The sequence below is a fragment of the Burkholderia pseudomultivorans genome, assembly GCF_001718415.1.
Classification (GTDB): domain Bacteria; phylum Pseudomonadota; class Gammaproteobacteria; order Burkholderiales; family Burkholderiaceae; genus Burkholderia; species Burkholderia pseudomultivorans_A.
In genome coordinates this window covers 458,993-574,335 of sequence record NZ_CP013378.1, presented here as the reverse complement: position 1 = coordinate 574,335, position 115,343 = coordinate 458,993, and the positions used below count along the sequence as shown (strand labels likewise).

The following is a 115,343-nucleotide window of genomic DNA, read 5'->3' as shown; positions in this document are numbered from 1 at the left end:
TTCGCGCCGCCGAAGTTGACGACCGTAATTTCGGCCGCCGACGCCGAAGCGCCGAACACGGCCAGCGCCAGTGCAAGCGCGGTGCGACGCGCGGTAACGCTTGTTCGATTCATGATGGTAGTGCTCCTCTCGCGGTGGAAATAGGCGATGCCTGTCGACGACGTGCTGCGGAAAATCGGAAACCGGAAAGCGGCGCTCACGCGAACACGCGCAGGTGCGCGGGCGCAAACGAAAGCGATACCGGCGCGCCGGGAAAGAATGCATCGAGCGCGGCGGTGCCGAGCGGCACCTTCACGAAGCATTCGTCCTGCCCCGGCACCGCGCAGCGCATGCGCACATGATCGCCGAAATAGATCAGGCCGAGCGCCTCGGCCGCCACGCGGTTGTCGGCCGCGCCGTTCGCATGGCCGTGATCGGGGTGCCGGGAAAGACTCATCCGCTCGGGGCGGATGCATGCGATCGCCGCGGCGCCTGCGGCGGCATTCGCGATGTTGCGCCCCTTGAGCGTCGTGCCGTCGCCGAGGCGGAGCTCGCAGAACTCGCCGTCGACGCGCGCGATCGTGCCGCGCAGCCGGTTGCTGTCGCCGATGAAGTTCGCGACGAATTCGTTGCACGGCGATTCGTACAGGCGGTCGACCGTGTCGAGCTGCTGCACGACGCCCTTGTCGAACACCGCGACGCGATCCGACATCGTCAGCGCCTCGCCCTGGTCGTGCGTCACGTACACGAAGGTCACGCCAAGCTTCTCGTGCAGCGCCTTCAGCTCGTACTGCATGTGCTCGCGCAGCTGCTTGTCGAGCGCGCCCAGCGGCTCGTCCATCAGCACCAGCTTCGGCTCGAACACCAGTGCGCGCGCCAGCGCGATGCGCTGCTGCTGGCCGCCCGACAGCTGCGCCGGATAGCGCTTCGCGAAGCGCTCCATCTGCACCATCTTCAGCGCATGCGCGACGCGCTCCGCGCGCTCGGCCGCGCCCAGCTTGCGCACCGTCAGCGGATACGCGACGTTCTGCTCGACCGTCAGGTGCGGAAACAGCGCGTAGTTCTGGAACACCATGCCGATGTTGCGCTTGTGCGGCGGCACCTGGTTCAGCAGCTCGCCGTCGAGGCGAATCTCGCCGCCGGTCGGAAACTCGAAGCCGGCCAGCATCATCAGGCAGGTGGTCTTGCCCGAGCCTGACGGCCCGAGCAGCGTCAGGAATTCCCCGCGGCGGATGTCCAGATCCAGCGACTTCACGACCAGCGTCTCGCCGTCGTAGGTCTTGCGCACCCCGCGAAAACTGACGATCACTTCATCGGACTTCATTGTGGTGGTCTCCTGCGATGCCGCACCCGATGCAAGACCCGCGCGCCGGACGCAATGCAGGCCGCCCTCTTTTCGTTCTCGGCGACCGCCGGTCCTGTCGCGCTTCGTATACCGTGCAGACCGCCCGCCGGCGGCTGCCGCGAATTGACTATAGCAATCAATGGCTATAGCCTGTATAGCCATATCGTATTCGAAGATAATGCCACTTCATGCGCGCCGTCCTGTTGACCGACCTGCTGGCCCATGGATTGTCCCGAACGGGCGGCGCGACGCTGCAGCACCAGATCTACGACGTGGTCCGGCGCGGCGTGCTCGACCATACGCTGGTGGCCGGCCAGAAGCTGCCGTCGTCGCGCGCGCTCGCCGACGAACTCGGCGTGTCGAGAATCACCGTGTCGCTCGCGTACGACCGCCTGATCGCCGAAAACTACCTGATCGCACGCACCGGCAGCGGAACCTTCGTCGCGGCGACGAGCAGCCGCCCGCTGAGCGAGCCCGGCGAAACCGCCCACGCGCGGCATTCGATGACGCTGTCGCGGCGCGGCGCGCAGCTCGAGCATCTGCCCGGCGGCGTCACGCAAAGCTACGGCGCGTTCGTGCCCGGCGTCGCCGACACGCCGATGTTCCCGTTCCACATATGGCGCCGCCTGATTGCGCGGCATATCGGCAAGGGCGACCTCTCGCTGTCCGGCTATGCGCTCGACGGCGGCTACGCGCGACTGCGCGCGGCGGTCGCCAGCTATCTGAAGATCTCGCGCTCGGTCGTGTGCGAACCGGAGCAGGTCATCATCACGTCGGGCACGCACCAGTCGATCGATCTGTGCGCGCGGCTGCTCACCGATCCGGGCGACGCGGCAATCGTCGAGAATCCCTGCCACTGGGCGTTCCCGACGGTCCTTTCGGCGGCCGGCGTGCGGCTCGTCGCCCGCACGGTCGATGCGGCCGGCCTGTCGCTGAACGAAGCGGACACGCCGGCGCACGCGCGGCTGGTCGTCACGAGCCCGTCGCATCAGTATCCGACCGGCGCAGTGATGCCGCTCGCGCGCCGGCTCGAACTGCTGCAGAGCGCGCGCGCCCGCAACCTGTGGGTGATGGAGGACGACTACGACAGCGAGTTCCGCTACGACGGCACGCCGCTTCCGTCGCTGCAAGGGCTCGACAGCGATGCGCGCGTGATCTATGGCGGCACGTTCAGCAAGGCGATGTATCCCGGCGTGCGCGTCGCGTATCTCGTCGTTCCCGCGCATCTGGCCGACACGTTCGCGAAGGCCTGCGCGAAACTCTACCGCCCCGGGCAGCTGCATATCCACGCGGCGCTCGCCGACTTCATCGACGACGGCCACTTCGCGCAGCACCTGCGCCGCATGCGCATCGAATACGCGGAGCGGCAGGCGCTGCTGCGCGATGCGCTGCAGGCGGAATTCGGCGACACGATCCGGCTGTCCGATGCGCGCGCCGGGCTGCACCTGTTCGCGCACTTCGATGCGGCTATTTCCACGCGCACGCTGATCGACGTCGCACGCGCCGACGGGCTGATCCTTGGCTCCCCGCATTTCGTCGCGCCGCACGCGACGCTGCAGGACCGCTCGATCGTGCTCGGCTTCGGCGGCGTCGCGCAGGCGGCGATCGGCGACGGCGTGAAGCGCCTGGGGCGCGCGTATGCGCGTTCGCTGAAGCAGCGGTAGCCGCGGCCTTTCAGTCCCGCCATCTCACAGCGCGCCGAGCGCCGCGTCCGCCGCACCGAGCAGCAGGTCCGCGTGCGCCTGCGTGAAAGGCAGCAGCGGCCGGATCTTCAGGACGTTGCCGCGAATGCCGGTCGAGCTGATCAGCACGCCGTGGTCGCGCATCAGGTCGACGACGCGCTGCGCTTCGTCGGCGGCGGCCGTTCTGGCCGCGCGGTCCCGCACCAGCTCGACGCCGAGAAACAGCCCGTCGCCGCGCACGTCGCCGATCAGCGCGTGCTTGTGCGCGAGCGTGCGGAACCCCTGCCGCAGATACGCGCCGATCCGCGCCGCATTCGCCTGCAGGCCGTCCTTCTCGATCACGTCGAGCGTCGCGGACGCGGCCGCGCACGACACCGGATTGCCGCCGAACGTATTGAAGTAGCGCGTTTCCCTGCCGAAGCGCGCGAGCACGTCGGGACGCGCGGCGAGGCCCGCGATCGGATGGCCGTTGCCCATCGGCTTGCCCATCGTCACGAGGTCCGGCGTCACGCCGTGCCGCTCGAAACCCCACATCTTCGAGCCGGTGCGTGCGAAGCCGGCCTGCACTTCGTCCGCGATGAAGATGCCGCCCGCCTGCCGGATCGCCGCGACCGCGTCCTGCAGGAAGCCGCACGGGTCTGCGAATACGCCGTCGCTCGAGAAGATCGTGTCGACGATCAGCGCGGCGGGCCGGATGCCGTGTCGCGTCATGTCGTCGATCGCGCGCTGCACGTCGCGCGCGAACCGCGCGCCGACGCCGTCCTCGCCGTCGAGATAGGTGTCGGGCGGCGCGACGGTCCGCACGTGCAGGCCGAGCGGCACCTGCCGGCCGAGCGACGGCGAGATCTCCGACACCGCAGCCGTCACGCCGTGATACGCCAACTGCGTGACGATCACGCCCGTGCCGCCCGTGTACTGCTTCGCGATGCGCAGCGCCAGATCGTTGGCCTCGCTGCCGGTGCAGGTGAACATCGCCTGCGACAGCGCATCGGGCAGCGTGCCCAGCAGGCGTTCCGCGTAATCGAGAATGCCGTCGTGCAGGTAGCGCGTATGGCTGTTGAGCGTGCTCGCCTGCCGCGCGATCGCTTCGACGACCTCGGGCCGGCAATGGCCGACCGATGCGACGTTGTTGTACGCATCGAGATACGCGCGGCCGGCGCTGTCGTACAGCCACACGCCTTCGCCGCGCACGATGTGCAGCGGCGTCTCGTAGAACAGCCGGTACGCGGGCCCGAGCACGCGCGTGCGCCGCTCGACGAGCGCGCGCGCATGCTCGTCGAGGCGCTCGGCCTGTGCGGGATCGAACGCGTTCAGCATCGCCGGGTCACTGCGCATGGAACTGCTCCTGTTCGTTGCGGATCGCGTCGCGGATGGTGCGCGCCGCAGCGCCGTCCGGCAGCGCCGCGAAACGATGGAGGCCGTTCCACGACAGCGCGTTGTTGCGCAGGATGTACGTGCTGTTTTCCGGATGCTCGCGTGCGCGCCAGCCGGTGATCAGCACCGTCATCAGCAGCCGCGCGACGATCAGTTCCGGCAGCACCGCAAGCTCGTCGCCGCTCAGCGGATTCACGCGGTGATACGCGCAGATGCAGTCGACCGCCGTCTCGAGCGGATTGGCCGCATCGGCAAGCTGATACGACGAGGCGACCGCCAGCTCGTTGACGAGCGGCGCATTGACCATGTCGCCGAAATCGAGGATCGCGGTGATGCGGTCGGCGTCCGTTTCGTCGACCAGCACGTTGTACGGATTGAGATCGTTGTGGATCACCTGGCGTCGCAGCGTCGTCAGCCGGCGCAGCGTGACGGCCTCGTGGCGATCGAGCATCTGCCGCGCAAGACCGCGCCGCTCGTCGCCGTCGACGAAGTCGAGCAGCGGCCGCAGCTGCGCCAGATGCTGCATGTCCCACAGCAGCCGATGCCCGGCATGCGCATGGGTGAAGCCGCGCAGCGCGCGGTCGAAGCGGCCGAGCGCGGCGCCGAGCGCGCGACGCTGCCGCGCCGTGCGTTCGGCGCGATGCAGCGGAATGCCGGGCGCGAACGTGATCAGCCGCACGGCCTGGCGCGTCTGTCCGCCTGCCACGCCACGCCAGTGGATGTAGCGGCCGGCGCGGTCGCGCAGCAGGCGCGGGACCGGCAACGTGCCGTCCGACTCGATCACGCGCAGCTGCGCGAAGGTCTGGAACTCGGTCACGCCCGGGTGTTCGGCGGGATGCGTGAGCTTCAGCACGTACGCCGATCCGTCCGGCGCGTCGACCCGGAAGTTCTGGTCGCGTTCGCTCGCCAGCGCGCTGACGGCGCCGGCGACGCCGAACGCGTCGGCCGCCAGCGCCTCGGCTTCCGCGGCGTCGATCCGCGGGGAGGGCACGGAGAACAGCGCGTCGTGCCGGAACGCGCTCGCGGCGTCATGCATCGTCGCCCCCGCTCGACCGGCGCGCGCGACCGCGGCTCGATGGTTCGACCTTCACAGGCGTCATGTTCGACCTCGTTCATCGTCAGGATGTCGAGGGCACTCTAGAGCACACTGGCTTTACCGCGAATAGCCACTTTTGAGGATCTTGTAAGGCCACTTTGGCGCGGCACGCGGCGCGCTCACTCCAGCGCCTGGCGCACGACCTTGCCGTCGAAGCCTGCCACGACGTCGTCGACCGCGGACGGCGCCGCCTCCTTCGCTTCGAGGATCAGCGCGACGCTGCCGGGCGCAAGCCGCATCGCCACCGACTCGACGAACTTGCCGTCGAGCAGCGCATTGCCGGCCGCATCGACGAGCACACCGGCGCCCGCACCGACGGCCGCGCCCGTGACCACGCCGATCGGGCCGGCCAGCAGGCCGAGCAGGCCGCCTGCAATCGCGCCGATCACGCCGCCCTTGAACGGCCGCGAATCGACGTCGAGTACCGCGAGCTTGCCGGTCGCGTCCTTTTCGACGAGGACGCCGTTGTCGATGCGAAATCCGTCGCACCGGTCCGACAGCGCGTCGAGATCTCGCGCGGCCTGTCGGGCCGTGTCGACGCTGCCGAACACTGCGACGATCAATTGTCTGGACATCCCGACTCTCCTTTATCGACGCGCGACGGCGTCGCGCCGGGCCGGTCGTGCAGCGGCCCGGGGGCCGATGCAACGCACCGCATCAGGATCGGGATGGTACAAGACGGCCGGCAAATCCGCCGGCAGCGAGATCGCGGTCGCGCCGCTCAATGCAGATGCGAGAACGCTGCCTGCAGGCTCGCGATCATCATCTGCATCGCGATCGCCGCGAGGATCATCCCCATCAGGCGCTGCGTAACGGCCGTCACGCGCGGCGACAGGTAATGGCCGATCAGCGGCGCCGACAGCAGCGCGGCGGTCAGCAGCAGCAAAAACGCCAGCAGGCCGAGCGCGAACGACAGTTCCTGCCCGTTCGAGAACGCGCCGTGCCCGAGCACGATCATCGTCGCGATCGTGCCCGGCCCGACCAGCAGCGGAATCGTCAGCGGATAGATCGCCACGCTGTCGGCGGCCGACGCGTCGGCGCCTTCGCCGTCGTGCGGCATGTGCTGGCGGCTCGGCGCGCCATGCAGCATCGACAGCGCGATCAGCAGCACGAGCAGCCCGCCCGCGAGACGAAAATCGTCGATCGTCAGGCCGAACATGCGCAGGATCGCGCCGCCCGCGACCGCCGACACGATGCAGCCGATCGTCACGCCGATCGCGGCGGTCAGCGCCACCTTGCGACGCGCGCCGTCGGTCGCGCCTTCCGTCAGCGACAGGAACACCGGGATGTTCGCGATCGGATTCATGATCGCGAACAGCGCCGCGAATACCTTGACGGAAAACGTCAGGTCGATCGTCATGGATACGCTCCGTTCCGGTGAATGGTGCGGTGGCCGCCGGTGTCGTCGGCCGGTCGCGCGGCTCGCGCCTGCAATCGATCGCAGGACGAATCGGAGGCGCAGTCGCGGGCGGTTTCGCTGCAATGCACGCGCCGGGCTGCTACGATCGATGCATCGTGTCCGGCACCGTGCGCCGCCGCGCGAATGCGATCGCGCGACGCGCTGCATGCGGACCTTCGACCACCACCCGCGGAGGGCGTTGAACGATGCAAGCCACCGAAAGCTTCATGGATCACGAGATACGCGTCGAAGCGACGCGCAATGCAAACGGCGCGTGGGTCGCGCAGGTCCGGATCTTCCGCGACGGCGTGCCGGTCGAGCTGCCGGCCCCCGAACTCGTCACGCCCGAATGGCTCACCTGCGACGAAGCGCTGCGCGGCGGCATCGACCAGGGGCGCATCATGCTCAAGACGCACGACCGGTAGCGACGGCTCGTGCATCGTCCGGCGGCGGCTGTCGAATGCGACAGGCCCACCGCCGCGACCGCGCGACACGCTCACGCGGCGAAGTCGAGATCGCCGATCACGATCTCGCGGTCGCGTTGCGTACGCGAGCCGAAATCGACCGGCAACGCCAGCTGCCATTGCTCGATCGTCGCCGGCAGCGCCGCGAGATAGCGGTCGAAACGGCTCGAATCACGCTCGGCCAGCAGCGCTTCGATCGCGTCGTCGCGCCATGCGAGCCGCACGTTCAGCGGATTCGGCAGCCCGACCGTCGAGGTGAGGGCTGTCACCTCGACGCAGGCCGCGCCGCCCTGCCCGTCCGCCGACACGACCTCGGCGCGCACGTCGCCGTGCCCGTACAAGCTCAGAATCCTCTGCGCGATGCGCGGCGCAAATTCGCTGTCGAAACGTGCACGTATTTCGGGACTCATCTCGCCTCCTTCGTCGAACCGATGTCGGGTTGCAGCGGCCGTCACGCCGGTGCGATCTGCCGCTCGAGCGCGGCTTCCGCCCGCAGGCAGTCGAGATCGCGGCCGACCGTCGCGACCGCGAGCCTGACGTCGCCGCGCCAGTACGCGACCGACGCATCGTGCGCACGCAGGTCGCCGTCGATCTCGACGCGATCCCAGTGCTCCGCGTGCCCGACGTAGCGAATCGTCAGGTCGTAATGCTGGGTCCAGAAGAACGGCACCGCGTCGAACGGCCGCTGCTGCCCGAGCATGTTGCGCGCGGCGATGCTGCCCTGGCGCTGCGCCACCACCCAGTGCTCGACGCGAATCGACTCGCCGGTCAGCGGATCGGGCCAGCGCGCGATGTCGCCGGCCGCGTAGATGCCCGGTGCACTCGTCTGCAGATAGCGGTCGACGCTCACGCCGTGATCGACGGCGAGGCCCGCGTCCTGCGCAAGCGCGACGTTCGGATGCACGCCGATGCCGACCACCACCAGATCGGCCGGCAGCCGTTCTCCATTGGACAGCGTCACGCCATCGGACTCGATCCGCGCCGGCGTCGCGCCGAGATGGAACACCACGCCGTTCGATTCGTGCAGCGCGCGGATCGTGTCGCCGAGTGCATCGCCGAGCACGCGCGCCATCGGACGCGCGTCGGGCGCGACGACATGCACGTCGAGCTGGCGCGTGCGCAAGGCGGCCGCCACTTCGAGCCCGATGAAGCTCGCGCCGACCACGACGCAGCGGCGCGCGGCCGCCAGCTTGCCGATCAGCGCATCGCAGTCGGCGCGCGAGCGCAGTACGCATACGTGCGGCAGCGTCGCGCCGGGCACGCTCAGCCAGTTCGGCTCCGCGCCGGTGGCGAGCAGCAGCGCGCCATATGCGAGGCGGCTGCCGTCCGACAGTTCGACCTCGCGCTGCGCGGGATCGATGCGCGCCACGCGTGCACCGCAGCGCACGTCGATGCGATGCTCGGTATAGAAAGACGGGGGACGCAGCGGCAGCCAGTCGGCTTCCGCGGTGCCCGCGAGATAGTCCTTCGACAGGTTCGGACGGTCGTAGGGCGGCTCGGCATCGGCGCTCAGCAGCGTGATCGCATGCGGATAGCCCTGCTCCCGCAGCGTCACGGCGGCCGAGATCGCCGCCGCGCCGCCGCCGACGATCACGATCGAAGCGGGCAGACCCGCCGCGTCCGGCACGGGCGGCGATGCGGCCGGCCGCGCATCGAGCACGACCGCGCGGCCGTCGCGACGCTCGACGCGCCAGCTCGGCAGGCCGTCGAGCGCGGGCGCGCGCAGCCGCTCGCCGGTGCGCACGCAGAATGCCGCGTGATGCCACGGGCAGCGCAGCGTGTCGCCGACCAGCAGCCCTTTGGCGAGCGGCGCGCCGTAGTGCGGACAGTGCGCGCCCACCGCGAACAACTCGTCGGCGCGGCGCACCAGCAGCACGGCTTCGCCTGCAACGTGACCTTCGATCATGGCCCCGTCCGCGATCTCGTCGAGCGCGATGCCCTGCGCGAGATCGGGACGATCGGCCGAGGATGCACTCGAGGACATGGCATCGCTCCCGGACGGTTCGTCAAGGATCCCATTATCGGCGTCCTTCACGAAAAGAACAGGTACAGCCATCGCCGCATCGCACGCAAACGCGTACAGTGCCGTGCAGGCGGCGCACGACCGGCGTCGTGCATCGGCGGCGTTGCGGCGCAGCACACGCGCGGGCCGCGCGCGCGTCGCGGCGGCAGGCGCGAACCTTGCTCCTTTCACGTCGCGCGAGACGCGCGACCAGTTCGACGCGCGCTCAGCCGAGCGCCTTGCGCACGACCCTGCCGCCGAAGCCCGTCACGATGTTGTCGACCGAGAACGGCGTCGCCTCCTTCGCTTCGAGTATGACCGCGACGCTGCCGGGCACGAGCCGGGCTGACACCGATTCGACGAAGGTGCCGTCGAGCAGCGCATTGCCGCTCGCGTCCGCGAGCACGCCGGCGCCCGCGCCGGCAGCCATGCCCGTCACCACGCCGAGCGGACCGGCGAGCAAGCCGAGCAGCCCGCCCGCGATCGCGCCGATCAGGCCGCCCTTGAACGACCGCCATTCGGTGTCGAGCACCGCGAGCTTGCCGGCCGCATCCTTTTCGACGATGACGCCGTTCTCGATGCCGAACCCCTCGTCCTTCTCCGCCAGCGCGTCGAAATCGTTCGCGGCCTGGCGCGCCAGGGTCGCGTTGTCGAACACGGCGACAATCAATTGCTTGGCCATCCGATATCTCCTTTCTGTATGACGTGTGTCCGGTCGGGCGCATGTCGCTTGCGGCGCGTCTTCATCTGCATTCCGAATTTCGGTGCGTCGAATGACCCCTTTCGGCCGCCGCACCGGCATGCCCGTCATCGATTCGTGCGCGCATCGTCCTCGACATCGTCGACCTCCGCCGGAAACCGGTGCTGCCCGAAACTGAGGATCAGCACGCCCACCGCGAGCAAAACGATCCCGAACGTCGTCATCAGCATGCGCTCGGGGCTGTCGGTCGCGCCGCGCAGGATCAGGTCGCGCGCGAGCGACGTCATCGCGATGAACAGCGGAAATCGCACCGGCAGCCGGCCGAGCCGCAAATAGCGCACGTCCATCGCGAGCACTTCCAGATACAGGAACATCAGCAGCAGATCGGTCAGCGACACCTCGCCCGCGAGCACGACCTTCCACGCCTCCTGCGTCATCGCGAATGCGGTCGCGAGACCGATCACGATCAGCCCCGCGAGCTCGGCCGCGTGGAGAAAGCGGCCGAAGCGGCGGCGGATGCGCTCGGCGGCCGAATAGGGCGCGGTGGACGTATTCAAGGCGATGTGTGATGAAGTGATCCCGACGGCAGGGTCGCCGCCCCGTTGGCCCGCTGCGCGGCGCCGCGCAGCGCAAATCCCGCCGCCGGCGCGCCGCGCTCGCCGACGGCCCGCTCGACCGCGGACAAGGTTCGCCGGCAGCACGCGTGGAACGCGATACCGGCCTCGGTGCACACGAGTTCGTCGTGCACGCCGTGCAGCAGCAGGCGGCAGCCGAGATAGCGTTCGAGGCCGTCGATCCGGTCGCTTGCGTCGGCCTCGTCGATCTGCAGCGCGCATGCCGCGCCGCGCAGGCCGTCGTGCTCGATCACCGCGACATACACGCGCATGGCTTCCAGCAGGTTCATCGTGATGCTCCTCGTCGGAGGGCCGAGCGAACCTAATCTACTGCACGCGTCACGCCGGCTCAAGAGCACAGCGCCGCGCACGCGAGGAGTACAGCCGGGCCGATCGCACAAAAACAGGGCCGAGGTTGACGCATTCGAATGACAGATGGCCCGGACGTGTTCCAAAGACCGGCCGAAGCTGCTAGATTGCAGGCTCGACGACGTTACGCGGTGCGGGCCGGCCACGCGCCGGGGCGAACGGGCGGCCGCCCGCCGCCGCGTGCGGCGCGCCGTTGCGCGCTGCCGCGCAGCGTCCGTCTTTCATCCGCATGTCACAAAGAGAACAGTCGCATGACACAGTCCAACCGTTCGTCTTCGCGCGCCGCGGCATCGGCGCTTCGTCCGTTCCGACATGACTGACCGGCAAGCCGCGATGCAAACGACTCCCCCGCTCTCCCAGGCCGTTCACAGCCCGATCACGCGCAGCGCGATCTTCCTCGTCGCGACCGTCAACCCCGGCGCGGACCACGCCGACACGATCCGCTCATGGTGCGGCGACATCGCCGCGCTCGTGCGCTCGGTCGGCAAGCGCGTGCCGGGCGGCAACCTCAGCTGCGTCTGCGGCTTCGGCGCCGACGCCTGGGATGCCCTGTTCGGCGAGCCGCGCCCCGCGGCGCTGCACCCGTTCCGCGAATTCGGCGCCGGGCAGCGCGTCGCGATCGCGACGCCGGGCGACATCCTGCTGCACATCCGCGCCGACGCGATGGATCTGTGCTTCGAACTGGCGACGCAACTGCTCGGCGCGCTCGGCGACGCGGTCACGGTCGTCGACGAAGTGCACGGCTTCCGCAACTTCGACCAGCGCGCGATGATCGGCTTCGTCGACGGCACCGAGAACCCGGAGGGCCGCGAGGCGGTCGACTTCACCGTGATCGGCGACGAAGACGCGCCGTTCGCGGGCGGCAGCTATGTGCTCGTGCAGAAATACCTGCACGACATGGCCGGCTGGAACGCGCTGCCGGTCGAGACGCAGGAACGCATCATCGGCCGCACCAAGCTGTCCGACATCGAGCTTGCGCCGGACGTGAAGCCGTCGTGTTCGCACAGCTCGCTGACCACGCTCGACGAGAACGGCCAGGAAGTGAAGATCCTGCGCGACAACATGCCGTTCGGCCGCCCCGGCGCCGGCGAATTCGGCACCTATTTCATCGGCTACGCGCGCTCGCCCGCGCCGATCGAGCAGATGCTCGAGAACATGTTCGTCGGCCGCCCGCCCGGCAACTACGACCGCCTGCTCGACTACAGCCGCGCGGTCACCGGCTCGCTGTTCTTCGTGCCGTCGGCCGACCTGCTCGAAGCGCTCGCCGATCGCGCGGCGCCGGCCGCCGACGCCGCGCAGCCGGCCGCCCCATCGACCGAGCCGCATCGCGACGGCTCGCTGAAAATCGGATCGCTCAAAGGAGTCATCAGCCAATGAACAACCTGCATCGCGAACTTGCGCCCATCTCCGCCGCTGCGTGGGAACAAATCGAAGAGGAAGTCGCGCGCACCTTCAAGCGGTCGGTGGCCGGCCGCCGCGTCGTCGACGTCGAGGGCCCGGCGGGCCCCGAGCTGTCGGCCGTCGGCACCGGGCACCTGCGCGAGGTGGCCGCGCCGCGCGAGCAGGTCACCGCGCAACTGCGCGAAGTTCGCACGATCGTCGAGCTGACGGTGCCGTTCGAACTCGACCGCGCGGCCATCGACAGCGTCGAGCGCGGCGCGCGCGACGCCGACTGGCAGCCGGCGAAGGAAGCCGCGCAGCGGCTCGCGTTCGCCGAAGACGGCGCGATCTTCGACGGCTACCAGGCCGCCGGCATCGTCGGCATCCGCGAAGGCACGTCGAACCGCAAGCTCGCGCTGCCGAGCGACGTCGGCGCGTATCCGGACGCGATCAGCAACGCGCTCGAAGCGCTGCGCCTCGCGGGCGTGGACGGCCCGTATTCGGTGCTGCTCGGCTCGGACGCTTACACCGCGCTCAGCGAAGCGCGCGACCAGGGTTATCCGGTCATCGACCATATCAAGCGGATCGTCAGCGGCGAGATCATCTGGGCGCCGGCGATCAGCGGCGGCTGCGTGCTGTCCACGCGCGGCGGCGACTATGAGCTGCACCTCGGCGAAGACGTGTCGATCGGCTATACGAGCCATACCGACAAGGTCGTGCGCCTGTACCTGCGCGAAACGTTCACGTTCCTGATGCTGACGAGCGAAGCATCGGTCGCGGTCGCGCCGGCCGGTACGACGGCCTGACCCGCGCCGCGCGCGATGCCGGCCCGGCGTCGCGCGCGAGCGGCAGCCGGCCGCAGGTTCGTCGCCGATCGAACCCATCCTGCATGGAGACTGTCATGAGCGAATCGAATCATGCACTGCAAACGCTGCAAGCCTCGGTCGATCAACTGAAGCAGACCGTCGACGCGAACGCGGGCAACCAGGCCGGCGACGCTGCCGTGCTGTTTACCGTGGTGTCGCTGATGCTGGCCGAATTGCCGCCCGACACGCGCAACCTGATCGAGGATTCGTTCTCCGTATGGGCCAATGGCCTGCCGGACGCCGCACTCTCGACGAAAGTGAAGCAAATCGCGCGGCAGCGGCTCGCGATGAACCTGGACGACTGACGCCGCCCGTCTCCGGTTTCGCCATGGCCGCTGCGCGCCATGCAAACCGCCCCTGCCTTCGCCGGCTCGATGCCGCGCCGCCCCGGCGCCGCGCGCGTCGTCCGGCCTGACCTGCCCGCGCACGCCGTCGGCGCGCGCGCCTGCACCGGTGCGCTCTCGCTCCGTGCGATCCCCGGCTCGATCGAGCCTTCCCCCACCGCCGCCACGCTGCGCGCCGATGCCGCACCCCGTGGTGCGCGTCCCGGACACCGCCGCACGCCCTGTCGCCTTTTCTGTCGCCGCCCGCCGCGCGCGCCTGCGCAGCCGCGTCTGCGCCCGTCTGTACTCCTTGCGACACGCGCCCGCGCGCATGTGAGGGTGCAATTCCGGAGCGGGGCGACACCGAACTGTGTCTTGGATGCGCGTGGGCGATTCGCTATTTTGAACGCAGTCGAAGTGATGCAGCGGGCTCCCCGCAGCACGCGCGTGCATGGCGTCGGCCGCGGCCGTCCGCCGTGCCGGCGCGCGCTGCGCGACTGCGTGAGCGCGGCGCGCGCGCCGCCGCGCCGCGCCGTATCGGGATGTCACCCTTCGATCCACCTTCACCGACAGGAGCCAGACCACCATGCCCGCACTTTGCGATATCTGTCACGCCCGGCCGGCCGTCGCGCGCGCAACCGTGATGCAGGACGGCGAGCGCAAGACGATCTCGATCTGCGACTACCACTTCCGTCAGCTGATGCGGCATCAGAGCATGCTGAACCCGTTCGATTCGCTGCTCGGCGGTGGCGGCCCGTCCTCGCTGTTCGGCGCGCTCGGCGACGACGCGCCGATCGCCGCCGAAATTCCGCGCGAATCGGTGGACCCCACCGACGCGTTCAGCGAACAGACGCTCGAACTGCTGCAGCGCGCAGCCGAGAAGGCGCACGAGCTGCGCCGCAGCGAACTCGACACCGAGCACCTGCTGTACGCGCTCGCGGACACCGACGTGTGCGCCGCGCTGCTGAAGGAACTGAAGCTGTCGCCGCAGGACATCAAGTCGTATATCGACGAACACGCGCACACCGGCACCGCCGCGGCCGACCAGTCGCTCGACAAGCTGTCGATCTCGCCGCGCGTGAAGAAGGCCGTGCAGTTCGCGTTCCAGGCGTCGCGCGATCTCGGCCATTCGTACATCGGCCCCGAGCACCTGCTGATCGGCCTCGCCTCCGTGCCGGACAGCATCGCCGGCACGCTGCTGAAGAAATACGGCGTGACGCCCGAGGCGCTGCGCCAGAAGGTCGTGAAGGTCGTCGGCAAGGGCGCCGAGGACGGCCGCGTCGACGCGCCGACCGGCACGCCGAATCTCGACAAGTTCGGCCGCGACCTGACCGCGCTCGCGCGCCAGGGCAAGCTCGACCCCGTGCTCGGCCGCGCGCAGGAAATCGAGAGCACGATCGAGGTGCTCGCGCGCCGCAAGAAGAACAACCCGGTGCTGATCGGCGAGCCGGGCGTCGGCAAGACCGCGATCGTCGAAGGGCTCGCGCAGCGGATCGTCAACGGCGACGTGCCCGAGGTGCTGCGCGACAAGCGGCTCGTCGAGGTCAACATCAACTCGATGGTGGCCGGCGCGAAGTATCGCGGTGAATTCGAGGAGCGCGCCAAGCAGCTGATCGACGAAGTCACCGCGAAGCAGAGCGAGCTGATCCTGTTCATCGACGAGCTGCATACGATCGTCGGCGCGGGCCAGGGCGGCGGCGAAGGCGGCCTCGACATCGCGAACGTGCTGAAGCCGGCGCTCGCGCGCGGCGAGCTGAGCCTGATCGGCGCGACGACGCTCAACGAATACCAGAAGTACATCGAGAAGGATGCGGCGCTGGAGCGGCGCTTCCAGCCCGTGTTCGTGCCGGAGCCGAGCGTCGAGCAGACGATCGTGATCCTGCGCGGGCTGCGCGACAGCCTCGAGGCGCACCATCAGGTCACGTTCGCCGACGACGCGTTCGTCGCGGCCGCCGAGTTCGCGGATCGCTACATCACGTCGCGCTTCCTGCCCGACAAGGCGATCGACCTGATCGACCAGGCCGCCGCGCGTGTGCGGATCGGCGCGACCTCGCGGCCGGTCGACATCCAGGAAGGCGAAGCCGAGATCGCGCAACTGAAGCGCGAACAGGACTACGCAACGTCGCGCAAGCGCTTCGACGAAGCGAAGCAGTTCGAAGAACAGATCAGCGCGAAGCAGAAGGCGCTCGACGAGAAGATGGAAGCGTGGCAGCGCAAGACCGGTTCCGAGACGCTCGAAGTCACGGTCGAATCGGTCGCCGAAGTCGTGTCGCGCCTGACCGGCATTCCGGTGTCCGAGCTCACGCAGGAAGAGCGCCAGAAGCTGCTGAAGATGGAAGAGCAGCTGCGCGAGCGCGTGGTCGGCCAGAACGACGCGGTGGTCGCCGTCAGCGATGCGGTCCGGCTGTCGCGCGCGGGGCTCGGCCAGACGCACCGGCCGATCGCGACGTTCCTGTTCCTCGGGCCGACCGGCGTCGGCAAGACCGAGCTCGCGAAGGCGCTGGCCGAGACCGTGTTCGGCGACGAGCAGGCGATCATCCGCATCGACATGTCCGAGTACATGGAGCGGCACGCGGTCGCGCGGCTGATCGGCGCGCCGCCGGGCTACGTCGGCTACGACGAAGGCGGCCAGCTGACCGAGCGCGTGCGGCGGCGCCCGTACAGCGTGATCCTGCTCGACGAGATCGAGAAGGCGCACCCGGACGTCTACAACGTGCTGCTGCAGGTGTTCGACGACGGCCGGCTGACCGACGGCAAGGGTCGCGTCGTCGACTTCAGCAACACGATCATCATCGCGACGAGCAACCTCGGCGCCGCGATCATCATGGACAACCTCACGCAGCCGGAGGCCGCGCGCAAGACCGACAAGGCGATCCGCGAAGAGCTGATGCAGGTGCTGAAGGGCCACTTCCGCCCCGAGTTCCTGAACCGGATCGACGAGGTGATCGTGTTCCATGCGCTGTCGAAGGAGAACATCCGCTCGATCGTGCAGATCCAGCTCGACCGCGTGGTGCGCACCGCCGCCGCGCAGGACATCACGCTCGTGATGGGCGACGCGCTGATCGCGCACCTGACCGAAGCCGGCTACCAGCCGGAGTTCGGCGCGCGCGAACTGAAGCGACAGGTGCGTCAGATCATCGAGACGCGGCTCGCGAAGGAGATCCTTGCCGACAAGCTGAAATCGGGCGATCGCGTCGAGGTCGACTACGACAAGGACAGCGACACGGTGAAGTTCACGCGGCTCGACGCGCTCGACGCGAAGGACGGGAAGGAAGCGAAGGACGCGAAGCCAGCAGCCGCAGGCAAGGAGAAAGGCAAGTCCAACGGCAAGGCGGTCGCATCCGACGACGCGAAGGCCGCCCCGGCGGCGGCCGATACGCCGCCGCCGGCCGCGAAGCCATCCGGCAAGAAATCGTCCGGTACCAAGAAGGACGCGCACTGACGTCCGAGCAACCGCGCGTGCGGCGAGATTCGCACGCGTGACCGGGTCCGTCCGATGGACGGAGCCGCCCCTCGCCGCGATGCGGCGCAACCCGGGCCGCGCTCCCATGCGTGGACACGGCCCACGGAGCATTCACATGACAAATCGACGCGAAGTGCCAGGCATCAGGAAGTACGACGGGCCCGCCGGCGGTTGGGGCGCGCTTCGCGCGACAGCCGAGGCCGTGCGCACGCAGATGGAGACCATCGAGGCGCCCATCGTGCTGATGCGGACCAACCAGCCGACCGGCTTCGACTGCCCCGGCTGCGCATGGCCCGACAAGGAACACAAGTCGACGTTCCAGTTCTGCGAGAACGGCGCGAAGGCCGTCACGTGGGAAGCGACGACCAAGCGCGTGACGCCCGAGTTCTTCGCGGCGAACACGGTGTCGTCGCTGCTGCGGATGTCGGACTACGAACTGGAGAACATGGGCCGGCTCACGCACCCGCTCGTCTACGACCGTGCGACCGACACGTTCCGCGCGGTCGAATGGGACGATGCATTCGCGCGCATCGGCGAAGTGCTGCGCGCGCTGCCGCCCGAGCAGGTCGAGTTCTACACGTCGGGCCGCGCATCGAACGAAGCCGCGTACCTGTACCAGCTGTTCGCGCGCGAGCTCGGCACCAACAACTTCCCCGACTGCTCGAACATGTGCCACGAACCGACCAGCGTCGGTCTGCCGCAGTCGATCGGCATCGGCAAGGGCACGGTGTCGCTGGAAGATTTCGACAAGTGCGACCTGATCATCTCGATCGGTCACAACCCCGGCACGAACCATCCGCGCATGATGGGCACGCTGCACGAGTGCGCGCGCCGCAACGTGCCGATCATCGTGTTCAATCCGCTGCGCGAACGCGCGCTCGAACGCTTCGCGGATCCGCAGGACATGATCGAGATGGCGTCGTTCGGCTCGACGCGAATCGCATCGACGTACTACCAGGTCGACGCGGGCGGCGACGCGGCCGCGCTGAAAGGCATCATGAAGGCGCTGCTGCAGCTCGACGCCGAGCGCGGCGACGTGCTCGACCGCGCATTCATCGCGCAGCATACCGAAGGTTTCGACGCATGCGCGGCCGACCTGCACGCGACCTCGTGGGACGACATCGAGCGCGCGAGCGGGCTCAGCCAGGCGCAGCTCGAAGAGGTCGCGCTCGCGTATGCGAAGTCGAACGCGGCGATCGTCACGTACGGGATGGGCATCACGCAGCACAACAAGGGCACCGCCAACGTGCGCCTGATCGCCGACCTGCTGCTGATGCGCGGCAACATCGGCAAGCCGGGCGCCGGCATCTGCCCACTGCGCGGCCACTCGAACGTGCAGGGCAACCGCACGGTCGGCATCACCGAGAAGCCGTCCGCCGATTTCCTGAAGAAGATCGAGGACGTGTGCGGCTTCACGCCGCCGTCGCATCATGGCCACGACGCGGTGCAGGCGATGCAGGCGATGATCGACGGCCGCGCGAAGGCGCTGCTGTGCCTCGGCGGCAATTTCGCGGTCGCGCTGCCCGATCCCGAGCTGTCGTTCCCGGCGATGTCGAAGCTCGACCTGAGCGTCCATCTCGGCACCAAGCTGAACCGCTCGCATCTGCTGGTCGCAAAGGAAACCTACATCCTGCCCGTGCTCGGCCGCACCGAGCTCGACGTGCAGGCGACCGGCCCGCAGTCGATCACGGTCGAGGATTCGATGTCGATGGTGCACGCGTCGGCCGGCAAGCTCAAGCCTGCGTCGGACCAGCTGCGCTCGGAGCCCGCGATCGTCGCCGGCATCGCGCATGCGACGCTGCCGAACAGCAAGGTCGCATGGCTCGACCTGATCGCCGACTACGACCGGATCCGCGACCTGATCGATCGCACCATTCCCGGCTTCGAGGCGTTCAACGAGCGCATCCGCACACCGGGCGGTTTCCGCCTGCCGCTGCCGCCGACCGAGCGCGTATGGCCGACGCCGACCGGCAAGGCGATGTTCTCCGTGTACCAGGGCGTCGCGGAAGACGCCGAGGTGCTCGGCGGCGAACAGGTGCTGCGCCTGATCACGCTGCGCAGCCACGACCAGTACAACACGACGGTCTACGGCCTCGACGACCGCTACCGCGGCGTGTTCGGCCGTCGCGACGTGCTGTTCATGAACCCGGCGGATCTCGCGAAGTACGGGCTCGAACACGGCGACCTCGTCGACATCGAGACGATCACCGCGTCGGGGCGGCAGCTGCGGCTCGAGAAGATCACCGCGATCGAGTACGACATCGCGCCGGGATCGGTCGGCGCGTATTACCCGGAAGCGAACGTGCTGGTGCCGCTCGACTACATCGACAAGGAAAGCGGCACGCCGTCGTACAAGTCGGTGCCGGTGCGCGTCGCGCGCTCGGCGAACGTGTAACGCCACGCGGGCTCGCGATGCGGTGCGATTCGGATCGCGTCGCGAGCCGCCCGCCTCTGCCGCTCAGCGTGCCGCCGTCGGCGGCAGGTGCGCGCCCGCCTGCCGGCGCCGGTACGCGCTGTCGCGCGTCGCGAGCCAGTAGTACAGCGGCGAGGTCAGCAGCAGCCCGACCAGCCAGGACAGGTCCGCGCCGCCGAGATGCGCGGGAATCGGACCCGCATACATCGGCGTGTTCATGAACGGGATCTGCACCAGGATGCCGATCGCATACGCGATCAGCGCCTGCGGATTGAAGCGGCCGTAGATGCCGCCGTCCACCATGAAGATCGACTTGATGTCGTACTTGCCCTTGTGGATCACGTAGAAGTCGATCAGGTTGATCGCGGTCCAGGGCACCAGCACGACGAGCAGCGCGAGCACCAGATCGACGAGGTGGCCGATGAAGTTCGTCGACGCGCCGATCGCCGCGTAGCAGCACGCGACGAAGATCACGACCGACAGCACCGCGCGCGCCTTCGCGGTCGGAATCCACCGGTACGCGAAGGTCTGCACCGACGTGATCACCGCGAGCACCGCGCCGTACAGGTTCAGCGCGTTGTGGCTGATCACGCTCAGCAGGAACAGCACCAGCATCAGCGGGCCGAGCGGGCCCGTCGCCTGCTTGACCGCATCCATCGTGTCGGCGCCGGCCGGCACCGCGAGCACCGCGACCGCGCCGAACACGAAGGCGAGCGTCGAGCCGATCGTGCAGCCGAGATAGGTCGCCCAGAACGTCGACGCGACGCCGACGTTCTCCGGCAGATAGCGCGAATAGTCCGACACGTACGGCGCGAACGCGATCTGCCACAGCGCCGACAGCGACACCGTCGCGAGCCAGCCCGCGAAATTGAAGCCGCCGCGCGTGAGGAAATCGTCGGTCGCGACGTGCGTGAGGATCATCCAGAAGCCGACGGCGATGCCGATGCCGAGCACCCACGTGCCGATGCGGTTCAGGATGTGGATGAAGCGGTAGCCGACGATGCCGATCAGCCCCGAGCCGACCGCGCCGATCACGATGCCGACCGGCACCGGCACCGACGGCGCGATGCCGTGCACCGACTTGCCGGCCAGCACGATGTTCGACGCGAAGAAGCCGACGTACATCACGGCCGCGATCACGGTGACGAGCAGCGCGCCCCACGAGCCGAACTGCGCGCGGCTCTGGATCATCTGCGGGATGCCCATCTGCGGGCCCTGCGCCGAATGCAGCGCCATCAGCACGCCGCCGACCGCCTGGCCGACGACGATCGCGACGATCCCCCACATCAGGTTCAGGTGAAACAGCTGTACGCCGAGCGCGCCGGTCACGATCGGCAGCGGCGCGATGTTGCCGCCGAACCAGAGCGTGAACAGATCGCGCACCTTGCCGTGCCGGTCCGAGGGCGGCACGTAGCCGATCGTGTGTTTCTCTATCATGGGGGACGCGTTGCGGTCCGCGGTGGTCATGGCGATGTCTCCTGGGGCTGCGCGGCAGATGCCGCCGCGATCGATGTTGGAGACGATGGTGCGCCACGTGCGCCGCGACCGGAAAATACTAAAAATATTTTCGAGTCGTACAAAAAAGCTCTGTAGCAAGGATCGCGGCCGCGATTTTCTTCGGTTATGGTGCTACCCGACAATGGAACGGATACGCGCCCGGGTCGCGCCCCGGGGCGGGCAACAGAGGTGCCTGTGGCTCACTACACTTTGCGGCAACTGAAATATTTCGTGACGACGGTCGAATCGGGCAGCGTCGCCGAGGCGTCGCGTCAGCTGTTCATCGCGCAGCCGTCGATCTCCAGTGCAATCAAGGGTCTGGAGGAAAGCTTCGGCGTGAAGCTGTTCATCCGCCATCACGCACAGGGCGTCTCGCTCACGCCGAGCGGCACGCGCTTCTACAGGAAGGCGCAGGAGCTGCTGCGCATCGCGCACGAGTTCGAGCAGAACGCGCTCGCCGACAACGACGTCGTGACGGGCCAGATCGACATCGGCTGCTTCGAGACGGTCGCGCCGCTCTACCTGCCGCAGCTGATCGCGGGTTTCCGGGAACGCTATCCGGGCGTCAACATCCGCCTGCGCGACGGCGACCAGCAGGAGCTCGTGCAGGGTCTGACGGCGGGCAGCTTCGATCTCGCCTTTCTCTACGATCACGATCTCGACGGCACGATCGAGACCGAGCCGCTGATGCCGCCGCAGCAGCCTTACGTGCTGCTGCCGGAGCAGCACCGGTTCGCCGGTCAGGCGCAGGTGTCGCTGCGCGACCTGAGCGTCGAGCCGATGATCCTGCTCGACGTGCAGCCGAGCCGCACGTACTTCGTCAGCCTGTTCCACGAGCTCGGGCTCACGCCCAATATCGTGTTCGCGTCGCCGTCGATCGAAATGGTGCGCGGGATGGTCGGCCAGGGCTTCGGCTTCTCGCTGCTCGTCACGCGTCCGCATTCCGAATACACGTACGACGGCCGCCGCGTCGTGACGATCGGCATCAGCGAAACCGTCAGCCCGTCGGGGCTCGTCAGCGCGCGGCTCAAGCGCGGCCAGCTGACCAAGCAGGCGCAGTCGTTCGTCGAGTTCTGCCGCGAACGGCTCGCGCAGATCAACGCGGAACTGCCGCGCTGACGCACGCCTCGGCCGCGCAGCGATCGGCGAACCGGTCGCACCTCCCGTGTCGGACAAACGGCAACGCGCACATGCCTGCGACAGGCGTGTGCGTTTCGACGTAGCGCGATCCGCTCAGGCTCCGTCGGCGAGATGCCCGGCAAGGCGCGCGAGCATCGCGTCGCAGCCGTGCAACTGCTCGAGCGTGACGAACTCGTCGGGCTTGTGCCCCTGGTCCATGCTGCCCGGTCCGCACACCACGGTCGGGATGCCGGCCTGCCCGAACAGTCCGCCCTCGGTGCCGAACGCGACGGTGCCGAACGCAGCCGAGCCGGTCAGCATCGCGAGCAGCTGCGCGGCGTCGCTGTCGGCTGCGGTCGCCAGCCCCGGATATGCGCCCAGCGGCTGAAAGCGAATGTCGGTATCCGGCTGCACCGCACGCATGCGCGGCAGCAGTTCGGATTCCGCATAATCCTGCAGCGTCCTCGGCACGTCCCGCGCATCGAAATCCGGCAGCGCACGCACCTCGAAGTCGAACTCGCATTCGGCCGGCACGATGTTCAGCGCGCGGCCGCCCTTGATCAATCCGGTCTGGACGGTCGAGAACGGCGGATCGAAACGGCTGTCGTGCCGGTCCGGCCGCGCGAGCGCCGCACCGATCTCGCCGAGCCGGCCGATCAGCTTCGCCGCATAGTCGATCGCGTTGACGCCGGACGGCGCGTACGCGGAATGGCACGCGGCGCCCTTCACGTGGCAGCGCATCGCGAGCTTGCCCTTGTGGCCGAGCACCGGCTTCAGCGCGGTCGGCTCGCCGATCACGCACAGGCGCGGCCGGTGTTCGCGCGCGGCCAGTTCCGCGAGCATCGGGCGCACGCCGACGCAGCCGACTTCCTCGTCGTACGAAAACACGAGATGCACGGGCTCGCGCAGCGGCCGCGCGACGAATGCCGGCACGGCCGCCAGCGCCGCTGCGATGAAGCCCTTCATGTCGGCCGTGCCGCGCCCGTACAGGCGGCCGTCGCGCTCGGTCAGCCGGAACGGCTCGACCGTCCACGCCTGCCCGTCCACCGGCACCACGTCGGTATGTCCCGACAGTGCGATGCCGCCGCGCTCGCGCGGCCCGATCGTCGCGTACAGGCTCGCCTTCGTACGCTCCGCGTTATAGAACAGTTCGCTCGCGATGCCGAAGCCGTCGAGATAGTCGCGGATGAAGTCGATCATCTCGAGGTTCGAATCGCGGCTGACCGTCGCGAAACCGATCAGCCGCTCGAGCAGCGCGCGGCTCGACAGCTCATTCATCGCCCGGCACTCCGTAGCTCGGTGCGGCCGTCGGGTTCAGCGCGCGCGTCTGGTAGTCCTGCATCTGCGGGCGATAGGCCTGCAACAGCGCATCCAGCTGCCCGATCGGGTCTGCGTCGGCCCAGTCGATCCGCAGGTCGACGATCGGCCAGGTCACGTCGCCGGCCACCTTCAGCGCCGCCGAATGGACCGGCCCCGCCTCGCCGCCCGCCGCGACCGCCGCATGCATCGCGGCCAGCAGGCGATCGGCGAGCAGCCCGGGCGCCTGCTCGAACGCGCGCACCATCGCGTCGATGACGGCCGGCGCGGCCAGCAGGTTGCCGGCCGCCACGCATTGCTCGCCGCGCACCGCATGGTGCGTGCCGAGCGCTTCCTTGCCGGTGAAGCAGGCCGTCTGCCCCTGCCCGTCGATCGCCGTCACCTGCCGGTACTGGCTCCAGCCGTTCGCACTCAACGCGCGGTCGAGCGCCGCCGCGGGCGCGAGCTGCTCGTGTTCGATCAGGTCGAGGATCTGCGGGCCGAGCGCGGGCAGCGTGACGTTCTGCGTCGCGACCGCGCCGACGCCGGCGCGCACCCAGGGGCAGCGCGCGCCCACCGCGATGCTCGACGAACTGATCGCGATGCCGAGCTGGCCGGTTTCCGGGCAGCGCCCGACGATGGAGAAAGTCATGTCGCCTCCTATGCGCGGTTCGGCTGCCAGTTGTCCGGAATCACCGCGATCACGTCGATCTCCATCAGCCACTGCGGCTGGCCGAGCGCCGACACGACGAGCCCCGTCGAGATCGGATAGACGCCCTTCAGCCACTTGCCGACTTCCTGGTACACGGGCTCGCGATAGCGCGGGTCGATCAGGTAGGTCGTCGTCTTGACGATATGCGTGAGGTCGCTGCCGGCTTCCTCGAGCAGCTGCTTGACGTTCTTCATCGCCTGCTCGGCCTGTGCGCGCGGATCGCCGAGCCCGATCAGGTTCCCGTCGAAATCGGTGCCGACCTGGCCGCGCACGTAGACCGTGTTGCCGGCGCGCACGGCCTGGCACAGGTCGTTGTCGAGCGACTGGTTCGGGTAGGTATCCTTCGTGTTGAACATGCGGATACGGGTATGGGTAGGTTCGCTCATCGATATCCTTCGATCGTGTCAGGGTTCACGCCCGCCGCGCCGGACGCGGACGCCGCGCGGCAGGCACATGCCATTCCGGTGCCGGCTGGCGGCAGCGGCGGTTCGGTCAGTTCATTGCGTCGGCGAGCGGATGCGGATCGACGTGGGCGACATCGCCGTGCTGCGCCGAACACGCGCGCACGCGACGCGGCGCCGCGCGGTGATAGTCGAGGTATTTGCGCTGCGTCGCGATGTGATCGGCGATGTGCTTCGCGTCGTGCCAGACGCCCCAGATAAAGCTGGAGCCGCGCCGCGACAGCCACGGCAGCCCGAGGAAGTAGATGCCCGGCTCCTTCGACACGCCGCGCTGATGCTGCGGCTTGCCGTTCTCGGCGAACGCGTCGACCTTCAGCCAGCCGTAGTCGACCGCATAGCCGGTCGCCCAGACGATCGTCGTCACGCCGGCCGCCGCCAGGTCGAGCGCGAGAATCGGATGCGTGACGCATTCGGGGTTCGGCAGGATGCGCCGCGCGTCGGGTTCGTCGGGCAGGTCGAGGCCGTTGCGCAATGCATATGCGTCGGCCGCGTCGAGCAGCGACAGGTAGTTCTCGTCGCCGCGCGCGAGATTGACCGCGAGATCGCGTTCGAACGTCGCCACGCCGCCGTCGAACGATTTCGTCAGCCCGACGAGCGTCACGCCCTGGTTCGCGAGCTGACGGAAATCGACCGTATGGCCGCCGCGCGCGCCGCTCACCGCGATCGTCACGTGCTCGCGGCCGGGCGTCGCGACTTCCTTGTCCCATTCGCCGAGCACGCCGAGCCACCAGCAGAAGTCGCGGCCGCGATACGCGCGCGGCGGGCGGTCATGCGGGCCGACCGACAGATAGACCCGGCGGCCCGCGCGCTGCAGCTCGTCGGCGATCTGCACGCCCGACGAGCCCGCGCCGACCACCAGCACGGCGCCGTCGGGCAACTGGCCCGGGTTGCGATAGTCGGCGGAATGGATCTGCAGCAGGCTGGCGTCGTCCGGTGCGATCGGCGGAATCACGGGGCGCTGGAACGGGCCGGTGGCGACCACCACGCGGGTCGCCTCGATCGTGCCTGCCGAGGTTTCGACGACGAAGCCCGGCTTGCCGGTGTTGCGCACGACGCTCGTCACTTCGACGCCGGTTCGGATCGGCGCGTCGATCTTGCGCGCATAGGCTTCGAAGTAGTCCGCGACCTGATCCTTCGATGCGAATGCGTCGGGGTCGAGGCCGTCGAATTCGAGCCCCGGAAAGCGATCGTGCCAGGCCGGGCCGTTCGCGACGAGCGAATCCCAGCGGCCGGTGCGCCAGCGCTCGGCGATGCGGTCGCGCTCCAGCACGAGATGCGGCACGCCGAGCTTGCCCAGGTGCTCGCTCATGGCCACGCCGGCCTGGCCTGCGCCTACGACGAGCGTATCGATTGAGGTGGTTTCGACTGCCACGGCTGTCTCCTTCTGAAGTGTGGCTCGCCTCGGCGTGCATGCCGTCGCGCGAGCTGGAATGGAGACATTCTGCTGACAGGTCGCCTGGGGCGAAATGATGATTTTTGTGGTTGTTGACGAGAAAAAAGCTGGGGGTGGGGGAGGTGTCGCGGGACCGCCTGTGGTCTCGATGGCGGGAAATGCATGCGGAACGATGCACGCGTCGGCGTATTCCCGGCAGCTTGCCTATAAGATGGGACGTCTTGCGCCAAGCCGCCGACAATCTTTCAAGAGCGCCATGAAAAAAATCGCCTTCTTAGTGTTTCTCATGTTGCCCGCGACTTCATTTGCCGGAACGTGCGCCGACACCGCAAATGGCCATGACGATTTTTCCTGCGTCAGCCGCGAGCTGGAAAATTCGAAAAAAGACCTGAATGCGATTTATCAGAAAATATACTCGTCCACCCAATACAAGCGCGAATTTGAACAGTCGCAGAAAGCGTGGCTCAGCTATAGAGAGAAGCAGTGCAATGGTTACATTGCGGCGGAGGCATCGCAGTCCCAGGGTACAGGCCCCGGCTTGATCACGAAAGACTGCCTCCTCACGATCACCAGACAGCGAGTGGATTATCTGAAAACGCTTCTCGAGAAACGGTGAGTCGCCGTGAAATACCCCGTCCACGGCGGACGGCAGCATGCGGGCCCGCTCGCATGCCGTACTCATCGCCCGAACCCGACAATTCTTGACGGTTCGCAAAGCGCCGAACTGGTAGGATGCGCGTCGCGTCGCATTCCGGACGAATGCGGCACGTCCCTCGGCCGGGCTTCACCCGTCGCGCGCGACGTCTGATCATCCCCTTTTTCCTGCGCCGCGACGCACTGGCCGCCTCGCCGGCCCCGGAACCCGATGCGCGTGCGCGCATCCCAAACCCGCAACACCCTCGGCGTCGGCCCGCCCGACCCGTTGCAGCAACCGTTGGAGCGGCGCATCCCGCGCCGGAAAGCATGAAAAAACTGATGCAGCACTTCCGCATCCTGCGCGACGACCACCGGGCGCCGCTGATGCGCGCGTGCGCGCTGCTGATGATGGCGGCGCTGCTGTACCTGCTATGGCCGTCGGCCGAGATCGCGTGCCTCGCGATGGAATCTGCGCTGCGCTGACGCGCGTCCCGCCGCTGCGCTATACTTGCGCGATGAAAACGAAACCCGCCTCGCCGAATCTGCTTTGCTGGTGGCGCGCCTGACCCAGGCGGCCCGTTTTCCGTTGCATATCCCGAACGTGATGCCGCCAACCATGGCGGCATCGTCGTTTCTGCGCACACGTCATGGCTGGCGGCTCCGATAACCCGAAGCAAACCGACACCATGACCCATCCGACCCGCCCGACCATCCTCACCGGCGACCGCACGACCGGCCCGCTGCACCTCGGCCACTACATCGGCTCGCTGCGCGCCCGCGTGCAGATGCAGCACGAAGCGAAGCAGTTCCTGCTGCTCGCCGATACGCAGGCGCTGACCGACAACATGGGCCGACGCCAGCGCGTCACCGAGAACGTGATCGAGGTCGCGCTCGACTATCTGGCGGTCGGCATCGATCCCGCAATCTCGACGATCGTCGTCCAGTCGCAGGTGCCCGAACTGGCCGAACTGTCGCAATACCTGCTCAATCTCGTCACGGTCGCGCGTCTCGAACGCAATCCGACCATCAAGGAAGAGATCCGCCTGCGCGGCTTCGAACGCGACATCCCGGCCGGCTTCCTGACCTACCCCGTGAGCCAGGCCGCCGACATCACCGCGTTCAAGGCGACCCACGTGCCGGTCGGCGACGATCAATTGCCGATGATCGAGCAGACCAACGAACTCGTGCGCCGCTTCAACGCGACCGTCGAGCGCGACGTGCTGGTCGAATGCGAAGCGGTACTGTCGGCGGTCACGCGGCTGCCCGGCATCGACGGCAAGGCGAAGATGAGCAAGTCGCTCGGCAATGCGATCACGCTCGGCTCGACACCGGACGAGATCACGAAGGCCGTCAAGGACATGTACACCGATCCGAACCACCTGCGCGTGGACGATCCCGGCCAGGTCGAAGGCAATGTCGTGTTCACGTTCCTCGACGCGTTCGAACCGGACGTGCAGAAGGTCGACGAGCTCAAGGCGCACTATCGCCGCGGCGGGCTCGGCGACAGCGTCGTCAAGCGCGTGCTGAACGAGCGGCTGCAGGCGCTGATCGAGCCGATTCGCACGCGCCGCCGCGAGTTCGAGGCGGACAAGGCCGAGGTGATGACGATCCTGCGACGCGGCACGCTGCATGCGCGGGAGGTCGCGGGCGCGACGCTGGCCGACGTGAAGCGCGCGCTCGGGCTCACGTATTTCGATTGATCCTGCGGTACGGACGACGCTGCCGGCCGCGATCAAGCGCTTCTAGTCCGATCCGCCGATGCCGCATCGGCACGCGCCGGCTATCGTGCCCCTACCCGCCACGCACGCCCACGCCATCATGACCGCGCAGGAAATGCTCGACCGCCTCGCCATCCAGGATTTGCTGACGCGCTACTGTCATGCCGTCGACCGCCGGGACTGGCACGAATTCGAGCGGATCTTCGCCGGCGACGCGATGCTCGACTACGCGGCGTTCGGCGGCCCGGTCGGCCGTCGCGCGGACATCGCGGCCTACCTGAAACAGATGACGGCGGCGACGCGGGGCACGCAGCATACGATCTCGACCTCACTGGTGGTCGTCGACGGCGACGCCGCGACCGCGCGCACCGCCGGACAGGTGATGATGGTGTCGGCCGACGCAATGGGCGCCGAGCGCGTCTGCTTCGTCGGCCTGTGGTATCGCGACCTGCTGGTCCGCAGCGAAAGCGGCTGGCGCATCCAGAGCCGCATGCAGGAGCGCAGCTGGATGCAGCACGCGCCGCCGGTCGCGATGACGTAGGTCGTCCGGATTGCTGACGACCTTGTCACGCGCCGCATCAAGTGATCTGGTACGTCGACGCCGGCACGAATTCGTCCGGCAGCTCGCGCTCGCACAGCTCGAGCACCGATCGCTCGACCGTGCGCGTGATCGCGTCGAGCGCCAGCGCGTTCGGCGCGAGCCCGAACGGTTCCGCGACTTCGTTCGCGATCGCCTCGAGCGCGATCAGCGTGTACGAGATGAACACGCAGATCAGCGGCGTGAAGAACTCGGTCGAATCGACGAGGCCGAACGGCAGCAGCACGCAGTAGGCATACACCGTGCGGTGCAGCAACACGCTGTACGAGAACGGAATCGGCGTCGACAGGATCCGCTCGCACCCGCCGACCGTCTTGCCCAGCTCGTCGAGCTGCGCATCGAACATCCAGCAGGTCGCCTCGCTGCCCGGCGCGCGGTCGAGCGCGCGGACGATTTCCCCGCGCAGCTCGTCGAGGATCGCAACCGGCTTGTAGACCTTGCGCGCAAGCGCATCGGCGCGCGCCGCGCCGAGGATCCGCTGCAGGTCCGGCGCGGGATCGGTATGGCGGAGTTCGTGCTTGAGTGCATAGGTGAACGCGATCAGCCAGTCGGCGAGCCGATTGCGTTGCGCGTCGTCGACGCTGTCGGGCAGGTAGCGGCGGATCTGCGACGTCAGCGTGCGCGCCGCGATCAGCAGGTTGCCCCACAGATGCCGCGCCTCCTTGAAGCGTTCGAAGCTCGCGTTGTTGCGAAACGCGAGGAAGATCGCGAGCGCCAGCCCGAACAGCGTGAACGGCGCCGTGTTCAGCGGAATCTTCTCGCCGAAGATGCGACCGTTCGTAAAGACCGCCAGCGTGCTGACGACCGCCATGAACACGAGCTGCGGAATGATCGATTGCAGCACGGAACCGTTCCATACGAACAGCATCCTGAGCCAGTTTTGTCGTGGTCTGACGATCATGGTGTTTTCTCGACTGCCAAAGGAATACGCAAGACGGATCGCGCGCCCGATGCGCAACGGCCCGCACGTGGCGGGCCGCTTTCGGGCAGGTGCCGGGCCGGGCGGGCGCTGCGCGTGATGATACGCTCGCGCCAGGCGCGCCTCGCCCCGGCGCGCCGGTCAGTGATAGCCGATGTCGCCCTCGCGCACCTTGCCGCGGAACACGCGGTACTGCATCGCGTTGTACACGAGGATGATCGGCAGCACGATCACCGTGCCGACCAGCGCGAACAGCTGGCTCGAATGGCTCGACGAGGCGGCCCAGATCGTCAGCGACGGCGGCACGATGTTCGGCCAGATGCTGATCACGAGCCCCGTGTAGCCGAGGAACACGATCGCGAGCGTCAGCAGGAACGGCGTCGCTTCGTGGCGGCGCTTCACCGTGTGGAAGATGCCCCATACGCACGCGACCACGAGCACCGGCACCGGCAGGAACCAGCCGAGGTTGCCGCTGCCGAACCAGCGGTGCGCGACCGCCGGCAGGCCGATCACGGTCCACAGGCTGACGACGGCCATCACGCCGAGCAGCACGCCGGTCAACGGCTTCATCAGCAAGCGCATCTTGCGCTGCAGTTCGCCGTCGACCTTCAGGATCAGCCAGCCGCAGCCCAGCGTCGCATACGTGACGAGCACGCCGATCCCGCAGAACAGGCTGAACGGCGACAGCCAGTCGAACGGGCCGCCCGCGAACTGGTCGTTCTCGATCCGGATGCCCTGCAGCAGCGAACCGAGCACGATCCCCTGGCAGAACGCCGCGAGCGCCGAGCCGCCGATGAACGCGAGATCCCACATGTGCTGCGTGCGGTTCGCCTTCGCGCGCAGTTCGAACGCCGCGCCGCGGAAGATCAGCCCGACCACCATCAGGATCAGCGGCAGGTAGTTCGCGGGCAGCAGCGTCGAATACACGACCGGGAACGCGCCGTACAGGCCCGCGCCGCCGAGCACGAGGAAGGTCTCGTTGCCGTCCCATACCGGCGCGACGGTGTCGAGCATCACCTGTCGCTCGGCTTTCGCGTCGAAAAACGGAAACAGCAGCCCGATGCCGAGATCGAAGCCGTCCAGCATCACGTAGAGGAACACGCCGAGACCGATGATCGCGGCCCACACGACAGGAAGATCGATGTGCATGGCTTACTCCGCTTCGGTGACGTTCAGCGGCGTGGACAGCGCGCTCTTGCGCAGCCCCGGATGCCGGTGCAGTTCGATATACCCGGCCTGCGCGGCCGGCCCGTGCCTCATCAGCTTCAACATGTAGTAGACGCCTGTTCCGAAAACGAGGAAATACACGACCACGAACACCAGCAGCGACACGCCGACCTGCTGCGCACTGAGCGGCGCGACCGAATCGATGGTGCGCAGCACGCCGTACACGGTCCACGGCTGCCGCCCGACCTCGGTCGTGATCCAGCCGGCCAGCAGCGCGACGATCCCCGACGGGCCCATGCACAGCACGAACCACTGGAACCAGCGCGTTTCATAGAGCCGCCCGCCCTTTCTGAGCAGCAGCCCGAGCAGCGCGGTCAGCAGCATCAGCATCCCGAGGCCCGCCATGATGCGGAAGGTCCAGAAGATCACCGGCGAATACGGGCGGTCCTGTGGCGGGAATTCCTTCAGCCCGCGGATCTCGCCGTCCCAGCTGTGCGTGAGGATCAGGCTGCCGAGATGCGGCACCTGGATCGCATAGCGCGTCGTTTCCGCCTGCATGTCGGGCAGGCCGACCAGGTTCAGCGCGGTGCCACCCTTCTCGGTTTCCCACAGCCCCTCGATCGCAGCGATCTTCGCGGGCTGGTATTCGCGCGTGTTCAGGCCGTGCGCGTCGCCGACGACGATCTGGACCGGCGCAAGCAGCAGCAGGATCCACAGCGCCATCGAGAAGCTGCGCTTCACCGGCTCGTCGCGGCGCCCCTTCAGCAGGTGCCACGCACCGCATGCGGCGACGATGAAGCCCGCGACGATGAACGCCGCGATCGTCATGTGCGCGAGACGAAACGGGAACGACGGGTTGAACACGACCTTGAACCAGTCCACCGGCACGACGAGGCCGTTCTCGATCCGGTAGCCCTGCGGCGTCTGCATGAAGCTGTTCGACGCGAGGATCCAGAACGTCGAGATCAGCGTGCCGACCGCGACCATCAGCGTCGCGAAGAAATGCGCGCGCGGGCTCACGCGCTGCCAGCCGAACAGCATCACGCCGAGAAAGCCCGCTTCGAGGAAGAACGCGGTCAGCACCTCGTAGGTGAGCAGCGGCCCCGTGATGTTGCCCGCGATGCGCGAGAAGCCCGACCAGTTCGTGCCGAACTCGTAGGCCATCACGACGCCGGACACCACCCCCATGCCGAAGCCGATCGCGAAGATCTTCGACCAGAACTGGAACATGGATTTGTAGGCGGCGTCGCCGGTGACGAGGTAGCGCCATTCCAGCACCGCCAGGAAGCTCGCCATGCCGATGCTGATCGCGGGGAACACGATGTGGAACGACACCGTGAACGCGAATTGCAGGCGTGCGAGATGGAACGCATCGAAGATTTCCATGACCGTAATGTGCTCGAGGTTGTGAGGACGTCCGCCCGAAACAGGAAATCGCGCGACGGCTTGACGACGAGGCGGGCGAGCACAAGCGGATCGCGACGCACGGCATCGAAGCGTGAACGACGATAGCGCGTTTTGAACAATACTCGCAATCACGCATCCGTGTGCTGAAACTGTGCTCGCCGCGGCGCCGGACAGGTGTACACGGAAACGCCGTTGCGCCCGCACACGGCCGTCAGCTGTACTGCTTTTCGCATCGCGGCGCTGTGTACGCGACACGCGGTCAAACGACCGTAACATTCGTGCCGAACCCTGCGCGGCGCCGCTTCGCAGGAACCGTACCCGCCTGGAGGAATCCGCATGGAACCCTGCGTCCGCGCCGACGCGCCGACCGGCAGCGTCGCCTGTCATGTGACGCGTCATCGCGCCGGCGACGCGCGGGACGACGTCGATCGCGTCGTCGACGAATGCCCGGTCGCGCTCGTCTTCAACGGCATCGCGCACACGGTGATGATGGCGACGCCGCTCGATCTCGACGCGTTCGGCATCGGCTTCGCGCTCAGCGAAGGCATCGTCGAGCGCGCCTCGGAAGTTTTCGACATTGAAAGCCAATACAGGGGCGACAGCGCCGAAGTCCGGCTGACCGTGTCGCAGCGCGCGTTCATGGCGCTGAAGGCGCATCGCCGCGCGCTGGCCGGCCGCACCGGCTGCGGCGTATGCGGGATCGAGCAGATCGCGCAGCTCGACCTGCATCCCGCGCGCATCGCGGCCGCCGGCTCGGCCGCCGCGATCGACGTCGACGCCGTCGCGCGCGCCGCGCGCACGCTGCCGTCCCGGCAGACGCTGATGCGCGACACGGGCGGCATCCACGCGGCCGCATGGTGCGATCGCGACGGCAACGTGCTCGACGTGTTCGAGGACGTCGGCCGTCATAACGCGCTCGACAAGCTGATCGGCGAGCGAGCGCGCCGCCGCGCCGACCTGCACGCGGGCTTCGCGTTCCTGTCGAGCCGCGCCAGCTATGAACTCGTGCGCAAGGCCGCGCGCGTCGGCATCCCGATGCTCGCGGCGATCTCCGCGCCGACCTCGCTCGCGATCGACGTCGCGCGCGAAGCCGGCGTCCGGCTGCTCGGCTTCTGCCGCAACGACGGCTGCGTCGAATACGTGTCGCCGTCCGCCGCGCGGCCCGATCGATCCGCGCCCGCCCACGCGCAATCCGCCCTCTCGTCATGAAACCGCTGCTCGACTTCGATACCGCCCAGCAGCATTTCGCCGGTGCATTTGCGCCGCTCGAAACCGCCACGTCCGTGCCGCTCGCGCAGGCGGCGGACCGCGTGCTGGCCGCGCCGCTGTTCGCCGTGCTCGACCAGCCGCCGGCCGACCAGAGCGCGATGGACGGCTATGCGGTGCGTCACGCGGAACTCGCCGGCGGCGCGCCGCTGCGCGTCGCGCAACGCTGCTATGCGGGCGATGCGCCGGCGCCGCTGGCGCCCCGCAGCGCCGCGCGGATCTTCACGGGCAGCCTGATCCCGCCCGGCGCGGACACCGTCGTGATGCAGGAGCAGGCACGCGAACGGGACGGCTTCGTGAGCTTCGACGCGCCGCAGCGCAGCGGTTCGCACCTGCGCCGTCGCGGCGAGGAGGTGCGGGCCGGCGACCCGCTGGTGGCGGCCGGCACACGCCTCGGCGCGATGCACGTCGGCGTCGCGGCCGCGCAGGGTTTCGCGCATCTCGACGTCCGCGCGGCACTGCGCGTCGGCATCCTGACGACCGGCGACGAACTCGTCGCCTGCGGCGCGCCGCGCGCGGCACAGCAGATCTACAACAGCAACGCGCCGATGCTGGCCGCGCTGGTATCGGGCATCGGCGCCAGCGTCGCGTGCAGCATGCACGCCGCCGACACCGCGCCCGCCGTCGATCGCGCGCTGCGCGAGCTGCACGCATGCTGCGACCTGATCGTCTGCGTCGGCGGCGCGTCGGTCGGCGACCGGGACCTGCTGCGCCCCGCGCTCAGCGCGCTCGGCGCGTCGTTCGTCGTGTCGGGCGTGCGCATGAAGCCGGGCAAGCCCGTTGCGCTCGCGCGCCTCGACTCGCGCCCTGTCGTACTGCTGCCGGGCAATCCGGGCGCCGCGATGACCGCGTTCGCGCTGTTCGTCGCGCCGCTGATCCGTTGCCTGCAGGGGCGCGCCGAGCGCCTGCCGCTCGCATTGTCGCTGCCGCTCGATCTCGACGTCGAAGCGGATGCGCAGCGCGACCGCTTCCTCCGCGTGCACGCCCCGCGCGGCCCGGATGGCATGCCCGTGCTCGATGCGCTGCGCCAGCAGGGCGCCGGCACGCTCGGCTCGCTGGTACAGGCGAGCGGCCTCGCGCGGCTCCCGGCCGGGCAGCACATCACGCGCGGCGATGCGGTGTCGTACTACGACTTCGCACACTGGCTCGCATGATCGGAACGTACGCCACGCGCCCGCTTCGGCACCATGCGTCGCGCCATCCGCACCCGCCGCGCCGTGCGTGCCGAAACGGCAACTGTATTCCTGCATTTCGGGTGCGATTGTGCCCCTGCCGGGAAAAGCCGGCGGACTATGCTCCCGATGAGACTCGCCGCGATCCGTGCGCCGGCACGTCCGTTCGCACGCGATCGCACCGCGAGGCCCTTCCATCCACCTCATGCAGGCCGACGAACCGATCGTGAACGTCATCGCTCCCGCCGCGCCGGCCGATACCGCATCGCCCGGCCTTCCGTCTCCACGCGCGGCCCGCCGCACGCTCGACACGCTCGATCGCCCGTTGCGCGACCTGCGGCTGTCGGTGATCGATCAATGCAATTTCCGCTGCGGCTACTGCATGCCGCGCGCGAGCTTCGGTGCGGACTATGCGTTCATGCCGTCGTCCGCGCGGCTGTCGTTCGCGCAACTCGAAAAGATCGCACGCGCCTTCACGTCGCTCGGCGTCGAAAAGATCCGCATCACCGGTGGCGAGCCGCTGCTGCGCCGCCATCTGGAAAGACTGATCGAACGCCTCGCAACGCTGACGACCGTCGATGGCCGGCCCGTCGAGATCGCGTTGACGACCAACGGCTCGCTGCTCGCCGACAAGGCGCGCACGCTGCGCGATGCCGGGCTGTCGCGCGTGACGGTGAGCCTCGACGCGCTCGACGATGCCGTGTTCCGCCGCATGAGCGATGCCGACGTATCCGTGTCGCGCGTGCTGGCCGGCATCGAAGCCGCGCAGGCGGCCGGGCTCGCGCCGGTGAAGGTCAACGCGGTCATCGAGCGCGGCGCGAACGACGACCAGATCCTGCCGCTGGTGCGCCATTTCCGCGATACCGGCGTGGCCGTGCGCTTCATCGAGTACATGGACGTCGGCGGCGCGCACCTGTGGTCGCGCGACAAGGTCGTGCCGGCCGCGCGGATGCGCGAACTGATCGAAGCGTCGTATCCGCTCGTCACCGTCGGCGAGCCGGGACACGACGCGACCGCGATCCGCTGCCGCCATCTCGACGGCGCGGGCGAGGTCGGCTTCATCGCCAGCGTGTCGCACCCGTTCTGCGGCACCTGCTCGCGCGCCCGCGTGTCGGCCGACGGCACGCTGTATACCTGCCTGTTCGCGACGCAGGGCACCGACCTGCGCCCGTGGCTCGACGACGCGGCGCCGCTCGACGCGCTCGCCGCCGCAGTGCGCGAGCGCTGGACGCGGCGCGACGACCGTTCGTCGGAACGGCGCGCCGCCCGCCCGGCCCGCGGGTCGGGCCGCGTCTATCCGACCGTGCGCATGTCGCTCGTCGGCGGCTGACGCGCCGCCGCGCGACGCCGCACGAACCGCCACTGGAGAACCACCATGACGACATTCACCGAAACCCGCACCGAACCGCCGGACGATCCGCTGCACGCCGGCCATCCTCCCGAAGCGGTCGATCCGCATTCCGAACCGCCGCCGTCGATCTCGGCCGGCTTCGAAGTCCGCGTGCAGCACGCGCCGATCGACGCCGGCGCGGAGCTTGCGCCGATCGTTCGCAATCCGAAGGTCGGCGCGGTCGTGAATTTCCTCGGGGTCGTGCGCAACGAAGGCGACATCGACGACGTCGTCGCGCTCGAAGTCGAACACTATCCGACGATGACCGAGCAGGCGCTGTGGAGCATCGTCGAGGAAGCCAGCGCGCGCTGGCAGCTCGAAGCGGCGCGGATCGTGCATCGCGTGGGCCGCATTCCGCTCGGCCAGCCGGTCGTGCTGGTCGTGGTCGCCGCCGCGCATCGCGCGGCCGCGTTCGACGCCTGCGAATTCCTGATGGATTTTCTGAAGACCCACGCGCCGTTCTGGAAGAAGGAGATCCGGCATGACGGCGAATCCGGCTGGGTCGAAGCGAAGGCGCACGACGACCTCGCGATGCGGCGCTGGGGTTGAAGGTCGCGCCATTCCCTTTCCGGCTCCGCCGATTCCGCTGACGACACCGCAATGAAACTGACGATCAAATACTTTGCAAGCATTCGCGAACACCTGCATGTCGACGAGGAAGTCGTCGAGATCGACGCGCGCGAACTCACCGTCGACGCGCTGCGCGGCACGCTCGCCGCGCGCGACGCCCGCAGCGCCGAAGCGCTGCGCGTGGACCGCCCGGTGCGGGCGGCCGTCAACCTCGAAATGGTGACGGGCGACTTCGTCGTGCACGACGGCAGCGAGGTCGCGTTCTTTCCGCCGGTGACCGGCGGGTAAGGCAGATACGGCGGGCAGAGCGGACAGAGCGGGCGGCGGCCGCCCCGCCAGTCGACAGCCCGTGCCGGATCGTCGACAATCGCTGCCTGCCCGCTACGTCCCGCCCTGCCACGCCATGATTCACTTCAATCCCGCCGACGGTGTCCTGGTCTCCAGCCTGCAAGGGCTCGCGCCGCTCGAACTGACCGGCATCGTCGTCGCGCTGCTGCTGGGCGGCATGGTCAAGGGCATCACCGGCATCGGCGTGCCGCTGGTCGCGATGCCGATCCTCAGCCAGTTCCTGCCGATCCAGTACGCGGTGCTGCTGCTGTCGATGCCGATCATCCTCGGCAACATCCCGCAGGCGCTCGAAGGCGGCGAGATGCTGGCGACGCTCCGGCAGATCGCCGCGCCGATCGCGGGCACGGTCGTCGGCAACGTCGTCGGTGTGGCGATCCTGCTGTCGCTGAATCCGCATCACGCGCAGGCCGCCTCCGGCGCGCTGCTGATCCTCGCCGCGACGCTGATGCTGGCCGCACCGAAGCTGAACCTGCCGCCCGCGTGGCGCAAGCCGGTCGGCTTCGCGCTCGGATTCGGCGCGGCGCTGATGGAGAGCATCGCATCGGTGCCCGGCCCGCTGCTCGCCACCTACCTGATCTCGTCCGGCGCGACCGGGCGCGTCTTCACCAAGCAGATCGCGATCATCCTGGTCGTGTCGATCGTCACGCTGATCACGACGTTCAGCAGCGCCGCGCACGCGAGCGGCGCCGACCTCGCGATCTCGGCGGCGGCCAGCCTGCCCGCGATCGTCGGCATGTGGCTGATCCGCCCGCTGCGCGACCGGATGTCGCCGATGCTGTTCCGGCGCGTGGTGCTGCTGTTCGTGCTGATCGCGGCCGCGCAGATGATCTGGAAATCGGGCGTGTTCCGGCATGCCGGCGCGCCCGGTGCGCAGCCGGGCAGCGGCCACGTCGTGCGCCCGTGAGCGGCGGCGCGCATGCGTTCTGAAAGCTGCAGCACGTAGTATGCGTGGGCCGAACGCCACGCTTCGATCGTCGAGGCGCGGCCAACCTTCGGCAGGGACTCGACATGGAAACCTACGTATTGCTGGGCTGCGGCTTTGGCCTCGGCTTGTTGATCGCCATCTGGGGGATCTGGTCGCTCAGGTAGGCCGGCGCACGCAGGCGAACCGCGCGACCGCCGTCTCCCCGAACGACGCTCCCGCGTCGCCCGGACTCGTTCAGCGCATGCACGCCGTCGCCAGCTTGCCCACCGTGATCACGGCCTGTTCGATCTCGGGCGACCACGGGCTGCTGTAGTTCAGCCGGATGAAGTTGCGGTAGTTGTCCGTGATCGAGAACATGTAGCCGGGCCCGATCGTGATCCCCTGCTCCAGCGCGAGCTGATACAGGCGCATCGCGTCGACCTGCGCCGGCAGCTCGATCCACAGCACGTAGCCGCCCGCCGGACTCGAGATCCGCGTGCCCTCCGGAAAGAAACGCGACACCATCGCCCGCATCAGGTTCGCCTGCTGCGCATAGGCCTTGCGCAGGCGGCGTAGGTGATGCTCGTAGCCGTCCCGTTCGAGAAACTCCGCGATCGCCAGCTGCGGCAGCGAAGGCGTCGCCAGCGTATTCAGAAACTTCAGTTTCTCGACCTGGTCGCGATAGCGGCCCGGCAGCGCCCAGCCGATCCGGTACGCGGCCGTCAGGCTCTTCGAGAACGACGAGCAATGCAGCACGATCCCGCTGCGGTCGTAGGATTTCAGCGTGCTCGGGTGCGCATCGCCGAAATACAGTTCGTTGTACACGCCGTTCTCGATCAGCGGCAGATCGGCCTGCGTCGCGAACGCCACCAGCTCGCGCTTGCGCGCGTCGGGCATTTGAAAGCCGAGCGGGTTCTGGAAGTTCGGCATCACCATGCACGCGGCGATCGGCTGCGACTTCGCGATCGCCGCCAGCGCGGCGATATCGATGCCGTACTCGGGATGCGTCGCGACCTCGATCGCCTTCATCCCCATCCGCTCGATCGCGTGCAGCATCGCGTAGAACGTCGGCGATTCGACTGCGATCGTGTCGCCGGGCTTCGCGACCGCCTGCAGGCACAGATTGATCGCCTCGGTCGCGCCGACCGTCACGATGATCTCGTTCGGATCGACCGACATGCCGTTTTCCAGATAGCGGCGCGCGATCTGCCGGATCAGCCGCGGATGGCCGGGCGGCAGGCCGTCGGTCACGCCCCACAGCGACTTGTCGCGGCCCGCCGCATACGCATACCGATTCAGCTTCTCGAACGGGAACAGGTTCGGGTCCGGATACGGCGAACCGAGCGGCACCGCGTCGTCCGTGCCGATCGAGCGCAGCGTCGACAGCACGAGCCGGCTCACGTCCACCGACGACGAGATCGCGATCGGTTTCGACGGTCGCAGCTCGCGCACCGGCGCATGGCCGTCGTCGCGCCGCAGGTTCACGAAATAGCCCGATTGCGGACGGCTTTCGAGCAGGCCGCGGCTTTCGAGCAGCAGATACGCATGCAGCACGGTCGTGATGCTGATCCGGTGCTGCTGGCTCGCCTGCCGCACCGACGGAATCCGGTCGCCGTGCCGGTACACGCCCTGGCGAATCAGCCGCTCGATGTCGTCCGCGAGCTTTTCGTAGAGCTTCATCGCGCGCTCCGCGCCGGCGTGCGCGCCGCGATGCGGTGCGCGTCCGACACGCGCGTGTTCGGCCCGCTCGACGGGCCGTCGTGGTGCGGGGTCCTGCTGTCCGGTTTTGCCTTTTCCATCGCGCTGACTCTCTATATAGGATGCGCCGGCCGGTCCGGAACGACAGGGATCGGCGGCACTGTGTACTAGATGATGGAATCTTAAGAGCAGAACAGTTGGAGCCGGGTACACACATCGCCCGCGCGGACAAGAGTACAGTTTCGCGTGATCTGCGCGATGCATGGGAACTGTACGTCTTATGAATCAGGAAACCGCCACAAAAACTATTCGATCGAACAGTTTTTTGTGCCATTGACCGTAGCGTCGATAAAAACTCGTCGATCGCACAGTTTCCTCTTGAATTTCGCAATCGGCATGCAATACTGTGCGATCGTATAGTTTTCGTCGAATTGCGACGGCGGCGGCAGCGTGTCCGGTCCACACTTGGACCGACCGACCGCATGCTTGCCGCAACCGGAGTCCCATCATGCGTTACACGATCGAACAGGCTGCCGACATCGGCGGCGTGATCCGCGCCGCGCGCAAGGCCCAGCAGTTGCGCCAGGACGACGCGGCCGGCAGCGTCGGCGTCAGCGAATCCTTCATGGTCAAGGCCGAGCGCGGCGCGGACACCGTGCAGTGGGGCAAGGTGTTCCAGATCCTGCAAGGGCTCGGCGTGCAGGTCGTCGTCGATATTCCCGACGTCAGCGGCGAGCTGCTCGAACGCCAGGCGGCCCGGGCCAGCCTGCGCGCCGACATCCGCGCGCGGCGGGCGGCCGAACGGCTGCTGCTGCGCGCCGACGCCGCGCAATCGGCGGCGGCCGCCACCGCCGCATCCGCCCCGCCCGCCTCCGCGCGCCTGCTCGCGGCCGCGCGGCTCGTGCTGGCGCAGCGGGAAGCGGCCGGCGACGCCGGGCGCGATCCCGCCCGCGCGGCCGCCGTCGAAATTGCGCGCCGCGTGCTGGCCGATGCCGGCGAACCCGGGGCGCCGCCGGCCGCCGCCGCGCGCGCCAACGACGGCGAGGTGTCGGATGACTGAACGCACGCTCGTCGCCGCGATCGACGGCCAGCCGATCGGCACGCTGCATGAAAACCGCAACCTGTGGGCGTTCGAATACGCACCGTCGTGGCTCGCGCACGCGTCGCGCTTCGCGCTGAGCCCGCACCTGCCGCTGCAGGCCGAGCTGCTGCGCGACGGCGCGACGACGCGCCCCGTGCAGTGGTATTTCGACAACCTGCTGCCCGAGGAATCGGTGCGCGCGCTGCTCGCGCGCGACGCGGGCCTGCCCGATATCGGCGACGCGTTTGCGCTGCTCGAACATTACGGCCGCGAATCGGCCGGCTCGGTCACGCTGCGCATGCCGGCCGACACGGCCGACGACGACACGCGCCTGCGCCCGCTCGAAGACGCCGACCTCGACGCCCGCGTCCGCGCGCTGCCGACGGTGCCGCTCACGCACGATGCGCCTAAAAAGATGTCGCTCGCCGGCGCGCAGCACAAGCTGCCGGTCGTGCTGCGCGACGGCCGGCTGTTCGAGCCGAGCGGCCAGGCGGTGTCGACGCATATCCTGAAGCCCAACCATCCGCACGCGCACGACTATCCGCATTCGGTCGTCAACGAATGGTTCGTGATGACGCTCGCGCGCCGCGTCGGCCTCGACGTGCCCGACGTCGAGCGCCGCTACGTGCCCGCGCCCGTGTACGTGATCCGCCGCTTCGACCGGGCGCAGACGGACGCGGGCGTCGAACGGCGTCACGCGATCGACGGCTGCCAGGTGCTCAACCTGCCGGCCACGATGAAATACACGGGCTGGTCGCTCGACGCGCTGGCGGCGCTCGCGAATGCGTGCCGTGCGCCCGCGCCGGCGCGGCTGCGGATCTTCCGCTGGCTGGTGTTCTGCATCGTCGTCGGCAACGGCGACTCGCATCTGAAGAACCTGAGCTTCGTGGTCGGCGACAGCGGCCTCGCGCTGGCGCCGCACTACGACCTGCTGTGCGACGGCGTCTACGAAACCGCGACCTACAGCGCGCGCAGCCGCTGGCCCGACCTGACGGAATTCACGCGCCCCGTCGCGGGCGTGCAGCGCTATGCGGATTTCACGCGCGACGTGCTGGCCGAGGCCGGCGCCGCGCTCGGGCTGACGCGTGCGACCGCGCAGCGCCACGTCGACGAACTGCTCGCGCGCATCCCCGCGCAGGCCGACGCCCTGCTGCTCGAAGTCGCGCGCGACAATGACGCGATGAAAGCCGCGCGCCCCGAGCTCACCGCGACGCTCGGCGGCGAAATGCATCTGCTGCGCGCAATTCGCCACATCGTGATTCACGAGATGGTCGAGCGGCTGCGGCCACGCTGACGCCCGGCCCGCCTATCCGAACAACATCGAGAGAGAACGGCCACCGAGGGCCGCCGACACCATGACCGACTCCGCCTCCCCGTCCCTCGTCGCGCAACTCGTCGCGCGTCTCGACGACGACACCGCCGCCGACAGCGTGCCGCCCGACCTGTCGGCGCTCGACGCGCACGCGCTCGGCGCGGTCTGGCCCGCGCTGCGCCGCGCCGAGGCGCGGATCGAGCAGCGCGGATTCGTGCACGGCGACCCGCTCGCCACCTTCGCCTATCGGCTGCGGCGCGAAATCGACGCGCTCGAACTCGCGCCGCGCCTCGATGCCGATGCCGCACTCGAACTGTTCCGCGACATCCCGACCGGCGAATGGCGGCGTGCATTGCAGGACCTGCCCTGCCTCGACGCGCTGCCCGCGCCCGCGCTGCAGGCCGAAATCGCGCGCATCGTCGGCGAGCCGCTGCAGGAAGGCACGCGCAACGCGTCGAGGTACGAGCGCTACGCGCTCGACTGGTTTGCCGGCTGTCGCGACTTCACGACGCGGCGCGACGCGTATGCGCAGCTGCATGCGGATTCGCCGTCCTGCGTGCTCGAACTCGACGTGCTTCCGCAACTGGGGCCGGCGGCGCTGCTCGTGCTGGCCGCGACCAGCAACCAGTATTTCTCGCCGAAACGGTTGCTGTGGTCCGATCACGACGATCCGGCCGTCACGCTCGCGGAACAGCCCGCGTATGTCGAATTCGCGCGCGCGGCACTGACCGAGGCCGCACAGCGGGTCGCGGCGATTCATGCCGGCAGCGTGCCGTACGAGGCCGATCGCGCGTTCACGACCGACGAAGCGCAGGTCCTGTCGCGCGCCGTGCGCGTGGCCGCGTATCGCGACGAGCCGTGGCTGCGGGCGCTGATCGGGCCGCTGCTGAGCGGCGTATGCGTCGCGCCGACCGCCGCGAAGACCGTGCCGTCGCAGTCGCTCGCGATCGCGCTCGGCCACGCGGTCGAGACGATCCCGACGCCCGAAGGCGTGCGTGCGCTGCGCGACGCGCTGGCCATCGTGCGACACGCGGGCGTGCAGAAGAAGCTCGCGCGCAACCAGAAGCCCGCCGAACGCGCGCTCGGCGAGCGGCCGCAGGTCGCGCTGCGGATGACGCTCGACGCGAAGCCCGACAGGAAGCAACTCGCGATGCTCGCCACCTGCATGGAATCGAGCTTCTGGCGACCGGCGACGCTCGCTCATGCCGAGTGGCGCGAGCGCCTCGTCGAGGCGCCGGCAGGTGCGGCGTTCTCGACGCGCACGATCTGGCAGTCGCGCGATGGCGACGGCCGCACGTGCTCGTTCATGCCGGAGATCGTCAAGGGCAAGATCGTGCTGCGCGATGCCGAAGGCGCTCCGTGCGACGTCGGCGCCGACGCGGCAATCCGCCTGTGGCATCCGCTGCTGGCCGACGCGGCCGAGCGGCTCGCGTGGCAGCGCGCGATCGTCGGCCGCGCGATCCGTCAGCCGGTCCGGCAGGCGTTTCGGGAGTTCTATGTGCCCGATGAAGCCGACGCGAAGGCGGCGGATTCCGCGATGTTCGAAGGCCATGTGCTGGCGAGCCGGCCGCTGATCGGCGTCGCGCGCCGCGAGGGCTGGTCGCTGCGCGCATACGACGACGGGCTCATCCGCGAATTCGGCGACGTGCGCGCGACGTTCTGCGTCGATGCGCGGCTCTTTCCCGGTACGGACGGCCACGGCACGTCGCGGCGACTGTGCTTCGAACGCCGCCACGACGATCGCTGGGCGCCCGTCCCGATCGAAGCGATCGATCCCGTCGTGTTCTCGGAAGCGGCACGCGCGGTCGACCTGCTCGTCAGCGTCGCCGCGTTCGCCCTCGACGACGACGCGACGCGCGCCGCGCTCGCATCGCTCGGCGCGGACGCCGCCAGCCGGCAGGCAATCGAGAACGAACGCTGGCATCGCCTGCACCGCCTGTCCGACCTGCCGCTCGGCGTGATGGCGCGGCATCGCAAACAGGTGCTGTCGCTCGTGTTCGCCGAACCGATCGCGCAAGGCCGGATGTCGATCGACGAGCGGCACGTGCGGGTGGGCGCGTGGTCCGTTCATTGCGCGACCGGGCGCGTGACGCGCGACGGCGAGCCGGTCGAGGCCGCCGTCGTCGAGCCGCCGCGGCCGCTGCGCGCGGTGCCGTGGCTGCCTTACGACGAGGCGCTGCTGCAGCGGATCGTCGAGGTCGTCGCGGGCTTGCTGGATTGAACGACGCGCGCAGAAAGCACGCCTATCGCGCCGTCTGCTGCCGCTGGACTTCCTGCGCCTTCATCTGCAGATAGTCCTTCCTGTCGACCTCGTGCAATTGGCGCGGATATTGCTCGGTCGCGTCGAACCAGCGCGCCAGGCGCTGGTCGAGCGGCTTGTCGAGCGTCGCGAGATACGCGTCGATCGCGAGGTAGTAGCGCATCGTGTTGCGTTCGAGCAGCCCGCGCACGCCGCCGATGTATTGCGGCTGCGCGGCCGACGCGCCGCCGACGGTCGTGAAGCCGACCTTGTCGCTGCCGATCGTCGCGAGATAGGTCTTCATCGCGAGGCGACCGACCGTGCCGAAGCCGTATGAATAGGTGAGATGCAGGAACGTGCGCGAATCGCCGACCGGCACGGCCTCCAGCGCGATCCGGTAGTCCTTCGTGCTCATCGGGCCGCTGTCGGCGCTCAGGTCGACCTGGAAATAGTCGGGCGTCGCGGCCGCGGCGCGATAGCGAAACTGCACGCGATAGGTGTCCGACAGTTTCTGCTCGATCTTGCGGCCGATATTGACGTCGAGCACCGCGCCGTTGCTGCCGGACGACGCGTGGCAATACTTCGTGTTCAGATGCAGGATCAGCACCGCGCACCAGTTCGCGGGGCCCTGCGCGGGATCGTTGAGCTTGCCGTTGACGACCTGGAACGGATAGTCGACCACCGCGTAGATGTCGCCCTTCAACGTCGACGCCGCTTCGGACGATTCGAGGTACAGCGGGCGGTGGAACGGGTTGTTCTTCAGCTGCTCGCCGAGGCTGCGATAGCGGTCGAGCAGCGCGGCGGCGCCGTCGGCGCCGAACGACAGCGCGCTCCAGCCGACGCAAAGCGCGGCGACGAACAGGTGCCATACGGGACGGACGAAGCGCGTTCGGCGCGGGGTGTGGGGTGACTCCATTCCTGTGCTCCGGCAAGGGGCGCGATAGGCAGGCGCATGGGACACAGGATACCCCTGGACGGGATCGTGTCGCCGTAGTCGCCGGATGTCCAGCTTACCCGCAGCACCTTCTTGCGGCCGATCTTCATCGGGCCGCCGCGACCCGACGACCTGCCCCGTCGCGACCGCCCGCGCCGCGTGAAAGCCGCCCCCACCGCCCGCTCCCGCGCTATCATGCGCACCGGCGAACCCGCTTCCGTGGCCGCGGTGCGGGCTGCGCCCATCCCCGACACAAGAACAATGCGGAGAACCACCTTGCTGTCCCGACACCTGATCGCCTCGCTGACGGCGAGCCTGCTTTGCATCCCCGCCGCCCATGCGAGCGGGGACGACGGTTGCTATCCACCCGCGTCGCTGCGCCAGGGCGACTATTCGTGCGGCAGCATGCCGATCCTGAGCCCCGCGAACGACACACGCGTCAACGCGATGCTGCTGATGGTCGACAGCGCCCGGGTCGCGCAGCTGTTCCCCGACCCGAAGACCATCCCGCCGCACGACCGCGCAAGCCGGATCGTCGTGCCGTTCTCGTACGACTTCTCCGGATGGATCGACATCGGCCAGAAGCAGCCCGACGCGGCAAGCGACGCATCGGGCACCGCCGCCCCGTGGAATCAGTACGCCGACGGCGAAGGCAGCATTTGCCGCGGCATGAGCGCCGGCGCCGATGCATTCGGCGCGGCACTGGGCGCCGCGACGGCGCTCCCGGCGGACGAAGCCGCGCGCCTGCGCGCCGCGCGCGCCGAGATCGCGCAGAACACCTGCAGTCCGGGCGGCGCGAAGGCCGCGTGGACGAAACCCGCGGTCAAGTCGCCGATCGGCCAGCAGTTCGCGACCTATCTCGACGGCGCCAATGCGTTCTACCGCTACGACTTCCTGGGCGCGACCCGCGCGTTCGCGAGCGCATCGCACAGCCCGAATCCGTGGCTGAAGGAAACCGCCCTCTATATGGCCGGCCGCGCGCAATTGAACGCGGCGCAAGCGACGGTGTTCGACAGCGACACCTTCACGCTGTCGCGCGAGCGCGTGACGAAGGTATCGCTCGACGCCGCGAATACGGTCTTTCGCACCTACCTGAAGATCTACCCGCAAGGCCGCTATACGGTGTCCGCGTCCGGCTTGCTGCGCCGGGTCGCCTGGCTCGACGGCAACGTCGCGCAGCAGGCCGCGCTCTACGACACCGCGCTGTCGCACTGGTCGCCCGCGGCCTCGAACGTGCCGCTGATGCAGCTGGCGAACGAACTCGACAGCAAGCTGCTGCTCGCACCGGGGCTCGACATGAATGCCATCCAGTCGCCGACGGTACTGGCGACGCTCGACCTGATGCGCATGCGCGCGCCCGTGAGCAACGACGCGAGCCGCGACAAACCGCTTTCGCTGGCCGACCTGCAGGCGCAGAAGCCGCGCTTCGCGACCATGCCTGCGCTGCACGACTATCTTCTCGCCACCTGGTACGTGTACGTCGGGCACAAGCCGGACGCGGCGCTGGCGCTGCTGCCGCAAACCCCGGCCGCGCCGCTCGACTATTTCGGGCTGAGCCAGCAGGCGCTGCGCGCCTTCGCGCTCGAAGACAGCGGCCAGGCCGACGCCGCGCGCCAGCTGTGGCGCGACCTGATCCCGCTCGCGAAATTCCGCTTCCAGCGCGAGACGCTGGAACTCGCGCTGGCGATCAACCTGGAGCGGGCCGGGCTCGTCGACCAGGCCTTCGCCGACGATTCACCCATCCGCAATGCCGCGATCCGCGCGGTCCTGCTGCAGCGCTCGGCCAGTGCGGACCTGCTGCGCGCGCAGGCGCAGAACCGCTCCACCCCCGGCGACCTGCGCGACATCGCGCTGTACACGCTGCTGTACAAGGAACTCGTGCGTGCGCAATACGCGGACTTCGTCACCGACGTCGCGCTGATCCCCGACACCCCTTCCGACATGCTGAAGCCGTTCGCGCGGCTCGGCGCGAAGAACGAGGACGGCTACGCCTGCCCGTCCGCGCGCGACGTCGCGGCGGCCTTGCAGCAGAATCCCGCCGATGCGAAGAACCTGAACTGTCTCGCCGATTTCGTGCGCCGCAACCCGCCGGCTGCGGGCATCGACGACAGTCCGGCGCCACCTTCGCCGGCCGCGAGCGCCGCGCGCGCGGCGCCGGCCCTCGGCGACGGGCCGAGCCAGTTCGCCGGCAAGCCGTTCCACCGGATGTCGATTTACACCGCCGTGATGGGCGACGCACAAGCCGGCCCGAACGAGCGCGCCTATGCGCTCTACCGCGCGATCAAATGCTATGCACCGGCCGGTTACAGCGAATGCGGCGGAAAGGACGTGCCGAAGAGCGTCCGCAAGCGCTGGTTCGATACGCTGAAGTCCACGTATCCGGGCAGCCGCTGGGCGCAAACGCTGAAGTACTACTGGTGAGCGCCGCATGAAGCGCCTCCTGGGCGCGGCGCTGCTGCTGTATGCGCAGCTCGCGCCGGCCGGCACCGTCGATCCCGCGCAGTACGACGCGTTCTGGCTCTGGGCCGGCGTCAGGCCGCAGGCGGTCGTGCACGGCGCGCGCACCGTCTACGTGCTGCAAGGCCAGATCGAAGCGTCGCCGCAGGACGACGCGCAGGTGCGCATCCTCGCGCAGGGAACCGCGTTGCCGCCGTCGCCGAACGCGCGCGTCTGGCTCGTCTATCGCGCGCATACGCTGCGCTGGACGCCGCGCATCACGCAGATCATGCTGGCCCAGCTCGCGCGCTGGCGCGCGTCGGGCCGCATGATCACCGGCATCCAGATCGACTTCGACGCGCGCACGCGCCATCTTCAGGACTACCTGACGTTTCTGCAGCAGCTGCGCACGACCCTGCCCGACGATTGCCGGCTGAGCATCACGGGGCTGCTCGACTGGAGCAGCCGCATCGATACCGACCAGGTCAACCAGCTGAGGGGCATCGTCGACGAAGTGGTCGTGCAGACCTACCAGGGACGCAGCACGATCCCGGACTACGCCGCCTATCTGCCGCGCGTCGCGCGGCTGGAACTGCCGTTTCGGATCGGACTCGTCGCGGGCGGCGAGTGGGACGCGCCGCGCTACCTGGCGGCGAATCCATGGTTTCGCGGTTACGTCGTGTTTCTGCTCAATCGCTGACGGGCGGCGCGGCGCGCGGTCAGCTGCGCGCCGCGCCCGCCGTCACGCGTCAGTAGCCGAGCGCGCATCCGTCCTTGCGATGGTCGGACGCACCGGTCAGCACGCCCTCGTCCCAGTCGATCCAGATCGCCTGCGCACCACCGATCGCACCCGCCGCCGGCACGAGCGTGAAGCCGCGATCGCTCAGCGCCGCGCGCGCCGCGGCCGGCAGCGTCGACTCGACCTCGACCGTCGCGCTGCCCGGACGCGGAAACACGCGCGGCAGATCCATCGCGGACTGCAGATCCATCCCGTAGTGCAGCACCTTCGACAGGAAGTGCGCGTGCCCCATCGCCTGATAGTGGCCGCCCATCACGCCGAAGCTCATGCAGACGCGGCCATCGCGCGCAACCATCCCCGGGATGATCGTATGCAGCGGACGCTTGCGCGGCGCGATCGCGTTCGGATGCCCGGGCTCGACCACGAAGCACTGGCCGCGATTGTGCAGCATCACGCCCGACGACGGCCCCATCAACCCCGTGCCGAACGAATAGAACAGCGAATTGATGAAGCTCACGCAGTTGCGGTCGCGATCGACGACGGTGATATATACGGTATCCCGATGCTCGACCCGCGTGAGCGCATCGGTGGGCGTCAGCACGCGGTCGAGATCGATCCGGCCGCGCAGCGCGTCGACGAAGCCGTCGGCCAGCAGACCCTCGACGTCGACGCGCGCGTGCCGCGGATCGCCGAGCACCGCGTCGCGCACGCCGTACGCCAGCTTGGCGGCCTCGATCTCGCGATGGAGCCGGTCCGGGTCGAGCGGGTCGCCGTGCGCATCGAACTTGTCCAGCAGACGCAGCAGCAGCAAGGCCACGACGCCCTGCCCGGCCGGCGGGCATTCGATCACGTCGTAGCCGCGATAGCGTGCGCGGATCGGCGTCACGTACTCGCCGCGATATTCGGCAAAGTCGTCGAGCGTGTGCAGGCCGCCGTGCGCCTGCAGATGGCCGACGAGATCGGCGGCCACCGCGCCGCGGTAGAACCCGTCGCGCCCGGTTTCCGCGATCGCGCGCAACGTGTTCGCGAGGCGCGGCTGACGATGCGCGGTGCCGGCGCGCGGCGCCGCGCCGTCGACCAGCATCGCGGCGCGCGCGCCGGGGTCGCGCGTCAGCGTTTCGACTTCCTTCGCCCAGTCGGCCGCGGTGCGCGGCGCCACCGCATAGCCGTGCTCCGCGTGGCGAATCGCCGGCGCGAGCACGTCGCGCAACGGCAGGCGGCCGTGATCGCGGTGCAGCGCCGTCCATGCGTCCACCGCGCCCGGGACGGTGACTGCGTGTGCCGAATGCCGGCCGATCGCGTCGACGCCGAGTGCGCGCAGCCGCTCGACCGAGGCGGCGGCCGGCGCCCAGCCGGAACCGTCGTAGGCGATCACGTCGTCCGACCCGCCGCGCGAGTACAGCGCGAAGCAGTCGCCGCCGACGCCGGTCGAGCCCGGTTCGACCACGCATTGCACCGCGCAGGCGGCGATCGCCGCATCCATCGCGTTGCCGCCCGCGGCAAGCACATCGATCGCGGCGAGGGTCGCGCTCGGGTGCGAGGTCGCGGCCATACCGTTGCGGGCGACGACGAGCGAGCGCCCGGGCATCTCGAAGTTACGCATCAGCGCATTCTCCTGTGAGTGAACGACGACGGCGCGCGGTTCAGTCGCGCCGCCCGAAGGCACGCCGCCGCGTCGCGCGCGGCGGCGTGTGGAGCGCGGCGCTCACGCGGCCGGCGATCCCGGGCGCAGCGTGCGGCGCAGGAAGGTCTGCGTGCGCGGATGGGTCGGCGCGGTGAAGATGCGCTCGGGCGGCCCCTCCTCGATCAGTTCGCCGCAGTCGAGCACGACGACGCGATCGGCCACCTCGCGCGCGAATCCCATCTCGTGCGTGACGATCACCATCGTCATGCCGTCGTCCGCGAGTTCCTTCATCACCGCCAGCACCTCGCCGACGGTTTCGGGATCGAGCGCGCTGGTCGGCTCGTCGAACAGCAGCACCTTCGGCTGCATCGCGAGCGCGCGGGCGATCGCGATGCGCTGCTGCTGGCCGCCCGACAGCTGCGACGGATAATGATCGGCCCGATCCGCGAGCCCGACGCGCGCGAGCAACCGCTGCGCCTGGCGCACGGCCTCCACGCGCGGCACCTTCAGCACGTGCACGGGCGCCTCGATGATGTTCTCGAGCGCGGTCATGTGCGGAAACAGGTTGAAGCGCTGGAACACCATGCCGATGTCGCGGCGCTGCCGCGCGAGCGCCCGCGCCGATTCGCGCGCGACGCCGCCGTCGGCCCGCTCGTCGTAGCCGAGCAGGCGGCCGTTGACGCGCACCCGTCCGCTGTCGAACGTCTCCAGCAGGTTCAGGCAGCGAATGAAGGTCGTCTTGCCCGAGCCCGATGCGCCGATCAGCACGACCACCTCGCCTTTCGCCACTTGCAGCGAGACGCCGCTCAACACCTTCGTGTCGCCGAACGACTTGTGGATGTCGGATGCCTCGATCACGATTTCGCGTGCTTCGCCCATGTCAACGCCCCCGCAGCAGTTTCATCGTCTGCGCGCCGAACAGACGGGTATTCGCAGCGGGACGCGCGTCGCCGCGACCGAAGTGCGCTTCGATGCGTCGCTGCACGAACCCCCACAGCGTCGTCAGCAGCAGGAAGTAGATCGCCAGCACCAGGTACAGCTCGAACACGCGGAAATTCACCGACGTGATCATCTGCGTGCTGAGCAGCAGTTCCTGCACGCCGATCACGCTGACGAGCGTCGTGTTCTTCAGCATCACGTTCACCTCGTTGCCCATCGGCGGCACGATCACGCGCAGCGCCTGCGGCAGCACGATACGGCGCATCAGCAGCATGGTCGGCATCCCGAGCGAGCGCGATGCCTCGTACTGGCCGCGATCGACCGAGCCCAGCCCGGCCCGGATGATCTCGGCCATGTATGCGGCCGAATTCATGCCGAGCGCGAGCACGGCCGCCTGGATGTTGCCGGGCAGCGTGATCCAGCCGAAGTCGAGATCGTGGAAACGGAAAATGTTCGCGGCCGCGAACGCGGTATACAGGAACACGATCTGGACCAGCAGCGGCGTGCCGCGCATGACCCACACATAGCCGCGCGCCAGAACCTGCAGCGCGCGGTTCGACGACGAGCGCATCAGCGCGACGACGAGGCCGAGCACTGCGCCGAGCGCGATCGCGCACAGGCTGATCACGACCGTCAGCGCAAGCCCGTGCAGATAGGTCGGGCTCGGCGCCCACAGAAAGCGGCTGAAGATGTCCCAGCTGAAGTTCATGGCGGCGCTCCTCGCGTCAGTAGCGATCGTTCTCGAGCTTCCACTTGCCGATCAGCCGCGTATAGCGGTCGCTCTTCACGAGGTCGGCCACGACCTTCGCGACCGCCTTCGACAGCGGTTCGTCCTTGCGCGCGCCGATCCCGGTCGCGATCCGGTTGAACGACGGCACCGCCTCCTCGAACATGTTGCCCGTCACCTGCCGGAAGTGCGCGGCGCTTTCGGCGGTCGTTCCGTACGCGTCGACCTGTTGCAGCCTGAACGCCTGGAACGCATCGGTGTCCTGACCGTAGACGACGATATTCATCGGCGGCTTGCCGGCCGCGCTCAGCCGCGCATTCTCCTTCTCCAGCAGCGCGCGTATGGTCGATCCGTTGATCACCGCGACCTTCAGCCCGGACAGATCGTCGAGCGACTTCACGTGACGCGGATTGCCGCGGGGCACCATGATCGACTGGCTCGAATACATGTAGTCGATGATGTCGATGACCTGCCGGCGCTCGGGCTTATCGAACAGCTGGCCGATCACGAGGTCGCACTGGCGCGCCTGCAGCGCCGGGATCAGGCCGCTGAACGACATCACGCGCCACTCGACTTTCAGGTTGCCCAGCGACTTCGCCACCTCCTGCGCGATGTCGACCGAGAAGCCCTGCGGCTGCTGGCTCTCGTCGTAGAACGACAGCGGCGGCGCGTCCATGCTCGAACAATAGGTCAGCGTGCCGCCTTTCATCACGCCGAGGTCGGCCGCCTGCGCGGCATGCGCGACGCACGCATGCAGCAGGACGGCAATGCCGAGACGGGAGAAGGCTCTGAAGCGCGTGGACGGTTTTCCTGACATCGTGATGCTCCTGGCTTGAGGGTGAATCACAAACGCGGAGAGGCCCGCCGGCGCGTCAGTCCTTCGGCGGCGGCGACTCGAGAAAGGCGATGACCTGCGGCACCGTCGATTCGATATGCTCGCGAATCGCCCGTTCGGCCGCGGCGGGATCGCGCGTGCGCAACGCGTCGATCAGCTCGCGGTGCGCATCGCGCGCCCGCTTGCGCCTGAAGGTCGCCTGCTCGATCCACAGGCGCATCGGCCCCTCGATCAGCGTGTACAGTGAACGAATCTGCTGATACAGCCGCATGCGGCCGCCGATCTCGCACAGATAGTGGTGAAACGCCGAATGCCGCTCGACCCACAGCTCGGTATCGCCGACGCAGGCGTCCATGTCCTCGAGCAGGCGCTCGAGCGTGCGCAGGTGTTCGTCGGTGCAGTGCGGCGCGGCGACCCGCATCGCGAGGCCTTCGAGCGCAATGCGCATGTCGAAGATGTCCTGCACCTCGGCGACCGACAGGCCGCGCACGATCGCGCCGCGGTTCGGCCGCAGGATCACGAGCCCTTCGTCGTGCAGCCGCCGCAGCGCGGCGCGCACCGGCATCCGGCTCATCGACAGCGCGTCGGCGACCGCATCGGCCACGATCCGCTGCCCGGCCGCGTAACGACCCTCGATGATCTCGGCGAGCAGGAAGCGATACGCCTCCTCCTCGGCCGATATCGCCGGCGCGGCCGAACTGCGGGCAGTGGATGGATTCATGGGCGGCCCTGCGTCGTTGCAAGAATGGGCCGATAGTACCTCGGATTGGATTTTTGGATCCAATTTTTCAAAAACATGCCGGTTCCGCATGAGCGCCGGGTGCAGCCGACGGCATTCGTCAATGCGCGTCGCCATTGCGAACGGCGTCGCGAGAGCCGGGCTGAGGCGTCGATCGAAAACGTCGCGAACCGTGCGCCGGAGGCCGCCGCACTATCCACAGTTCCACTGGACAACCATGTGGAAAACCGGCGCTCTCCCTTGCCCCGCCTGGGTTTGCGCGGCGCGCTCATAAAATGGGCAAGTGCCCGTTCCGGATCGCCGGGACGGCTTTTCAGCGCGACGCGAGGCACGCGAGCCGAGCCGCGGCCGGCCGTCGACAAGGCCGGGACGCCGCCTCCACGGAGAAATCGTCAACCGCGCCCGTCGCTCACTTGTCCGCGGCAAACGCGTTCGACAGCTGCCGCGCGCGCTTCACGTCGTCGCCGTGCAGATAGATCGACGTCGTCGAGATCGACGCGTGGCGCAGGTTGTCGCGCACGGTCGTCAGCTCCGCGCCGCGCGCCAGCGCATGCGTCGCATGCGTGTGGCGCATCCAGTGCGGGCTCGCCTGGCGCAGCTTCTGCGCCAGCGCGGGATGCTCCGCATCGACGAGTTCGGCCGTCTGCGCGAAGAAACGCTGCATCACCTTCCACAGCCGCACGCTGGTGATCGCGGCCGCGCCGTCTTCCGCGAGACTCGGGATCAGCGGCGTGTCGGGCCGCCACCGCGCGGGCGTGACGGGCAGCCGGCGTGCGACCAGATAGCGGTCGAGCGCGGTGCGTGCGAGCGGCGGCAGCGCGACGCGTGCGGCCTTGCTGCCCTTGCCGATCACCTTCAGCCATGCGTCGCCGTGCGCGTCCGTCTCGATGCCGCCGAGCGTCGCGCCGACCAGCTCGCTCGCGCGCAGGCCGGTCGCATAACCGAAATCGAGGATGAAACGCAGCCGCTGCGCGGCGGCCGGCGTCCAGCCGGAAGCCGGCGCGGCCGGCGACACGGGCTTGCGGAATTCGAGCCCGTCGGCGATCGCGCGCACCAGCAGCCACTCGCCTTCGGTGAACGCATGCGACGTGTCGAGTGCGGTCGCGCCGCGCGTGTCGCGCACCTTGACGCCCGCGAACGGATTCGCGAGCAGGTAGCGCTGTTCGATCAGCCAGCGGAACAGCGCGCCGAGCACCGACAGCGCATACGCGGCCGACCGCGCGGACAGCGCGCCGGAAAACGGCCGCCAGTCGGGCGCGCCGCGCGGACGCACCGGACCGACCCAGCGTTCGTGCGGCGTCGGACGCCGCAAAAACGCGCGATACGCGACCGCATCCTCGGTCGTCAGCGACGACAGCGCGCGGCCACGTTCGACGATCGCCCACAGGATCAGCCGCTCGGCTTCCTTTCGATAGGCACGGCGCGTCGCCGCCGATTCGTGCAGCGACAGCCACGCGTGCACGGCCGCGTAGTCGTTGTCCGCGTCGAGCGTGCTGGTCGCGCGCGGCGCGCGAAACGTGCCGGCCGAACCGTCGACCTCGTGCGGCAGCTTCAGCTGCTCCCAAGGCACGATCGCGCTGCGCGGCGTCGCGGCGATCAGCGCGCGGGCGCGCTCGGTCAGTTCGGGATGCGCGGCGAAGAACGTCTCGACGCGCCGCGCGCCGGCTGCGCCGAGCCCCGCAATCGCCTTCCACCATTGCCGGCGACGCGGAATCCGCACGGTGAGATCGGCCAGCGTGTCGATGCCGTGCGCGCGCAATGCGGCGACGGCGCGTGCAGGCAGCCAGAGACCGATGTCGTCGCTGATCTGCGGCACCGGCGCACGCGCGTGACGCAGTTGCGCGATCGCTTCGGCCGCCGCCTTCGCTTCCCGTAAACGCTCACCGTCGGAATGACCGAGCCGCTCCGCGAGATCGGTCCGGCCGACTTGTCGCGCGATGCGCACGAGACGCCGGCGGATGCCGCCGATCACGCCGCGCGCCGAGCGTCCGTTGCCGAGCCGCGCGGGCAGATAGCGCTCGACCGCCTGCCGCACCGGCATGCCCGCATACCACGCACGCAGCGCGGCCAGTTCGTCGGCGTCGGGAAAGCCTGCGGATGCAGCGGAAGAATCGGTGGAAGACGGAGGGGCAAGGCGCGGTTTCATAGGCGCCAGTTTGACAGAACTGCAGGCGGCCGGATACGGCGCCGACCGGTTCATCGCGACGGCGCGACGCCGGGCTTCGCCGGCGCCGCGCCATCGGGTCCGGTCGCGCGCCTCAGCCCGTCACCGGCGTGCGCCGCACTTCCGACAGGTAGATCAGGATCAGCGACACCCACACGATCCCGTACAGGAACATGAAGCAGGTCGTGCGCACGCGCAGCAGGTCGAGCAGCATGCCGAACAGGATCGGCAGCAGGAAGCCGCCGAGCCCGCCCGCGAGCCCGACGATGCCGGTCACGACGCCCATGTTGTCCGGGAAATCGTCGGCGACGTACTTGAACGTCGACGCCATCCCGAACGCGAACACCGCGCCGAGCACGAAGGTCAGCACGACGAAGCCGGCGACCGGCATCGACACGCTCACCGACGCGGTGCCGTCGATCGTATGGATCACGAAGTCGGTGGCCGGATACGACAGCAGGAACAGACAGATCCACGCGACCCACAACCCCCACCACGTGACCGCATGCGCGCCGAAGCGGTCGGACAGCGCGCCGCCGAGCGCGCGCAGCACCGAGCCCGGCAGCGAGAAGCCGGCCGCGAACGCGGACGCCATCACCAGCGACATCCCGTATTCGCTCTTCAGGTACTGCGGGATCCACAGCGACAGCGCGGTGAAGCCGCCGAACGTGATCGAGTAGTACTGGCAGAGTCGCCACACGCGCGGGTCGCGCAGCACCTTGAACGAATCGAGCAGCGAGCCGCCCTGCTTGCCCGCGCCCGGATCGCGCGCCGACGCGAACCAGAAGATCACGGCCGTGACCAGCAGCGCGACCGCATAGACGCGCGGCACGAAGCGCCAGCCGTAGGCGTCGAGCAGCAGCGGCGTGACGAACAGGTTGACCGCCGCGCCGCAGGTGCCCGCGCCGAACACGCCCATCGCGAGCCCCCGCCGCTGCGGCGGAAAGAAGCGCGCGACGTACGGCGTGCCGACCGCGAACGATGCGCCGACGCAGCCGAGGAACAGCCCGATCACGAGGAACTGCCACAGCGCGGTGGCGTAGCTGACGACGTAGACCGGCACCGCGCACACGACGAGCAGCACCGTCATCACGATCCGGCCGCCGAAGCGATCGGTCCACGTGCCGAGCGGCAGGCGCATCAGCGCGCCGGTCAGCACCGGCGTCGACGTCAGCAGCCCGAACTCGGTGCTGTTCAGGCCGAGATCGGCGCGCAACTGCACGCCGAGCACGCCGAACATCATCCACACGACGAAGCACACCATGAACGCGAGCGTGCTCGCGGCCAGCACCGACCACGCCCGCAGCGGAATGGCCTGCGCCTGCTCGGCGGGCGCAACCCTCGCTTGTTGAATTACCATACCTTGACCTCGTTTCACTGGACCAGCGGCCCGTTTGCACCGTCGAACGCAACGCCTTCGAGATGCGCCTTACCCGCGAGTATCGCCACGTACTGCCGCATCGCGCGCTCGCGCACGCGCGCCGACAGGTGCGCGGCGATCTGCGCGGCAGCCTCGTCGAACGGCACCGTGTCGCCCGGCACGCGGCGCTCGATGCGCACGATATGGAAGCCGAAGCGCGTGTTGACGAGCTTCGGCAGCACGCCGATGCCGTCGCTGTCGAACAGCGCGGCCTCGAACTCCGGCACCGTGTCGCCGCGCAGCAGTTGCCCGAGACTGCCGCCGAGCTGCGCCGACGGACAGTTCGACGACGCGCGCGCGACGGCCTCGAACGTATCGGGCGCGGCGACCACGTCGGCCAGCGCGGCCTCCGCCCGCTGTCGCAGCGGTGCGAGCGGCACGCGGTCCGTCACCGCGAACAGCACATGGCTCGCATAGACGATGTCGTTGCGCCGGAACCGTGCCGGATGCTGCGCGTAGTAGCGTTCGCAATCCGCGCGATCCGGTTCGGGCAGGTGCGTGAGTTCGCGTTCGAGCAGCGCATCGACGGCCGCGTCGTCGAGCGCCGCATCGCCGTCGAGCAGCGCGAGCGACACCGCGCGCTGGCGCAGCAGCTCGCGCACCGCGAGCGCGCGCCGCGCCGCGTCGAGCGGATCGCGCGCGTCGCCGTGATGCGCGGCCTCGGCGGCGATCGCATCGTCGTCGATCGCCACGCCGTTGATGCGCAGCGTCGCCGGCGCCTGATGCAGCAAGTCGTTCATGTCGCCCCCTCAGCGCTTGCGCACGAGCTGGTACGGCCGGATCAGGTAGGCGACCGACGCGATCCCGCTCCAGATATGCACCATCCGCGTGAACGGCGACACGAGGAAGATCGTGAAGCCGAGCAGGATGTGCAGCCGGTAGGTCAGCGGCACGCCGACGAGCAGGCTCGCGATGTCCGGGCGGAACGTGACGACGCCCTTCACGTAGTCGGTCAGCTGCTCGAACATCGCGCCGTCCATGTGGCGCGTCGACAGCACGACGGTGCCGAGCCCGAGCGCCAGTTGCACCCACAGCATCAGCACGACCAGGATGTCGGACTTGCGGCTGTTGCGGCGAATGCGCGCGTCGCCGAGCCGACGCCAGATCAGGATCGTCAGCCCGACGATCGCGGCCACGCCGGCCGCGCCGCCCGCGACCATCGCGACGAGCTGGTGCCCCGATGCGGACAGGAACGGCGACACGAGCCAGTGCGGCGCGAGAAAGCCGGCGAAGTGCCCGAGCACGACGACCAGCACGCCCCAGTGGAACAGGTTGCTGCCGAGCCGCAGCATGCCGTGGCGCAACAGCTGCGACGAGTCGCTTTTCCACGTGTACTGCTCGCGATCGAAGCGGATCAGGCTGCCGACCAGCAGCACGGCCAGGCAGATGTACGGGTAGATCCCGAACAGGAATTGGTGCAGGTAGTCGTTCATGAAGTTTCCCCTGTTGGGCCCGGCGCGTGCGCGCCGCGGGCCGGCCGCGTGTCGTGGAACCGGATCGTCTGCTCCGCCGGCGTCGCCGCGCCGACGAAGCGCACCGCTTCGTCCGCATACGCGGCGTCGAGCGCGCGATAGTCGTCGGCGCCCGGCCGCTCGTCGGCGACGTCGTCGTGCGCCGACGCCGGCGCGTCGACCGGCGCGAGGCCCACCAGCGGCAGCAGCGCGCCGACCACGAAGCTGTAGTGACTGCCGCGCTGCGCGAGCTGGCCGGCGAGTGCGCGCAGGATCTCGCCCGTCTCGCCGAGCAGGCTGCGCGCGTCGGGCGCGGGCAGCCGCGACAGGTATTCGAGGAACACGGGCAGGTAGTCGGGCAGCTCGCCCGGGTTCAGCACCAGCCCGTGCCGCTCGTACATCTGCAGCAGGTCGACCATCGCCTGCCCGCGGTCGCGCGACTCGCCGTGCACGTGCTCGAACAGATGCAGCGACGTCGCGCGGCCGCGATCGAACAGCGCAACATAGTTTTCCTGCAGCGTCAGCAGGTCGCGTTCGCGCAGGTACGCAAAGAACCGCGCGAGCCCGGCGCGCGCCGCCTTCGGCAGCCGCGCGCGCTCGCGCAGGTGCGTCTCGATCGAATCGAGCACGTCGACCAGCGTGTCGTCCGGATAATCGAGCAGCGCCGCGAATGCCGCATAGGTCGGATCGGGTGTCGTGCTCATCGCGAGGCCTCGTGAATCGGAATGGTCTTCGCGCCCTTCTTCGTGCTGAACAGGCTCGCGGACGAACGGCCGTCCGAGCAGCCGTTGCCGAACGAGAAGCCGCACGACGCGCGCAGGTCGTACGCGTTCTCCGCATACTCGCGATGCGTGGTCGGGATCACGAAGCGATCCTCGTAGTTCGCGATCGCGAGATAGCGGTACATCTCCTCGACCTGCGCGAGCGACAGTCCGACCTGGTCGAGCACGCCGCGCGCATCGACGCCGTCCACGTGGCGCGCGCGCATGAACGCGCGCATCGCGAGCAGCCGTTCGAGCGCGAGCTTCACCGGCGCCTCGTCGCCGGCCGTCAGCAGGTTCGCGAGGTAGCGCAGCGGAATGCGCAGCGATTCGACGTCGGGCAGATAACCGTTCATGCCGAGCACGCCGCTGTTCGCGGCCGCGTTGATCGGCGACAGCGGCGGCACGTACCAGACCATCGGCAGCGTCCGGTATTCCGGATGCAGCGGGAATGCGATCTTCCAGTCGATCGCCATCTTGTAGGCCGGCGAACGCCGCGCGGCATCGAGCCATGCGGACGGCACGCCGTCGCGCTCGGCCTGCGCGATCACGGCCGGATCTTCCGGATCGAGGAACAGCGACAACTGCGCCTCGTACAGATCCTGCTCGCGCTCCACGCTCGCCGCTTCGCCGATCCGGTCGGCGTCGTACAGCAGCACGCCGAGATAGCGGATGCGCCCGACGCAGGTTTCCGAGCAGACGGTCGGCTGGCCGGCCTCGATGCGCGGATAGCAGAAGATGCACTTCTCGGCCTTGCCGCTCTGCCAGTTGTAGTAGATCTTCTTGTACGGGCATCCCGACACGCACATGCGCCAGCCGCGGCACTTGTCCTGGTCGATCAGCACGATGCCGTCCTCCTCGCGCTTGTAGATCGAGCCCGACGGGCACGACGCGACGCACGCCGGGTTCAGGCAGTGCTCGCACAGCCGCGGCAGGTACATCATGAAGGTGTTCTCGAACTGCCCGTAGATCTCCTTCTGCACGTTCTCGAAGTTGTAGTCCTTCGCGCGCTTCTCGAACTCGCCGCCGAGAATCTCTTCCCAGTTCGGCCCCCATTCGATCTTCTCGAGCCGCTGGCCGCTCACCAGCGAACGCGGCCGCGCAACCGGCATCGCGCGCGCGTTGCCCGCTTCCTGCAGATGCGCGTAGTCGAACGTGAACGGCTCGTAGTAGTCGTCGATCTCGGGCAGATGCGGGTTCGCGAAGATCTGCGCGAGCAGCCGCCACTTGCCGCCGAGGCGCGGCTCGATCCTGCCGTCCGCGCGGCGCTGCCAGCCGCCGCGCCAGCGGTCCTGGTTTTCCCAGTCCTTCGGATAGCCGATGCCCGGCTTCGTCTCGACGTTGTTGAACCACGCGTATTCCATCCCGTCGCGGCTCGTCCATACGTTCTTGCAGGTCACCGAGCAGGTATGGCATCCGATGCACTTGTCGAGGTTCAGCACCATCGCGATCTGTGCGCGTACCTTCATGAGGCTTCTCCTTCGCGTACGGCCTGCGTTGTCGGGTTGCCCGCGTGTTCTTCTCCGTCGAGCCAGTCGATCCTGTTCATCCGGCGCACGATCAGGAACTCGTCTCTGTTCGAGCCGACCGTCCCGTAGTAGTTGAAGCCGTACGACAGCTGCGCATAGCCGCCGATCATGTGCGTCGGCTTCAGCGCGATGCGCGTGACCGAGTTGTGGATGCCGCCGCGCGTGCCGGTGATCTCGGAGCCCGGCGTGTTCACGATCTTCTCCTGCGCGTGGTACATCATCACCATCCCGGCGGGAATCCGCTGGCTGACTACCGCCCGCGCGCACAGCGCGCCGTTCGAGTTGTAGCACTCGATCCAGTCGTTATCGACCGCGCCGATCGCCTTCGCGTCGTCCTCCGACATCCATACGATCGGGCCGCCGCGCGACAGCGTCAGCATCAGCAGGTTGTCCGTGTACGTGCTGTGGATGCCCCACTTCTGGTGCGGCGTCAGGAAATTCAGCACGCGCTCGGGATTGCCGTTCGAGCGCTTGCCGAGCATGTGCGCATAGCTGCCGGTATCGATCGGCGGCTTGTACACGCACAGCGATTCGCCGAACGCGCGCATCCACGGATGATCCTGGTACAGCTGCTGGCGGCCCGTCATCGTGCGCCACGGCACGAGCTCGTGCACGTTCACGTAGCCCGCGTTGTACGACACGTGCTCGGATTCGATCCCGCTCCAGGTCGGCGACGAGATGATCTTGCGCGGCTGCGCCTGGATGTCGCGGAAGCGGATCTTCTCGTCCGCGCGCGCGGCGGCCAGATGCGTGTGGTCGATGCCGGTGACGCCGGACAGCGCGCACCACGCCTTTACCGCCACTTCGCCGTTGGTTTCGGGCGCGAGCGCGAGTATCACCTCGGCCGCGTCGAGCGCGGTATCGATGCGCGGGCGGCCTTGCGCGGCGCCTTCGGCCACCCGGTAGTTGAGCTCGCCGAGCAGTTGCACTTCGTCCTTCGTGTCCCAGCCGATGCCCTTGCCCGCGTTGCCGAGCTTGTCCATCAGCGGGCCGAGCGACGTGAAGCGTGCATAGGTGCTCGGATAATCGCGCTCGACGGCAATCACCGCCGGCATCGTGCGGCCCGGCTGCGGCTCGCATTCGCCGCGCTTCCAGTCGCGCACCTCGAACGGCTGCGCAAGCTCGGCCGGCGTGTCGTGCGCGATCGGCGCGAGCACGACGTCGCGCTCGACGCCGAGATGCCCGTCGCACAGCTCGGAAAAGCGCTTCGCGATGCCCTTGAAGATCTCCCAGTCGCTCTTCGATTCCCATGCGGGATCGACCGCCGCCGACAGCGGATGGATGAACGGGTGCATGTCGGACGTATTCATGTCGTCCTTCTCGTACCACGTCGCGGTCGGCAGCACGACGTCCGAATACATGCAGGTGGTCGACATCCGGAAGTCGAGCGTGACGAGCAGGTCCAGCTTGCCGCGCGGCGCCTCGTCGCGCCACGTCACCTCCTCGGGGCGCGCGCCGCCGGTTGCAGCGAGATCCTCGCCCTGCACGCCGTGCGTCGTGCCGAGCAGATGCTTCAGGAAGTACTCGTGTCCCTTGCCCGACGAGCCGAGCAGGTTCGAGCGCCACACGAACAGGTTGCGCGGGAAGTTTTCCGGCGCATCGGGGTCTTCGCAGGCCATCTTCAGCGCCCCCGACTTCAGCCGCTGCGCGACCTCCGCGCCCGCCTGCGCCGGATCGGCCAGTGATGCGCCGACCTTCAGCGGATTCTCGCCGAGCTGCGGCGCCGAAGGCAGCCAGCCCATTCGTTCCGCGCGCACGTTGTAGTCGATCGGCGCGCCGTGAAACTGCGCTTTGTCCGCGAGCGGCGACAGCAGTGCGGCCGGGTCCATCGGGTCGTAGCGCCACTGGTCGGTGTGCGCGTAGAAGAACGACGTCGAGTTCATGTGCCGCGGCGGGCGGTTCCAGTCGAGCGCGAACGCGAGCGCGGTCCAACCCGTCTGCGGCCGCAGCTTCTCCTGGCCGACATAGTGCGACCAGCCGCCGCCCGGCTTGCCGATGCAGCCGCACATGATCAGCATGTTGATGATCGCGCGGTACGACATGTCCATGTGGAACCAGTGGTTGATCCCCGCGCCGATGATCACCATCGACTTGCCCTGCGTCTTGTGCGCGTTCTCCGCGAACTGCCGCGCGACCGCAATCGCGTCGGCGCGCTTCACGCCGGTGATCGCCTCCTGCCAGGCCGGCGTATATGGCAGGTCGTCGTCATAGCTCGTCGCCACGTCGCGCCCGCCCAGGCCCTGGTCGAGCCCGTAGTTCGCGACGAACAGGTCGTACACGGTCGCGACCAGCATCTCGCCGTCGCGCGTTGCGACGCGCCGCACGCCGATCCGCCGCGACAGTTCCGATGCGTGCTGCGTCGAGTTGAAGTGCGCGTGCGGCTGGTTGCCGAAGTACGGGAACAGCACGTCGACCACGTCGTCGTGCGCGGCCACATTCGACAGCCGCGGCGACAGCGCCGCCCCCTTCGAGGTCTCGCCGCGCAGGTTCCACTTGCCCTTGTCGCGCGATCCTTCCGTGGTGTGCTGGCTCCAGCGGAACCCGACCGAGCCGACCGGCACGACGAATTCGCCGGTTGCGTCGTCGATCATCACGGTCTTCCACTCCGGATGCGCGGCTTCGTCGAGTGCGTCGTCGAAGTCGGATGCGCGCACCAGCCGCTCGGGCACGTAGCCGTCGCCGTGCGGCACGAGGCGCACCAGGCACGGCATGTCGGTGTAGCGCTTGCAGTAGTCGACGAAGTAGTCGCTGCGCGCCGGGCCCGCGAGATGAAACTCCTTCAGGATCACATGCCCCATCGCGAGCGCGAGCGCCGCATCGGTGCCCTGCTTCGGATGCAGCCACAGGTCGCCGAACTTCGCGCCTTCCGAGTAATCGGGGAACACCGACACGACCTTGGTGCCGCGATAGCGCGCCTCGACGAGGAAGTGCGCGTCCGGCGTGCGCGTCTGCGGGACGTTGGAGCCCCACATCACGATGAAGGTCGAGTTGTACCAGTCGGCCGATTCGGGCACGTCGGTCTGCTCGCCCCAGGTTTGCGGCGACGCGGGCGGCAGGTCGCAGTACCAGTCGTAGAAGCTCAGGCATACGCCGCCGATCAGCGACAGGTAGCGCGAGCCGGCCGCATACGACACCATCGACATCGCCGGAATCGGCGAGAAGCCGACCACGCGATCGGGGCCGTGCCGTTCCACAGTGTGGACATTCGCCGCCGCGACGATCTCGTTGACCTCGTCCCAACTCGCGCGCACGAAGCCGCCGAGCCCGCGCCGGCTCTGGTACGCACGCCTGGCCTCGGGGTCGTCGACGATCGAGCGCCATGCGTCGACCGGCGCCATCGTGCGGCGCCGATCGCGCCACAGCTTCACGAGCGCGCTGCGCACCAGCGGGTGCTTGAGGCGGTTCGCGCTGTACAGGTACCAGGAGTACGACGCGCCGCGCGAGCAGCCGCGCGGCTCGTGATTCGGCATTTCGGGGCGCGTGCGCGGGTAGTCCGTCTGCTGGGTTTCCCACGTGACGATCCCGCCTTTCACGTAGACCTTCCACGAGCAGGAGCCGGTACAGTTCACGCCATGTGTCGAGCGGACGATCTTGTCGTGCTGCCAGCGCAGCCGGTAGCCGTCCTCCCACGTTCGGTCCTCGTCCGTGACGGCGCCGTGTCCGTCGGAAAACCGTGGCCTCGTTGTCGAGAAATAACGCAATCTGTCCAGGAAATGGCTCATGGGGATCTCGTTTTTCCGGTCTTTTGTCAGACCAGATTATTTAAGGATGTCGAATCGCGGTTGTAAAGGACGATCGATATCCGGTCGTCGCTTTGTCGGTCAGACGTATTGTCTGGCGTCTGGACATATCACGGCTTGATATAAATCACGGTGGCGCCGGCCGCACTGCAGCAATCGTCACCGCACAGCGCGCGGCGCAGCCGTCCCGTTGACCCAGGTCAATCGCAGCGCGCGCCGGCACGCGATGATGCTCGTCGTGACACGCGTGTGACGGCGCCCCGCTTCGCGATCGCGACGGGTGGCTCAATGAACTTCGACGAGGAACGCCCTATGACCAGCCATACCGTGCGGCTCGCGCTCGCGACGCTCTGCGTGTTCGTCGCGCTGGGCGCCGCGATCGGCGTGCTGCATGCGATGCTGTTCGACGGCAGCCGTGTGTTCGGCTTCGCGGTGATCGCGCTGACGTCCGGCGTGGCCGGCTTCGTGCTGTCGGGCACGCCGTCGTCGCCGGACGCGCGATAGACGGGCCGGCCGGACGGCCGCGACCCGCATCGATCCGCCGCTCGCGCGCCCGGCGCGCAGCCACCCTATTCGGGCCCGGATCAAACGGCGCGCCGCCACGGCGGCCACCCGGCCATTCCGGCGACGGCGCAGGCGGTCGCCCGCCCGAGGGAACGCTGCCCTCGCCGTTTGCTGATTTCCGTCAAAGCCCGCGCCCGCGCGCCCGTTCTAACGGTGGCATCGACAATCGCGACTCCGACGAGGTGCCCGATGAAACTGACTTTCCTGGGCGCGACCGAAACCGTCACCGGCTCGAAATACCTGCTCGAGCACGACGGCCTGCGCGTGCTCGTCGACTGCGGGCTGTTCCAGGGCACCAAGAACCTGCGCCTGCGCAACTGGCGCACGCTGCCGGTTCCCGCCGACACGCTGGACGCCGTCGTCGTCACGCACGCGCACCTCGACCACAGCGGCTACCTGCCGGTGCTCGCGCGCGACGGCTATCGCGGGCCCATGTACTGCACGCCGGCCACCGCGGCGCTGTGCGAGATCCTGCTGCACGACAGCGCGCGGCTGCAGGAAGAGGAGGCCGACTTCGCGAACCGGCACGGCTACTCGAAGCACCATCCGGCCCTGCCGCTCTACACGAGCGACGATGCGCAGCGCGCGCTGCAGCTGCTGAAGCCGCGCCCGTTCGACGAATGCGTGTCGCTCGGCGACGGCCTGTCGTTCCGGCTGTTGCCGGCCGGCCACATCCTCGGCGCCGCGAGTATCGTGGTCCACTGGCGGCCACACCGGGTGCTCGCGTTCTCGGGCGATCTCGGCCGCAGCGACGACCCGATCATGCACGCGCCGAGGGCGCCCGTACATGCCGATTTCGTCGTCGTCGAATCGACCTACGGCGACCGCCTGCATCCCGATTCCGACCCCGAGGCCGAACTCGCGGCGTTGTTCGACGCGACCTTCGCGCGCGGCGGCGTGGTCGTGATCCCGAGCTTCACGGTCGGACGTGCGCAGGAGATCCTGTACTACATCGCGCGGCTCAAGGCGAGCGGCCGGATGGCGCACGTGCCCGTCTTTCTCGACAGCCCGATGGCGACCGACGTGACCGGCGTCTATCGCCACCATCTGCTCGATCACCGGCTGACGATGTCGGAGGCCGATGCGCTCGGCCACGCGGCGACGATGGTCCGCACCGTCGAACAGTCGAAGGCGATCGCCGCACGGCAGGGACCGATGGTAATCGTCGCGGGCAGCGGGATGGCGACCGGCGGACGCGTGCTGCATCACCTGAGCCGCTACGCGCCCGATGCACGCAACACGATCGCGCTGGTCGGCTACCAGGCCGCCGGCACGCGCGGCGCCGCGCTCGCCGCGCACGAGCCGACGCTGAAGATCCACGGCGAATACGTGCGCGTGCGGGCGCGGGTCGAGACCGTGTCGGCGCTGTCCGCGCATGCCGATTACGAGGACATCCTCGCGTGGCTCGGCGCGCTTCGCGACGCACCGACGCGCACCTTCGTCACGCATGGCGAACCGGCGGCCGCGGATGCGCTGCGCAGGCGCATCGAGGAGCGGCTGCACTGGCGCTGCGAGGTGCCGACATACGGCGAGCGCGTCGATCTCGACGATGCCGGTCCCGGTACGCCGGCACCGTGAAGCCGGACGGTTGCGCGCGCGGTATGCGCCGCGCCGCGCGACGGCGTGCGCGCCTTCGCCGCAACCTAGGCGACTTCGATGACGACCTTCAGCGCGTGCGTTTCCGCGGCCCGGCCGAACGTGTCGTATGCACGCGCGATATCGTCGAGCGCGAAGCGGTGCGTGATCAGGTTTTTCGGATCGAGCCGCCCGGCGCCGACCGTTTTCAGCAGCATCGGCGTGCTGACCGTATCGACGAGCCGCGTCGTGATCGCGATATTGCGGTCCCACAGCTTCTCGAGATGCAGGTCGGCCTGGGTGCCGTGCACGCCGACATTCGCGACGACGCCGCCGGGCGCGACGATCGCCGTGCACAGCTCGAACGTCGCCGGAATGCCGACCGCCTCGATCGCGCAGTCCACGCCGACGCCGTCGGTCAGCTTCATCACCACGGCCGCCGGCTCGCCGTCGCGACCGTCGATACAGTCCGTCGCGCCGAAGCGTCGCGCGACGTCGAGACGCCGGCGATCGGGATCGATCATCACGATCCGCGCCGGCGAATAGAACTGCGCGGTGAGCAGCGCCGCGAGCCCGATCGGTCCCGCGCCGACGATCGCGACCGTGCTGCCGGGCTCGACCTTGCCGTTCAGCACGCCGCATTCGAAGCCGGTCGGCAGGATGTCGGACAGCATCACCATCGCCTCCTCGTCCGCGCCGGGCGGGATGCGGTACAGGCTCGTCGCCGCGTGCGGGATCCGCACGTATTCGGCCTGCGTGCCGTCGATCCGGTTGCCGAGGATCCAGCCGCCCGTCTCGCAGTGCGAGTACATGCCGCGCCGGCAATACGCACAGCGGCCGCACGACGAGATGCACGAGATCAGCACGTGATCGCCGGGTTTCAGCGTATCGACGGCCGCGCCGACCTGCTCGACGACGCCGACGCCCTCGTGGCCGAGCACGCGGCCGGGCTCGCAGGTCGGCACGTCGCCCTTCAGGATGTGCAGGTCGGTGCCGCAGATCGTCGTGCGCGTCACGCGCACGATTGCGTCGGTGGCCGACTGCAGCGTCGGCTCGGGCCGCGATTCAAGCGCGAGCTTGCCGGGACCGTGATAAACGAGTGCTTTCATTTCGACACCTCCGTGGCTCCGATGAAGCGCTGCCGGGCCGTGCAACCGGCACGCGCGGCGTCATTCCTCCCCCTTCGCGGTCGGATTGAGCATCACGACGAAACCGGCCGCGCCGACGATCAGCGCGATCGCGCCGCCGCGCAACGCGACCGCGTCGTCGAACAGCAGGCCGGTCACGACGGCCATCATGCCCGCCAGCGTCACGAACACCGCGATCGCCGCGACGACGATCCTGTACTGGCGACGTATCATCGCGCGCCCGCGTCAGGCCGCGGCAGCGGACGACTCCGCCGCAGCACCGCCGCGAATCAGCAGCACCGGGCAGTTCGAGCCGCGCAGGAAGCGCTCGGCGACGCTGCCGAGCAGCACCCGCCGAAAGCCGCGCCGCCCGTGCGTGCCGACCACCGCGAGATCGATGCGGTGCTCCTTCACGTAGCGCTGCAGGCGTTCGGCGACGTCCTCGCCGATGCTCTCGGTCTCGACGAGTTCGGCCTCGCCGTTCGCGCCGGCCTGTGCGACGAGCTGCTCCGCTTCGCGCAGCACCTTCGTGCCGTCGCTGCGGATCTCCTCGACCAGTGCGTGCGGATCGAAGCGGCCCGCGTAGGTGAACAGCACCGACTTGTCGACCACGTAAACGATGCTGAGCTGTGCGCCGCCCGCTTTCGCGAGCTTCAATGCTTCGGCAAGCGCCTGTTTCGACGACGCGCTGCCGTCGACGGCCACCATGATCTTCTCGTACATGCGAACCTCGCTGGGGTGGACTGCCGCGCGCGATCGCGCGCAGCCATGTCACCATCATCGGCGGCCGGCGGGTTCGAATATTGACGGGAATCAAGCGACGGCCGAACACGCGCGTGCGGCAAAGCGACGCGCGGAGCCGGTCGCGCGAGCGGGCCCGCGCGCCCCGTCGAACCGGGGGCGCGACCCGTTGCGAGACAGCGGGTGCGCCGAAACCGTTATCATCGGTCTGATCCGCTTTGCCCGGCCGCTTTCGCCGGGTCCTCTTCACTACGCTCAACCGACATGACCACGACACTCGAACGCGTGGACGGCGCCGCCCAGCACCTCGTCGCCGCCCGCCATGCCGGCGTCCCCGGCCCGCTGCTGCCCGACACCCTCCGCCCCGAGGATATCGACACCGCGCTCGCGATCCAGCATCGCGTCGCCGACCTGCTCGGCGAAGCCATCGGCGGATGGAAGTGTGCGCTGCCGCCGCCGGGCCGCGTGATCGTCGCGCCGATCTTCGCGTCGACGATCCGCGACGCCGACGCGCCGTACCGCGTCGTCGGCGGCACGCCGACCGTGCGGATCGAACCGGAAATCGCCTTCGTGCTCGACCGCGACCTGCCGGCGCGCGAGCGGCCGTACGACGAAGCCGACGTGCGCGGCGCGATCCGCGAAGTGCGGCTGGTGCTCGAAGTGCTCGGCTGCCGCTACGCGGAGCCCGCGCGCGCGACGAAATTCGAGCTGCTCGCCGATGCGCAGTTCAACCAGGGCCTCTGCGTCGGCCCGGTCGTGCCCGACGGGCTGCGCGTGCCGCTGGACGCATTCGCGATCACGTTCGAAGGCGGGCTGACCCGCACGATCGACGGTCGCCATCCGGACGGCGATCCGCTCAAGCCGCTGGTCTGGCTCGTCAACTTCCTCGCGTCGCGCGGCGACGCGGTGCGCGCCGGCCAGATCGTGACGACCGGCTCGTACGCGGGCGCGATCGACGTGCCGCTCGGCGATGCGCTGACGGTCCGCTTCGGCGAGCTGGGCAGCCTGTCGGTGACCTTGACGGCATGACGCGCGGCGGCACGCCCTCGCGCGTGCCGCCGCGCCCGGTCGACATGCGGCCAGCCGCGGCCGGCCGCACTTCGACCGCATGAGCGCCCCACACTTTTCCGAACCGGTATCCGTCATGTCGCCGCTTCCGTTGCCTGCCCTGCTCGATCGAATACTGCGCACCGTCCGTCGACGGTATCGCCTCGCGTCGCTCGTTCAGACGGCGTCGCCGAGCGACGCGGCCAGTCCGGCCGCCGACATTGCGACCACGATCGAGGCGGCCCGCGCGGCGCTGGCCGCCGGCGAACCGGTCGCACCGGCACTGCGACGCGGCTTCATCGACGCGCTCGCGCGGATGATCCGCGAGGCCATCGATCCCCGCTCCGGCGACCCCGCATTTCAGGCCGCCGTGCTGCGCCACGATGCGCCTGGCGTACGCGAATACGCGTCGCTCACCGCGCATGCCGAGCAGGACCGGCGCACGCTGCGCTCGGCCGTCAACGCGCTTGCGCATCCGGCCAAGCGCGAGCGGCTCGCGCACGCATGGCAGCGCGATGCGCTCGCCGAGCTGCATGCGGCCGCGTTTGCCGGTTCGTGGAGCGCGTTCCGCGACGCGCTGCAGCGCCTGCGCACACGCTCGGAAATGGCCGCCGACGCCGCGTTCGCGCGCGACCTCGACAAGCTGCAGGACAGCGCGGCGCTCGAGCGTCTGCTGCGTATCGACGCACTGGCGCCGGATCCGCAGGTGCGCGAATACCGCGCGTTGATCGCGCATCACGGGCCGGAGTCCGGCAGCACGCTCGCCGTCGCGCAGGGCGCCACGTCGCATCGGCGCGGCGCCGCCGTCGAAGCATCGGCGGCGCAGGCGCTCGGCGCGCTCGCGCGGCGGCTCGATGCCGACGACGCGCAGCGCACCTATCGCGTGGTGACGTCGATGCGCGTGCCGTCGTCGATACCCGGCCGGCACGATCGCGCGAAAACCGAATGGGATGCGGTCCTGCTCGACCGCGCGCGCGACGAAGGCCCGGACGCCGCGTGGCACGTGCGCTTTCTCGTCGAAGCCAAGGCGTCCGCGGATGCCGCGACGACCGACTTGCCGCGACTGCTGCGCGGCCTGAACCTGCTCGCACAGGCCGACCGTGCGACGCTCTATGCGTTCGGGACGCGCGAAGGCGCGGTCCGCGTGCACGGCGCGTCGCTTGCTGCGTTGACGACCGACGAAGCGGCATTGCAGCGCGAAGTGATCTACTGCTGCGACACCGGCGCTGAAGTGACGCCGCGCATGTTGAGCGCCGCGAGCCGGATGCAGTTGCTGTCGGCGCAGGCGAGCCTCGATTATGCGAGTGCGCTCGCACGCGGCGCCGATGTCGACGCGCACGCGCTCGGCGTGATCTGGGATGCGCTGGTCACGATGCCGCAATGGCGCGCCGTGCTGCATCAATACGCGACGCTGCGGCAGGTTCGCGAGTTGATGGTGCGCGTGGACGATCTGCTGACGGCGATCGACGAGGCGGCCGGGCACGATCGCGCGCGCTCCGGTTGACGCGCTGCCGGCGCGTTCTCGATCTTCGACGCAGGCCGGCATCTCCCGGCGCGGGGCAAACGATGCGCGCCCGGTATGCGGGCCATTCGGCACGGGCGTTTTCGTGCGGCGCGAAAGTCGGACTCCCGTTCGGGCGCAAACGCACCTATACTCGAACGGCTTCACCGCAACGCTGCCGTCCCCGAACCACCCGAGCGCGTCACGCGGCGCGCATGGATTCCGATCCGCGGAACAGACATGGAAACCGACAAAGGCGTCCTCGATGCGAAGCACGAACGGTCAATGCCGCGCCCGGATGGCGAGCGCTATCGCGCCGCTCTCGAAACGATCGAACGCGGCGTAACGGACCTGCGGATTCCCGCTTCGACGGACTGGTCGGTCGCGGCGACCTACCTCGCGGACGACCCCGAGCCATGGAAATTCTCGGCTGTCCTGGTGGCGATCGTGCCGCGTCGCGAGCCGACGATACTGCTGACCCGGCGTTCGTCCGGGCTGCGTGAATACTCGTCGCATGTCAGCTTCCCCGGCGGCCGGCCAGCCGAGTCGGACCGCACGATCGGCGCGACGGCGCTGCGCGAGGCGTTCGAGGAAATCCATCTCGAACCGGACGCGGTCCGGCTGGTCGGGTGCCTGCCGATACACAAGACGAGAAAGCGGAATCACGCGATTTTCCCGGTGATCGGCGTCGTGCCCGAGACGGCCCGCTGGCAGGCGGCGCCTGCCGAAGTCGACGAGATCTTCGAATTCCCGTTCGCCACGCTGCTGAATCCGGATCTGCCGCGACAGTATGTCGAAGGAGAGCGCACCGGTTCGTGGTACTGGGCGGATCAGCCATACGACATCTGGGGCGTCACCGCGGTCATCCTGAAATCGCTGGCGGGACTGCCACGCTCGGTGGTGTAGGGCGAACGTCCGGGCTGAGCGCCGACACTGCATGAGGTAGGTGGAAAGCATCGAACGGAATGACGTCGCCCCTCCCCACCCGTTCGCCGCGTCAACCGCCCCGCGCGCGCCGCGACGCCTTTGCCGCACCGCCACCCTTTCCCGCCTGCGCCCGCTCGGCCTGCAGCGCATCGTCGATACAGCGCACGAAATACTCGGCCGACGACGTCAATACCGCGCTTTCGCGAAACAGCAGATACAGGTTCCGCGCAACCGGCTGCTCGACGAGGTCGAGCGTCTTCAGCGTATCGGACGCGTCGCCGCGCAGCGCGAGCTGCGTCCACGCGGTCACCACGTCGCTATTGACCGCCAGCGCATAGAACAGCGTCTGTGACGCGCAGCGCGTGACGCGGCGCGGCGGCGGCAGCCCCGCGCGTTCGAACAGCTCGGCGAGGAACGCCCGGAATTCCGTCGACGGCCCCGTATGCAGCCATTCGGCTTCCTGAAGATCGGCAAGCGATGTCGCGCCGGCCAGCTTCCCTTTGCGGCTCACCGCGAACCACATCGGAAACGTCTCGAGATGCACGCAGCGCACCGACGTGAAATCCTGCGCATCGGTGCCGGCGCCCAGCGCAAAATCCAGCGCGCCGTTCTTCAGCTGCTCGACGAGCTGCGACGGACTGCCTTCGACGAATTCGAGCTGCACGTCGGGCATCGCGCGGCGAAAGCGGTTGTACGCGGCCGGCAAAACCGTGATGCCCGCGAGCGGCGTCATGCCGATCGCGAGCCGGCCCTGCCGGTTGTCGCGCAACTGCGCCATCTCCTGCTCGGTGCGCGCGACCTCGTTGACCACCAGTTCGGCGCGCTGCAGCATTGCGCGCCCCGCATCGGTCAGCGTGACGCCCGACGAGCTGCGCACGACCAGCATCAGGCCGAGTTCGTCCTCGAGATCGCGCAGCGAGCGCGTAACGGCGGGCTGCGTCAGGTGCAGCGTGCGGGCGGCCTCGTGGATGCTGCCCGAGCGCGCGACGGCCACGAGCGCGCGGAGCTGGTGAAGTTTCATGCGACGAATGACGGGAGCGGGCGGGAGGACATCGAGGGGATAAACGGATGTTATCAGGATAAAAATTTGCGCGTATCGCGATGTTTTGCCCGGTCTTAACATCCAGCCAGCTCGCAGGAAACCTGACGACGCTCACGATACCGATACCCATTCCCGACGGAGACATTCCCGATGCAAGACGCCGCCACGCCGCTCGTCGACGCGCCGCCCGCCCCGCGCCGCCGCTCGGCGCAGACCCGGACGATCATCGCCACCTCGGCCGGCAACGCGCTCGAGATGTTCGACTTCACCGTGTTCAGCTACTTCGCCGCGCTGATCGGCAAAACCTTCTTTCCCGTCGATTCGGACGTCGGACCGCTGCTGCTCGCGATGGCGACGTTCGGCGTCGGCTTCGTGATGCGTCCGCTCGGCGGCATCCTGATCGGCAACTACGCCGATCGCGCGGGCCGGCGCGCGGCGCTCACGCTGACGATCCAGCTGATGATCGCGGGTACTGCGCTGATCGCGCTGACGCCGTCCTATGCGCGCATCGGCGTCGTCGCGCCGGTGCTGGTCGTGATCGGCCGGCTGCTGCAAGGGCTGTCGGCCGGCGGCGAGATCGGCGCGTCGACCACGCTGCTGATGGAATCGGGCCCGCTGTCGGGCCGCGGCTTCATGGTGAGCTGGCAGGTGATCAGCCAGGGCATCGCGGCGCTGCTCGGCGCGCTCAGCGGCGCGCTGCTGTCGGCCGTGCTGCCGGCCGACGCGCTCGCGAGCTGGGGCTGGCGCGTGCCGTTCCTGCTCGGCCTGCTGCTCGGCCCGGTCGGCTTCTACATCCGCCGTCATCTCGACGAAACCCACACGGCGGCGCGCGATGCGCGCGGCAGCGCGGTCCGCGAGCTCGTCACGCACTACCTCGGCCGCGTCGCGCTGGGCACGCTGCTGATCGTCGGCAGCACGTCGACGCTGTACATCTTCGTGTTCTACATGCCCGCCTACGCGGTGCGCACGCTGCACCTGCCGATGGCGACGTCGCTGCTCGCCGGCTGCGCGTCGGGGCTGACGATGATCGTCGCCGCGCTCGTGTCGGGGCTGTGGATCATCGATCGACTGCCGCGCCGCAAGCCGATGATCGCCGTCACGTGGCTGGCGTCGCTTGCGTGCGTGTATCCCGCCTTTCGGCTGCTGATCGCCGCGCCGTCGGTCGGGCTGATGGTCGCGATCGTCATCGTCGTGATGGCCTTCGCGACTGCCGGCAGCTCCGCGTTCCTGCTGCTGATCATGGAAGCGTTCCCGCCGCGCGTGCGCGCCACCGCGCTCGCGACGATCTACAGCGTCGGCGTGACGGTATTCGGCGGCTTCGCGCAATTCAACGTGACGTGGCTGCTGCATCGCACCGGCGATCCGATGTCGCCCGCGTGGTACGTGCTCGGTTGCGGCGCCATCAGCCTGCTCGCGCTGTGGCGCTTCCAGGAGCGTCCGGCCGACCGCGACGACCGCTAGACGTCGCCCGCCGACGCGCGGCACACCGCCCCGCGCCCTCTGAATCCGAACCGGCCTGCCACGGCAGGTCGACCGACTCCGCGACGCCGACGCGTGCGCGGGCGGGCCGCTGCACGCCTGCGCTTCGCACGCCGATGAACCCGAACACCACGACATGAACTTGCGCAATTCAACCCTGACGGCCGCATGCTGCGCGGCAACCTGCCTGTGGGCCGCGCCGACCCGCGCGAATCTGCAGATCTACGGCGCGCTCGACAGCTTCCTGCAATACGCGCGCATCGGCAGCCAGACGAGCGCCGCCCTGATGAGCGGCGGCGCATCGACGTCGCGCTTCGGCTTCATCGGCAGCGAGGATCTCGGCGGTGGCCTGCGCGCGAGCTTTCGTCTCGAGAGCGGCTTCGACCTGATGTCCGGCCGGCCGCAGAGCGCGACCTCGCTCTACAACCGCGAAGCCAATGTCGCGCTCGGCTCCGAGCGCTGGGGGACGATCAAGCTCGGCAAGCAGTATCCGGCGATCGTGCCCGAAGCGGCCGACCCGTTCTACCTCGTCGGGCAGTTGTCGCCGTTCGCGAGCACCGCGATCGTCGGCGGCGACCTCGGGCGCGGCGCCGCATCGCTGCCCGGACGCATCGAGAACGCGATCAGCTACAAGACGCCGACCTACGGCGGGCTCGACGTCACCGTGCTCTACGCGTTTCGCAACGCGGCCGGCGCGAGCCCGATCGCGAGCAATGCGGGCGCGGTCGCGAACTTCGCGCGCGGCCCGCTGATGCTGAGCGGCGCGTACAACGCGATCTGGGCCGCGACGTCGTCGACGCCGGGCGGCGCGCCCGACGGCCCGCGCACCGACTCGGTGATGGCCAGCGCGTCGTATGCGTTCGGCCCGACGCTCGCGTCGTTCGCATACACGCTGATGCGGCCCACCGCGCCCGGCACGCTCGTCGCGCAGGTCTATTCGGCCGGCGCGATCTGGCAGCGCGGCCCCCACGCGCTGCGGGCCGACGTCGCGTATCGCACGATCGCCGGCCAGGCCAGCCACGCGCTCGGCGCGCTGCTCGGCTACGACTACCAGTTCTCGAAACTCACCGGCGTGTACGTGCGGGTCGGCGGCTTCCGGAATACCGGGCAGTCGGCCCTGTCGTTCGGCTCCGCCCCGCTCACCGCACCCGGCATGAGCAGTACCGTCTTCGCCCTTGGCCTGCGGCAGAAATTCTGACCGCATCCGCTTCCTTCAGGAGAACTTCATGACTTCACTCGCCCTCGATTTCATCGACAGCCAGCGCGCGCAGTTCACCGCGCTGTCCGACCAGATCTGGAATCTCGCCGAACTGCGCTACGAGGAATTCGCGTCGACCGACCTGCATGTCCGGATGCTGGAAGCCGCGGGCTTTCGCGTCACGCGCGGCGTCGCGGACATCCCGACCGCGTTCGTCGCCGAAGCCGGCAACGGCGGCCCCGTGATCGGCATCCTCGGCGAATACGACGCGCTGTCGGGCCTCAGCCAGGAAGCCGGCGCGTTTACCTGCCGCCCGTCGAGCGAAATCGCGAACGGCAACGGCCACGGCTGCGGCCATCACCTGCTCGGCACGGCCGCGCACCTCGCGGCGGCCGCCGTAAAGACGCATCTCGAACGCACGGGCCAGCCCGGCACCGTGCGCTTCTACGGCTGCCCGGCCGAGGAAGGCGGATCGGGCAAGACCTTCATGGCGCGCGCCGGCGTGTTCGACGATCTCGACGCGGCGCTGTCGTGGCACCCGCACGTGTACACCGGCATCTTCCCGGCCGGCTCGCTTGCGAACATCCAGGCCTATTTCCGTTTCACCGGCACCGCGTCGCATGCGGCCGCGTCGCCGCATCTCGGCCGCAGCGCGCTCGATGCGGTCGAGCTGATGAACGTCGGCGTCAACTACCTGCGCGAACACATGCTGCCCGAAGCGCGCGTGCATTACGCGGTGACGCATACCGGCGGCCTGTCGCCGAACGTCGTGCAGGCGAATGCGGAGGTGCTGTATCTGGTGCGCGCGCCGCGCAACGACCAGGCGGCGGACCTGTTCGAGCGCGTGAAGAACGTCGCGCGCGGCGCCGCGCTGATGACCGACTGCCAGGTCGAGATCGTGTTCGACAAGGCGTGCTCGAACCTGCTGGAAAACGCCGTGCTGAACCAGGTGATGTACGGCCATCTGCGGGCGCTCGGCTCGGCCGGCTTCGATGCGGAAGACGCCGCGCTCGCCGATGCCTATCAGCGCCAGACGCTCAGCGCGCAGGACATCGAAACGTCGTCGCGCTCGCTGAACCAGGCATGGCGCGATCCGAAGGCGCTGTTCGACGGCATCGATCCGTACGAGCCGGGCAAGGGTCGCCCGATCTGCGGTTCGACCGACGTCGGCGACGTGAGCTGGGTCACGCCGACCGCGCAGTGCCATACGAGCTGCTACGCGTTCGGCACGCCGCCGCATTCGTGGCAGTGGGTCGCGCAGGGCAAGACCGCGCTCGCGCACAAGGGGATGATGCTCGCGGCAAAGACGATGGCGGCGACCGCGATCGACCTGCTCGGGTCGCCGGATACGCTGGCGCGCGCGAAGGCCGAACTGCTCGAACGGCGCGGCGGCCGGCCGTATGTGTGTCCGATTCCCGACGACGTCGAGCTGCCGTTCCGTCGTTGAGCGAATGCCGCGCGGCGCGGTCCGCGCTTTGCACGCGGCGAGCGGCGCGCGGCGAATATCGGTGATGTCGGGCGGGATTCGGTCGCGCAAACCGCATGCGCCGGCCGCGTTCGCCGCGAAGGCGGCAATCGGCAATCCGCAAACGGAAAGCGGCGACGGGCGACGGTTTGCTATCCTGCTCCCCTCGCCCGTCCGCGACATGCCGCCCCATGCACGATTCCGCTTCGGACCTCGCCCGCGCCTTGCGCACTTCCTGCGACGCGTGCTTCGGCACGCCCGCCGTCTGGCCGCTCGTCGAGCGCGCGTACGGCGAACCGCAGCGCTTCTACCATACGCTCGCACACCTGGCCGAGCTGTTCGCGCATCTCGCGCCCTATCGCACGGAGCCGCTGTGGCCGGCGATCGAACTCGCGGTGTGGGCGCACGACATCGTCTATGCGACGACACTGCCCGACTATGCGGACAATGAGGCACGCAGCGCGCAATGGCTCGCCTCCGTCACCGCCGAACTGTGTTCCGAAGCGTGGCTGCACGCGCACGAATCGCATCTGTCGATCGCGCATGCGCTGGTGCTGGCAACGAAATCCCATCGCCTGCCCGACACGTTCGCGGCCGATCCCGAGCGACTGCGCGCGGGCCGGCTGTTTCTCGACGCCGATCTCGCGATCCTCGCGGCCGCGCCCGACCGGCTTCGCGAATACGACCGCGCGATCGCACGGGAATGGGCGCAGGACCCCGACGCACCGTCGCCGGCGTTTCGCGCCGGCCGAAAGCAGGCGCTCGAACGGCTGCGCGCGCAGTCGCCGCTGTTCCGGTCGACCGAATTCGCGCCGCTCACGCCGATCGCACAGCGCAATCTCGACGCGTTGATTCTCGCTTACGCATGAACGTCGGCGCGATGCCGCTGCCTGTCAGACCGCCCCGCGCATCTGGGCGACCGCGCGCGAACGCACCGCGACCGTGAGGATCACCGCACCGGCGAGCGCCGACGCGCCTGCCAGCACGAACGCGCTCGCATAGCCGCCGCCGTACTGGACGAGCCACCCGGTCAGGCTCGGCGACAGGATGCCCGCGAGATTCGCGAGCAGGTGCACGAAGCCGCCCGCCGCGCCGACGCGTTCGCGCGGCACGATCTCCTGCAGCAGCGACCAGCAGGCCTGCGGCGCCATGAATGCGAACAGGCTCGCGATTGCGATCAGCGCGACCGCCACACCGAGCGAACTCACCTGCGACGCGAGCAGTACGCACGCGGCCGCGACGCCGAGCCCGACGACGATCACGATCTTGCGCGCGAACAGCACGTCGCCGGTGCGTCGGTAGATCCGGTCCGACACGGTGCCGCCAGCGACGAAGCCGACCGTCGCGCCCAGCCACGGCAGGATGCCGACGACGCTCATCTGCTTGATATTCAGATGCTGGTAGTCGGTCAGATAGCTCGGCAGCCACGACAGGAAGAAGTACAGCACGTAGTTGAAGCTGAAGAACGCGAGCGCGACGCCGAGCACCGGCCGCGACAGCAGATAGTGCAGCAGCGGGCGTGCTTCGCGGCCGTCCGCCTGCAGGTCGGGCGCGACCTCGGCCGCGCGATCGGCGGCGATCTCGCGCGCCTCGTCGGGCGACACGCGCGGATGGGTGGCCGGGTCGTCGCGGAACAGCGCCCACCACGCGGCGAGCCACACGAAACCGAGCGCGGCGATCACGACGAACGACACGCGCCAACCAAACTGCAGCGCGACGAGCCCGACGATCGGCGCCGCGATCGCCGCGCCGAGCGGTTGCCCCGCGTTGGTCCAGCCGACCGCGCGGCCGGCTTCCCGGCGCGGAAACCAGTTCGAGATCGCCTTGTTCGTCGTCGTGCCCATCGGCCCTTCGCCGATCCCGAACGCGACGCGCACGACGAGCAGATGCGCGAACGAACCGGCCAGCGCGGTCGCGCCGCAAAACAGCGACCACACGCCGGCCGCACATGCGAACACGCGGCGCGGCCCGAACCGGTCCGCGGCCCAGCCGCCGACGAAACAGAATACGCAGTAGCCGATGAAGAAACTGCTGAACAGGATGCCCATCTGCGCGTCGTCGATCCCGAGGTCGCGCTTGATGATCGGCGCGACGACGGACAGCGCCGCGCGATCGAGATAGTTGAGCATGCCGGCGCCGAACAGCAGCGCGCCGATCCACCAGCGGTAACGCGTTTTCATCTTGTCTCCTTCCTGTCGACCGGCACGCGCGCCGCAGCGCCGTCCCGCCTGATGCGTCGCGGCCGCCGCGCATGCCCGGCAGCCGCGACCGAACCTCCACGCCGCCCCCGCGCCGTTCCGGTACGCGCGGCACGCTGCCGCGTCGAACCGGCGCGCGCGCGGGCAGCACGCTAGTCGATCGTCGCTCGCGCGATCGTGTTGCGCGCCAGCACCGCTTCGTCGGGCGCGAACCCGAGCCCCGGCGCATCCGGCAGCCGCAGCCGGGCGCCCGGCCGCTGCGCCGGATGCAGCGGTTCGGGCCAGTCGAGATACGGAATCTCGAGCGCGACATCGGCCGGCAGCGTCGCAACGACATGCGCGGTCGCCAGCAGGCCCGCGCCGTAATAGAAGCAGTGCGGCACGACGCGCACGCCGTGACGCGCGGCGAGTGCGATCACGTCGCGCATGCCGGTCGGTCCGCCGATCTTCGCGATACTCGGCTGCGCGACGTCGATCGCGTCGTGCTCGAACAGGTCGCGAAAACCCGCGACGCCCGACGCGTTCTCGCCCGCCGCGACCGGCACGCCGGCGCCGCGCACGCGCGCGATGCCGCCGGCGTCGTCGCACGGCCAGACCGGTTCCTCGATCCAGCCGAGCTGCAGATCGGCGAGGTGGCCGACGCGGCGCGCGGCCTCGCTCGCGGTCCACGGGCAGTTCACGTCGACCATCAATTCGCCGTCGGCGGGCAACGCTGCGCGCGCCGCAGCGATCGCATCGCGCGCCGTCTCGTGCAGCTTGATCCGCCGGAACCCTTCGTCCCACGCGCGCCGCACGTGGCGCGCGACTTCGTCGGGTGCGTTGTCGTAGCTGACGAGGCTCGCGTACACGTCGATCTCGTCGCGCGCGCCGCCGAGCCAGCGGTACAGCGGCATGCCCGCGTGCTGCGCGGCGAGGTCGTGCAGCGCCGTATCGATCGCCGACAGCGCATACAGCACCGGGCCGGTTCGCCCGAACGCATGCAGCGCGCGGTCGGCCGCATCGCGCAACGCGGCAATGCCGTCGCGCGTCGGCTCGAATTCGACGCCGCGGAACCAGCGTCCGACCGGCCCTTCGAGCGCGGCGAACGTGACCGGATTGACGAGATGGCCGAACGCCTCGCCCCAGCCGACGCGCCCGGCGTCGTCGGTCAGCCTGACGAGCAGCGACTCCATGCGGCGCAGCGTGCGGTCGGCGGCGTTGTAGGTATCGACGGCAGCCGGCTCGGCGTTGCCGGCGGGGCGGCGGCCCGCATCGAATGCGAGCGACAGGCGAATGACTTCGATGGCGGCGATTTTCACGAACGGATTCTCGATGCGGCGGAGCGGACGGTTCGATACGGCAGATGAACAGGGAAGGCCGCGCAATCGGCGCGGCGATTGGGCGGCGCATATGATCTGTCATCATATGACTGCGGCGACGTAAAGGCAAGCTTTCAGCCGTTTTTCCTCATAACACTCCAGTTCTAATCTCCCTAATACATACGACATCGGACAACTATTCCTCTCCTATCTCTACGAACCGACCAACCACGCCCCGCGACTCCCCCGCACCCACACCAGTAACCCCTCTAACATCATAAGATTGCATTATCACATTTATTGTGATTTTATTATCACTCGGCGCGCGCCCACCGATCACGAACGCGTCGCGCCTCATTCCAACGAAGAGAGACGCAGATGGAGACAATCGCCGTCATCGGCAGCAACATGGTCGACCTCGTGACCTATGTCACGCGCATGCCCGCGCGCGGAGAAACGCTGGAAGCACCGAATTTCGAGCTCGGCTGCGGCGGCAAGGGGGCGAACCAGGCCGTCGCGGCCGCGCGCCTCGGCGCGCGCGTCGTGATGGTCACCAAAGTCGGCGACGACGTGTTCGCCGACAACACGATCCGCAACTTCGAGCGCGAAGGCATCGACACTGCGCACGTACGCAAGGTCGCGGGCGTGCCGAGCGGCGTCGCGCCGATCTTCGTCGAGCCGGATTCGAGCAACAGCATCCTGATCGTCAAGGGCGCGAACCGCCACCTGACGCCGGCCGACATCGACGCCGCCGCGCCGAAGCTCGTCGAGTGCGCGCTGATCGTCCTGCAACTCGAGATCGAACTCGACACCGTCTACCACGCGATCGAATTCGGCGCGCGTCATCGCATTCCGGTCCTGCTGAACCCGGCGCCCGCGGTCGCCGATCTCGATTTCGAACGGATCCGCTCCGTCGAATTCTTCGTGCCGAACGAAACCGAGCTCGCGATCGTGTCGGGCATGCCCGTCGATTCGCCGGACACCGCGGCGCGCGCGGCCGAATCGCTCGTCGCGCGCGGGCTGAAGCACGTGATCGTCACGCTCGGCGACCAGGGCTCGCTGCTCGTGTCGCGCGAAGGCGTGCGTCGCGTGCCCGGCGTGCGGGTCGACGCGCGCGACACGACCGGCGCCGGCGACGCCTACATCGGCTGCTTCGCGCGCTGCTATGCAGCTTCGCACGACGCGGTGGACGCGATGCGCTACGCATCCGCGTACGCCGCACATTCCGTCACGGGCCTCGGCACGCAGAAGTCGTATGCCGACGCCGCGACGTTCGAACACTTCCTGCGCGACGCCGGCCTGTGAGCGGCGCCGTCCATCGACGAGACCCCTTCGGAAGGAGACACTGATGAGCCGAGCCAGGATCGAACACACGCCCGACGGCTATTACCTGAACCGCACGCCGCTGTTCGCGTTCACGCTGCTGTGCTGCCTGTTCGCACTGTGGGGCACCGCCGCGAATTTGAACGACGTGCTGATCGCGCAGTTCAAGAAGTCGTTTTTCCTGTCCGATTTCGAATCGGCGTTCGTGCAGTCCGCGTTCTATCTCGGCTACTTCTTCCTCGCGATTCCGGCCGCGACCGTCGTCCGGAAATTCAGCTACAAGACGACGATCCTCGTCGGCCTGCTGTTCTACACGATCGGCTGCCTGCTGTTCTTCCCGGCCGCGTCGATGGCCAGGTACGGGATGTTCCTCGTCGCGCTGTTCGTGATCGCCGCGGGCCTGTCGTTCCTGGAGACGGCCGCGAACTCGTATTCGACGCTGATGGGCCCGCGCGACACCAGCACGCGCCGCCTGAACATCTCGCAGACGTTCTACCCGTTCGGCGCGATGGCCGGCGTCTACATGGGCAGCTTCCTGATCTTCAAGGAAGGCGATGCGTCGCATGCGCAGCTCGCGGCAATGTCGGCGGCCGACGCGCACGTGCACCAGCTCGCGATGATCCAGGCGACGCTCGAGCCGTACAAATGGCTGATCGTCGTGCTCGCGGCCGTGTTCGTCGTGTTCGCGCTGACGCCCTACCCGGCCTGCAAGGGCAACGGCACGGGCGCCGCCACGCACCGCATCGACGCGCGCGGCACGCTCGCGCGCCTGCTCGGCAACCGGCGCTTCGTCGCGGGCGTGCTCGCGCAGTTCCTGTACGTCGGCGCGCAGGTCGGCGTGTGGAGCTTCACGATCCGACTGGCGATGCAGATCGGCGGCCTCACCGAGCGCGGCGCGTCGCACTACCTGCTCGCGACCTTCTTCGCGTTCTTCGTCGGCAAGCTGATCGCGACGCTCGTGATGAAGCGCGTCGGTCCCGCCAAGGTGCTGATCGTCTACGGCGTCCTGTGCATCGCGCTGCTCGCCTACACGATCGGCGTGCACAACATCACGGCCGTCCATGCGGCCGTATGCGTGAGCGTGTTCCTCGGCCCGTGCTGGCCGACCATCTACGGCCTGACGATCGACGGCCTCGGCAAGGACACCGAATACGGCGGCTCGATCCTCGTGATGAGCATCGTCGGCGGCGCGGTCGTGCCGCTGATCCAGGGGCTGATCTCCGATCACACCGGCGGCAACATGCAGCTCGCGTTCATCGTGCCGCTCGCCTGCTTCGTCGTGATCGTCTATTACGGCTTCTACTGCCTGCGCCACCTGCCGGCCGCGACACCCGAAGCCGGCGAGCAGGCGCGCTACGTCGACGCGCGCAACACGTCGGGAGCCTGACGATGCGAGGCGAGATCGAACTGCGGCGCGACGATTTCCGCGAGACGCCGCGCCTGCTGTACCGCACCGACGGCCTTGCCGTCACCGCGTTCGCGTACGCGTCCGGCGTCGAGGCGCTCAAGCTCGAGAACCGGCGCGGCCACCTCGTCGTGCTGCCGTATCTCGGCCAGATGATCTGGGCGGCCGCGTTCGACGGCCGCGACCTGACGATGAAGCACATGTTCCGGCAGCCGAAGCGCACCGCATCGATCATCGATACGTACGGCTGCTTCATGTTCCACAGCGGGCTGCTGCGCAACGGCTGCCCGGGGCCGGACGACACGCATGCGCTGCACGGCGAGATGCCGTGCGCGCCGATGGACCGCGCGAGCCTGGTCGTCGGCGCGGACGCGCACGGCGCGACGGTCGAGGTGACGGGCGAATACGAATACGTGCAGGGTTTCGGCAGCCACTATGTCGCGCGTCCGTCGGTGCGGCTCGCGGCGCACGACGCGCAAATGACGATCGCGATGGACGTGACCAACCTCGGCGGCGCGCCGATGGACCTGATGTACATGGCGCACCTGAACTACGCGTACGTGCCAGGCGGCTGCTTCGTGCAACCGCTGCCGCCCGGCGGGCTGCGCCTGCGCGACAGCGTGCCCGCGCACGTGAAGCCGACCGCCGCATGGCGCGACTACACGGCGACGCTCGCGCGCGAGCCCGAACGGCTCGACACGCTCGACGCACCTGCGCTGTACGACCCCGAGATCGTGTTCTTCATGAACGGCGCGCAAGCGGATGCGGATGGATTTGCGCACTTCCTGCTCGCGCATCCGGACGGCGGTGCATTCCATACCGCATACCGGCCGGAGCAGTTTCCGCATGCGACACGCTGGATCCTGCACAACGCGGACCAGCAGGTCGCCGCATTCGCACTGCCGTCGACCTGCGAACCGGAAGGCTATCTGGCGGAACGCCGCAAGGGTCACGTGGCCGCGCTCGCGCCCGGCGCGACGCGCCGCTTCGAGGTTGTCACCGGCTATCTGGACGCGGACGAAGCGCGCGCGCTGCAGGTGCCGCGCGATGCGTGACGCACCGCGCCGCCCGCCGTCAGGTCACGAGCGCGATCCCGTGGTCGCGGATCGCGGTTTCATAGCGGCGGCTCAGCTGCCCGTCGGAAATCACGTAGTTGAAGTCGGTCAGATCGGCGAAATAGGCCGCGCGCACTTCGTCGAACTTCGTGTGGTCGACCAGCAGGAAGCGGTTCTGCGCGCGCTGCATCACCTTCTTCTTCGCGTCGACCTCGTGGAAGTTGAAGCAGGTCACGCCGCAGCGGTCGCTGACGCCAGCCGCCGAGATGAACGCCTTCGACACGCGCACCGTGTCGAGGATGCCCGTCTCGGCGACCGACTCGAACACCATGTTCTTGCGGTGATACACGCCGCCGCACAGGATCACGCTGCAATGCGGCTTCTGCTGCAGCTTCGCGAACACGTTCAGCGAATTGCAGACGGCCGTGAATTCGAGATCGTCCGGAATGAAGTCGACGATGAACGGCGTGGTCGAGCCGCAATCGACGAAGATCGTGTCGCCCGTCTTCACGAACTGCGCGGCGAGCTTGCCGATCCGGCGCTTCTCTTCCGTCTGCCGGTTGTTCTCGGCGCTGATCAGGTATTCGCCGATGTCGCTGCGCTGCGCGGCGAAATGGCGCGTCACATAGCCGCCGATCAGGCTCAGGCCGTGCGGGTTGTCGGCGAGATCGCGGCGGATCGTCATTTCGGACACGCCGAACAGCTCGGCGACTTCCCTCAGATGAATCGCGTTCTGCCCTTGCAGCACGTTCATCAGCGTCTTGATCCGTTCGCCCTTCTTCGTTTCCATGCCTGTATCCTGCTTGCCCGTCGCTCGTCGTGCCGGGCGCGCGGGCCTGGCCGGAATGTCGTATTTGTAACAAACCGATGTGAAAACATCAACTTTCCGTGTGCCGGTTCGGCACGCGCCCCGTGGAGTCCTGAAACATGTCGCTTTCCAACGCCCAACTCGCCCAAACCATCGATCACACGCTGCTCGCGCCCGACGCGAGCGACGCGCAGATCCGCGAACTCTGCCGCCAGGCGGCCGAGCATCGCTTCTATTCGGTCTGCGTGAATTCGGCGAACGTGCCGCTCGCCGCGCGCGAGCTGGCCGATACCGGCGTGCGCGTCTGCGCGGTCGTCGGCTTTCCGCTCGGCGCGGGGCTGTCCGCCGCGAAGGCGTTCGAGGCCACGGCCGCGATCGCCGCCGGCGCGCGCGAGATCGACATGGTGATCAATCTCGGCGCGCTGAAGAGCGGCCGCGCCGACGACGTGAAGGCCGATATCGAAGCCGTGCATCGGGCCTGCGGCGCGGTGCCGCTCAAGGTAATACTCGAGACCGGCCTGCTGACCGACGACGAGAAGGTGCGCGTCTGCGAGATGTGCCGCGCGCTCGGCGTCGCGTTCGTGAAGACGTCGACCGGCTTCGGCCACGGCGGCGCGACGCTCGCCGACGTCGCACTGATGCGCCGCGCGGTCGGGCCGGAGATGGGCGTGAAGGCGTCCGGCGGCGTACGCGACCGCGCGACCGCGCTCGCGATGCTGGAGGCCGGCGCGACGCGGCTCGGCACGAGTTCGGGGGTGGCGATCGTGACCGATCGGCGCACGGACGACGGCGCTTACTGACGACGCGCAGCATCGGCGTATCGCCGGGCGCGCTCACGGTGATACGCTTGGCGCTACCGCGCGCCGGTCGCGCCCTTCGTGTGCCCCATGAAAACGCTCTTCACCGTCCTGCGCATGGTCTTCCTCGGTGTGCTCGGCCTGATATTCGCCGTGGCCGGCGCCGGCGCGGTGGTCGATTCGGCGATCCTGCTGCGCGCGAACGCGTGGCCGCACGTACCGGCCACGATCGAGCGGTGCGGACTGACGTTGCGCTCCGGCAAGCAGCACTACTACTGGGAAGTCGACGCGCGGTTCCGCTATGGCGCCGGTCGCACCTACGACACGCAGTGGCAACCCGACAATGCACCGACCTACGCGCACGATACGCCGATGTCGGTTATCGACGGGCAACGCGCGGCGCTGACCGTGGTCTACTGCGACAACGCGGAAATCGACGGGCTGCGCGTCTCGGAGACGTTTCCCGGCATCGCGCGCCGCAACGAGGAAGTGATGGACGGCGAGTGGAAGCGATCGCTCGTATTCGGCTTGCTGATGGTGATCATGGGGACCGTGATGATCGCGATGGGCATCGGGCCGCTACGCAGCAGCGGCAAGGGCGACGGCGGCAGCGGCGCGCACCGGCCGCCGCGCAGGCAGCAACCGCAGCCCGCGCCTGACGAGGCGGACGCCCGCCCGTATTTCGTATGGAAGCTGCATCGGAACGGCGACAAATGGATCGCGACGCTGCGTCAGGCGAATCCCGACGAAATCGCCGACGCGCGCCACGACACGACCGCACCCACCGGCACGTCGACGTAGTAGCGCGCGCGGCCGCACCGATGCCGCAGCCGCCGCGCCGCGCTCATCCGGTGCGCCGTGCCGGCGCGGGCGCGCCGGCTTCGTCCGCGAGCCACCCCGCGTAATCGCGCGCGAACTGCGCGGCGATCCGCCCGGACCGCGCACCGCGTTCGAGCGCCCACTGCAGCGCGGGCTCGCGCGCCGCGCGAATCTGCGCGGCGTCGAAACCGGCCGCGTCGAGCCGGCTCGCGACGACGGCCAGATACTCGTCCTGCGTGAAGCCGTAGAACGTCACCCAGATCCCGAAGCGCTCGGACAGCGAGATCCGCTCCTCGACCGCATCGCCCGGATGCAGCTCGCCGTTCGCCGCGCGCGACACGTCCGCGTTGTCGCTCGCATGCTCGGGCAGCAGATGCCGGCGATTGGACGTCGCGTACACCAGCACGTTCGACAGGTCGCTCGCGACCGAGCCGTCGAGCACCGTCTTCAGCCCCTTGTAGCCGGTTTCGCCCGCCTCGAACGACAGGTCGTCGCAGAACACGATGTAGCGCTCGGGCCGCGCGCGCACCAGCTCGACGATCGCCGGCAGATCGTTCAGCCCTTCCTTGCTGACTTCGATCAGCCGCAGCCCGTCGGCCGCGAACGCATGCAGACAGGCCTTCACGATCGACGACTTGCCGGTGCCGCGCGCGCCCGTCAGCAGCACATGATTGGCCGCGCAGCCGCGCACGAACTGCCGCGTGTTGCGTTCGACGATCGCCGCCTGCCGGCCGACGTTGCGCAATGCGTCGAACGCGATCAGCGACGGCGACACGACCGGTTCGAGCGGCGCCGCGCGATGCGTACGGTCGAAACCGCGCCAGCGGAACGCGACGGCCGCATCGAAATCGACCGCCGCCGGCTGTGCGGCGCCCGTCATCGCTTCGAGCGCGGCCGCGATCCGCTCGAGCTGATGCACGAGGCCCGGCACGCGCGTGCCGGACGGCGGAAGCGGCTCGCAGCAGTCGCGATCGGCGCTCATCGGCCGGCTCCTTGCGGCGCACTGGCCCGCACCGGAAACCGCTGCGCGATGACCACGCCGACGAGCGCGACGCCGCCGCCGATCACGTGATACGGCTTCAGCGATTCGCCGAGCAGTACGATCGCGATGCCGGCCGTCATCACCGGCAACAGGTTCATGTACATCGCGCAACGGCTCGGGCCGAGCAGCTTCACGCCCTGCATCCACAGATACGGCAGCACCACCGACGCCAGCACGCCCGCGTAGAGAATCAGCGGCACGCTGGCGCGCGTCGGCCACACCGCCGGCGCGGGCAGCCGCAGCAGCATCGGCACCATGCATGCGAGCGCAACGATCGCCTGCACATAGGTCGACTGCCACGCCGGCAGCGCACCCATGTGCCAGCGCTTCAGCAATACGCCGTACAGCGCGTAGGCACCCGACGCGGCCAGCATCAGCAGGTCGCCGGGCTGCACGCCGCGCGCGGCGATCGTCAGCGGATGCCCGCCGCTGATCAGGTAGACGACGCCCGCGAGCGACAGCATCCCGCCGGCCACCATCCCCACGCCCGGCGGATCGCCGAGCAGCAGCGAGCTGAGCGCCATCGTCAGCAGCGGGACGAGCGCGGTGATGATCGCCATATTGGTCGCGGTGGTGGTTTTGGCAGCTTCGTACGACAGGCTCTGGAACAGCGCCATCGCGAGAAAACCGAGCACCGCCAGCTTCGGCAGATGCGCGGCGAGTTGGGCGCGATTGCGCCATGCGCCGCGCAGCGTGAAGACGCTCATCAGCGCAACGGCGAGCAGCAGCCGATAGAACGTGATGGCCGACGGATCGATCGTCGTGGCCGACAGCTTCGACACGACGACGTTGCCGGCCCACAGCGCGATCGCGCAGAAGGGAAACAGAAAAGAGGACTTGTTCATGGCGTTCGACCGATTAATATCGTGACAGGCCCCTGGCGTGAATCGGAACGCCATCGTGCCCGTCCGCCCAACTGCCTGTCTCACGCCAAAATGCCACGACCTGTCGCGAATCGGACAATCGAGTCCACGCCGCCCGGCGCGCACCTGCGCTACGAATCGACGCCGATGCCGGTCTCGGCGATGGCGGCGACGTATGCGCACGGCACGTCGATCGCGCCGCATCGTCATCGCCGCGCGCAGCTGCTGTATGCGATCGAGGGCGTGATGCACGTGCAGTCCGAAGGCGCGTCCTGGGTCGTGCCGCCGACGCGCGGCGTCTGGCTCGAAGCGGGCCTCGACCACACCGTGCAGATGAGCGGCGACGTGCAGATGCGCACCGTGTTCGTCGAGCCGGGCGCGATCGAGCACCTGCCGGCGCGAAGCTGCGTCGTCGAAGTGCATCCGCTGCTGCGCGAGCTGATCCTTGCCGCGGTCGACGTGCCGCTCGACTACGCGCCCGGCTCGCGCCACGATCACCTGATGCACCTGCTGCTCGCCGAGGTGACGGTTGCGCCGCTGCTGCCGCTCTATCTGCCTTGGCCGCACGATGCGCGGCTGCGGACGATCTGCGACACGCTCGTCGCCGCACCCGACGACATGCGCACGATCGCCGAATGGGCCGACCTGCTCGGCCTGTCGGTCCGCACGCTGCATCGCGCGTTCCAGCGCGAGACGGGACTCAGCTTCCGCCGCTGGCGCGAGCAGGCGCGGCTGCTGCTCGCGCTCAAGCGCCTCGCGCATGGCGAGAAGGTGCTGACCGTCGCGATGGATCACGGCTATAGCAGCCAGAGCGCGTTCTCCGCGATGTTCAAGCGGCATTTCGGCATGTCGCCGTCGGCGTTTTATGCGTAGGGGTGGCGGGCCGCGACGAAAAACGGAATGGCGCGCATGAGCGCGGTCGAAAAGGTCGCCTGCCCAAACAGGCGTGCGAATCGCAGATCGTCAGCGCACCGCAATCGCGACGATGAAAAGCACGCACGCCGCCGCCGAAGCCACCGTGCGGACGTGATTCCATCTCGTCCAGTCGTGCAGATAGCGCGACCATAGCGCCGCTCCCTGCGTCGTCGCCGGATCGACTGACGCGAGCGCGTCGTTGAGCGGCACGTTGACGGCCATCGTCACCGCGAACATGCCGCCCACGTACAGCGCCGCGCCGGCGACGATCGCGACTGCCCCCGGCTGCGCCCGGCCGACCAGCGCGATCACGGCCAACGCAAGCGCCGACAGCGTCGTGCCCAGGAAAAGCGGCATGAACGGCGAGCGCACGATCTCGACGTTGATCGCGTTCATCGCGGCCACGCCGGCCGCCGGCGCGATTCGCCCGAGCGACGTCATCACGAACGTCGAGAACGCGAAATAGACGCCGGCCATCAAGCCGCAGCCGATGGCCGAGCCCCATAGCAGCACGGAAGTCGCGAGCGCGATCATCGTCATGCGCGCCACACGCCGGTCGCGACCGTCGCGCGCGCATAGTCGGCGAAGTCGCGAGCCGGCCGCCCGAGCGTGGCGCGGACCCCGTCCGCGACGGCGCTGTTGCGACCGTCGAGGACCACGTCGAACAGTTCGCCGAGCAGCGCGACGACCGGGCCCGGCACACCGGCTTCGCGCAAGCCGGCAACGAACGCCGCGGACGAAATCTCGCGGTAGCGGACCGGCCGGCCCGCCGCGCGCGCGATCTCGTCGACGGCCTCGGCGAACGTCAGCGCGCGCGGCCCCGTGACTTCGATCATGCGGTTCGCGAACCGTGCGTCGGTAAGGGCCGCCACGGCGACGTCGGCGATGTCGTCTGCATCGACGAACGGCTCGCGCACCGCGCCGGCCGGCAACGCGACCTCGCCGGCCAGCACGCTGTCGAGCAGATAGCCTTCCGAGAAATTCTGGTTGAACCAGCTCGCCCGCACGACGCCCCACCCCACGCCCGACGCCTGCAGCGCGGCCTGGGCGGCCTGCGCACCCGGTTCGCCGCGGCCCGACAGCAATACCACGCGCTCGATGCCGCTTTCCCGCGCGAGCCGCGCGAACGCGGCGATCGCTTCCGGCGCGCCGCGCACCGCGAGGTCGGGCTGGAAGGTCACGTACGCGCAGGACGCGCGTTCGAGCGCGGCCGGCCAGGTCTCGGGCGCCGTCCAGTCGAACCGGACGGACGACGTGCGCGAAACGGGTCGGGTGGCGATGCCGCGTGCGCGCAGGCGCGCGTCGACTCGTGCGCCCGTTTTGCCCGACCCGCCGACGATGACAACCGGAAGTGCCGACATATGCGTCCCCTTGCCGTAAAAATGCGAGAACGTCTCGCATTTGAAAACACGATAGACTCTCGCATTTGGAACGTCAAGTTTTTCCGGAGGCCGCATGGCGCGACAGAAATCAGGGCAGGACGCCGACGATCCGGCCGCGGAAGCGACCGCGCCGGCCCGCGCACGTCTCGTCCCGACCCAGCAACGCAGTCGCGAACGCTACGAGCGCATCCTCGCGTGCGCGTCGGAGGTGATGATCGAGAAAGGCTGCGATGCGTTCCGGATGAGCGACATCGTCGAGCGGACCGGCATCTCGTTCGGCTCGCTGTACCAGTACTTCCCGGACAAGGCGGCGGTGATCGGCACGCTCGCGGAGCGCTACAACGAGATCGGGCACGCATGCGTGAGGCGCGACCTCGACCGGATGCATGCGATCGACGACCTGCACGACACGCTGTGCCGCATCACCGACAGCTACTACCGGATGTTCGTCGACGAGCCGCTGATGCGCGACATCTGGCGCGCCACGCAGGCCGATCGCGCGCTGCAGGCGCTCGATCGCGACGACGGTGCGTTTCTGACGGCGTTGTTCGCGGATGCGCTCGGACGGGTCGCCCCCGACGTGCCGCGCACGCAGCGAACCGCGTTTGCCGAGCTGATGATGGTGCAGATCGCGGCAGCGGTGCGCCACGCGATTACGTTGCCGCCGAAGGCGGCGCGGCAGATGCTTGCGATGTTCAAGCGGGTGTTGCCGCGAGAGGTGCCGGGGTTCGACACGTAGGCGCAGCGCGCGCGGCCCTCATGCCCGAAAGCACGAACGGGCCGGCGCCCGGTTACCGGCGCCGGCCCGCTCGAACCAAACTTCCCGCGTCAAACGTCAAGCGTCAAGCGTAGTCATACACCCCGCGCCCCGTCTTCCGGCCGAGCCGTCCCGCCGACACCATCTCGCGCAGCAACGGGCACGCACGATACTTCGGATCCCCGAAGTCCTTCAGGAACACGTCCATCACCGCGAGACACACGTCGAGCCCGACCAGATCCGCGAGCGCGAGCGGCCCGATCGGATGGTTCGCGCCGAGCTTCATCCCCGCGTCGATCTCCTCGGCTGACGCGATCCCCTCGGCCAGCACGAAGAACGCTTCGTTGATCATCGGCACGAGAATCCGGTTCACGACGAAGCCCGGCGAATTGCGCACGCCGATCGGCGACTTGTCGAAGCGCTCGGTCAGCGCGCGCACCGACGAGGCCGTCGCATCGCTCGTCTGCAGCCCGCGGATGATCTCGACGAGCGGCATCAGCGGCACCGGATTGAAGAAGTGCATGCCGACGAAGCGCGACGGGTCGGCGAGCAGCGCCGCGAGCGCGGTGATCGAGATCGACGACGTGTTGGTCGCGATGATCGCGTCGGGCCGCGCGACGGCCTCGATCTGCTTCAGGATGCGACCTTTCAGCTCGACGTTCTCGGTCGCGGCTTCGATCACGATGTCGACCGCGCCCAGCTTTGCGTAGTCGGTCGAGGTCGTGATGCGCGCGAGCGCGGCGTCGCGCGTCGCGGCGTCGAGCTTGTCCTTCGACACGAGCCGCTCGAGGCTGCCCTTCAGCGTCGCGAGCCCCTTGTCGAGCGCTGCGTCGCTGACGTCGATCATCACGACGTTGAGTCCTGCAACGGCGGCGGTCTGCGCAATGCCGTTGCCCATGGTTCCGGCGCCCACGACGCCGACGGTTTCGATGGCCATGACGATTCCTGTATGAGTTCGAAGACTGAGCGTTCGATTATTGAAGGTTTTCGAAGATCGCCGCAATCCCCTGGCCGCCGCCGATACACATCGTCACGAGCGCGTAACGTCCGCCGATGCGCTTCAGTTCGTAGAGCGCCTTGACCGTGATCAATGCGCCGGTCGCGCCGATCGGGTGGCCGAGCGAAATGCCCGAGCCGTTCGGGTTGACCTTCGCCGGATCGAGGCCGAGTTCCTGCGTCACCGCGCAGGCCTGCGCGGCAAACGCTTCGTTCGCCTCGATCACGTCGAGATCGGCAACCTTCAGCCCCGCGCGTTCGAGCGCCTTCTGCGTCGCCGGCACCGGACCGATGCCCATATAGGCCGGATCGACGCCCGCATGCGCATACGACACGAGGCGCGCGAGCGGCTTCACGCCCTGCGCACGCGCGGCATCCGCGCTCATCATCAGCACGGCCGCGGCCGCGTCGTTGATGCCCGAGGCGTTGCCGGCCGTGACCGTGCCGTTCTCCTTCACGAACACGGGTTTCAGCTTCGTGAAATCGTCCGCGCTGGCTTCCAGGCGCACGTGCTCGTCGGTATCGAACGCGACCTCGCCCTTCTTCGTGCGGATCGCGATCGGCAGGATCTGATCCTTGAAGCGTCCTTCGGCGATCGCACGCGCCGCGCGGCGGTGCGATTCGAGCGCGAGCGCATCCTGCGCGTCGCGCGAGATTCCGTACTTCGCGGCGACGTTCTCGGCCGTCACGCCCATGTGAATCGTCTGGAACGGATCGTGCAGCGCGCCGAGCATCATGTCGACGAGCTTCGCATCGCCCATGCGCTGGCCGAAGCGCGCGGCCGGCACGCTGTACGGCGCGCGGGTCATGCTTTCCGCGCCGCCGCCGATCGCGACGTCGGCGTCGCCGAGCAGGATCGTCTGCGCGGCCGATACGATCGCCTGCAGGCCCGAGCCGCACAGGCGGTTCACGGTCAGCGCCGGCGTGTGCTGCGCGACGCCACCGTTGATCGCCGCGACGCGCGCGAGATACATGTCCTTCGGCTCGGTGTTCACGACATGGCCGAACACGACGTGCCCGACCGCATCGCCCGACACGTTCGCACGCGACAGCACTTCGCGCACGACCTTCGCACCGAGATCGGTCGGCGAGAAATCCTTCAGGCTTCCGCCGAAATCGCCGATCGCGGTACGCACACCGCTCACCACCACGACTTCCTTCGCTGCATTGTTCATCGTCTCACTCCGGTTCGTTCGCGCCCGCATGGGCGGGCGCGTTGATGCGTTACATGTTCGGGTAATTCGGCCCGCCGCCGCCTTCCGGCGTGACCCACACGATGTTCTGCGTCGGGTCCTTGATGTCGCAGGTCTTGCAGTGCACGCAGTTCTGCGCGTTGATCACCAGACGGTCGCTGCCGTCGTCGTTCTTCACGAACTCGTACACGGCCGCCGGGCAGAACCGCGCCTCCGGCCCCGCGTAGGTGCGCAGGTTCACGTTCACCGGCACGCTCGCATCCTTCAGCGTCAGGTGCGCCGGCTGGTTCTCCTCGTGGTTCGTGTTCGAGATGAACACCGACGAGAGGCGATCGAACGTCAGCTTGCCGTCCGGCTTCGGATACACGATCGGCTCGCACTGCGACGCCGGCTTCAGCATCTCGTGGTCCGCATGCTTGTGGTGCAGCGTCCACGGCACGTTGCCGCCCATCACCTTCTGCTCGATGCCGACCATCAGCGTGCCGAGGTACAGGCCCTTGGCCATCCACTGCTTGAAGTTGCGCGCGCGGTACAGCTCCGTGTACAGCCACGACTGCTTGAACGCGTCCGGGTAGGCGTTCAGTTCGTCCGACTGCCGGCCGGCCTGCACCGCGTCGAACGCGGCGTCCGCGGCCAGCATGCCGGTCTTGATCGCCGCATGGCTGCCCTTGATCCGCGACGCGTTCAGGAAGCCCGCGTCGTCGCCGATCAGCGCGCCGCCCGGGAACACCGTCTTCGGCAGCGACAGCAGGCCGCCCGCGGTGATCGCGCGCGCACCGTACGACACGCGCTTGCCGCCTTCGAGGAACGCGCGGATCGACGGATGCGTCTTGTAGCGCTGGAACTCCTCGAACGGCGACAGGTACGGGTTCGTATAGCCGAGGCCGACCACGAAGCCGACCACGACCTGGTTGTTGTCCATGTGATACAGGAACGAGCCGCCGTAGGTATCGGACTTCAGCGGCCAGCCGGCCGTGTGGATCACGAGGCCCGGCTTGTGCTTGGCCGGATCGATTTCCCACAGTTCCTTGATGCCGATCCCGTAAGCCTGCGGATCGGCGTTCGCGTCGAGCTTGAACTTCGAGATCAGCTGGCGGCCGAGATGGCCGCGGCAGCCTTCGGCGAACAGCGTGTACTTCGCGTGCAGTTCCATGCCGAGCTGGAAGTTCTCGGTCGGCTCGCCGTCCTTGCCCACGCCCATGTTGCCGGTGGCGACGCCCTTCACCGAGCCGTCGTCGTTATAGAGAATTTCCGCGGCCGGAAAGCCGGGGAAGATCTCGACGCCCAGCGCCTCGGCCTGCTGGCCCAGCCAGCGCGTGACGTTGCCGAGCGAAATCACGTAGTTGCCGTGATTCTTGAAGTTGTCCGGCAGCGCCCAGTTCGGCGTGGTGACCGCGCTTTTCTCGGACAGGAACAGGAAGCGGTCTTCCGTCACCTCGACGTCCAGAGGCGCGCCGCGTTCCTTCCAGTCGGGGAACAGCTCGGTGATCGCGCGCGGGTCCATCACCGCGCCCGACAGGATGTGCGCGCCGATCTCGGAGCCCTTCTCGAGCACGCATACGCCGATCTCGGCGCCTTTCTCGGCGGCCAGCTGCTTGAGCCGGATCGCGGCCGACAGCCCGGCCGGGCCGCCGCCGACGATCACAACGTCGTATTCCATCGATTCGCGCGGGCCAAACTGCGCAATCAAGTCCTGTGTGGTCAAAATCCTGTCTCCTCCTGCATCCGACCGTATCGGTCAGAACTGGTCTTCCGTCAACGCGAGCACGCCCTCGCCGCCCTTCGCGCCGAGCACCGACGCGGCCAGCGCGCCCGCCTGCACGAGCACGTGCTCCGCGTAGCAGTGCGCGATCGCGATCTTCGCATCGAAGAACGCCGGATCGTTCGCCCGCTGCGCGGCCGCCGCCACCAGCGCACGCCCCATCTGCCAGCCGCACAGCACCACGCCCGCGAGCTTCAGGTACGGCACGCTGCCCGCGAACACCGCGTTCGGATCCTGCTTCGCGTTCGCCACCACGTACGCCACCACCGACGACAGCGCCTGCGCCCCCTGCTCCAGCCGCGCCTTCATCGCCGCGGCCGCGGCACCGTCCACCTTGGCGAGCGCCGCCACCGTGTCGCCGATCTCCGCGATCAGCGCGTTCGCCACGGCCCCGCCGTCGCGCAGCGTCTTGCGACCCACCAGGTCGTTCGCCTGGATCGCCGTCGTCCCTTCGTAGATCGCCAGGATCCGCGCATCGCGATAGTACTGCGCCGCGCCCGTTTCCTCGATGAAGCCCATCCCGCCGTGCACCTGCACGCCGAGACTTGCCACATCGTTCACCATCTCCGTGCTCCAGCCCTTCACGACCGGCACCAGATACTCGTAGATTGCCTGATGACGCGCCCGCGTCGCCTCGTCCGAATGGCGGTGGGCGATGTCGCTGTGCGCGGCAGCGACGTACGCCAGCGCGCGCGCGCCTTCGGTCAGCGCACGCATCGTGCCCAGCATGCGTCGCACGTCCGGGTGATGGATGATCGTCACCGACTGCTTCGCGGAACCATCCACCGGACGGCTCTGCACGCGCTCCTTCGCGAATTCGGCCGCCTTCCGGTATGCGCGGTCGGCCACGCCGATCCCCTGCATCCCGACGCCGAAGCGCGCCGCGTTCATCATGATGAACATGTATTCGAGCCCGCGATTCTCCTCGCCGACCAGATAGCCGACCGCGCCGCCGTGATCGCCATACTGCAGCACCGCCGTCGGGCTCGCCTTGATCCCGAGCTTGTGCTCGATCGACACGCAGTGCACGTCGTTGCGCGCGCCGAGTGAACCGTCTTCGTTGACCAGGAACTTCGGCACGATGAACAGCGAGATCCCCTTCACGCCTTCCGGCGCGTTCGGCGTGCGCGCCAGCACCAGGTGGACGATGTTGTCCGCCATGTCGTGCTCACCCCACGTGATGAAGATCTTCGTGCCGAACACCTTGTAGGTGCCGTCGCCCTGCGGCTCCGCGCGCGAGCGCACCAGCGCCAGGTCCGAGCCGGCCTGCGGCTCGGTCAGGTTCATCGTGCCCGTCCATTCGCCCGAGATCAGCTTCGGCACGTAGCGCTGCTTCTGCTCGTCGGTGCCGGCCGTCAGCAGCGCCTCGATCGCGCCGTCGGTCAGCAGCGGACACAGCGCGAACGACAGGTTCGACGCGTTCAGCATCTCGATGCACGGCGTCGCGATCAGCTTCGGCAGCCCCTGGCCGTCGTAGTCGGTCGGATGCTGCAGCCCCTGCCAGCCGCCTTCGACGAACTGGCGGAACGCCTCCCGGAAGCCGGGCGTCGCGGTCACCACGCCGTCCTTCCAGCTGCTCGGATTGCGGTCGCCCTCGACGTTCAGCGGCGCCAGCACCTCGCCGCAGAATTTCGCGGACTCTTCGAGCACCGCCTGCGCGGTGTCGTACCCGGCATCCTCGAAACCCGGCAGCTGCGCGACGGCGTCGATGCCGGCCAGTTCCTTCAGCACGAACAGCATGTCCTTGACGGGGGCGGTATAGCTCATGGTCGTATTCCAATCAGGCGGTGAATGAGATGCGCCACGGGGCTCGATACGGCAAAACCGGCCAGATCCGGGCGACGTTGCGAGCCATCCTAACGCCGAAGCCCCGAATCCTTATTGTCATATCCGGCCCACCTAGTGACAAAACCGGCCACGCGACGCGCGGCGCAGGGGTGGAAAAGTGGTCTGGAGGCGCCCCGGCAAGCGTCACGATTTCCGGGATCGATCCCCGCCCGGTCGCTTGTCGCGCCTGCGCGTCGCGGCCAGCGCGATCGCCGCCAGACCGAGCAGCGGCAGGATGCGCGCCCATAGCGTGTGCCAGAACTCGCGCTCCCCCGCCTGCGCGAACTTCGCCGGCGCAGCGATTTCCTCGGGTGTCGGCGGACCGGTCACATACTCGTCCAGTGAAATCTTCGAGATTTCGTCGCGCGACGTCGTGTCGGCATACGTTTCGCCGGCATCGAACGACACGCCCTTGATCAGTGCGTCGAAGTCGTCTCGCACGGCGCGTTCGATACTTTGCGCGCCCGCGCCGCCGAGCACGACCTGCATGCCGACCGTCGCGCGACGCCCCAGCGTGACGGAGGTCAGGTAGTACGTGTTGCTGGCCGAACCGCCCAGCGCGAAGTCGTTGTAAATCCAGTCCAGCCGATGTGCGGCCGGATCCCATCTCGGCGTGCGTATCCATTCGACGTGGTGCAGGGTCGGCCGCGATTCGTGAAGCTGACTCAGGATTTTCGTGCTGCGCGCCTCCATCGTTTTCCGCAGCACTTCGGGGTCCAGTCGCGCCTGATCGACCGGCACGTGTCCCTGGCGCGCAAGCACCACGCTCATCGCCCAGACCGCGTTGTCCGGCACCAGCAGCGCACAAGGCATGGCATCGAGATCGACGTTCGCCGGCAGCCAGCCCGCCTTGATCAGCGGGCCGCGCAGGCTGCGCACGGCGTCCGGGGACAGATACCGGAAACCGGCCGGCACCGACAAGGACGCCAGATCGCCGACGCGCACGCGGTTCGGGCCGTGCTGCCAGCGCGCGTCGCGCCACAGGTCCGCTGACGGGCCGCCCAGCATCGCGGCCAGCGGACCGTCGTCGGTCCGGCCCGCCTCGCGCTGCATCACGTCCTGCCGCGAGTCGCCCGCGTCTCGCGCCTGCGCTCGCCTGACGGCGGCGATCCGGTCGGGCGATACCGGCGCCGCGGCCGCACCCGACGTGCCGTGGTCCTGCCGATAAACCGCGCAGGCGGCCTCGACGTCGCGCGGCCAGATCGTGTCGCCCTTGCCGTCGCGCACCGCCTGGATGCCGCAATCCAGCGTCTCGACACGGGCGAGCAGACGGCCTTGCGTATCGATCCACACGCTATTGCGCAGATCATGCACGGATTCGTTGTCGGTGATGCGCCAGATATCGCCAATCCGCGGCGTCTGCGCGCTCGATTCCCATGCCGGCTGCACGATGCCTTCGTAGCGCGGCGGCATCACGGCGCGGCCCTGCCGGTCGATCAATTGCCACGCTTTCCCCGGATACTTGACGAGCGCCGCACCGTTCACGAACGGCCACACCTGTTCATAGAGAGCCGCAGGCAACACGGTCCGGCCGTCTCGGTCCACCAGCACGAGCCGGCGCCGGTCCGTGCAACCCGCGGTGCAAATCCACGCGAGCCCGTCGGAGAAGGTCGACGCACCGTAGACACTGCGCCAATCCGGCCGTGGCTGCACGATCGGCTTGCCGGACGCGATGTCGAGCAGCCCCATGCCCGAGCCGTCCTGCGAATAGAACACGCGGCCCTCCGACGGCTCGCCGCTGCTCCTCTCGGCCGTGAACAGCACCTTGCCGGCAGCGTCGCGCAGGATCAGCCCATTCGGTGCGGGTCCCGATTCGACAATGCGATCGCGCATCACCGGTCTGAAATCGTAGCGGTGCCCCCACGGGACGATCAGCCGGCCGGTTCTATCGATCAGCGCCGTCTCATAGCTGTCGTTGAGCCCGCGATCGACCTGTGCAACCCCGAAATGAAACGCGCCGGCTCGTGCGTACGTGCCCGACACGGCCTGCCGCCCGTGCGGATCGATGTACGTCGCTTGCGAATTCTCGCCGGCCGGCACGCTCGTCGCCGCCACACCTTCGCTGAATGCGCCCGCGGTTTCGAAACGCGGCGGGATGACCCAGTTGCCTTTCGGATCGATATAGCCGTAACGACCATCCGCAAACTGCGACGCGGGAGCGAGGCCGTCGCGGAAGCGGCCGATGTCCCGAAAGGACGGCTCGATCAGCCAGCGGCCGTCCGTGTCGAGCAGGCCCGCGCGGCCGGCCGGTGTCGTGACGACCCAATAGCCGTCGCTCGCGAAGAACTGACCGTACCGGGGTTCGATCGCCCATTTGCCGCTGCGATCGAGCAGTCCGCAGCGCGTGTCGAATACGGTCAGGCAGACCGGGAACAGCCGCGGTGACGTCGTATCGGCCGTGCCATCCTCCGCGCATGCGCAGACGGCGTGAAGCGACAACAACAGGACGCAGCAAAGTCTCGGCAGAAAGTTGGGCATGGCGGGTCCGGGGTGGCGTTCGCATCGCCGAAGATCGAGATAATGCACCGCTGCGCGTCCGCATGCAGCCGCGGCCTTGTTCGAAAACGGCGGGGTTCGTCACGCAGCAGCATGCATCCCCGCACCGCGCGCGACATCCGCGATCGCCCTTGCACCTCCATCATCGCGCCTTTCCGCCCCCATCCCCAAAGGAAGCCGCCTATGGGATCCGTCGATGGATGCCGTCCATGGGAAGCGAAGCCCGAACGGAGCCGGTTATGGGACCCGCCCCGCGCAAACCACCACCGCGTCCCCACACGCTAAGCGCGCCGCCGATACGTCCCCGGCGTACTCCCCGTCCAGTGCCGGAACGCGCGATGAAACGCGCTCGGGTCGTCAAAGCCGATATCCGCGCCGATCGCCGCGATCGTATCGGGCGTGTCGGTCAGCCGCTGGATCGCGATATCGCGCCGCAGTTCGTCCTTCAGCACCTGGTAGGTCGTGCCTTCCGCGGCCAGATGACGGCTCAGCGTGCGCACCGAGCAATGCAGGTGCTCGGCCGCCTGCTCGATCGCGGGCAGGTCAGGCAGCGCACCGGACAGGTATTGCCGCACGCGATGGCACACGCGCTGCTCGCTGAACGATTCGAAGATCCAGTCGCCGGGCGCGCGCGCGAGGAACTTGCTGAGGTTGCGCTTGCTCTGCCGGATCGGCGCGTCGAGATAGTCGGCGCTGAAGCGCATCAGCGTACGCTCGCAGTCGAACTGCACGGGGCCCGGGAAAAAATACAGGTGGTCGATCGCATGGCGCGGCCGCGGGCATGCGAACTCGATCTGCAGCAGCGGAATCCGCTGCCCGATCAGCCAGGAACACACGCCGTGCACGAGCTTCAGCATCAGCTCCTGGCCGAGCGCGCCGATCGGCCCGACGGCCGGGTTCGGCCGCAGCAGCACCTGCGCGACGAGGCCGTCGCGCTTCGATTCGACGAAGAAATCGTCGAGCAGGATATGGAAGAACTGGCCGAAGCGATGCTGCGCCGTTTCGAGGTTGCGCGCATCGAGCAGGCTCAGGCACAGGTACTTCAGCGTGCCGCCGCGCAGCGGGCGCGAGAAGATGCCGGGCATCTCGTCGTCGAGGTCGATCGCGAGCGTGCGGTACAGCGTCGAGAACTGCTCCTCGGTCACGCGCGCATGCGGCTCCGCGCGCAATTCGCTCGGAATCCCGGCCTCGCGCAGGTAGCGCTCGACGACGTCGTGCTGCACGCCCGCGCTCGCCAGGAACCCGTTGACGAGCGAAATCGGCACCGTCGCGCTTGGCGACGGCAGCGCACGCCCGGGCCGGGCGGAAGGTGAATCTGAGCCGGTCATCGCGTCCCCGTCGATCGAACCGCTCGCATTGTACTTGAGCGGCTTTCTCCGGGCCTTCGTGGCGCCGGCACGCGCCGGCGCAGGCGCGCGACGCGGCGGCGCCATCAGTCCGCGCGGCTCAGTTCGCGGCGCAGGATCTTGCCGACCGTCGACTTCGGCAACTGCTCGACGATGCGCACGAGTTTCGGCGCCTTGTAGGCCGCCAGGTTCGCGCGACAATGCGCGACGATCTCGGCCTCGGTCACGGCCGCGTCCGGCGCGAGCACGACGAACAGCTTGACGGCCTCTCCGGTGCGCTCGTCCGGCACGCCGATGCACGCGCATTCGACCACACCCGGCAGCGCGGTCGCGACCGCTTCCACCTCGTTCGGATACACGTTGAAGCCCGACACGAGGATCATGTCCTTCTTGCGGTCGACGATCCGCAGGAAACCCGCCGCGTCGAACACGCCGATATCGCCGGTGCGGAAATAGCCGTCGTCGGTGAAGGCGGCCGCGTTCGCGTCCGGCTGCCGCCAGTAGCCGGCCATCACTTGCGGTCCCTTCACGCAGATCTCGCCCGGCTCGCCGATCGCCGCCTCGCCATCGCGCTCGTCGAGCAGCTTCACGTCGGTGGACGGCAGCGGCAGGCCCGTGCTGCCCGTGAACGCATCGATGAACTGCGGATTGAACGACACCACGGGCGAGGTTTCCGACAGCCCGTATCCCTCGCGGATGAAGTTGCCCGTGACCGCCTTCCAGCGCGCCGAGATCACGTCGATCACCGCCGCGCCGCCGCCGGCCGACAGCGTCAGCCGCGACCAGTCGACTTCGCCCAGCCGCGGATGGCCGGCGAGCGCCGCATACAGCGTGTTGACGCCGACGAACACCGTCGGCCGCGCAGCCTTCAGCACGTCGATGAACGCGTCCATGTCGCGCGGGTTCGCGACCAGCCAGTTTTCCGCGCCGATCGCGAAATAGGACAGGAAGTTCACCGTCAGCGCGAAGATGTGGTACAGCGGGATCGCCGTGACGACGACCTCCTCGCCCGGCCGCCGCGAGGCCGGCACGATCGCGTCGAACTGCGCGATGTTCGCGACGAGGTTGCGGTGCGACAGCGCGGCACCCTTCGACAGCCCGGTCGTGCCGCCCGTGTACTGCAACAGCAGCAGGTCGCCGCCGCCCAGCTCGACCGGTTCGTACGTCAGCGACGCGCCGGCGGCGATCGCGTCCGCGAGCGCGATCGAGCCGGGCGGCAGCGCGTCGCATGCGCCGGCCGGCGCATCGACGACGCCGAGATCGCCACGGCCGACGCTCAGCACGGTCCGCACGCGCGAGCGGCCGACCACGTCGGCGAACGTGCGCATCGAGCCGCCGCAGACCACGGCCACCTCGACGCCGGCATCGTCGAGCTGATGTTCGAGTTCGCGCGCGGTGTAGAGCGGGTTGATGTTGACCTGGACCGCGCCGATTTTCGTGACGGCGACGAACACGACCGGAAACGCCAGCACATTTGGCAGCATCACGGCCACGCGATCGCCCTTGCGCACGCCCGCGACCTGCTGCAGGTAGGCGGCCAGCGCGGTCGACTGGCGGTCGACGTCCGCATAGGTCAGCGTGCGGCCGAATGCGTGGAATGCCGGACGGTCGGCGAAACGGCGCATCGCGTCGTCCAGCAGCGCGCTCAGGGAAGGATGGCGATCGGGGTCGATCTCGGCGGGGATCGCGCCATACGAGCCGATCCAGTGTCTCTTCGTCATGTCGAATTCCTCGGGGACGGCGTGCAGGCAGGCCGGGAACCACTCCGGGCCCGCGCCGCGCCGTTCTCACGACGGCCCGCACGCCGGATGGGTGCAGGTCGCCGCCTGAGCGGCGACTATCGCCCGCGCAGCCCGCTTTGAAAATGATTCGTGTGGCCGAAAAGATGATCGAAACGGACACGGCCCACGCGCGAAGGCCGCGCCGCGTCACCCGACGCGCACGCCGCCGCAGTCGCCCGCGCCCCGCCGGGCCTTGCGCCGCGCGTTCGTATCAGGGTGAACCCTGTGGCGGACGGAACCGTTCCCGATCAGAATTGCGTGCCGGAAACGATATCGAATCGGACGCAGAATTCACCCATGTCGCGCAGTGCGCTCCCGAACCCGACCGCCGCCCACACGGACGGCCCGCCCGTCCACGCGTTGCGCGACCGGCGCTATTCGCCGGCGAAGCTGGCCGTGCTGGTCGAAGTCGCCGCGCAGGCCGGCCTCGAGCCGGCGGCCGTGCTCGACGGGACGGGCCTCGATCCGGCCGCGGTCGCCGATCCGTTTACGCTCACGTCGTCGCTGCAGTTCCTGACGGCCGCGCGCAACGTGACGCGCCGCTATGCCGGCACCGATCTCGGCGTGCGCGTCGGCCGCCTGCTGCATGCATCGAGCTACGGGATGTACGGCTACGCGATGCTGTGCTCGGAATCCCTCGCCCATGCGTTCGACTCGGCCGTCAAGTATCACCAGCTCGCAAACGGCATGCTGGCGATCCGCTGGGTCGAACAGGGCGACACCGCGTCGTGGCTGTTTCCCGACCAGCACGAAGTAGCGCTGCCCGACCTCGATACGCCGCTGTACCGCTTCCTGATCGACATGCAGTTCGCGCTGCACGTGACGATCATCAAGGACGTGATGGGCGCGTGGTGCGTGCCGGCGCGCGCGCAGTTCGCGCAGCCGCGGCCGCCGCACGCCGCGCTGCTGTCCGATGCGCTCGAATGCCCGGTCGCGTTCGACCAGCCGCATCACATGCTCAGCTACCCGGCCGCGTGGCTGACGCGCGCGCCGCAGCTCGCGAATCCGATCACGGCCGCGCAGGTGTCGTCGCACTGCGCGCGCCTGCTCGAGGAATTCCGCAGCCAGTCGGGCGTCACGCGGCGCGTATACCAGGAACTCACGCGCACGCCCGGCCAGTTTCCCGACATCGACGCGATCGCCGACCTTCTCTGCATGACGTCGCGTACGCTGCGCCGCAAGCTCGAAGCCGAAGGTACGTCGTACAGCGAACTATTGACGAGCGTGCGCAAGGCGCTCGCGATCGACTACCTGAGCACGACCACGCTGAGCACCGAGGACATCGCGCTGACGCTCGGCTTCAGCGACGCAGTCGGGTTCCGCCACGCATTCAAGCGCTGGACCGGCACGACGCCGAGCGACGTGCGGCGCAAGCGCGGCGGCTAGCCGCGACGCGCCGCCATCGCTATCCTCGCCGTGCCGTGCGAACACACGCGCGGGTGAATGCATGACGTCTGCACCCGGCAGGCCTCAGCGCGGCTCGTCGCCCGGCGACGACGGATTGTCGGCCACCGCCGGCGCGGCCGCCGCCAGCGCGAACTCGAACACCGCGCCGCGGCCGTCGCGATCGACGAGCCGGATCGCGCTGCCGTTGAGCGCCAGCATCCGGTGCACGATCAGCAGGCCGAGCCCGCCGCTGCGCGCCGCGCCGCCGCTCATCGGCCGCTGCGGTCGCTGGAACAGCCCTTCGCGCCGCTCCGCGGGAATCCCCGCACCGGTATCGGACACGGTCACGATCACGCGGTCGCCGCGCGGCTCGAGCGCGACCTCGACCTCGCCGTGCACGGGCGTGTGCCGCAACGCGTTGTCGATCAGGTTGGTCAGCACGCGCTCGATCATCCCGAGATCGGCCCACACCGTCGGCACGCGCGGCGGCATCCGCGCATGCAGCGCGATGTCGCGCGCCTGCGCGGCCAGCTCGAACTTCTGGAACACGTCCTGCACCAGATCGACGATCGAGAACAGCTCGCGCTCGGGCTGCACGCCGCCCGATTCGAGCCGCGCGAGCTCGAACAGCGCCTGCGCGAGCCGGCCGACCTTCGCGCTTTGCGCCAGCGCGATCGACAGGTAGCGGCGCCGGTCGGGCTCGCCGAGCGTGTCGGCCTTCAGCGACAGCGTCTCCAGATAGCCGTGCAGCGACGTCAGCGGCGTGCGCAGGTCGTGCGAGATGTTGGCGATCAGTTCGCGCCGCTGCTGGTCCTGGCGCGTCAGCGCGCGCCACTGTTCGCCGATCCGGTCCGCCATCTGCGCGAACGCCGATTCGAGCACCGCGATGTCGTCACCGCGCGTGCCGGGCGGCGAGCGCGGCACCGGCGGTTGCGTGTCGGGCGCGGCATTCGCGTCGAACCGGCGCATCGCATCGGTCAGCCGGCGCAGCGGACGCGTGATGAAGCTGAACGCGGTCAAGCCCGCAAGCAGGCCGAGCAGCGCCACGAGCGCCATCGACCACAGCGTGGTGCGCAGCACGTTGCCCGCGTCGACGCGCGCGGCGAGCCGGTCGTGCGCCTCGCCGAGCAGCACCACGTAGATGTAGCCCGACGGCGGCTGCCCCGCGCGCTGCAGCGGGGCCGCGCTGAACACCTTGCGCGCGTCGGGGCTGCGCGGATCGTCGCCGAGGATCGGCAGCGGGTCGCCGGCGATGAAGCGCTGCACCGGCGCGAGATCGACGCGGTCGCGCTTCACGTGGCCGGGCGGCGCGTCGTCGCCCTTGATGCGCCCCGCGTTGTCGAGCAGGTACACCTCGACGCTCGGGTTCACGCCCATCAACTGGCCGAACAGCGTTCGCACCGCATCCGGACGCAGCCCGTTCGCGTCCATCAGCGGCGTGCTGTTGACGATATTGGCGGCGAGGTCGCGCGACAGCGCCTGCACGACTTCCTTCTCGCGCATGTCGTTCGCGCGGATCTGCAGCCACGCCGACGCGCCCGAGCACGCGAGCAGCAGCACCGAGAACACGAGCGACAGCCGCCGGGTGAGCGAGAGCTTCATGATGCGTCCCGCTGGTCCGGCGCCGCGAGCTTGTAGCCGCGTCCCCATACGGTGAGGATCCGCACGGGCTCGGCCGGGTCGGCCTCGATCTTCGCGCGCAGGCGGTTGATATGGGTGTTGACCGTGTGCTCGTAGCCTTCGTGCCGATAGCCCCACACGGCATTGAGCAGGTCCATCCGCGAGAACACCTTGCCCGGATGCCGCGCGAAGAAATACAGCAGGTCGAACTCGCGCGGCGTGAGGTCGATGCGCGCGCCGTCGACGCTCGCCTCGCGCGCGATCGGGTCGATCGACAGCCCGGCGATGTCGAGCGTGCCCGCGTCGATCCGCGAATCGCGCGCGAGCGCGTCGACGCGCCGCAGCAGCGCCTTGACGCGTGCGACGAGTTCCAGCACCGAAAAAGGCTTGGCCAGATAGTCGTCCGCGCCGAGTTCGAGGCCGAGGATCCGGTGCACCTCGCTCGAGCGCGCGCTGGTGATGATGATCGGCGTATAGCGCGTCATCGCGCGGGCGCGCCGGCAGATTTCGAGGCCGTCGACGCCCGGCAGCATCAGGTCGAGAATCAATGCGTCCCAGCCGCCCTGTTCGAGCAGGCGCAGCCCTTCCGCGCCGTCCGCGCTGTGCACGACTTCATAGCGCTCGTCGCGCAGGTGCAGGCTCAGCACGTCGGCGATGTCGGCATCGTCCTCGACGATCAGGATGCGTTTCGGATGGTCCATGGCGGTCGGTGGCGGCACGTCGGTGTCGGGATCGGACGGTCGGGTTTCCAGGGGCGATGGCGGTTCAACGCCCGCTGCCGCCATTGTGCAAAATTTTGTCGCGGGCAGGGTTCACATTTCGTTTAGATTTGGCCGGGGGTACAGACGGCCTGGCAGAACCGGCGAGCATCGTCCACCCGTCACGGACGTCTGCCGATCCGCTGAGGTTTACGCCTGACCGGCAAGCTGCAGAAAGTTGCGGACGACGGCAGACGGGTCATCGGACCGCGACGTGATCGCGAGCCTGGCACGCAGCCCGTTGCCGGCTATCGGCCGATAGGCCACGCCCGCGACCTGCACCTGCGTAATCGCCTTCGGCACGATGGAAACGCCGAGCCCGGCCGCGACCAGCGTCACCGCGGACGCGATTTGCGGCGCGGGCTGCGCCATGCGCGGCTCGAATCCGGCCGCCTTGCACGCGGCGACGATATCGTCGAACAGCGCGCTGCCGGCTTCCCGCGGCACCTGCACGAACGACTCGTCGGCCAGTTCGGCCAGATCGATATGGCGACGCCGCGCCAGTCGATGCGCAACCGGCAGCGCGACGAACATCGGCTCCTCGTCCCAGTCCGACACGCGCAGCGTCGCGGCGACCCGACGTTCCGGCCGCACGATCGCGACGTCGAGGCGCCCGGCCTCCAGCGCCTCCAACAGCACGCCCGAGGTCGCTTCCTGCAGCGTCAGCTCCGCATCCGGAAACGCCTCCCGAAAGCGGCGAATCAGATCCGACACTTTCGAATTGAACGCCGCCGTCCCGGTGAAGCCGACCCGCAGATGCCCGATTTCCCCGCGCGCGGCTCGCCTCGCCGCCCGTGACGCCCGCTCGGCATCGTCGAGCACGCGCCGCGCTTCTTCGGCGAACACCTCGCCCGCCGGCGTCAGCTCGGCGCCGCGCGCGGTCCGCCTGAACAGTTCCACGCCGAGTTCGCTCTCGAGCGCCTTGATCTGCTGGCTCAACGGCGGCTGGCCGATGCCGAGCGCTTCCGCCGCCTTCGTGAAATTCGATGCGGCCGCCACGGCCAGAAAATATCGGAGATGCCGAAGTTCCATGCGCTGCAAGACCTCGCGGTGAGTCGGGCCGGCACGCCAGCCAGTGTCAAAACATATTGCTGTGGTTCTTTTCATATATTGGACATATATATGACCGTGCGCAAGAATTCGGGTATTCCCTCGTTCACCGAGCGCATCCATGTCCTCCCCTTCGATTTGCCCGTCCCTGCCGGATACGCGGAAAACCGCGTCCGAGGCACTGCCCGCCGGCGTGTCGCCGCGCTCGGCCGCGTACAAGCGCATCGCGTTCGCGCTGTTCCTCGCCGGCTTCGCCACCTTCTCGCTGCTGTACTGCGTGCAGCCGCTGCTGCCCGCGTTCGCACGCGAGTTCGCGCTCGGCGCGGCGTCGAGTTCGCTGTCGCTATCGCTGTCGACCGGCATGCTGGCGGTTTCGATCCTCTGCGCGGGCGCGCTGTCCGAACGCGTCGGCCGGCGCGGGCTGATGTTCGCGTCGATGACGCTGGCCGCGCTGTTCAACGTGCTCGCGGCGCTTGCGCCGAACTGGAACCTGCTGCTGGTCTGGCGGGCGCTCGAAGGGTTCGCGCTGGGCGGCGTGCCGGCGGTCGCGATGGCCTATCTCGCGGAAGAAATCGCCGCAGACGGACTGGGTTTCTCGATGGGACTCTACGTCGGCGGAACCGCGTTCGGCGGCATGGTCGGGCGGATCGGCATGAGCGCGCTCGAAGAACATTTCTCGTGGCGCACGGCGATGCTGACGATCGGCGTCGTCGATCTCGTCGCGGCGGTCGCGTTCGTGATGCTGTTGCCGCCTTCGCGGCGCTTCGTGAAGCGCACCGATCTGACGCTGCGCCACCACGTTCGGCTGTGGCGCGAGCAACTGCGTCATCCGCGGCTGCCGTTCGTCTTTGCGATCGGCTTCCTGGTGATGGGCGCGTTCGTGACGATCTACAACTATGCAGGATTCCGTCTGACGGCGGCGCCGTTCAACCTGAGCTCGACCGAGTGCGGGCTGATCTTCGGCGCGTACCTGTTCGGGATGGTGTCGTCGTCGAGTGCGGGCGCGCTCGCCGACCGGCTCGGGCGGGCGCCGGTGCTCGTCAGCGGCCTGCTGGTGTTCGCGGCGGGCCTCGCGCTGACGCTGTCGCATTCGCTCGTCGCGATTATCGTCGGCATCGTGCTCGTCACGATCGGCTTCTTCATCGCGCATGCGGTCGCGAGCGGCTGGGTCGGCCAGCTCGCGGGCGCCGCGAAAGGGCACGCCGCTTCGCTGTATCTGCTCGCCTACTATGTCGGGTCGAGCGTGCTCGGGTCGATCGGCGGCGCATTCTGGCAACACCGCGCATGGGCGGGTGTCGCGGCGTATGTCGCGGTGCTGCTCGTTATCGGCCTGCTGGCCGCGCGTCGCCTGCGCCCTGCGTAACGCGCGCGGCGCGCGCCGTCACGCATGCGCCCTGAACTGGAACTGCAACCGCCCGTCCCTGAACGGCAGGCTCGACAGATCGTCGCGGCCGACTTCCTGCCGGATCAGTCGATTCAGTTTCGCATTCATCTCCATCAGCAATGCGCGATGCAGTTCCGGACGCGTCGCCAGGTTGTGCATTTCGTCCGGATCGACGTATAGATCGAACAGCTCCAGATCGTTGTTCGCCAGCAGATCGTCCAGCGTCTCCGGTTCGTTGAATGCCGACAGCGCAAAGTAGCGGCTGAACCGATAGCGGCCGTCGAACACGCTGCGGATCGCGCCGCGCTGGGCCAGATCCGGCTGCAACGCGGCCGCGCGCGCGTGCATCTCCGCAGGCGGCACGCCGCGTTCGCGCATCGTCTTGAATTCGGCCAGCATCCACTCGCTGTCGTAATAGAGCAGCATCGCGTAATTGAACAGCGTTGCGTCGCGAATCGCATGCAGGTCGGCGCGCTCGGGCTGCGCGAGCAAATGCGCGAAGCTGCTGCCCTTCGCGTCGGGGCCGACGACGCGGGCAACCGTATCGGCCGACGCGCCGGTCAACGCCACCAGCGTCGGCGCGACGTCGAGGTGCGACGTCAGCGCGCGGCAGGTCTTGCCGCCGCGGTAGGCCGGATGCCTGACCAGCATCGGCACGTGATTCTGTTGGCGATAGGCATTCGCCCCCTTGTCGATCATCTGGTGATGGCCCGCGAGGTCGCCATGATCGGAGGTCAGCACGACGATCGTGCGATCGGCGATTCCGAGATCGTCGAGTTCGTCGAGCAGGCGCTCGACGTGCCGATCGCAGTCGCGAATGCAATTCAGGTAGTAATCCTGATAACGCTTCACCGTCGCATCGTCGAATTCGATCCGGCCGATCAGCGCCTCGTGCGCAGCCGCATACATCGCATGCGCCTTCGGCCGGTCCGGCGACGCGAGTGGCTGGCGACGCGATGCCGGCAACGGCACCTGGTCCCAGCGCGCATCGTAAAGCCGCGTATCCGGCGCGGGGCGGGTCGGAATCAGGCCCGATCCATTCGGACGCCCCACCGGATCGGTGTTGAGCCACATCGCGTCATGCGGATTGACGAGGTTGACCGCCAGAAACCACGGCTTCGCGCCGGCGGCATTGCGCCGCTGCTCGCGCATCCAGCTGATCGCGGCCTGGGCGGTCACGCCATCGAAGTTGTAGCCGCCATGCGCGGAACCCACGAGGTCGCCGACACCGAAATAATCGTCGAAGCCGTATGCGCGCATGGCCTTGTTGTATTCGGCCACCGGTGCGTCGTACGGCGAATTCGATTCGTGCAGCGTCGCGCTCAGATGCCATTTGCCGACGTACACGGCCTGATAGCCGGCGTCCTTCATCATGTGCCCGACGGTTCGAATCGACGTCGGCATGTCCGGCTGCCACGGCAGCCCGGCGTTGTCGAATACGCCCGTGTGCTGCATGTGCTGTCCGGTGTAGATCGTGGAGCGCGACGGCGAACACACGCAGGCGGCGATCTGGTGATTGATGAAGCTGACGCCGCTCTTCGCGAGCCGCTCACGCCCCGGCACGCTGACGGGCCATGCGTCGAAATAGCGCTCCTGGTCGACCAGCACGAAGAGGATGTTGTAGCCCGGCGGCAGGTTCGGCAGCGTCGAGGGGGAACGGGTCGCGGCGGTGTGCTCCGTGGTTTCGGCGGCCCTCGTCGCGCTCGGCGCGATGGCTGCCGTCACGGCGGCGGCGCCCGACGCTTTGAGAAACGTGCGGCGCCGGCTGTCGGGCAGCAGGCGAGCTTCCGGCGAGTCGACAGGGGTGATCGGGTCGGGCATGGCGCGTTCCAATGACAAAAGAGTCGCGAGGACATGTTCAAAAATGTTCCATACAGGGAACATTGATTCTTTTGTGGCATTGTTGCACAGACACCGCCGCACAGCACACGTTTCCTGTTTTCATCGAGTAAACCCGGTTTAACCGGTGAAAACCACAAGATCGACATCAATTGCTTTGATGTTCTAATGTTCCCGATACGGAAATACGTTTCCCTTATGGAACATAAAAATATTCCGCGCCTTCCCCCAACCTGTCGATCCTGAACAAAAATGAACAGAACATGCATTGCAGGGCTGTTTGCGACCGCGCTTTGCGGATCCGCTTTTGCACAAAGCAGCGTGACGCTCTACGGCAGCCTCGATTCCGGCGTGGCCTACGTCAATAACAGCGGCGGACACGCGCTGTTCAAGGCCAACCAGAGCAACATGCAGCCGGACCGCTGGGGGATTACCGGCGCCGAGGATCTGGGAGGCGGACTGCGTTCGGTATTCCGTCTGGAAAATGGTTTCTTCACGAATACCGGCGCCTTCGTCAATCCGGGCGCCGAGTTCAACCGGCGGGCCTACGTCGGGCTCGAGTCCGACCGGTTCGGCACGCTGACGCTCGGGCATCAAAGCGCGTTGTCATTCGATTTGCTGACGCCGTTCGCGAATGCGTATGCGGGAAATTCGTGGAATATGTTTCATCCGGGCAATGTCGACGGGCTCGCCAATTCCGCGACGTCGGTCATCAACAACGCGGTCAAGTACCGCTCGCCGAACTATGGCGGCGTCGGTGTCGCGGCGCTGTTCGGATTCGGCAATACGACCAACTTCGGCCGGAACGACACGTGGAGCGCGGCGCTGACCTACGACCGAGGCCCGTTCCACGCCGCGGCGTTCTACCAGCTCCAGCACGATCAGGCATTCGCGCTTGCGCCGCTCGCGCTCGGCACGTTCCAGGGGCAGCCCGCCGCCGGCTATGTCGCCGACCGCGCGGAATTCTGGGGCGCCGGCGGCGCCTATACGCTCGGGCCCGTCAAGCTGCATGCGCTCTATACGCGAGTGAAGCTGGAGTCGAAACAGCATGCGGACATCTACCGCGCCTACGACGCCGGCGCCGAATGGTCGGTGACACCGTTCACGACGCTGACGGCCGGCGCCAACACCACGACGCTGGCTGCACATCGCTGGACCCAGGCCGGCGTCGGTTGTATCTACGCGCTGTCCAAGCAGACGCAGTGGTACCTGCAGGGCGTTTTCGAACACACCAATCCCGGCGGGTTGGCATCGCTGTCCGTCGCCGGCCTGTCGAGTACCAACAACCAGGTGATGGTGCTGTCCGGGATTCATCACAACTTCTGACCCGCCGCGACGGGCGCGAACGCGCCCTTTGCGCGCCGATCGCCGCACACCGCGCGATTGCCGTCCTCCCTGCCGGCAGCCACCAAGCCGGCGCGACCCTCGACGCCCGGGGCGGCGTCGACGGGCATCGCTCCTCCCTGGGCTCGCCCACCTCGCCTTCCTCGCCTGCCGCTGCGGCGCTGCTCGGGGTTTTACCTCATGACCTTTTCCTTGCGATCGGACGCGATTGGTAGCAGCATATGCGTTCATTTTAGTTCTATATGTTCATTTTTGAACATTCGAGATGTGATGAAGCGGGAGACAACATGCTGAAGATCGGAATCGCAGGTGGCGGCATCGGTGGGCTTGCGGCGGCAATCGCGCTGCGCAAGGCGGGACATCAGGCCGTCGTGTTCGAACAGGCCGCCCGTTTCGGGCGGGTCGGCGCCGACATCAACCTCACGCCGAACGCGGTGCGCGCGCTGGACGGGCTCGGCATCGGCGCGACGCTGCGCGAAACGGCCGCCCGGCCGAACGCACGCATCAGCCGCATGTGGGACACCGGCGAAGTCACGTCCCGGCTCGCGATGTCGGACGAAGCCGAGCGCAAATACGGCGCGCCGCAGCTGACGATGCATCGCGCGGACGTGATGGCCGCGCTGGAACAGGCGCTGCTGCCCGACGAACTCCATCTCGGCCAGCGCATCGCATCGGTTGCGCAAAGCGGCGACGCCGCGACGCTCACGCTCGACGACGACTCGACACATGCGTTCGACCTGCTGCTGGGCGCGGACGGCATTCATTCCGGCGTGCGCCGCTTCCTGTTCGGCGACGAGCACCCGCAGTTCACCGGCATCGTGTCGTATCGGGCGGTCGTGCCGGCCGAGCGTCTGCAGGGCGGCGATCTCGGCGCGTTCGTCAAATGGTGGGGGCCGACCGACGATCTGCAGATCGTCACGTTCCCGCTGAATCTCGGCCGCGACATCTTTGTGTTCGCCACCACGTCGCAGCCGGACTGGACGCACGAATCGTGGACCATGCCGGGCGACGCCGACGCGCTGCGCCGCGCCTATGCCGAATTCCACCCCGAAGCGCGCGCGCTGCTCGCCGCATGCGACACGGTGCTGGCCTCGGCGTTGTATATTCGCGATCCGTTGCCGAAATGGACCGGCGCGCGCATGGCGCTGCTCGGCGATGCATGCCATCCGATGATGCCGTTCATGGCGCAGGGTGCCGGCATGGCGATCGAGGATGCGGTCGTGCTGTCGCGCGCGCTGAGCGGCATCGGCGCCGACGGTCTCGAGGCCGCGCTGACGCGCTACGAGCGCGCGCGTCAGGAACGCACGGCGCGCATCCAGATCGGTTCGCGCGGCAACAACTGGTTGAAGGCCGGCGGCAATGCCGACTGGGTCTATGGATACGATGCGTGGACTGTCCCGCTGGACTGAGTCGCGCGCACCTTTTCGAGAATCGAGATGACGACAGACCAGCCCGATCATTCGAAATCCGGCGATGCCGCGCCGTCGCCGGTCGAGCGCGCGTTCCGCCTGCTGAGATTCATCGCGGAAGGCGGCTCGACCGCCAACCTGAGCGACGTCGCGCGGCAAATCGACGTCAACCGCGTGACGCTGAAACGCCTGCTCGACTCGCTCGAAGCCGCGGCATTGATCGAGCCGCTCGAGTCGGGCGGCTCGTATCGGCTCGGCATGTCGTTTCTGACGCTCGCGGCGGGCGCGCTGGGGAATGCCGACCTCACCGCACGCGCGCGGCAGGTTCTTCCGGGGCTGGTCGAAAAGACCGGGCTGTCCGCCTTCCTCGCGGTGCTCGAAGGCGCGGAAGTCGTCTATCTGATGTGCGAGACGCCGGACACGCCGCTGGTCACCCGGATTCGCGTCGGCAGCCGGATTCCCGCGCACCGCGCGACACCCGGGCTGGCGATGCTCGCCGGCCTGCAAGGCGGCGCGGCGCTGCGCGCACGCTACGGCAGTCACGGCGGCGATCGCGACACGCCCGACTGGGACGCGCTCGAGCGCACGCTCGACACGGTGCGAAGCAACGGTTGCGCATGGAGTTTTTCGGGCCTCGAAGCCGGCATCGATTCGTGCGCGGCCGCGATCCGCGACAGCCGCGGCACCGTGCTGGCGGCGCTCAGCATCGCAGGCCCCGACAGTGCTTTTGCAGCGGATCCGGCGCTGCGGCAGCTGGTCGAGACGAGCGTCAAGGCTGCGGCCGCTGCGTTGTCCCGGTCGAGCCTTTGACGATCTTCGGTGGGCGGAGACGTTGGTTCGCCTGCCCCCCGCAGCTGCCGTCCCTACTGATACGAAAACGTGATCAACGCCCGGGCGTTGACGCTTCCCGGCCCGACCGTCTCGTTGGTCTTCACGTACCGCACCGTGAACGGAATCAACATCGTGTCGTAAGCGTTGGCAGTCCCCACCAGCCACTGGTTGAGATTGCCCTTCGTCGACGATTCGGGACCGAATGCAAGCGGTGTCGTCGACTTGTCGCGAAAAATCTGCAGGCCAAAACCTGTCGCAGTGGAGCCCGGTGCAAGGCTGAGCACGTTCGATGTGTTCGCGTGATCGCTCGCATCGGTCAAGGTCGCATGAACCGCCAGCGTGGTATCGCATTTGAGGCCCACGGCAAACGACGAGGACACCGCCGAAGTTGCGCCGACTTCCTTGAAGTCATAGGTGATCGCTTTGGGCAGCATCACATTGTTGCCGTCGCCCGAGATGACCTTGCAGCCCTGCGCATTGACCGTGACCCTGGCCGACGCCATCGGAATGGAAGCGCTCTTCGCCGTCCCGCTTCCGTCAGTAATGGTGTACTTGCCGACTTGCCGTGCAGGAATGGTGTAGG

The 115,343-nt window shown here is 68.4% G+C and carries 100 protein-coding genes (2 of these 100 running past the window's edge); 44 read left to right on the top strand and 56 right to left on the bottom strand.

What is annotated here, in order from left to right; translation table 11 throughout:
* Together WS57_RS15400 and WS57_RS15395 are read right to left on the bottom strand one after the other, a co-directional pair.
* Positions 1-113, bottom strand: partial view of an ABC transporter substrate-binding protein gene (locus WS57_RS15400; RefSeq protein ID WP_059605019.1) — the beginning only. 934 nt of this gene lie to the left of the window's left edge; 113 of the gene's 1,047 nt are visible here — the first part of the coding sequence; its start codon is at positions 111-113; its stop codon lies off the left edge, out of view.
* An 83-nt stretch (positions 114-196) separates the two neighbouring features.
* Entirely contained in the window at positions 197-1,303 is a 1,107-nt protein-coding gene (locus tag WS57_RS15395) for an ABC transporter ATP-binding protein (protein WP_069244504.1), read from the bottom strand.
* 209 nt (positions 1,304-1,512) lie between these two features.
* Here WS57_RS15395 and WS57_RS15390 point away from each other — a divergent pair, with 209 nt between their 5' ends.
* Positions 1,513-2,988 (top strand): PLP-dependent aminotransferase family protein, encoded by a 1,476-nt coding sequence (locus WS57_RS15390; RefSeq protein ID WP_059513446.1) that lies wholly within the window; start codon positions 1,513-1,515, stop codon positions 2,986-2,988.
* A gap of 24 nt (positions 2,989-3,012) precedes the next feature.
* Here WS57_RS15390 and WS57_RS15385 read toward each other — a convergent pair whose 3' ends face one another.
* From WS57_RS15385 to WS57_RS15370, 4 genes are all read right to left on the bottom strand, one after another.
* Positions 3,013-4,341 carry an aspartate aminotransferase family protein gene (locus WS57_RS15385; protein ID WP_038455733.1) on the bottom strand — a complete coding sequence of 443 codons (1,329 nt, stop codon included), beginning with the start codon at positions 4,339-4,341 and terminating at the stop codon, positions 3,013-3,015.
* Positions 4,331-5,416 (bottom strand): phosphotransferase, encoded by a 1,086-nt coding sequence (locus WS57_RS15380; protein WP_059513448.1) that lies wholly within the window; start codon positions 5,414-5,416, stop codon positions 4,331-4,333. Before WS57_RS15380 ends, WS57_RS15385 begins: the two co-directional genes overlap by 11 nt.
* A 179-nt stretch (positions 5,417-5,595) precedes the next feature.
* Positions 5,596-6,051 (bottom strand): DUF1269 domain-containing protein, encoded by a 456-nt coding sequence (locus WS57_RS15375; protein WP_059513450.1) that lies wholly within the window; start codon positions 6,049-6,051, stop codon positions 5,596-5,598.
* 146 nt (positions 6,052-6,197) lie between these two features.
* Positions 6,198-6,836, bottom strand: coding sequence for a MarC family protein (locus WS57_RS15370; RefSeq protein WP_009692044.1), 639 nt, complete (start codon positions 6,834-6,836; stop codon positions 6,198-6,200).
* Positions 6,837-7,081: 245 nt separating this feature from the next.
* Here WS57_RS15370 and WS57_RS15365 point away from each other — a divergent pair, with 245 nt between their 5' ends.
* A complete protein-coding gene (locus WS57_RS15365; RefSeq protein ID WP_009692045.1) occupies positions 7,082-7,300 on the top strand; it encodes a DUF6566 family protein in 219 nt (72 codons plus the stop codon).
* Between the two features lie 71 nt (positions 7,301-7,371).
* Here WS57_RS15365 and WS57_RS15360 read toward each other — a convergent pair whose 3' ends face one another.
* The 5 genes from WS57_RS15360 to WS57_RS15340 all read right to left on the bottom strand — a co-directional run bounded on the left by WS57_RS15360 (position 7,372) and on the right by WS57_RS15340 (position 10,945).
* Positions 7,372-7,749: a DUF5594 family protein gene (locus WS57_RS15360; protein ID WP_009692046.1), complete on the bottom strand. Its 378-nt coding sequence runs from the start codon at positions 7,747-7,749 to the stop codon at positions 7,372-7,374.
* A gap of 41 nt (positions 7,750-7,790) precedes the next feature.
* On the bottom strand, positions 7,791-9,323 hold the full coding sequence (locus tag WS57_RS15355; protein ID WP_059513451.1) for an FAD-dependent oxidoreductase: 1,533 nt from the start codon (positions 9,321-9,323) through the stop codon (positions 7,791-7,793).
* 244 nt (positions 9,324-9,567) lie between these two features.
* Positions 9,568-10,023 (bottom strand): DUF1269 domain-containing protein, encoded by a 456-nt coding sequence (locus tag WS57_RS15350; RefSeq protein WP_038455721.1) that lies wholly within the window; start codon positions 10,021-10,023, stop codon positions 9,568-9,570.
* A 125-nt stretch (positions 10,024-10,148) separates the two neighbouring features.
* Positions 10,149-10,598: a phosphate-starvation-inducible protein PsiE gene (locus WS57_RS15345; protein ID WP_059513453.1), complete on the bottom strand. Its 450-nt coding sequence runs from the start codon at positions 10,596-10,598 to the stop codon at positions 10,149-10,151.
* Positions 10,595-10,945 carry a helix-turn-helix domain-containing protein gene (locus WS57_RS15340; RefSeq protein ID WP_069244503.1) on the bottom strand — a complete coding sequence of 117 codons (351 nt, stop codon included), beginning with the start codon at positions 10,943-10,945 and terminating at the stop codon, positions 10,595-10,597. The genes WS57_RS15345 and WS57_RS15340 overlap by 4 nt, the downstream gene beginning before the upstream one ends.
* Positions 10,946-11,336: 391 nt before the next feature.
* Here WS57_RS15340 and WS57_RS15335 point away from each other — a divergent pair, with 391 nt between their 5' ends.
* From WS57_RS15335 to WS57_RS15315, 5 genes are all read left to right on the top strand, one after another.
* Positions 11,337-12,401: a Dyp-type peroxidase gene (locus tag WS57_RS15335; protein WP_059606120.1), complete on the top strand. Its 1,065-nt coding sequence runs from the start codon at positions 11,337-11,339 to the stop codon at positions 12,399-12,401.
* Positions 12,398-13,210 carry a family 1 encapsulin nanocompartment shell protein gene (locus WS57_RS15330; RefSeq protein WP_038455713.1) on the top strand — a complete coding sequence of 271 codons (813 nt, stop codon included), beginning with the start codon at positions 12,398-12,400 and terminating at the stop codon, positions 13,208-13,210. Before WS57_RS15335 ends, WS57_RS15330 begins: the two co-directional genes overlap by 4 nt.
* 95 nt (positions 13,211-13,305) lie before the next feature.
* Entirely contained in the window at positions 13,306-13,575 is a 270-nt protein-coding gene (locus WS57_RS15325; protein ID WP_009693486.1) for a hypothetical protein, read from the top strand.
* A 604-nt stretch (positions 13,576-14,179) separates the two neighbouring features.
* Entirely contained in the window at positions 14,180-17,035 is a 2,856-nt protein-coding gene (locus tag WS57_RS15320; RefSeq protein ID WP_069244502.1) for an ATP-dependent Clp protease ATP-binding subunit, read from the top strand.
* Positions 17,036-17,171: 136 nt separating this feature from the next.
* Positions 17,172-19,451 carry an FdhF/YdeP family oxidoreductase gene (locus tag WS57_RS15315; protein ID WP_069244501.1) on the top strand — a complete coding sequence of 760 codons (2,280 nt, stop codon included), beginning with the start codon at positions 17,172-17,174 and terminating at the stop codon, positions 19,449-19,451.
* Between the two features lie 63 nt (positions 19,452-19,514).
* On the opposite strand, the gene WS57_RS15310 is transcribed toward WS57_RS15315, so the two are convergent.
* Positions 19,515-20,936: a purine-cytosine permease family protein gene (locus WS57_RS15310; protein WP_009690084.1), complete on the bottom strand. Its 1,422-nt coding sequence runs from the start codon at positions 20,934-20,936 to the stop codon at positions 19,515-19,517.
* A 225-nt stretch (positions 20,937-21,161) separates the two neighbouring features.
* Here WS57_RS15310 and WS57_RS15305 point away from each other — a divergent pair, with 225 nt between their 5' ends.
* Positions 21,162-22,085 (top strand): LysR substrate-binding domain-containing protein, encoded by a 924-nt coding sequence (locus WS57_RS15305; protein WP_038455705.1) that lies wholly within the window; start codon positions 21,162-21,164, stop codon positions 22,083-22,085.
* Positions 22,086-22,199: 114 nt separating this feature from the next.
* On the opposite strand, the gene argE is transcribed toward WS57_RS15305, so the two are convergent.
* From argE to WS57_RS15285, 4 genes are all read right to left on the bottom strand, one after another.
* A complete protein-coding gene (argE, locus tag WS57_RS15300; RefSeq protein WP_069244500.1) occupies positions 22,200-23,363 on the bottom strand; it encodes an acetylornithine deacetylase in 1,164 nt (387 codons plus the stop codon).
* The gene (locus WS57_RS15295) at positions 23,356-24,033 is read right to left on the bottom strand and encodes a DUF1028 domain-containing protein (RefSeq protein WP_069244499.1); all 678 of its coding nucleotides are present in this window, start codon (positions 24,031-24,033) and stop codon (positions 23,356-23,358) included. Before WS57_RS15295 ends, argE begins: the two co-directional genes overlap by 8 nt.
* An 8-nt stretch (positions 24,034-24,041) precedes the next feature.
* Positions 24,042-24,479 (bottom strand): RidA family protein, encoded by a 438-nt coding sequence (locus WS57_RS15290; protein ID WP_009693797.1) that lies wholly within the window; start codon positions 24,477-24,479, stop codon positions 24,042-24,044.
* A 106-nt stretch (positions 24,480-24,585) separates the two neighbouring features.
* Positions 24,586-25,926: a flavin-containing monooxygenase gene (locus tag WS57_RS15285; protein WP_009693796.1), complete on the bottom strand. Its 1,341-nt coding sequence runs from the start codon at positions 25,924-25,926 to the stop codon at positions 24,586-24,588.
* A 94-nt stretch (positions 25,927-26,020) separates the two neighbouring features.
* On the opposite strand from WS57_RS15285, the gene WS57_RS15280 reads away from it, so the two are divergent.
* From WS57_RS15280 to WS57_RS15270, 4 genes are all read left to right on the top strand, one after another.
* On the top strand, positions 26,021-26,563 hold the full coding sequence (locus WS57_RS15280; protein ID WP_236871938.1) for a lysozyme inhibitor LprI family protein: 543 nt from the start codon (positions 26,021-26,023) through the stop codon (positions 26,561-26,563).
* Positions 26,564-26,910: 347 nt separating this feature from the next.
* Positions 26,911-27,066, top strand: a complete 156-nt coding sequence (locus WS57_RS37625) for a hypothetical protein (RefSeq protein WP_009693794.1) — start codon at positions 26,911-26,913, stop codon at positions 27,064-27,066.
* A gap of 203 nt (positions 27,067-27,269) precedes the next feature.
* Entirely contained in the window at positions 27,270-28,283 is a 1,014-nt protein-coding gene (gene trpS / locus WS57_RS15275; protein ID WP_059606140.1) for a tryptophan--tRNA ligase, read from the top strand.
* 118 nt (positions 28,284-28,401) lie between these two features.
* Positions 28,402-28,842: a nuclear transport factor 2 family protein gene (locus tag WS57_RS15270; RefSeq protein ID WP_059513469.1), complete on the top strand. Its 441-nt coding sequence runs from the start codon at positions 28,402-28,404 to the stop codon at positions 28,840-28,842.
* A 37-nt stretch (positions 28,843-28,879) separates the two neighbouring features.
* Here WS57_RS15270 and WS57_RS15265 read toward each other — a convergent pair whose 3' ends face one another.
* The 3 genes from WS57_RS15265 to WS57_RS15255 all read right to left on the bottom strand — a co-directional run bounded on the left by WS57_RS15265 (position 28,880) and on the right by WS57_RS15255 (position 32,371).
* A complete protein-coding gene (locus WS57_RS15265; protein WP_059513471.1) occupies positions 28,880-29,800 on the bottom strand; it encodes a bestrophin family protein in 921 nt (306 codons plus the stop codon).
* A 159-nt stretch (positions 29,801-29,959) separates the two neighbouring features.
* Positions 29,960-30,967, bottom strand: coding sequence for a cytochrome d ubiquinol oxidase subunit II (cydB, locus tag WS57_RS15260; RefSeq protein ID WP_009693790.1), 1,008 nt, complete (start codon positions 30,965-30,967; stop codon positions 29,960-29,962).
* Positions 30,968-30,970: 3 nt separating this feature from the next.
* A complete protein-coding gene (locus WS57_RS15255) occupies positions 30,971-32,371 on the bottom strand; it encodes a cytochrome ubiquinol oxidase subunit I (protein ID WP_038455689.1) in 1,401 nt (466 codons plus the stop codon).
* Between the two features lie 357 nt (positions 32,372-32,728).
* On the opposite strand from WS57_RS15255, the gene fdhD reads away from it, so the two are divergent.
* The 6 genes from fdhD (at position 32,729) to WS57_RS15225 (ending at position 38,042) form a co-directional block, all read left to right on the top strand.
* A complete protein-coding gene (fdhD, locus tag WS57_RS15250; RefSeq protein WP_069244498.1) occupies positions 32,729-33,601 on the top strand; it encodes a formate dehydrogenase accessory sulfurtransferase FdhD in 873 nt (290 codons plus the stop codon).
* Positions 33,598-34,812 carry a molybdopterin molybdotransferase MoeA gene (locus tag WS57_RS15245; protein ID WP_069244497.1) on the top strand — a complete coding sequence of 405 codons (1,215 nt, stop codon included), beginning with the start codon at positions 33,598-33,600 and terminating at the stop codon, positions 34,810-34,812. Before fdhD ends, WS57_RS15245 begins: the two co-directional genes overlap by 4 nt.
* Before the next feature lie 223 nt (positions 34,813-35,035).
* Complete coding sequence (gene moaA / locus WS57_RS15240; protein WP_059513477.1) at positions 35,036-36,160, top strand: GTP 3',8-cyclase MoaA; 1,125 nt, start codon at positions 35,036-35,038, stop codon at positions 36,158-36,160.
* 45 nt (positions 36,161-36,205) lie between these two features.
* Positions 36,206-36,769: a molybdenum cofactor biosynthesis protein MoaE gene (locus tag WS57_RS15235; RefSeq protein WP_038455681.1), complete on the top strand. Its 564-nt coding sequence runs from the start codon at positions 36,206-36,208 to the stop codon at positions 36,767-36,769.
* A gap of 51 nt (positions 36,770-36,820) precedes the next feature.
* On the top strand, positions 36,821-37,078 hold the full coding sequence (gene moaD / locus WS57_RS15230; RefSeq protein WP_059513479.1) for a molybdopterin converting factor subunit 1: 258 nt from the start codon (positions 36,821-36,823) through the stop codon (positions 37,076-37,078).
* Positions 37,079-37,193: 115 nt separating this feature from the next.
* Positions 37,194-38,042 (top strand): sulfite exporter TauE/SafE family protein, encoded by an 849-nt coding sequence (locus tag WS57_RS15225; protein ID WP_038455677.1) that lies wholly within the window; start codon positions 37,194-37,196, stop codon positions 38,040-38,042.
* A 255-nt stretch (positions 38,043-38,297) separates the two neighbouring features.
* On the opposite strand, the gene WS57_RS15220 is transcribed toward WS57_RS15225, so the two are convergent.
* Positions 38,298-39,722 (bottom strand): PLP-dependent aminotransferase family protein, encoded by a 1,425-nt coding sequence (locus tag WS57_RS15220; protein WP_069244496.1) that lies wholly within the window; start codon positions 39,720-39,722, stop codon positions 38,298-38,300.
* 526 nt (positions 39,723-40,248) lie between these two features.
* Between WS57_RS15220 and WS57_RS15215 the strand changes: the two genes are divergently transcribed.
* The 3 genes from WS57_RS15215 (at position 40,249) to WS57_RS15205 (ending at position 44,354) form a co-directional block, all read left to right on the top strand.
* Positions 40,249-40,800 carry a helix-turn-helix domain-containing protein gene (locus WS57_RS15215; protein WP_059513481.1) on the top strand — a complete coding sequence of 184 codons (552 nt, stop codon included), beginning with the start codon at positions 40,249-40,251 and terminating at the stop codon, positions 40,798-40,800.
* Positions 40,793-42,115, top strand: coding sequence for a HipA domain-containing protein (locus WS57_RS15210; RefSeq protein ID WP_069244495.1), 1,323 nt, complete (start codon positions 40,793-40,795; stop codon positions 42,113-42,115). The genes WS57_RS15215 and WS57_RS15210 overlap by 8 nt, the downstream gene beginning before the upstream one ends.
* A 61-nt stretch (positions 42,116-42,176) precedes the next feature.
* Positions 42,177-44,354 (top strand): DUF4132 domain-containing protein, encoded by a 2,178-nt coding sequence (locus tag WS57_RS15205; protein ID WP_069244494.1) that lies wholly within the window; start codon positions 42,177-42,179, stop codon positions 44,352-44,354.
* Positions 44,355-44,376: 22 nt separating this feature from the next.
* On the opposite strand, the gene WS57_RS15200 is transcribed toward WS57_RS15205, so the two are convergent.
* Positions 44,377-45,288 carry a hypothetical protein gene (locus WS57_RS15200; protein WP_009695355.1) on the bottom strand — a complete coding sequence of 304 codons (912 nt, stop codon included), beginning with the start codon at positions 45,286-45,288 and terminating at the stop codon, positions 44,377-44,379.
* A gap of 279 nt (positions 45,289-45,567) precedes the next feature.
* On the opposite strand from WS57_RS15200, the gene WS57_RS15195 reads away from it, so the two are divergent.
* Positions 45,568-47,727, top strand: a complete 2,160-nt coding sequence (locus tag WS57_RS15195; RefSeq protein ID WP_059606105.1) for a hypothetical protein — start codon at positions 45,568-45,570, stop codon at positions 47,725-47,727.
* Positions 47,728-47,734: 7 nt separating this feature from the next.
* On the top strand, positions 47,735-48,442 hold the full coding sequence (locus tag WS57_RS15190) for a DUF3142 domain-containing protein (RefSeq protein ID WP_009695358.1): 708 nt from the start codon (positions 47,735-47,737) through the stop codon (positions 48,440-48,442).
* A gap of 49 nt (positions 48,443-48,491) precedes the next feature.
* On the opposite strand, the gene WS57_RS15185 is transcribed toward WS57_RS15190, so the two are convergent.
* From WS57_RS15185 to WS57_RS15130, 12 genes are all read right to left on the bottom strand, one after another.
* On the bottom strand, positions 48,492-50,084 hold the full coding sequence (locus tag WS57_RS15185) for a gamma-glutamyltransferase family protein (RefSeq protein WP_059513543.1): 1,593 nt from the start codon (positions 50,082-50,084) through the stop codon (positions 48,492-48,494).
* Positions 50,085-50,186: 102 nt separating this feature from the next.
* Positions 50,187-50,984, bottom strand: a complete 798-nt coding sequence (locus WS57_RS15180; RefSeq protein ID WP_069244493.1) for an amino acid ABC transporter ATP-binding protein — start codon at positions 50,982-50,984, stop codon at positions 50,187-50,189.
* A gap of 1 nt (position 50,985) precedes the next feature.
* Positions 50,986-51,753: an amino acid ABC transporter permease gene (locus tag WS57_RS15175; RefSeq protein ID WP_069244492.1), complete on the bottom strand. Its 768-nt coding sequence runs from the start codon at positions 51,751-51,753 to the stop codon at positions 50,986-50,988.
* A gap of 16 nt (positions 51,754-51,769) precedes the next feature.
* The gene (locus tag WS57_RS15170; RefSeq protein WP_009691685.1) at positions 51,770-52,588 is read right to left on the bottom strand and encodes an ABC transporter substrate-binding protein; all 819 of its coding nucleotides are present in this window, start codon (positions 52,586-52,588) and stop codon (positions 51,770-51,772) included.
* Positions 52,589-52,643: 55 nt separating this feature from the next.
* Positions 52,644-53,327, bottom strand: a complete 684-nt coding sequence (locus WS57_RS15165) for a GntR family transcriptional regulator (RefSeq protein WP_009691684.1) — start codon at positions 53,325-53,327, stop codon at positions 52,644-52,646.
* 427 nt (positions 53,328-53,754) lie between these two features.
* Positions 53,755-55,491: a phage integrase family protein gene (locus tag WS57_RS15160; RefSeq protein WP_059513496.1), complete on the bottom strand. Its 1,737-nt coding sequence runs from the start codon at positions 55,489-55,491 to the stop codon at positions 53,755-53,757.
* A 112-nt stretch (positions 55,492-55,603) separates the two neighbouring features.
* A complete protein-coding gene (locus WS57_RS15155) occupies positions 55,604-56,869 on the bottom strand; it encodes an MFS transporter (RefSeq protein ID WP_069244491.1) in 1,266 nt (421 codons plus the stop codon).
* Between the two features lie 14 nt (positions 56,870-56,883).
* Positions 56,884-57,669 carry a peptidylprolyl isomerase gene (locus WS57_RS15150; protein ID WP_009691678.1) on the bottom strand — a complete coding sequence of 262 codons (786 nt, stop codon included), beginning with the start codon at positions 57,667-57,669 and terminating at the stop codon, positions 56,884-56,886.
* Between the two features lie 9 nt (positions 57,670-57,678).
* Positions 57,679-58,362 (bottom strand): respiratory nitrate reductase subunit gamma, encoded by a 684-nt coding sequence (gene narI, locus WS57_RS15145; protein ID WP_059513500.1) that lies wholly within the window; start codon positions 58,360-58,362, stop codon positions 57,679-57,681.
* Positions 58,359-59,084 carry a nitrate reductase molybdenum cofactor assembly chaperone gene (gene narJ / locus WS57_RS15140; RefSeq protein ID WP_009691676.1) on the bottom strand — a complete coding sequence of 242 codons (726 nt, stop codon included), beginning with the start codon at positions 59,082-59,084 and terminating at the stop codon, positions 58,359-58,361. The genes narI and narJ overlap by 4 nt, the downstream gene beginning before the upstream one ends.
* Complete coding sequence (narH, locus tag WS57_RS15135) at positions 59,081-60,610, bottom strand: nitrate reductase subunit beta (protein ID WP_009691675.1); 1,530 nt, start codon at positions 60,608-60,610, stop codon at positions 59,081-59,083. Before narH ends, narJ begins: the two co-directional genes overlap by 4 nt.
* Complete coding sequence (locus tag WS57_RS15130; RefSeq protein WP_069244490.1) at positions 60,607-64,392, bottom strand: nitrate reductase subunit alpha; 3,786 nt, start codon at positions 64,390-64,392, stop codon at positions 60,607-60,609. The genes narH and WS57_RS15130 overlap by 4 nt, the downstream gene beginning before the upstream one ends.
* Before the next feature lie 330 nt (positions 64,393-64,722).
* Between WS57_RS15130 and WS57_RS15125 the strand changes: the two genes are divergently transcribed.
* Positions 64,723-64,914 carry a DUF2964 family protein gene (locus WS57_RS15125; protein WP_059513504.1) on the top strand — a complete coding sequence of 64 codons (192 nt, stop codon included), beginning with the start codon at positions 64,723-64,725 and terminating at the stop codon, positions 64,912-64,914.
* A gap of 249 nt (positions 64,915-65,163) precedes the next feature.
* Entirely contained in the window at positions 65,164-66,552 is a 1,389-nt protein-coding gene (locus WS57_RS15120; RefSeq protein ID WP_069244489.1) for an MBL fold metallo-hydrolase RNA specificity domain-containing protein, read from the top strand.
* 65 nt (positions 66,553-66,617) lie between these two features.
* Here the strand turns inward: WS57_RS15120 and WS57_RS15115 are convergent, their stop codons facing one another.
* From WS57_RS15115 to WS57_RS15105, 3 genes are read right to left on the bottom strand one after another with little or no spacing between them, the layout of a single operon-like run.
* Positions 66,618-67,658 (bottom strand): zinc-dependent alcohol dehydrogenase family protein, encoded by a 1,041-nt coding sequence (locus WS57_RS15115; protein ID WP_069244488.1) that lies wholly within the window; start codon positions 67,656-67,658, stop codon positions 66,618-66,620.
* Between the two features lie 60 nt (positions 67,659-67,718).
* Positions 67,719-67,910, bottom strand: a complete 192-nt coding sequence (locus WS57_RS15110) for a DUF2964 family protein (RefSeq protein ID WP_038455643.1) — start codon at positions 67,908-67,910, stop codon at positions 67,719-67,721.
* Positions 67,911-67,922: 12 nt separating this feature from the next.
* On the bottom strand, positions 67,923-68,399 hold the full coding sequence (locus tag WS57_RS15105) for a universal stress protein (RefSeq protein ID WP_069244487.1): 477 nt from the start codon (positions 68,397-68,399) through the stop codon (positions 67,923-67,925).
* Between the two features lie 282 nt (positions 68,400-68,681).
* On the opposite strand from WS57_RS15105, the gene WS57_RS15100 reads away from it, so the two are divergent.
* From WS57_RS15100 to WS57_RS15090, 3 genes are all read left to right on the top strand, one after another.
* A complete protein-coding gene (locus WS57_RS15100) occupies positions 68,682-69,446 on the top strand; it encodes a 2-keto-4-pentenoate hydratase (RefSeq protein WP_069244486.1) in 765 nt (254 codons plus the stop codon).
* A gap of 115 nt (positions 69,447-69,561) precedes the next feature.
* On the top strand, positions 69,562-70,968 hold the full coding sequence (locus WS57_RS15095) for a hypothetical protein (RefSeq protein ID WP_059606090.1): 1,407 nt from the start codon (positions 69,562-69,564) through the stop codon (positions 70,966-70,968).
* A 75-nt stretch (positions 70,969-71,043) separates the two neighbouring features.
* Complete coding sequence (locus tag WS57_RS15090; protein ID WP_230973881.1) at positions 71,044-71,871, top strand: NUDIX hydrolase; 828 nt, start codon at positions 71,044-71,046, stop codon at positions 71,869-71,871.
* A gap of 91 nt (positions 71,872-71,962) precedes the next feature.
* On the opposite strand, the gene WS57_RS15085 is transcribed toward WS57_RS15090, so the two are convergent.
* Positions 71,963-72,913, bottom strand: a complete 951-nt coding sequence (locus WS57_RS15085; protein ID WP_009689434.1) for a LysR family transcriptional regulator — start codon at positions 72,911-72,913, stop codon at positions 71,963-71,965.
* A gap of 171 nt (positions 72,914-73,084) precedes the next feature.
* Between WS57_RS15085 and WS57_RS15080 the strand changes: the two genes are divergently transcribed.
* The 4 genes from WS57_RS15080 to WS57_RS15065 all read left to right on the top strand — a co-directional run bounded on the left by WS57_RS15080 (position 73,085) and on the right by WS57_RS15065 (position 77,945).
* Complete coding sequence (locus WS57_RS15080; protein WP_059513514.1) at positions 73,085-74,395, top strand: MFS transporter; 1,311 nt, start codon at positions 73,085-73,087, stop codon at positions 74,393-74,395.
* Positions 74,396-74,555: 160 nt separating this feature from the next.
* The gene (locus WS57_RS15075) at positions 74,556-75,611 is read left to right on the top strand and encodes a porin (protein WP_167361730.1); all 1,056 of its coding nucleotides are present in this window, start codon (positions 74,556-74,558) and stop codon (positions 75,609-75,611) included.
* Positions 75,612-75,639: 28 nt separating this feature from the next.
* The gene (locus tag WS57_RS15070) at positions 75,640-77,058 is read left to right on the top strand and encodes a M20 family metallopeptidase (protein WP_059513516.1); all 1,419 of its coding nucleotides are present in this window, start codon (positions 75,640-75,642) and stop codon (positions 77,056-77,058) included.
* 209 nt (positions 77,059-77,267) lie between these two features.
* Positions 77,268-77,945, top strand: coding sequence for a hypothetical protein (locus WS57_RS15065; protein ID WP_069244484.1), 678 nt, complete (start codon positions 77,268-77,270; stop codon positions 77,943-77,945).
* Between the two features lie 24 nt (positions 77,946-77,969).
* On the opposite strand, the gene WS57_RS15060 is transcribed toward WS57_RS15065, so the two are convergent.
* Positions 77,970-79,256, bottom strand: coding sequence for an MFS transporter (locus tag WS57_RS15060; protein WP_069244483.1), 1,287 nt, complete (start codon positions 79,254-79,256; stop codon positions 77,970-77,972).
* Between the two features lie 170 nt (positions 79,257-79,426).
* A complete protein-coding gene (locus tag WS57_RS15055) occupies positions 79,427-80,572 on the bottom strand; it encodes a mandelate racemase/muconate lactonizing enzyme family protein (RefSeq protein WP_069245425.1) in 1,146 nt (381 codons plus the stop codon).
* Positions 80,573-80,950: 378 nt separating this feature from the next.
* Here WS57_RS15055 and rbsK point away from each other — a divergent pair, with 378 nt between their 5' ends.
* Genes rbsK through WS57_RS15040 form a run of 3 tightly spaced genes read left to right on the top strand, consistent with a single transcriptional unit; the run spans position 80,951 to position 84,355 of the window.
* The gene (gene rbsK / locus WS57_RS15050) at positions 80,951-81,877 is read left to right on the top strand and encodes a ribokinase (protein WP_069244482.1); all 927 of its coding nucleotides are present in this window, start codon (positions 80,951-80,953) and stop codon (positions 81,875-81,877) included.
* 43 nt (positions 81,878-81,920) lie between these two features.
* Positions 81,921-83,282, top strand: a complete 1,362-nt coding sequence (fucP, locus tag WS57_RS15045) for an L-fucose:H+ symporter permease (RefSeq protein WP_069244481.1) — start codon at positions 81,921-81,923, stop codon at positions 83,280-83,282.
* 2 nt (positions 83,283-83,284) lie between these two features.
* Positions 83,285-84,355 carry an aldose 1-epimerase family protein gene (locus WS57_RS15040; RefSeq protein ID WP_069244480.1) on the top strand — a complete coding sequence of 357 codons (1,071 nt, stop codon included), beginning with the start codon at positions 83,285-83,287 and terminating at the stop codon, positions 84,353-84,355.
* A 19-nt stretch (positions 84,356-84,374) separates the two neighbouring features.
* Here the strand turns inward: WS57_RS15040 and deoR are convergent, their stop codons facing one another.
* Positions 84,375-85,145: a DNA-binding transcriptional repressor DeoR gene (deoR, locus tag WS57_RS15035; RefSeq protein WP_038455618.1), complete on the bottom strand. Its 771-nt coding sequence runs from the start codon at positions 85,143-85,145 to the stop codon at positions 84,375-84,377.
* A 137-nt stretch (positions 85,146-85,282) separates the two neighbouring features.
* Between deoR and deoC the strand changes: the two genes are divergently transcribed.
* Together deoC and WS57_RS15025 are read left to right on the top strand one after the other, a co-directional pair.
* Complete coding sequence (gene deoC, locus WS57_RS15030) at positions 85,283-85,963, top strand: deoxyribose-phosphate aldolase (protein ID WP_059513527.1); 681 nt, start codon at positions 85,283-85,285, stop codon at positions 85,961-85,963.
* Positions 85,964-86,050: 87 nt separating this feature from the next.
* Entirely contained in the window at positions 86,051-86,761 is a 711-nt protein-coding gene (locus WS57_RS15025) for a DUF3592 domain-containing protein (protein WP_059606076.1), read from the top strand.
* A gap of 43 nt (positions 86,762-86,804) precedes the next feature.
* Here the strand turns inward: WS57_RS15025 and WS57_RS15020 are convergent, their stop codons facing one another.
* Complete coding sequence (locus WS57_RS15020) at positions 86,805-87,761, bottom strand: ATP-binding protein (protein WP_081337627.1); 957 nt, start codon at positions 87,759-87,761, stop codon at positions 86,805-86,807.
* On the bottom strand, positions 87,758-88,666 hold the full coding sequence (locus tag WS57_RS15015) for a DMT family transporter (protein WP_059606074.1): 909 nt from the start codon (positions 88,664-88,666) through the stop codon (positions 87,758-87,760). Before WS57_RS15015 ends, WS57_RS15020 begins: the two co-directional genes overlap by 4 nt.
* Before the next feature lie 90 nt (positions 88,667-88,756).
* Here WS57_RS15015 and WS57_RS15010 point away from each other — a divergent pair, with 90 nt between their 5' ends.
* Positions 88,757-89,557: an AraC family transcriptional regulator gene (locus WS57_RS15010; protein ID WP_009687659.1), complete on the top strand. Its 801-nt coding sequence runs from the start codon at positions 88,757-88,759 to the stop codon at positions 89,555-89,557.
* A 90-nt stretch (positions 89,558-89,647) separates the two neighbouring features.
* Here WS57_RS15010 and WS57_RS15005 read toward each other — a convergent pair whose 3' ends face one another.
* Together WS57_RS15005 and WS57_RS15000 are read right to left on the bottom strand one after the other, a co-directional pair.
* Complete coding sequence (locus tag WS57_RS15005; RefSeq protein ID WP_069245423.1) at positions 89,648-90,133, bottom strand: DUF1772 domain-containing protein; 486 nt, start codon at positions 90,131-90,133, stop codon at positions 89,648-89,650.
* A gap of 2 nt (positions 90,134-90,135) precedes the next feature.
* Entirely contained in the window at positions 90,136-90,960 is an 825-nt protein-coding gene (locus tag WS57_RS15000) for an NmrA family transcriptional regulator (RefSeq protein WP_069244479.1), read from the bottom strand.
* A 94-nt stretch (positions 90,961-91,054) separates the two neighbouring features.
* Between WS57_RS15000 and WS57_RS14995 the strand changes: the two genes are divergently transcribed.
* Positions 91,055-91,720: a TetR family transcriptional regulator gene (locus tag WS57_RS14995; RefSeq protein ID WP_009687655.1), complete on the top strand. Its 666-nt coding sequence runs from the start codon at positions 91,055-91,057 to the stop codon at positions 91,718-91,720.
* A 103-nt stretch (positions 91,721-91,823) separates the two neighbouring features.
* Here the strand turns inward: WS57_RS14995 and WS57_RS14990 are convergent, their stop codons facing one another.
* The 7 genes from WS57_RS14990 to WS57_RS14960 form a co-directional block, all read right to left on the bottom strand.
* Positions 91,824-92,675: a 3-hydroxybutyryl-CoA dehydrogenase gene (locus tag WS57_RS14990; RefSeq protein WP_038455602.1), complete on the bottom strand. Its 852-nt coding sequence runs from the start codon at positions 92,673-92,675 to the stop codon at positions 91,824-91,826.
* A 37-nt stretch (positions 92,676-92,712) separates the two neighbouring features.
* The gene (bktB, locus tag WS57_RS14985; RefSeq protein ID WP_069244478.1) at positions 92,713-93,909 is read right to left on the bottom strand and encodes a beta-ketothiolase BktB; all 1,197 of its coding nucleotides are present in this window, start codon (positions 93,907-93,909) and stop codon (positions 92,713-92,715) included.
* 49 nt (positions 93,910-93,958) lie between these two features.
* Complete coding sequence (locus WS57_RS14980) at positions 93,959-95,632, bottom strand: electron transfer flavoprotein-ubiquinone oxidoreductase (protein WP_069244477.1); 1,674 nt, start codon at positions 95,630-95,632, stop codon at positions 93,959-93,961.
* A gap of 33 nt (positions 95,633-95,665) precedes the next feature.
* Positions 95,666-97,456, bottom strand: coding sequence for an acyl-CoA dehydrogenase (locus WS57_RS14975; protein ID WP_009692038.1), 1,791 nt, complete (start codon positions 97,454-97,456; stop codon positions 95,666-95,668).
* Between the two features lie 204 nt (positions 97,457-97,660).
* Complete coding sequence (locus tag WS57_RS14970) at positions 97,661-99,994, bottom strand: DUF2167 domain-containing protein (protein WP_069244476.1); 2,334 nt, start codon at positions 99,992-99,994, stop codon at positions 97,661-97,663.
* 299 nt (positions 99,995-100,293) lie between these two features.
* Positions 100,294-101,445, bottom strand: coding sequence for an AraC family transcriptional regulator (locus WS57_RS14965; protein WP_060252769.1), 1,152 nt, complete (start codon positions 101,443-101,445; stop codon positions 100,294-100,296).
* Positions 101,445-103,079 carry an AMP-binding protein gene (locus WS57_RS14960; RefSeq protein WP_069244475.1) on the bottom strand — a complete coding sequence of 545 codons (1,635 nt, stop codon included), beginning with the start codon at positions 103,077-103,079 and terminating at the stop codon, positions 101,445-101,447. The genes WS57_RS14965 and WS57_RS14960 overlap by 1 nt, the downstream gene beginning before the upstream one ends.
* Positions 103,080-103,436: 357 nt before the next feature.
* On the opposite strand from WS57_RS14960, the gene WS57_RS14955 reads away from it, so the two are divergent.
* The gene (locus WS57_RS14955) at positions 103,437-104,525 is read left to right on the top strand and encodes an AraC family transcriptional regulator (protein ID WP_059514840.1); all 1,089 of its coding nucleotides are present in this window, start codon (positions 103,437-103,439) and stop codon (positions 104,523-104,525) included.
* Positions 104,526-104,609: 84 nt separating this feature from the next.
* Here WS57_RS14955 and WS57_RS14950 read toward each other — a convergent pair whose 3' ends face one another.
* The 3 genes from WS57_RS14950 to WS57_RS14940 all read right to left on the bottom strand — a co-directional run bounded on the left by WS57_RS14950 (position 104,610) and on the right by WS57_RS14940 (position 107,935).
* Positions 104,610-106,127: a sensor histidine kinase gene (locus WS57_RS14950; protein WP_038455588.1), complete on the bottom strand. Its 1,518-nt coding sequence runs from the start codon at positions 106,125-106,127 to the stop codon at positions 104,610-104,612.
* Positions 106,124-106,846, bottom strand: a complete 723-nt coding sequence (locus WS57_RS14945) for a response regulator transcription factor (RefSeq protein ID WP_009692030.1) — start codon at positions 106,844-106,846, stop codon at positions 106,124-106,126. Before WS57_RS14945 ends, WS57_RS14950 begins: the two co-directional genes overlap by 4 nt.
* A 207-nt stretch (positions 106,847-107,053) precedes the next feature.
* Positions 107,054-107,935 carry a LysR family transcriptional regulator gene (locus tag WS57_RS14940; protein ID WP_038455586.1) on the bottom strand — a complete coding sequence of 294 codons (882 nt, stop codon included), beginning with the start codon at positions 107,933-107,935 and terminating at the stop codon, positions 107,054-107,056.
* A gap of 139 nt (positions 107,936-108,074) precedes the next feature.
* Between WS57_RS14940 and WS57_RS14935 the strand changes: the two genes are divergently transcribed.
* Positions 108,075-109,316, top strand: a complete 1,242-nt coding sequence (locus tag WS57_RS14935) for an MFS transporter (protein WP_069244474.1) — start codon at positions 108,075-108,077, stop codon at positions 109,314-109,316.
* Positions 109,317-109,334: 18 nt separating this feature from the next.
* Here the strand turns inward: WS57_RS14935 and WS57_RS14930 are convergent, their stop codons facing one another.
* Complete coding sequence (locus WS57_RS14930; RefSeq protein ID WP_069244473.1) at positions 109,335-111,158, bottom strand: sulfatase-like hydrolase/transferase; 1,824 nt, start codon at positions 111,156-111,158, stop codon at positions 109,335-109,337.
* Positions 111,159-111,428: 270 nt separating this feature from the next.
* On the opposite strand from WS57_RS14930, the gene WS57_RS14925 reads away from it, so the two are divergent.
* The 3 genes from WS57_RS14925 to WS57_RS14915 all read left to right on the top strand — a co-directional run bounded on the left by WS57_RS14925 (position 111,429) and on the right by WS57_RS14915 (position 114,739).
* Positions 111,429-112,502, top strand: coding sequence for a porin (locus WS57_RS14925; RefSeq protein WP_059604587.1), 1,074 nt, complete (start codon positions 111,429-111,431; stop codon positions 112,500-112,502).
* Positions 112,503-112,807: 305 nt separating this feature from the next.
* Positions 112,808-113,929 carry an FAD-dependent monooxygenase gene (locus WS57_RS14920; protein WP_069244472.1) on the top strand — a complete coding sequence of 374 codons (1,122 nt, stop codon included), beginning with the start codon at positions 112,808-112,810 and terminating at the stop codon, positions 113,927-113,929.
* Between the two features lie 27 nt (positions 113,930-113,956).
* Positions 113,957-114,739, top strand: coding sequence for an IclR family transcriptional regulator (locus tag WS57_RS14915; protein WP_059604584.1), 783 nt, complete (start codon positions 113,957-113,959; stop codon positions 114,737-114,739).
* A gap of 53 nt (positions 114,740-114,792) precedes the next feature.
* Here the strand turns inward: WS57_RS14915 and WS57_RS14910 are convergent, their stop codons facing one another.
* Positions 114,793-115,343: the 3' portion of a fimbrial protein gene (locus WS57_RS14910; RefSeq protein WP_059604581.1), read on the bottom strand. The gene runs 514 nt beyond the window's last position; the window shows 551 of its 1,065 coding nt (coding positions 515-1,065); its start codon lies beyond the right edge, outside the window; the stop codon is at positions 114,793-114,795.

Coding starts and splice junctions, on each gene's coding strand:
- WS57_RS15255 (WP_038455689.1), bottom strand. CDS start 32,371: ATGGAAATCTTCGATGCGTTCCATCTCGCACGCCTGCAATTCGCGTTC.
- WS57_RS15185 (WP_059513543.1), bottom strand. CDS start 50,084: ATGCGTAACTTCGAGATGCCCGGGCGCTCGCTCGTCGTCGCCCGCAAC.
- WS57_RS15215 (WP_059513481.1), top strand. CDS start 40,249: ATGCGTTACACGATCGAACAGGCTGCCGACATCGGCGGCGTGATCCGC.
- WS57_RS15225 (WP_038455677.1), top strand. CDS start 37,194: ATGATTCACTTCAATCCCGCCGACGGTGTCCTGGTCTCCAGCCTGCAA.
- WS57_RS14945 (WP_009692030.1), bottom strand. CDS start 106,846: ATGGACCATCCGAAACGCATCCTGATCGTCGAGGACGATGCCGACATC.
- narI (WP_059513500.1), bottom strand. CDS start 58,362: ATGAACGACTACCTGCACCAATTCCTGTTCGGGATCTACCCGTACATC.
- WS57_RS15365 (WP_009692045.1), top strand. CDS start 7,082: ATGCAAGCCACCGAAAGCTTCATGGATCACGAGATACGCGTCGAAGCG.
- WS57_RS15310 (WP_009690084.1), bottom strand. CDS start 20,936: ATGACCACCGCGGACCGCAACGCGTCCCCCATGATAGAGAAACACACG.
- WS57_RS15085 (WP_009689434.1), bottom strand. CDS start 72,913: ATGAAACTTCACCAGCTCCGCGCGCTCGTGGCCGTCGCGCGCTCGGGC.
- WS57_RS15270 (WP_059513469.1), top strand. CDS start 28,402: ATGACCGCGCAGGAAATGCTCGACCGCCTCGCCATCCAGGATTTGCTG.
- WS57_RS15070 (WP_059513516.1), top strand. CDS start 75,640: ATGACTTCACTCGCCCTCGATTTCATCGACAGCCAGCGCGCGCAGTTC.
- WS57_RS15390 (WP_059513446.1), top strand. CDS start 1,513: ATGCGCGCCGTCCTGTTGACCGACCTGCTGGCCCATGGATTGTCCCGA.
- WS57_RS15220 (WP_069244496.1), bottom strand. CDS start 39,722: ATGAAGCTCTACGAAAAGCTCGCGGACGACATCGAGCGGCTGATTCGC.
- WS57_RS15280 (WP_236871938.1), top strand. CDS start 26,021: ATGATGATTTTTGTGGTTGTTGACGAGAAAAAAGCTGGGGGTGGGGGA.
- WS57_RS37625 (WP_009693794.1), top strand. CDS start 26,911: ATGAAAAAACTGATGCAGCACTTCCGCATCCTGCGCGACGACCACCGG.
- WS57_RS15370 (WP_009692044.1), bottom strand. CDS start 6,836: ATGACGATCGACCTGACGTTTTCCGTCAAGGTATTCGCGGCGCTGTTC.
- WS57_RS15360 (WP_009692046.1), bottom strand. CDS start 7,749: ATGAGTCCCGAAATACGTGCACGTTTCGACAGCGAATTTGCGCCGCGC.
- WS57_RS15355 (WP_059513451.1), bottom strand. CDS start 9,323: ATGTCCTCGAGTGCATCCTCGGCCGATCGTCCCGATCTCGCGCAGGGC.
- WS57_RS15335 (WP_059606120.1), top strand. CDS start 11,337: ATGACTGACCGGCAAGCCGCGATGCAAACGACTCCCCCGCTCTCCCAG.
- WS57_RS15385 (WP_038455733.1), bottom strand. CDS start 4,341: ATGCGCAGTGACCCGGCGATGCTGAACGCGTTCGATCCCGCACAGGCC.
- WS57_RS15160 (WP_059513496.1), bottom strand. CDS start 55,491: ATGAAACCGCGCCTTGCCCCTCCGTCTTCCACCGATTCTTCCGCTGCA.
- rbsK (WP_069244482.1), top strand. CDS start 80,951: ATGGAGACAATCGCCGTCATCGGCAGCAACATGGTCGACCTCGTGACC.
- WS57_RS14965 (WP_060252769.1), bottom strand. CDS start 101,445: ATGGCGCCGCCGCGTCGCGCGCCTGCGCCGGCGCGTGCCGGCGCCACG.
- WS57_RS15125 (WP_059513504.1), top strand. CDS start 64,723: ATGACCAGCCATACCGTGCGGCTCGCGCTCGCGACGCTCTGCGTGTTC.
- WS57_RS15320 (WP_069244502.1), top strand. CDS start 14,180: ATGCCCGCACTTTGCGATATCTGTCACGCCCGGCCGGCCGTCGCGCGC.
- WS57_RS15195 (WP_059606105.1), top strand. CDS start 45,568: ATGCGGAGAACCACCTTGCTGTCCCGACACCTGATCGCCTCGCTGACG.
- WS57_RS15080 (WP_059513514.1), top strand. CDS start 73,085: ATGCAAGACGCCGCCACGCCGCTCGTCGACGCGCCGCCCGCCCCGCGC.
- cydB (WP_009693790.1), bottom strand. CDS start 30,967: ATGCACATCGATCTTCCTGTCGTGTGGGCCGCGATCATCGGTCTCGGC.
- WS57_RS15110 (WP_038455643.1), bottom strand. CDS start 67,910: ATGATACGTCGCCAGTACAGGATCGTCGTCGCGGCGATCGCGGTGTTC.
- WS57_RS15330 (WP_038455713.1), top strand. CDS start 12,398: ATGAACAACCTGCATCGCGAACTTGCGCCCATCTCCGCCGCTGCGTGG.
- WS57_RS15170 (WP_009691685.1), bottom strand. CDS start 52,588: ATGTCAGGAAAACCGTCCACGCGCTTCAGAGCCTTCTCCCGTCTCGGC.
- WS57_RS15090 (WP_230973881.1), top strand. CDS start 71,044: ATGCGGGCCATTCGGCACGGGCGTTTTCGTGCGGCGCGAAAGTCGGAC.
- WS57_RS15200 (WP_009695355.1), bottom strand. CDS start 45,288: ATGGAGTCACCCCACACCCCGCGCCGAACGCGCTTCGTCCGTCCCGTA.
- WS57_RS15150 (WP_009691678.1), bottom strand. CDS start 57,669: ATGAACGACTTGCTGCATCAGGCGCCGGCGACGCTGCGCATCAACGGC.
- WS57_RS14930 (WP_069244473.1), bottom strand. CDS start 111,158: ATGCCCGACCCGATCACCCCTGTCGACTCGCCGGAAGCTCGCCTGCTG.
- WS57_RS15155 (WP_069244491.1), bottom strand. CDS start 56,869: ATGGTAATTCAACAAGCGAGGGTTGCGCCCGCCGAGCAGGCGCAGGCC.
- WS57_RS15245 (WP_069244497.1), top strand. CDS start 33,598: ATGAAACCGCTGCTCGACTTCGATACCGCCCAGCAGCATTTCGCCGGT.
- WS57_RS15295 (WP_069244499.1), bottom strand. CDS start 24,033: ATGACTTTCTCCATCGTCGGGCGCTGCCCGGAAACCGGCCAGCTCGGC.
- narJ (WP_009691676.1), bottom strand. CDS start 59,084: ATGAGCACGACACCCGATCCGACCTATGCGGCATTCGCGGCGCTGCTC.
- WS57_RS15180 (WP_069244493.1), bottom strand. CDS start 50,984: ATGGGCGAAGCACGCGAAATCGTGATCGAGGCATCCGACATCCACAAG.
- WS57_RS15190 (WP_009695358.1), top strand. CDS start 47,735: ATGAAGCGCCTCCTGGGCGCGGCGCTGCTGCTGTATGCGCAGCTCGCG.
- WS57_RS14950 (WP_038455588.1), bottom strand. CDS start 106,127: ATGAAGCTCTCGCTCACCCGGCGGCTGTCGCTCGTGTTCTCGGTGCTG.
- WS57_RS15040 (WP_069244480.1), top strand. CDS start 83,285: ATGCGAGGCGAGATCGAACTGCGGCGCGACGATTTCCGCGAGACGCCG.
- WS57_RS15165 (WP_009691684.1), bottom strand. CDS start 53,327: ATGAATCCATCCACTGCCCGCAGTTCGGCCGCGCCGGCGATATCGGCC.
- WS57_RS15175 (WP_069244492.1), bottom strand. CDS start 51,753: ATGAACTTCAGCTGGGACATCTTCAGCCGCTTTCTGTGGGCGCCGAGC.
- WS57_RS15060 (WP_069244483.1), bottom strand. CDS start 79,256: ATGAAAACGCGTTACCGCTGGTGGATCGGCGCGCTGCTGTTCGGCGCC.
- moaA (WP_059513477.1), top strand. CDS start 35,036: ATGCAGGCCGACGAACCGATCGTGAACGTCATCGCTCCCGCCGCGCCG.
- WS57_RS14960 (WP_069244475.1), bottom strand. CDS start 103,079: ATGACGAAGAGACACTGGATCGGCTCGTATGGCGCGATCCCCGCCGAG.
- fdhD (WP_069244498.1), top strand. CDS start 32,729: ATGGAACCCTGCGTCCGCGCCGACGCGCCGACCGGCAGCGTCGCCTGT.
- WS57_RS15265 (WP_059513471.1), bottom strand. CDS start 29,800: ATGATCGTCAGACCACGACAAAACTGGCTCAGGATGCTGTTCGTATGG.
- WS57_RS15205 (WP_069244494.1), top strand. CDS start 42,177: ATGACCGACTCCGCCTCCCCGTCCCTCGTCGCGCAACTCGTCGCGCGT.
- WS57_RS14935 (WP_069244474.1), top strand. CDS start 108,075: ATGTCCTCCCCTTCGATTTGCCCGTCCCTGCCGGATACGCGGAAAACC.
- deoC (WP_059513527.1), top strand. CDS start 85,283: ATGTCGCTTTCCAACGCCCAACTCGCCCAAACCATCGATCACACGCTG.
- WS57_RS15065 (WP_069244484.1), top strand. CDS start 77,268: ATGCACGATTCCGCTTCGGACCTCGCCCGCGCCTTGCGCACTTCCTGC.
- deoR (WP_038455618.1), bottom strand. CDS start 85,145: ATGGAAACGAAGAAGGGCGAACGGATCAAGACGCTGATGAACGTGCTG.
- WS57_RS15315 (WP_069244501.1), top strand. CDS start 17,172: ATGACAAATCGACGCGAAGTGCCAGGCATCAGGAAGTACGACGGGCCC.
- WS57_RS14925 (WP_059604587.1), top strand. CDS start 111,429: ATGAACAGAACATGCATTGCAGGGCTGTTTGCGACCGCGCTTTGCGGA.
- WS57_RS15095 (WP_059606090.1), top strand. CDS start 69,562: ATGTCGCCGCTTCCGTTGCCTGCCCTGCTCGATCGAATACTGCGCACC.
- WS57_RS15025 (WP_059606076.1), top strand. CDS start 86,051: ATGAAAACGCTCTTCACCGTCCTGCGCATGGTCTTCCTCGGTGTGCTC.
- WS57_RS15325 (WP_009693486.1), top strand. CDS start 13,306: ATGAGCGAATCGAATCATGCACTGCAAACGCTGCAAGCCTCGGTCGAT.
- narH (WP_009691675.1), bottom strand. CDS start 60,610: ATGAAGGTACGCGCACAGATCGCGATGGTGCTGAACCTCGACAAGTGC.
- WS57_RS15340 (WP_069244503.1), bottom strand. CDS start 10,945: ATGAACCTGCTGGAAGCCATGCGCGTGTATGTCGCGGTGATCGAGCAC.
- trpS (WP_059606140.1), top strand. CDS start 27,270: ATGACCCATCCGACCCGCCCGACCATCCTCACCGGCGACCGCACGACC.
- WS57_RS15290 (WP_009693797.1), bottom strand. CDS start 24,479: ATGAGCGAACCTACCCATACCCGTATCCGCATGTTCAACACGAAGGAT.
- WS57_RS14990 (WP_038455602.1), bottom strand. CDS start 92,675: ATGGCCATCGAAACCGTCGGCGTCGTGGGCGCCGGAACCATGGGCAAC.
- WS57_RS14940 (WP_038455586.1), bottom strand. CDS start 107,935: ATGGAACTTCGGCATCTCCGATATTTTCTGGCCGTGGCGGCCGCATCG.
- WS57_RS15005 (WP_069245423.1), bottom strand. CDS start 90,133: ATGATCGCGCTCGCGACTTCCGTGCTGCTATGGGGCTCGGCCATCGGC.
- WS57_RS15210 (WP_069244495.1), top strand. CDS start 40,793: ATGACTGAACGCACGCTCGTCGCCGCGATCGACGGCCAGCCGATCGGC.
- WS57_RS14975 (WP_009692038.1), bottom strand. CDS start 97,456: ATGAGCTATACCGCCCCCGTCAAGGACATGCTGTTCGTGCTGAAGGAA.
- WS57_RS15375 (WP_059513450.1), bottom strand. CDS start 6,051: ATGTCCAGACAATTGATCGTCGCAGTGTTCGGCAGCGTCGACACGGCC.
- WS57_RS15350 (WP_038455721.1), bottom strand. CDS start 10,023: ATGGCCAAGCAATTGATTGTCGCCGTGTTCGACAACGCGACCCTGGCG.
- WS57_RS14970 (WP_069244476.1), bottom strand. CDS start 99,994: ATGCCCAACTTTCTGCCGAGACTTTGCTGCGTCCTGTTGTTGTCGCTT.
- argE (WP_069244500.1), bottom strand. CDS start 23,363: ATGAATGAGCTGTCGAGCCGCGCGCTGCTCGAGCGGCTGATCGGTTTC.
- WS57_RS15395 (WP_069244504.1), bottom strand. CDS start 1,303: ATGAAGTCCGATGAAGTGATCGTCAGTTTTCGCGGGGTGCGCAAGACC.
- WS57_RS14995 (WP_009687655.1), top strand. CDS start 91,055: ATGGCGCGACAGAAATCAGGGCAGGACGCCGACGATCCGGCCGCGGAA.
- WS57_RS15105 (WP_069244487.1), bottom strand. CDS start 68,399: ATGTACGAGAAGATCATGGTGGCCGTCGACGGCAGCGCGTCGTCGAAA.
- WS57_RS15115 (WP_069244488.1), bottom strand. CDS start 67,658: ATGAAAGCACTCGTTTATCACGGTCCCGGCAAGCTCGCGCTTGAATCG.
- WS57_RS14920 (WP_069244472.1), top strand. CDS start 112,808: ATGCTGAAGATCGGAATCGCAGGTGGCGGCATCGGTGGGCTTGCGGCG.
- WS57_RS15010 (WP_009687659.1), top strand. CDS start 88,757: ATGCCACGACCTGTCGCGAATCGGACAATCGAGTCCACGCCGCCCGGC.
- WS57_RS15015 (WP_059606074.1), bottom strand. CDS start 88,666: ATGAACAAGTCCTCTTTTCTGTTTCCCTTCTGCGCGATCGCGCTGTGG.
- bktB (WP_069244478.1), bottom strand. CDS start 93,909: ATGAACAATGCAGCGAAGGAAGTCGTGGTGGTGAGCGGTGTGCGTACC.
- fucP (WP_069244481.1), top strand. CDS start 81,921: ATGAGCCGAGCCAGGATCGAACACACGCCCGACGGCTATTACCTGAAC.
- moaD (WP_059513479.1), top strand. CDS start 36,821: ATGAAACTGACGATCAAATACTTTGCAAGCATTCGCGAACACCTGCAT.
- WS57_RS15120 (WP_069244489.1), top strand. CDS start 65,164: ATGAAACTGACTTTCCTGGGCGCGACCGAAACCGTCACCGGCTCGAAA.
- WS57_RS15380 (WP_059513448.1), bottom strand. CDS start 5,416: ATGCATGACGCCGCGAGCGCGTTCCGGCACGACGCGCTGTTCTCCGTG.
- WS57_RS15000 (WP_069244479.1), bottom strand. CDS start 90,960: ATGTCGGCACTTCCGGTTGTCATCGTCGGCGGGTCGGGCAAAACGGGC.
- WS57_RS15100 (WP_069244486.1), top strand. CDS start 68,682: ATGACCACGACACTCGAACGCGTGGACGGCGCCGCCCAGCACCTCGTC.
- WS57_RS14955 (WP_059514840.1), top strand. CDS start 103,437: ATGTCGCGCAGTGCGCTCCCGAACCCGACCGCCGCCCACACGGACGGC.
- WS57_RS15235 (WP_038455681.1), top strand. CDS start 36,206: ATGACGACATTCACCGAAACCCGCACCGAACCGCCGGACGATCCGCTG.
- WS57_RS15130 (WP_069244490.1), bottom strand. CDS start 64,392: ATGAGCCATTTCCTGGACAGATTGCGTTATTTCTCGACAACGAGGCCA.
- WS57_RS14915 (WP_059604584.1), top strand. CDS start 113,957: ATGACGACAGACCAGCCCGATCATTCGAAATCCGGCGATGCCGCGCCG.
- WS57_RS15020 (WP_081337627.1), bottom strand. CDS start 87,761: ATGAGCGCCGATCGCGACTGCTGCGAGCCGCTTCCGCCGTCCGGCACG.